The organism is Paenibacillus septentrionalis (genome assembly GCF_042659865.1).
Classification (GTDB): Bacteria; Bacillota; Bacilli; order Paenibacillales; family Paenibacillaceae; genus Pristimantibacillus; species Pristimantibacillus septentrionalis.
Map to the genome: position 1 here is coordinate 600,713 of NZ_JBHSTE010000003.1, position 112,384 is coordinate 713,096.

The 112,384-nt window shown below is 43.1% G+C and carries 99 protein-coding genes, 7 tRNA genes and 1 other RNA gene (1 of these 107 only partly in view); 28 read left to right on the forward strand and 79 right to left on the reverse strand.

Features of this window, described 5'->3' with window-relative positions:
* A protein-coding gene (locus ACFP56_RS11320) for an acyltransferase domain-containing protein (protein ID WP_379234439.1) crosses the window boundary here: on the reverse strand, nucleotides 1-199 show its beginning. Its footprint begins 953 nt before the window's first position; 199 of the gene's 1,152 nt are visible here — the first part of the coding sequence; it begins with the start codon at nucleotides 197-199; the stop codon falls past the left edge of the window.
* Between the two features lie 284 nt (nucleotides 200-483).
* Here ACFP56_RS11320 and ACFP56_RS11325 point away from each other — a divergent pair, with 284 nt between their 5' ends.
* The 3 genes from ACFP56_RS11325 (at nucleotide 484) to ACFP56_RS11335 (ending at nucleotide 5,130) form a co-directional block, all read left to right on the forward strand.
* Entirely contained in the window at nucleotides 484-615 is a 132-nt protein-coding gene (locus tag ACFP56_RS11325) for a DUF4023 family protein (RefSeq protein WP_379234441.1), read from the forward strand.
* A gap of 154 nt (nucleotides 616-769) precedes the next feature.
* Nucleotides 770-1,858 carry a DNA alkylation repair protein gene (locus ACFP56_RS11330; protein WP_379234443.1) on the forward strand — a complete coding sequence of 363 codons (1,089 nt, stop codon included), beginning with the start codon at nucleotides 770-772 and terminating at the stop codon, nucleotides 1,856-1,858.
* Nucleotides 1,859-2,034: 176 nt separating this feature from the next.
* On the forward strand, nucleotides 2,035-5,130 hold the full coding sequence (locus tag ACFP56_RS11335) for a hybrid sensor histidine kinase/response regulator (RefSeq protein ID WP_379234445.1): 3,096 nt from the start codon (nucleotides 2,035-2,037) through the stop codon (nucleotides 5,128-5,130).
* A gap of 65 nt (nucleotides 5,131-5,195) precedes the next feature.
* Here the strand turns inward: ACFP56_RS11335 and ACFP56_RS11340 are convergent, their stop codons facing one another.
* The 3 genes from ACFP56_RS11340 to ACFP56_RS11350 all read right to left on the reverse strand — a co-directional run bounded on the left by ACFP56_RS11340 (nucleotide 5,196) and on the right by ACFP56_RS11350 (nucleotide 7,580).
* On the reverse strand, nucleotides 5,196-6,911 hold the full coding sequence (locus tag ACFP56_RS11340; RefSeq protein ID WP_379234447.1) for an ATP-binding protein: 1,716 nt from the start codon (nucleotides 6,909-6,911) through the stop codon (nucleotides 5,196-5,198).
* Nucleotides 6,912-7,058: 147 nt separating this feature from the next.
* Nucleotides 7,059-7,274: a cold-shock protein gene (locus ACFP56_RS11345; protein ID WP_379234449.1), complete on the reverse strand. Its 216-nt coding sequence runs from the start codon at nucleotides 7,272-7,274 to the stop codon at nucleotides 7,059-7,061.
* A 105-nt stretch (nucleotides 7,275-7,379) separates the two neighbouring features.
* Nucleotides 7,380-7,580 carry a cold-shock protein gene (locus tag ACFP56_RS11350; RefSeq protein ID WP_379234451.1) on the reverse strand — a complete coding sequence of 67 codons (201 nt, stop codon included), beginning with the start codon at nucleotides 7,578-7,580 and terminating at the stop codon, nucleotides 7,380-7,382.
* A 343-nt stretch (nucleotides 7,581-7,923) separates the two neighbouring features.
* Here ACFP56_RS11350 and ACFP56_RS11355 point away from each other — a divergent pair, with 343 nt between their 5' ends.
* From ACFP56_RS11355 to ACFP56_RS11370, 4 genes are all read left to right on the forward strand, one after another.
* Nucleotides 7,924-8,904, forward strand: coding sequence for an aldo/keto reductase (locus ACFP56_RS11355; RefSeq protein ID WP_379234453.1), 981 nt, complete (start codon nucleotides 7,924-7,926; stop codon nucleotides 8,902-8,904).
* Between the two features lie 170 nt (nucleotides 8,905-9,074).
* The gene (locus ACFP56_RS11360; protein WP_379234455.1) at nucleotides 9,075-9,452 is read left to right on the forward strand and encodes a hypothetical protein; all 378 of its coding nucleotides are present in this window, start codon (nucleotides 9,075-9,077) and stop codon (nucleotides 9,450-9,452) included.
* A gap of 338 nt (nucleotides 9,453-9,790) precedes the next feature.
* The gene (locus ACFP56_RS11365; RefSeq protein ID WP_379234457.1) at nucleotides 9,791-11,815 is read left to right on the forward strand and encodes a copper amine oxidase N-terminal domain-containing protein; all 2,025 of its coding nucleotides are present in this window, start codon (nucleotides 9,791-9,793) and stop codon (nucleotides 11,813-11,815) included.
* 36 nt (nucleotides 11,816-11,851) lie between these two features.
* Nucleotides 11,852-12,070: a hypothetical protein gene (locus ACFP56_RS11370; protein WP_379234459.1), complete on the forward strand. Its 219-nt coding sequence runs from the start codon at nucleotides 11,852-11,854 to the stop codon at nucleotides 12,068-12,070.
* Nucleotides 12,071-12,090: 20 nt separating this feature from the next.
* On the opposite strand, the gene ACFP56_RS11375 is transcribed toward ACFP56_RS11370, so the two are convergent.
* The 10 genes from ACFP56_RS11375 to ACFP56_RS11420 form a co-directional block, all read right to left on the reverse strand.
* Nucleotides 12,091-13,002: a dihydrodipicolinate synthase family protein gene (locus ACFP56_RS11375; RefSeq protein ID WP_379234461.1), complete on the reverse strand. Its 912-nt coding sequence runs from the start codon at nucleotides 13,000-13,002 to the stop codon at nucleotides 12,091-12,093.
* A gap of 24 nt (nucleotides 13,003-13,026) precedes the next feature.
* The gene (locus ACFP56_RS11380; protein WP_379234463.1) at nucleotides 13,027-14,241 is read right to left on the reverse strand and encodes a pyridoxal phosphate-dependent aminotransferase; all 1,215 of its coding nucleotides are present in this window, start codon (nucleotides 14,239-14,241) and stop codon (nucleotides 13,027-13,029) included.
* A gap of 44 nt (nucleotides 14,242-14,285) precedes the next feature.
* Nucleotides 14,286-15,473, reverse strand: a complete 1,188-nt coding sequence (locus ACFP56_RS11385; RefSeq protein WP_379234465.1) for a M20 family metallopeptidase — start codon at nucleotides 15,471-15,473, stop codon at nucleotides 14,286-14,288.
* Nucleotides 15,470-16,255, reverse strand: coding sequence for an SDR family oxidoreductase (locus ACFP56_RS11390; protein WP_379234467.1), 786 nt, complete (start codon nucleotides 16,253-16,255; stop codon nucleotides 15,470-15,472). The genes ACFP56_RS11385 and ACFP56_RS11390 overlap by 4 nt, the downstream gene beginning before the upstream one ends.
* A gap of 4 nt (nucleotides 16,256-16,259) precedes the next feature.
* The gene (locus tag ACFP56_RS11395; protein ID WP_379234469.1) at nucleotides 16,260-17,420 is read right to left on the reverse strand and encodes a M24 family metallopeptidase; all 1,161 of its coding nucleotides are present in this window, start codon (nucleotides 17,418-17,420) and stop codon (nucleotides 16,260-16,262) included.
* A gap of 74 nt (nucleotides 17,421-17,494) precedes the next feature.
* Nucleotides 17,495-18,295 (reverse strand): nitrilase-related carbon-nitrogen hydrolase, encoded by an 801-nt coding sequence (locus ACFP56_RS11400; protein WP_379234471.1) that lies wholly within the window; start codon nucleotides 18,293-18,295, stop codon nucleotides 17,495-17,497.
* Nucleotides 18,296-18,349: 54 nt separating this feature from the next.
* Nucleotides 18,350-19,060 (reverse strand): amino acid ABC transporter ATP-binding protein, encoded by a 711-nt coding sequence (locus ACFP56_RS11405; protein ID WP_379234473.1) that lies wholly within the window; start codon nucleotides 19,058-19,060, stop codon nucleotides 18,350-18,352.
* A gap of 28 nt (nucleotides 19,061-19,088) precedes the next feature.
* A complete protein-coding gene (locus ACFP56_RS11410; RefSeq protein WP_379234476.1) occupies nucleotides 19,089-19,826 on the reverse strand; it encodes an amino acid ABC transporter permease in 738 nt (245 codons plus the stop codon).
* 111 nt (nucleotides 19,827-19,937) lie between these two features.
* Complete coding sequence (locus ACFP56_RS11415) at nucleotides 19,938-20,813, reverse strand: ABC transporter substrate-binding protein (protein WP_379234478.1); 876 nt, start codon at nucleotides 20,811-20,813, stop codon at nucleotides 19,938-19,940.
* Nucleotides 20,794-21,480: a GntR family transcriptional regulator gene (locus ACFP56_RS11420; protein WP_379234480.1), complete on the reverse strand. Its 687-nt coding sequence runs from the start codon at nucleotides 21,478-21,480 to the stop codon at nucleotides 20,794-20,796. Before ACFP56_RS11420 ends, ACFP56_RS11415 begins: the two co-directional genes overlap by 20 nt.
* A gap of 264 nt (nucleotides 21,481-21,744) precedes the next feature.
* On the opposite strand from ACFP56_RS11420, the gene ACFP56_RS11425 reads away from it, so the two are divergent.
* Nucleotides 21,745-22,866 carry a mandelate racemase/muconate lactonizing enzyme family protein gene (locus tag ACFP56_RS11425; protein WP_379234482.1) on the forward strand — a complete coding sequence of 374 codons (1,122 nt, stop codon included), beginning with the start codon at nucleotides 21,745-21,747 and terminating at the stop codon, nucleotides 22,864-22,866.
* A gap of 207 nt (nucleotides 22,867-23,073) precedes the next feature.
* Here the strand turns inward: ACFP56_RS11425 and ACFP56_RS11430 are convergent, their stop codons facing one another.
* On the reverse strand, nucleotides 23,074-24,405 hold the full coding sequence (locus ACFP56_RS11430) for an endo-1,4-beta-xylanase (protein WP_379234484.1): 1,332 nt from the start codon (nucleotides 24,403-24,405) through the stop codon (nucleotides 23,074-23,076).
* Nucleotides 24,406-24,749: 344 nt separating this feature from the next.
* On the opposite strand from ACFP56_RS11430, the gene ACFP56_RS11435 reads away from it, so the two are divergent.
* Nucleotides 24,750-25,298 (forward strand): CD3324 family protein, encoded by a 549-nt coding sequence (locus ACFP56_RS11435; RefSeq protein ID WP_379234486.1) that lies wholly within the window; start codon nucleotides 24,750-24,752, stop codon nucleotides 25,296-25,298.
* A 463-nt stretch (nucleotides 25,299-25,761) separates the two neighbouring features.
* Here ACFP56_RS11435 and ACFP56_RS11440 read toward each other — a convergent pair whose 3' ends face one another.
* Nucleotides 25,762-29,253, reverse strand: a complete 3,492-nt coding sequence (locus ACFP56_RS11440; RefSeq protein WP_379234488.1) for an endo-1,4-beta-xylanase — start codon at nucleotides 29,251-29,253, stop codon at nucleotides 25,762-25,764.
* Nucleotides 29,254-29,637: 384 nt separating this feature from the next.
* On the opposite strand from ACFP56_RS11440, the gene ACFP56_RS11445 reads away from it, so the two are divergent.
* Entirely contained in the window at nucleotides 29,638-30,282 is a 645-nt protein-coding gene (locus ACFP56_RS11445; RefSeq protein ID WP_379234490.1) for a DUF2306 domain-containing protein, read from the forward strand.
* A 121-nt stretch (nucleotides 30,283-30,403) separates the two neighbouring features.
* Here the strand turns inward: ACFP56_RS11445 and ACFP56_RS11450 are convergent, their stop codons facing one another.
* The 6 genes from ACFP56_RS11450 to ACFP56_RS11475 form a co-directional block, all read right to left on the reverse strand.
* Complete coding sequence (locus tag ACFP56_RS11450; RefSeq protein WP_379234492.1) at nucleotides 30,404-32,749, reverse strand: ABC transporter permease; 2,346 nt, start codon at nucleotides 32,747-32,749, stop codon at nucleotides 30,404-30,406.
* Nucleotide 32,750: 1 nt separating this feature from the next.
* Nucleotides 32,751-33,512, reverse strand: a complete 762-nt coding sequence (locus ACFP56_RS11455) for an ABC transporter ATP-binding protein (RefSeq protein WP_379234494.1) — start codon at nucleotides 33,510-33,512, stop codon at nucleotides 32,751-32,753.
* A 154-nt stretch (nucleotides 33,513-33,666) separates the two neighbouring features.
* Complete coding sequence (locus tag ACFP56_RS11460; protein WP_379234497.1) at nucleotides 33,667-34,932, reverse strand: HAMP domain-containing sensor histidine kinase; 1,266 nt, start codon at nucleotides 34,930-34,932, stop codon at nucleotides 33,667-33,669.
* Complete coding sequence (locus tag ACFP56_RS11465) at nucleotides 34,929-35,624, reverse strand: response regulator transcription factor (protein WP_379234499.1); 696 nt, start codon at nucleotides 35,622-35,624, stop codon at nucleotides 34,929-34,931. Before ACFP56_RS11465 ends, ACFP56_RS11460 begins: the two co-directional genes overlap by 4 nt.
* A 149-nt stretch (nucleotides 35,625-35,773) precedes the next feature.
* Nucleotides 35,774-35,896: a hypothetical protein gene (locus ACFP56_RS11470; RefSeq protein WP_379234502.1), complete on the reverse strand. Its 123-nt coding sequence runs from the start codon at nucleotides 35,894-35,896 to the stop codon at nucleotides 35,774-35,776.
* A gap of 185 nt (nucleotides 35,897-36,081) precedes the next feature.
* Nucleotides 36,082-41,868, reverse strand: a complete 5,787-nt coding sequence (locus ACFP56_RS11475; protein ID WP_379234504.1) for a bacterial Ig-like domain-containing protein — start codon at nucleotides 41,866-41,868, stop codon at nucleotides 36,082-36,084.
* A 455-nt stretch (nucleotides 41,869-42,323) separates the two neighbouring features.
* Here ACFP56_RS11475 and ACFP56_RS11480 point away from each other — a divergent pair, with 455 nt between their 5' ends.
* The 7 genes from ACFP56_RS11480 (at nucleotide 42,324) to ACFP56_RS11510 (ending at nucleotide 49,915) form a co-directional block, all read left to right on the forward strand.
* On the forward strand, nucleotides 42,324-43,025 hold the full coding sequence (locus ACFP56_RS11480) for a glycosyltransferase (RefSeq protein WP_379234507.1): 702 nt from the start codon (nucleotides 42,324-42,326) through the stop codon (nucleotides 43,023-43,025).
* 236 nt (nucleotides 43,026-43,261) lie between these two features.
* A complete protein-coding gene (locus ACFP56_RS11485) occupies nucleotides 43,262-44,677 on the forward strand; it encodes a family 43 glycosylhydrolase (RefSeq protein ID WP_379234509.1) in 1,416 nt (471 codons plus the stop codon).
* A 277-nt stretch (nucleotides 44,678-44,954) separates the two neighbouring features.
* Complete coding sequence (locus tag ACFP56_RS11490) at nucleotides 44,955-46,244, forward strand: hypothetical protein (RefSeq protein WP_379234511.1); 1,290 nt, start codon at nucleotides 44,955-44,957, stop codon at nucleotides 46,242-46,244.
* A gap of 69 nt (nucleotides 46,245-46,313) precedes the next feature.
* A complete protein-coding gene (locus ACFP56_RS11495; RefSeq protein WP_379234513.1) occupies nucleotides 46,314-47,039 on the forward strand; it encodes an ABC transporter ATP-binding protein in 726 nt (241 codons plus the stop codon).
* Nucleotides 47,026-47,778: an ABC transporter permease gene (locus tag ACFP56_RS11500; protein ID WP_379234515.1), complete on the forward strand. Its 753-nt coding sequence runs from the start codon at nucleotides 47,026-47,028 to the stop codon at nucleotides 47,776-47,778. The genes ACFP56_RS11495 and ACFP56_RS11500 overlap by 14 nt, the downstream gene beginning before the upstream one ends.
* Nucleotides 47,779-49,203 (forward strand): sensor histidine kinase, encoded by a 1,425-nt coding sequence (locus ACFP56_RS11505; RefSeq protein ID WP_379234517.1) that lies wholly within the window; start codon nucleotides 47,779-47,781, stop codon nucleotides 49,201-49,203.
* A 1-nt stretch (nucleotide 49,204) separates the two neighbouring features.
* Nucleotides 49,205-49,915 carry a response regulator transcription factor gene (locus tag ACFP56_RS11510; protein ID WP_379234519.1) on the forward strand — a complete coding sequence of 237 codons (711 nt, stop codon included), beginning with the start codon at nucleotides 49,205-49,207 and terminating at the stop codon, nucleotides 49,913-49,915.
* Between the two features lie 108 nt (nucleotides 49,916-50,023).
* Here ACFP56_RS11510 and ACFP56_RS11515 read toward each other — a convergent pair whose 3' ends face one another.
* Genes ACFP56_RS11515 through ACFP56_RS11540 form a run of 6 tightly spaced genes read right to left on the reverse strand, consistent with a single transcriptional unit; the run spans nucleotide 50,024 to nucleotide 55,444 of the window.
* The gene (locus ACFP56_RS11515; RefSeq protein ID WP_379234521.1) at nucleotides 50,024-50,896 is read right to left on the reverse strand and encodes a fumarylacetoacetate hydrolase family protein; all 873 of its coding nucleotides are present in this window, start codon (nucleotides 50,894-50,896) and stop codon (nucleotides 50,024-50,026) included.
* A complete protein-coding gene (locus tag ACFP56_RS11520; RefSeq protein ID WP_379234523.1) occupies nucleotides 50,877-52,088 on the reverse strand; it encodes an amidase in 1,212 nt (403 codons plus the stop codon). Before ACFP56_RS11520 ends, ACFP56_RS11515 begins: the two co-directional genes overlap by 20 nt.
* Nucleotides 52,078-52,743 (reverse strand): cysteine hydrolase, encoded by a 666-nt coding sequence (locus ACFP56_RS11525; RefSeq protein ID WP_379234525.1) that lies wholly within the window; start codon nucleotides 52,741-52,743, stop codon nucleotides 52,078-52,080. The genes ACFP56_RS11520 and ACFP56_RS11525 overlap by 11 nt, the downstream gene beginning before the upstream one ends.
* A 2-nt stretch (nucleotides 52,744-52,745) precedes the next feature.
* A complete protein-coding gene (locus tag ACFP56_RS11530; protein ID WP_379234527.1) occupies nucleotides 52,746-53,543 on the reverse strand; it encodes an ABC transporter ATP-binding protein in 798 nt (265 codons plus the stop codon).
* Between the two features lies 1 nt (nucleotide 53,544).
* On the reverse strand, nucleotides 53,545-54,312 hold the full coding sequence (locus ACFP56_RS11535) for an ABC transporter permease (protein WP_379234529.1): 768 nt from the start codon (nucleotides 54,310-54,312) through the stop codon (nucleotides 53,545-53,547).
* A gap of 49 nt (nucleotides 54,313-54,361) precedes the next feature.
* Nucleotides 54,362-55,444, reverse strand: coding sequence for an ABC transporter substrate-binding protein (locus tag ACFP56_RS11540; RefSeq protein WP_379234531.1), 1,083 nt, complete (start codon nucleotides 55,442-55,444; stop codon nucleotides 54,362-54,364).
* 283 nt (nucleotides 55,445-55,727) lie between these two features.
* Here ACFP56_RS11540 and ACFP56_RS11545 point away from each other — a divergent pair, with 283 nt between their 5' ends.
* Nucleotides 55,728-57,425 carry a PucR family transcriptional regulator gene (locus ACFP56_RS11545; protein WP_379234533.1) on the forward strand — a complete coding sequence of 566 codons (1,698 nt, stop codon included), beginning with the start codon at nucleotides 55,728-55,730 and terminating at the stop codon, nucleotides 57,423-57,425.
* Here ACFP56_RS11545 and ACFP56_RS11550 read toward each other — a convergent pair.
* From ACFP56_RS11550 to ggt, 3 genes are all read right to left on the reverse strand, one after another.
* Nucleotides 57,422-58,450 carry an amidohydrolase family protein gene (locus tag ACFP56_RS11550; protein WP_379234535.1) on the reverse strand — a complete coding sequence of 343 codons (1,029 nt, stop codon included), beginning with the start codon at nucleotides 58,448-58,450 and terminating at the stop codon, nucleotides 57,422-57,424. The genes ACFP56_RS11545 and ACFP56_RS11550 overlap by 4 nt on opposite strands.
* 21 nt (nucleotides 58,451-58,471) lie before the next feature.
* A complete protein-coding gene (locus ACFP56_RS11555; RefSeq protein WP_379234537.1) occupies nucleotides 58,472-59,509 on the reverse strand; it encodes a ring-opening amidohydrolase in 1,038 nt (345 codons plus the stop codon).
* Between the two features lie 152 nt (nucleotides 59,510-59,661).
* Nucleotides 59,662-61,242: a gamma-glutamyltransferase gene (ggt, locus tag ACFP56_RS11560; protein WP_379234539.1), complete on the reverse strand. Its 1,581-nt coding sequence runs from the start codon at nucleotides 61,240-61,242 to the stop codon at nucleotides 59,662-59,664.
* A gap of 204 nt (nucleotides 61,243-61,446) precedes the next feature.
* Between ggt and ACFP56_RS11565 the strand changes: the two genes are divergently transcribed.
* Genes ACFP56_RS11565 through ACFP56_RS11575 form a run of 3 tightly spaced genes read left to right on the forward strand, consistent with a single transcriptional unit; the run spans nucleotide 61,447 to nucleotide 63,055 of the window.
* On the forward strand, nucleotides 61,447-61,929 hold the full coding sequence (locus ACFP56_RS11565; protein WP_379234669.1) for an Lrp/AsnC family transcriptional regulator: 483 nt from the start codon (nucleotides 61,447-61,449) through the stop codon (nucleotides 61,927-61,929).
* Nucleotides 61,929-62,516, forward strand: coding sequence for a chromate transporter (locus ACFP56_RS11570; protein WP_210178534.1), 588 nt, complete (start codon nucleotides 61,929-61,931; stop codon nucleotides 62,514-62,516). Before ACFP56_RS11565 ends, ACFP56_RS11570 begins: the two co-directional genes overlap by 1 nt.
* Nucleotides 62,516-63,055, forward strand: coding sequence for a chromate transporter (locus ACFP56_RS11575; protein ID WP_379234542.1), 540 nt, complete (start codon nucleotides 62,516-62,518; stop codon nucleotides 63,053-63,055). The genes ACFP56_RS11570 and ACFP56_RS11575 overlap by 1 nt, the downstream gene beginning before the upstream one ends.
* A gap of 40 nt (nucleotides 63,056-63,095) precedes the next feature.
* On the opposite strand, the gene ACFP56_RS11580 is transcribed toward ACFP56_RS11575, so the two are convergent.
* The 4 genes from ACFP56_RS11580 to ACFP56_RS11595 form a co-directional block, all read right to left on the reverse strand.
* Nucleotides 63,096-65,162 (reverse strand): hypothetical protein, encoded by a 2,067-nt coding sequence (locus ACFP56_RS11580; RefSeq protein ID WP_379234544.1) that lies wholly within the window; start codon nucleotides 65,160-65,162, stop codon nucleotides 63,096-63,098.
* An 89-nt stretch (nucleotides 65,163-65,251) separates the two neighbouring features.
* On the reverse strand, nucleotides 65,252-65,674 hold the full coding sequence (locus tag ACFP56_RS11585; RefSeq protein ID WP_379234546.1) for an HNH endonuclease: 423 nt from the start codon (nucleotides 65,672-65,674) through the stop codon (nucleotides 65,252-65,254).
* 180 nt (nucleotides 65,675-65,854) lie between these two features.
* A complete protein-coding gene (locus tag ACFP56_RS11590) occupies nucleotides 65,855-67,861 on the reverse strand; it encodes a bifunctional diguanylate cyclase/phosphodiesterase (RefSeq protein ID WP_379234549.1) in 2,007 nt (668 codons plus the stop codon).
* 58 nt (nucleotides 67,862-67,919) lie between these two features.
* Nucleotides 67,920-68,957, reverse strand: coding sequence for an HD-GYP domain-containing protein (locus ACFP56_RS11595; RefSeq protein ID WP_379234551.1), 1,038 nt, complete (start codon nucleotides 68,955-68,957; stop codon nucleotides 67,920-67,922).
* A gap of 252 nt (nucleotides 68,958-69,209) precedes the next feature.
* On the opposite strand from ACFP56_RS11595, the gene ACFP56_RS11600 reads away from it, so the two are divergent.
* Entirely contained in the window at nucleotides 69,210-69,473 is a 264-nt protein-coding gene (locus ACFP56_RS11600; protein WP_379234553.1) for an AbrB/MazE/SpoVT family DNA-binding domain-containing protein, read from the forward strand.
* Nucleotides 69,470-69,874 (forward strand): type II toxin-antitoxin system death-on-curing family toxin, encoded by a 405-nt coding sequence (locus tag ACFP56_RS11605; RefSeq protein ID WP_379234555.1) that lies wholly within the window; start codon nucleotides 69,470-69,472, stop codon nucleotides 69,872-69,874. The genes ACFP56_RS11600 and ACFP56_RS11605 overlap by 4 nt, the downstream gene beginning before the upstream one ends.
* A 201-nt stretch (nucleotides 69,875-70,075) precedes the next feature.
* Here the strand turns inward: ACFP56_RS11605 and ACFP56_RS11610 are convergent, their stop codons facing one another.
* The 13 genes from ACFP56_RS11610 to ACFP56_RS11670 all read right to left on the reverse strand — a co-directional run bounded on the left by ACFP56_RS11610 (nucleotide 70,076) and on the right by ACFP56_RS11670 (nucleotide 84,275).
* Nucleotides 70,076-70,828 carry a hypothetical protein gene (locus tag ACFP56_RS11610; RefSeq protein WP_379234557.1) on the reverse strand — a complete coding sequence of 251 codons (753 nt, stop codon included), beginning with the start codon at nucleotides 70,826-70,828 and terminating at the stop codon, nucleotides 70,076-70,078.
* Nucleotides 70,829-71,149: 321 nt separating this feature from the next.
* Nucleotides 71,150-71,514: a transfer-messenger RNA gene (ssrA, locus tag ACFP56_RS11615) on the reverse strand.
* 215 nt (nucleotides 71,515-71,729) lie between these two features.
* The gene (gene smpB / locus ACFP56_RS11620) at nucleotides 71,730-72,212 is read right to left on the reverse strand and encodes an SsrA-binding protein SmpB (protein WP_379234559.1); all 483 of its coding nucleotides are present in this window, start codon (nucleotides 72,210-72,212) and stop codon (nucleotides 71,730-71,732) included.
* A gap of 156 nt (nucleotides 72,213-72,368) precedes the next feature.
* Nucleotides 72,369-72,569: a cold-shock protein gene (locus tag ACFP56_RS11625; protein WP_379234561.1), complete on the reverse strand. Its 201-nt coding sequence runs from the start codon at nucleotides 72,567-72,569 to the stop codon at nucleotides 72,369-72,371.
* 246 nt (nucleotides 72,570-72,815) lie between these two features.
* The gene (rnr, locus tag ACFP56_RS11630) at nucleotides 72,816-75,506 is read right to left on the reverse strand and encodes a ribonuclease R (RefSeq protein WP_379234563.1); all 2,691 of its coding nucleotides are present in this window, start codon (nucleotides 75,504-75,506) and stop codon (nucleotides 72,816-72,818) included.
* Nucleotides 75,507-75,649: 143 nt separating this feature from the next.
* Nucleotides 75,650-75,886, reverse strand: a complete 237-nt coding sequence (secG, locus tag ACFP56_RS11635; RefSeq protein ID WP_379234565.1) for a preprotein translocase subunit SecG — start codon at nucleotides 75,884-75,886, stop codon at nucleotides 75,650-75,652.
* 122 nt (nucleotides 75,887-76,008) lie between these two features.
* Complete coding sequence (locus tag ACFP56_RS11640; RefSeq protein WP_379234568.1) at nucleotides 76,009-76,866, reverse strand: sugar phosphate isomerase/epimerase family protein; 858 nt, start codon at nucleotides 76,864-76,866, stop codon at nucleotides 76,009-76,011.
* Between the two features lie 177 nt (nucleotides 76,867-77,043).
* Nucleotides 77,044-78,336 (reverse strand): phosphopyruvate hydratase, encoded by a 1,293-nt coding sequence (gene eno / locus ACFP56_RS11645; protein WP_379234570.1) that lies wholly within the window; start codon nucleotides 78,334-78,336, stop codon nucleotides 77,044-77,046.
* 51 nt (nucleotides 78,337-78,387) lie between these two features.
* Entirely contained in the window at nucleotides 78,388-79,923 is a 1,536-nt protein-coding gene (gpmI, locus tag ACFP56_RS11650) for a 2,3-bisphosphoglycerate-independent phosphoglycerate mutase (protein ID WP_379234572.1), read from the reverse strand.
* A 1-nt stretch (nucleotide 79,924) separates the two neighbouring features.
* Nucleotides 79,925-80,680 carry a triose-phosphate isomerase gene (gene tpiA / locus ACFP56_RS11655; protein ID WP_379234574.1) on the reverse strand — a complete coding sequence of 252 codons (756 nt, stop codon included), beginning with the start codon at nucleotides 80,678-80,680 and terminating at the stop codon, nucleotides 79,925-79,927.
* 132 nt (nucleotides 80,681-80,812) lie between these two features.
* Nucleotides 80,813-81,997, reverse strand: coding sequence for a phosphoglycerate kinase (locus ACFP56_RS11660; protein ID WP_379234576.1), 1,185 nt, complete (start codon nucleotides 81,995-81,997; stop codon nucleotides 80,813-80,815).
* Nucleotides 81,998-82,160: 163 nt separating this feature from the next.
* Nucleotides 82,161-83,165, reverse strand: a complete 1,005-nt coding sequence (gene gap / locus ACFP56_RS11665; RefSeq protein ID WP_379234578.1) for a type I glyceraldehyde-3-phosphate dehydrogenase — start codon at nucleotides 83,163-83,165, stop codon at nucleotides 82,161-82,163.
* A 60-nt stretch (nucleotides 83,166-83,225) separates the two neighbouring features.
* A complete protein-coding gene (locus tag ACFP56_RS11670; RefSeq protein ID WP_379234580.1) occupies nucleotides 83,226-84,275 on the reverse strand; it encodes a sugar-binding transcriptional regulator in 1,050 nt (349 codons plus the stop codon).
* Nucleotides 84,276-84,658: 383 nt separating this feature from the next.
* Between ACFP56_RS11670 and ACFP56_RS11675 the strand changes: the two genes are divergently transcribed.
* The 4 genes from ACFP56_RS11675 to ACFP56_RS11690 all read left to right on the forward strand — a co-directional run bounded on the left by ACFP56_RS11675 (nucleotide 84,659) and on the right by ACFP56_RS11690 (nucleotide 87,667).
* A tRNA-Arg gene (locus ACFP56_RS11675) sits at nucleotides 84,659-84,733 on the forward strand.
* Between the two features lie 411 nt (nucleotides 84,734-85,144).
* Nucleotides 85,145-85,726, forward strand: coding sequence for an ATP-dependent Clp endopeptidase proteolytic subunit ClpP (clpP, locus tag ACFP56_RS11680; RefSeq protein ID WP_379234582.1), 582 nt, complete (start codon nucleotides 85,145-85,147; stop codon nucleotides 85,724-85,726).
* 223 nt (nucleotides 85,727-85,949) lie between these two features.
* The gene (locus ACFP56_RS11685) at nucleotides 85,950-86,738 is read left to right on the forward strand and encodes a formate/nitrite transporter family protein (protein ID WP_379234584.1); all 789 of its coding nucleotides are present in this window, start codon (nucleotides 85,950-85,952) and stop codon (nucleotides 86,736-86,738) included.
* Nucleotides 86,739-86,740: 2 nt separating this feature from the next.
* Nucleotides 86,741-87,667 (forward strand): L-lactate dehydrogenase, encoded by a 927-nt coding sequence (locus tag ACFP56_RS11690; RefSeq protein ID WP_379234586.1) that lies wholly within the window; start codon nucleotides 86,741-86,743, stop codon nucleotides 87,665-87,667.
* A 92-nt stretch (nucleotides 87,668-87,759) separates the two neighbouring features.
* Here the strand turns inward: ACFP56_RS11690 and ACFP56_RS11695 are convergent, their stop codons facing one another.
* From ACFP56_RS11695 to ACFP56_RS11815, 25 genes are all read right to left on the reverse strand, one after another.
* Entirely contained in the window at nucleotides 87,760-88,029 is a 270-nt protein-coding gene (locus ACFP56_RS11695) for an HPr family phosphocarrier protein (RefSeq protein ID WP_213517526.1), read from the reverse strand.
* Nucleotides 88,030-88,118: 89 nt separating this feature from the next.
* Nucleotides 88,119-89,060, reverse strand: coding sequence for a DNA-binding protein WhiA (gene whiA, locus ACFP56_RS11700; RefSeq protein WP_379234589.1), 942 nt, complete (start codon nucleotides 89,058-89,060; stop codon nucleotides 88,119-88,121).
* Nucleotides 89,061-89,065: 5 nt separating this feature from the next.
* Nucleotides 89,066-90,043 carry a gluconeogenesis factor YvcK family protein gene (locus ACFP56_RS11705; protein ID WP_379234591.1) on the reverse strand — a complete coding sequence of 326 codons (978 nt, stop codon included), beginning with the start codon at nucleotides 90,041-90,043 and terminating at the stop codon, nucleotides 89,066-89,068.
* Nucleotides 90,044-90,062: 19 nt separating this feature from the next.
* Nucleotides 90,063-90,950 (reverse strand): RNase adapter RapZ, encoded by an 888-nt coding sequence (gene rapZ, locus ACFP56_RS11710; protein ID WP_379234593.1) that lies wholly within the window; start codon nucleotides 90,948-90,950, stop codon nucleotides 90,063-90,065.
* Between the two features lie 12 nt (nucleotides 90,951-90,962).
* Nucleotides 90,963-91,913: an ROK family glucokinase gene (locus tag ACFP56_RS11715; RefSeq protein WP_379234595.1), complete on the reverse strand. Its 951-nt coding sequence runs from the start codon at nucleotides 91,911-91,913 to the stop codon at nucleotides 90,963-90,965.
* Nucleotides 91,914-92,221: 308 nt separating this feature from the next.
* Nucleotides 92,222-93,970, reverse strand: coding sequence for a tetratricopeptide repeat protein (locus ACFP56_RS11720; protein ID WP_379234597.1), 1,749 nt, complete (start codon nucleotides 93,968-93,970; stop codon nucleotides 92,222-92,224).
* A gap of 129 nt (nucleotides 93,971-94,099) precedes the next feature.
* A complete protein-coding gene (locus tag ACFP56_RS11725; RefSeq protein ID WP_379234599.1) occupies nucleotides 94,100-95,050 on the reverse strand; it encodes a ribose-phosphate diphosphokinase in 951 nt (316 codons plus the stop codon).
* 124 nt (nucleotides 95,051-95,174) lie between these two features.
* Nucleotides 95,175-95,840: a bifunctional phosphoribosyl-AMP cyclohydrolase/phosphoribosyl-ATP diphosphatase HisIE gene (hisIE, locus tag ACFP56_RS11730; protein ID WP_379234601.1), complete on the reverse strand. Its 666-nt coding sequence runs from the start codon at nucleotides 95,838-95,840 to the stop codon at nucleotides 95,175-95,177.
* Nucleotides 95,837-96,595, reverse strand: coding sequence for an imidazole glycerol phosphate synthase subunit HisF (gene hisF, locus ACFP56_RS11735; RefSeq protein ID WP_379234603.1), 759 nt, complete (start codon nucleotides 96,593-96,595; stop codon nucleotides 95,837-95,839). Before hisF ends, hisIE begins: the two co-directional genes overlap by 4 nt.
* Before the next feature lie 58 nt (nucleotides 96,596-96,653).
* Entirely contained in the window at nucleotides 96,654-97,259 is a 606-nt protein-coding gene (gene hisH, locus ACFP56_RS11740; RefSeq protein ID WP_379234606.1) for an imidazole glycerol phosphate synthase subunit HisH, read from the reverse strand.
* A gap of 32 nt (nucleotides 97,260-97,291) precedes the next feature.
* Nucleotides 97,292-97,891, reverse strand: coding sequence for an imidazoleglycerol-phosphate dehydratase HisB (gene hisB / locus ACFP56_RS11745; RefSeq protein ID WP_379234607.1), 600 nt, complete (start codon nucleotides 97,889-97,891; stop codon nucleotides 97,292-97,294).
* Between the two features lie 77 nt (nucleotides 97,892-97,968).
* Complete coding sequence (hisD, locus tag ACFP56_RS11750) at nucleotides 97,969-99,255, reverse strand: histidinol dehydrogenase (protein WP_379234671.1); 1,287 nt, start codon at nucleotides 99,253-99,255, stop codon at nucleotides 97,969-97,971.
* A gap of 124 nt (nucleotides 99,256-99,379) precedes the next feature.
* Nucleotides 99,380-100,024 carry an ATP phosphoribosyltransferase gene (gene hisG / locus ACFP56_RS11755; RefSeq protein WP_379234609.1) on the reverse strand — a complete coding sequence of 215 codons (645 nt, stop codon included), beginning with the start codon at nucleotides 100,022-100,024 and terminating at the stop codon, nucleotides 99,380-99,382.
* A complete protein-coding gene (locus ACFP56_RS11760; protein ID WP_379234611.1) occupies nucleotides 100,024-101,223 on the reverse strand; it encodes an ATP phosphoribosyltransferase regulatory subunit in 1,200 nt (399 codons plus the stop codon). The genes hisG and ACFP56_RS11760 overlap by 1 nt, the downstream gene beginning before the upstream one ends.
* A 137-nt stretch (nucleotides 101,224-101,360) precedes the next feature.
* The gene (locus ACFP56_RS11765; protein WP_379234613.1) at nucleotides 101,361-102,053 is read right to left on the reverse strand and encodes a response regulator; all 693 of its coding nucleotides are present in this window, start codon (nucleotides 102,051-102,053) and stop codon (nucleotides 101,361-101,363) included.
* Nucleotides 102,050-103,168 (reverse strand): sensor histidine kinase, encoded by a 1,119-nt coding sequence (locus ACFP56_RS11770; protein WP_379234673.1) that lies wholly within the window; start codon nucleotides 103,166-103,168, stop codon nucleotides 102,050-102,052. The genes ACFP56_RS11765 and ACFP56_RS11770 overlap by 4 nt, the downstream gene beginning before the upstream one ends.
* 87 nt (nucleotides 103,169-103,255) lie before the next feature.
* The gene (locus ACFP56_RS11775; RefSeq protein WP_379234615.1) at nucleotides 103,256-103,459 is read right to left on the reverse strand and encodes a DUF5957 family protein; all 204 of its coding nucleotides are present in this window, start codon (nucleotides 103,457-103,459) and stop codon (nucleotides 103,256-103,258) included.
* Nucleotides 103,460-103,500: 41 nt separating this feature from the next.
* Nucleotides 103,501-103,890 (reverse strand): DUF6220 domain-containing protein, encoded by a 390-nt coding sequence (locus tag ACFP56_RS11780; RefSeq protein ID WP_379234617.1) that lies wholly within the window; start codon nucleotides 103,888-103,890, stop codon nucleotides 103,501-103,503.
* 223 nt (nucleotides 103,891-104,113) lie between these two features.
* Complete coding sequence (locus tag ACFP56_RS11785; RefSeq protein WP_379234619.1) at nucleotides 104,114-104,605, reverse strand: acyltransferase; 492 nt, start codon at nucleotides 104,603-104,605, stop codon at nucleotides 104,114-104,116.
* A 2-nt stretch (nucleotides 104,606-104,607) separates the two neighbouring features.
* Nucleotides 104,608-105,261: a pyrophosphatase PpaX gene (gene ppaX / locus ACFP56_RS11790; protein ID WP_379234621.1), complete on the reverse strand. Its 654-nt coding sequence runs from the start codon at nucleotides 105,259-105,261 to the stop codon at nucleotides 104,608-104,610.
* Between the two features lie 160 nt (nucleotides 105,262-105,421).
* On the reverse strand, nucleotides 105,422-106,597 hold the full coding sequence (gene lgt / locus ACFP56_RS11795; protein ID WP_379234623.1) for a prolipoprotein diacylglyceryl transferase: 1,176 nt from the start codon (nucleotides 106,595-106,597) through the stop codon (nucleotides 105,422-105,424).
* A 185-nt stretch (nucleotides 106,598-106,782) separates the two neighbouring features.
* On the reverse strand, nucleotides 106,783-107,265 hold the full coding sequence (locus ACFP56_RS11800; protein ID WP_379234625.1) for a DinB family protein: 483 nt from the start codon (nucleotides 107,263-107,265) through the stop codon (nucleotides 106,783-106,785).
* A 48-nt stretch (nucleotides 107,266-107,313) separates the two neighbouring features.
* The gene (gene hprK / locus ACFP56_RS11805; RefSeq protein WP_379234627.1) at nucleotides 107,314-108,252 is read right to left on the reverse strand and encodes an HPr(Ser) kinase/phosphatase; all 939 of its coding nucleotides are present in this window, start codon (nucleotides 108,250-108,252) and stop codon (nucleotides 107,314-107,316) included.
* Between the two features lie 142 nt (nucleotides 108,253-108,394).
* The gene (locus tag ACFP56_RS11810) at nucleotides 108,395-109,516 is read right to left on the reverse strand and encodes an ABC transporter ATP-binding protein (protein WP_379234630.1); all 1,122 of its coding nucleotides are present in this window, start codon (nucleotides 109,514-109,516) and stop codon (nucleotides 108,395-108,397) included.
* Nucleotides 109,517-109,604: 88 nt separating this feature from the next.
* Nucleotides 109,605-110,723, reverse strand: coding sequence for a PucR family transcriptional regulator (locus tag ACFP56_RS11815; protein WP_379234632.1), 1,119 nt, complete (start codon nucleotides 110,721-110,723; stop codon nucleotides 109,605-109,607).
* A gap of 185 nt (nucleotides 110,724-110,908) precedes the next feature.
* On the opposite strand from ACFP56_RS11815, the gene ssuE reads away from it, so the two are divergent.
* Nucleotides 110,909-111,457, forward strand: coding sequence for an NADPH-dependent FMN reductase (ssuE, locus tag ACFP56_RS11820; protein WP_379234634.1), 549 nt, complete (start codon nucleotides 110,909-110,911; stop codon nucleotides 111,455-111,457).
* A 122-nt stretch (nucleotides 111,458-111,579) separates the two neighbouring features.
* On the opposite strand, the gene ACFP56_RS11825 is transcribed toward ssuE, so the two are convergent.
* From ACFP56_RS11825 to ACFP56_RS11850, 6 genes are all read right to left on the reverse strand, one after another.
* Nucleotides 111,580-111,655 (reverse strand) — tRNA-Lys (locus ACFP56_RS11825).
* 11 nt (nucleotides 111,656-111,666) lie between these two features.
* Nucleotides 111,667-111,751, reverse strand: a tRNA-Tyr gene (locus ACFP56_RS11830).
* Between the two features lie 12 nt (nucleotides 111,752-111,763).
* Nucleotides 111,764-111,839 (reverse strand) — tRNA-Phe (locus tag ACFP56_RS11835).
* Between the two features lie 28 nt (nucleotides 111,840-111,867).
* Nucleotides 111,868-111,944: transfer RNA gene (locus tag ACFP56_RS11840), tRNA-Asp, on the reverse strand.
* 7 nt (nucleotides 111,945-111,951) lie between these two features.
* Nucleotides 111,952-112,027 (reverse strand) — tRNA-Val (locus ACFP56_RS11845).
* A gap of 3 nt (nucleotides 112,028-112,030) precedes the next feature.
* Nucleotides 112,031-112,107: transfer RNA gene (locus tag ACFP56_RS11850), tRNA-Met, on the reverse strand.
* Nucleotides 112,108-112,384: the final 277 nt, after the last annotated feature.

Sequence of the window (112,384 nt, forward strand, 5' to 3'; positions counted from 1 at the left end):
TCTTCAGCGGCTCCCAAACTGTTGTCCAATAACCGCTTTCAATATTGTCGGCATAAAACGTTTTATAAATCTCAAGCAGCTTTTGATCGTCATGCAGGCGATCGACAATTTCAAGTAAAATATCAGTCGCGCCTTGCGGCATTAAAATTTTGTTGCAATAATGCTGTGTTCGTTCTTTTGATAACAAGATAAAGTCCATCAGATCACCTCTAAAGTTGATAAATTCAAGTTACTTATAAGAATCGGACTTTCATTTTCATTTGACATTGTATACATATATCTGTTCGTTCGAACAGCACAGCATGGAATAACATGCATGCCTACTACTAATATAGCAAATTTCCTTCATGAATGGAAAAGAGCAATGCTGCACAGGTTGCAACAATGCTCTTTGTTTTCCAGTTTAGGACGTGTAAAATCAAACATATTTCATGATGAACGTGGTTAAACTAATCTTCGTATCTAAACAGAGGAGGGTAACACATGGACAGCACTGAAAAATTTGTAGAAGATCTACATGAAAAGCAACGTAAACATGAAAAAAGCGAAAAACATCATAATAAATCACATGCAGGTCATAAACTTCCTAACAAGCAGCACAGCACTAATAAATAATTGGCATCTTCATGTATTGTCCGAGAGTATACGCTCTCGGATTCATCCTTCTACTTACGATTATCCTCATTTGATTAACTCTTCTCTCAACAAAAGTCCATAAGCAATGCTATAATGTATCTAGTTAATTTCGAACTAAAGAAAGGAATTGAAAATGACGGATACATTAGCAGGGAGATTTTCCAGCGCATTTATCACTCATTTTGCAGCTATTGTTAAACAACGGTACTCTAGCTTCAATACCGAACATTTTGTGGAGCTTGTTTTTGATGGCGAGTGGAATAACAAACCGCTGAAGCAGCGTATTCGGCATATTAGTCTTTCTCTTGGTCAAACTCTCCCATCCGATTATCGTGAAGCTATCGCAATATTGTCAGATATTAGTCCAGCTTGCACAGGCTTCGAATACTTATTCTTTCCCGACTTTGTAGAAGTATATGGACTTGATGATTGGGAAACCTCTATGCAGGCACTTGCCAGATTCACCTCGTCCTCAAGCGCGGAGTTCGCTGTTCGCCCATTCATCGAACGTGATCCTAAGCGCATGATGCAGCAGATGCTGGAATGGTCAACAGATGCCAACCATCATATTAGACGATTGGCTAGTGAAGGCTGCCGTCCCAAGCTTCCATGGGCTGCTCCTCTCCGTATGTTTATAGATGATCCTGTACCGATCCTCCCAATTTTGGAGCGTCTCAAGGCAGATGAATCCGAATACGTTAGAAAAAGTGTTGCGAACAATCTCAATGACATTGCCAAACATCATCCTGAGAAGGTGCTGCAGCTAGCGAAGGCTTGGCGTGGACAAGACCCTCGCACCGACTGGATCATAAAACACGGCTGTCGTACACTGCTGCGCAAGGCAGATCCAGAAGTATTGGCCTTGTTCGGGCTGAACACCGCGCCGAAGGTGGTAATTAAGCAGCTCCAGCTGTCTAGTCAGCAAATCAGGATTGGTGAAGCACTTAACTTTTCATTTTCAGTGTGCTCTAGCGATTCAGCTCCTCAGCTGCTGCGCATCGAATACGCAATCGACTTTGTTAAGGCCAATGGCAAAACGTCGCGCAAGCTGTTCAAAATTACGGAAAACACCTTCGATCAGACAGATAAGGTATACAATCGCACACACTCGTTCAAGGATCTGACAACACGCAAGCATTATCCAGGGATACACCAGGTTACAATCGTCGTCAACGGTGTGGATCAGATATCAGAGTCATTTAAGGTAATGGCAGCAACTTGAATGAAATATCCAGCGCACCCTGACGTAATCGTAAAGGGTGCTTTTTTATTGAATCGAAGGCTACATAATAAAGTCAAAATTGGATTGCGTAGACAGCAACAATTAACTACGATAAAATCAATCTAACATTTGCTATCTATTTCTAAGCAAATAGTAGAATTGAAAGGTGAAAGCTATTGTTTGCACATACATATAAGAATAAGAGAAAAATAGGACTAGCTATCGGCATATTCATATTATGCCTCTTAGCTTTGCGCGTAGGCTGGCTTCTGTATTTCAACGCTCCACAATATGAAACTGCCATAAAAGGGAGCGTTGATCTTCGCCAGAAAACATTAACTGAGCATGAAACGATATCTCTCAATGGCGAGTGGGCTTTTTACCCTGATACGTTTATGATGGAGGACGCTGCTAATGATCACCAGCAGCAATATCTACATGTGCCGGGAAATTGGAAGGAAACCCTAAAACCAATCAGAGGATCAGCGATTGGTATTGGAACATACCGATTACATATTCTACTTCCTGAACAAGATGATTCAATATATGGACTCCTATTAAAGAATTTTGAATCGTATGCGAGCGTTTATGTAAACGGAGAATTGATTAACAAGCATAATCTAGCGGACAAGCATCCAGTCCAAAAAGTGAAAACACAGGGTCCGATGACTGTTGTCTTCACTACCGATGCCAAAGAGATTGACCTTGTCATTCAAATTTCGAATTTTGATAGTGCTGATGCCGGTGGTTTGCAAGGCTCAGTTTACTTTGGGCTGCAGGCAGCTATTGCAAAGGAAACAGCTTTTTCTCAATCCCTGCAATTGCTCGTCAGCATGATTTTTTTCCTGCATAGCATCTATGCACTAGCCATCTTTTTCTTCAGCAGAGGAACGTATTCAAAAGAATTGCTTTATTTTAGCTTATTGCTTGCACTTAACGGATTAATTCTATTAATTGATGATCATGTTTTACTGCAGCTGCCTGTAGAAAATAAGTACTATATTAAATTTCTGTTTGTCGTGCTTATTGGGCTGGTTCTTGCAACGTTAAAGTTCATCAATGAATTGTATCGGATTAGATCCCGATTCTCGACAGTGCTGTTTATGTTATACATTCCAATCGCAATTATTCTAATGACGACTTCAGCATTGCACTTAATCCCGGTACAAATGCTTTTGGGGACCTATGCATTGATTATCGCGATGCAGTTTCTTGTTCCAACAATATCTGCTGTTAGAAAGGGGAACACGGACGGAATATTTATTCTGTTCTATATCCTTTGCTTTATATCCAATGGTGTTTGGGGTATCGCTATAAAAGCTAATGTTGTTAATATTCCTTACTATCCAATCGATTATATCGTCTCGATTATGGTGATTGCCCTTCTCCTTTTCCGGCGTCATATGAGCGTTGTTCGTCTGAACAATGAGCAGCGTATTAAATTGGAAAAGGCAGATAAGCAAAAGGATATTTTTCTTGCCAACACCTCTCACGAATTGCGTAACCCGCTGCACGGCATTTTGAATATTGCACAAGCGATGCTTGAGGATGAGGCTTCGCAATTATCGAATAAAAGTAGATCGAATCTGGAGCTGCTGCTGCAAATTGGTCATCGTATGACCTTTACTTTGAATGATTTGTTGGACTTGAATCAATTGGATGAGGGGCGCATTCAGTTAAACGTAAAGCCGATCGATGTCAAAAGTGTTACCTCTGGCGTCATTGACATGATGCATTTCATGAAAAACACGAGCAAGCTAAGTATTACCTCTCATATACCGGCCGCTTTTCCTTATGTAAACGCGGATGAGAGCAGGGTTATTCAGATTCTATTTAATGTCATGCATAATGCGGTGAAGTTTACAGATGAGGGAAGCATTACCGTTAGTGCCAGTCATGACGATCATGAAGCCACAATCTCTATCACCGATACCGGTATAGGAATGAGTCAGGATGAGCTGGATCGCATCTTCCATCGCTACGTGCATTCCGACAAGGATGGTCAAGGCGGGATCGGACTTGGGTTAAACATTGCTCAGCAATTAATCGAGCTGCATGGTGGAACGGTTAAGGTACAGTCCGAGGTTGGCAAAGGAACAACCGTTTCCTTCACGTTGCCATTAGCACACAGCGCGACAGAGTATCCTGTGGATTTAGCTACTGCAGCAGCATCAACTAGCCAGCATGATGACAAGGAAACATTAACGCTTCACTCGGATAAACAACTAAATGGCAACATTCTCATCGTAGATGATGACCCGATTAATTTAAAAGTTATACATAGCATCCTTGAAGACCAGTATCATATCTCGACCATAAATAATGCAGAAGATGCTTTAAGAATGCTACATACTGGACAATGGGACCTTGTCATTTCGGATGTTATGATGCCTCATATGTCAGGTTATGAGCTGTGCAAGGAAATTCGCAAGCAATATACGGTTGCTGAGCTTCCAATCTTGCTGCTGACAGCGCGTAATCAAACAGCAGATATCTATACAGGCTTTCTTGTTGGTGCGAACGATTATGTTGCCAAGCCCGCAAACACATTAGAGCTAAAAGCTCGCGTTCATGCACTCATTACTCAAAATCAAGCGAATCAGGAGCGCTTTCGTTTGGAAGCAGCTTATTTACAAGCGCAAATAAAGCCCCATTTTCTATACAATACACTGAATGCGATCGCCTCTTTAGGCGAAATTGATTCGAATCGAATGATTGAGCTGCTAAATGAATTCGGTAATTATTTGCATAGAAGCTTCAATACAAATAATACGAAAAACTTGATTCCTATCTCTGATGAATTTGAACTTATCCGTTCGTATTTATATATTGAAGGGGTACGATTTGAAGAACGTTTGAATGTGACATGGCATATTGAGAATCTTAACGACATACTCATCCCGCCACTTTCTATCCAAACCCTTGTTGAAAATGCATTAAGTCACGGCATTCTGCAAAAAGATGAGGGCGGAACCGTTCATATATCCGTGACGAATCATGCTGACCATCACTTGATTGTTATTAAGGATGATGGAGTCGGAATGACTGTGGAGCAAATCGAGGAAATCATTTCTGATGAAAACCGTCATAAGCAAGGAATCGGAATTGCCAATACAAACCGACGCCTAAAACAACTCTTCGGCGAAGAGCTCCGAATTGAAAGTGAGCTGAATAAAGGGACAACCGTTTCCTTCCGTATTCCAAGAGCATCGGTCTTGCCCGCCTCCGATTCAAATCTAGAGAAGGAGCAAATCGATTCCGGAAACCGCTAATGGCTCGCAATTTAAAGCCTGATTCTACCTTATGAATGGAAGGATCAGGCTTTAATTGCGACTTTTTATTTTGCAATAGGAAGCAAAACCTCTATCGTCGTTCCTTTGTTAACTTCACTCGACACACGAAGTTGACCATAATGATTCTCAACAATCTTTTTACTAACCATAAAGCCAAGACCTGTGCCTTTTTCTTTTGTCGTATAGAACGGCTGTCCAAGCAGCTTCAAAATTTGTTCGGGGATTCCGAAGCCCTCGTCTGCAATCCCAATCAACACTTGATTTTTACCGTAAAGCTTTAACTCAATCGTTAAATTTCCTCCATTCGGCATAGATTCAATGGCATTTTTTATAAAATTAATGCACATTTGCTTGATCTGGTTCTCATCGCAGTTTAAGTATGCCTCCTCTAATTCGAAAATGGTTATAATCTGAATATTATTTAAATGAGCTTGTCCTTCTAATAGCGTCATAACATCCTCAATAATCGTTCGAATATCTTTCAATTCAAATTTAGTCACTTGAGGCTTCGCCAGCACGAGCAGCTCCCGAATAATCAATTCAATGCGGTCAAATTCAGAGAACATAATTTCAAAATACTTATCATGATTCGTTGATTTGGATCGCTGTAACAATTGCAAAAATCCTTTTATCGAGGTGATTGGATTTCTAATTTCATGAGCAATACCAGCTGCTAACTGTGCAGCAATAGATTGCTTCTCGGAGCTTATCAACAGCTGTTCAGCAAGCTTCTTTTCTGTTATGTCTCTTATAATAACGGCAAATCCGTTAACTCGATTCTGTGCGTCACGAATTGGTGAGCAAGATAGTAGTACATGCAGCTTGGTTCCATCCTTTTTGATGCTGAATGTCTCATATGCCTCTACTCCAACACCTGAGATTACAATATTCCTATTTCTAAGCACTTCTGCTTCCTGCTCTGGTGAAGCAATTGGGATTTGCGTCACACTAATACCCAACACTTCTTCTACTGACCACCCATATGTACGCTCAAACGCATAATTCACTTTGATCAATTGATCATGCTGATTAAAGATTAGGATCGGATCAAGATTATCCATAATAAATGACTCCAGCTGAGCCCGGGTCGCTCTTAATTGTCCTTCTGCTTTTTCTCGTTCTAAAGAATGACGTTCAATTTTATTTTGCATTTCAGTATGGATAGATAATGAAGGAAAAACAACCTGATCGCATCCCTTTTCATACAAGGGAGAAGGCACCAGCTCATTATCGGTCATAAAATAAGCATGACTGCGAAGCAAATCGTTTTGAAAAGATCCTCGAATCTCATTAGCGTTGTATGCACAAACGGAGATTAAACCCAGCTTTTTAACATTTTTGTCGGCTTCGATCTCATATTGCTTCAGTATAGCTAGTATATTATCTTGCTCTTTCCATTCTACATGTGCCCAAGTTCTTACGGTCATGCATTTTTCTTGAAATGGTTTAAGCAACTCGTTGAAGTGATCTAGAATTAATGTACAATCAAAATCCCCATAAATGCGATAAAATTTATAATTGTCAATATGATGGACATATAGCAGTTCCTCTTCTGTTAGCAGCGTACTTAATCGATCATGAATATTCTTGTATCGGCTCCGATTTTCAATAATGAGGAGATGGTGACCGTACTTTATGCCGGACAAAATAAAAGAAACGGCGTTCTCGATGTAACGGTCTTCATTCTCATATACATACAGAATATGTCCACCATTTGAGATTTCCATGTCGTACGCTAATTTTATGTTTCCATCAAGCAAGCAAACACCTCCCTAAAAGCATATATCGGTTAATGTTCGGTCTAATTAGAGGTAATAAAAGTGCACCCTTATGAAACATTGGTTTGCCTTTCGGTTTCCCAATGTTTATTCATAAGGGTGCACTTGATGGATGCTGAGCTGCTTTTGTTAGTTTCGTTTAGAAGAAATCGGACTCGTGTTCTCCACGACATCCAGAATCTTTTCATCTTTGATCATAGAGGAATGACATTTAGGGCATACCGGAGATGCTGAAAAAGAGAAGTTATCTCTCATCCACCCCTTGCAGTTCTCGTTCGTACATGACCATATTACAGTTAGCTCAGTTGGAATGTCTTCTAATGGTTTTTTTCGAGAATTATACATGTGCTCCCCACTTTCTATTCCTTATTTATCAACGATATTCGATTGCTGTTTCACTTGATTATGATTAAAAAAATTGCCCCAAGTGTGGGGCAATTGATTCATATCCTAAAGTTTTACAACGTTTTCTGCTTGAGGACCACGGTTACCTTGAACAATGTTGAATTCAACGCGTTGACCTTCTTCAAGTGTTTTGTAGCCTTCGCTTACGATTGCGCTGAAATGAACAAATACGTCATTTCCGCCTTCAACCTCGATAAATCCGAATCCTTTTTCGCCATTAAACCATTTCACTGTACCTGTTTCCATTAAATAAACCCACCTTTTCATTGTTCCCAATATTGTTACTGAAATAAAAAAATTTGCACGTTGCTTACGGTTATTGAATAACTCATAACCTCTACATCATGCAAATTACATAGATCGTTATTTCAATACCTTATTATAACACATCTAGAAATAAAACACCATGTACGTTTTCTGATATCACCATTATTGAAATATTATGTAAGAGTAGTATATGTATGCTGCTTATCCTTTATGCCAATTTTTCTAACCAGCGACTACTGTAAAAAATAGTGTAGAATAGTATTTTCACTATATTTCTCGTATAATACGAGTGAAACCTACTTTCCATAAAGGAGTGTGACTCATGCAATATACATACTTAGGTCGTTCTGGTTTAAAGGTAAGCAAGCTTTGCCTAGGCACGATGAATTTCGGTGTAAGTACGGACGAAAAGGAAGCTTTCCGCATCATGGACGCTGCTGTCGAGGCTGGCATTAACTTTTTTGACACTGCCAATATTTACGGCTGGGGTGAAAATGCCGGCAGAACAGAGGAAATTATCGGACGCTGGTTCGCACAAGGTGGCGGGCGTCGTGAAAAAGTGGTACTTGCAACGAAGTTTTACGGTAAAATGCATGATGAACATGATGGCCCTAATGATGAAGGCGGTCTATCTGCCTACAAGCTGCGTCGTCATCTGGAAGGATCGCTAAAACGTCTGCAAACAGACCATATTGAGCTTTATCAGATGCACCATGTTGATCGCAATGTATCTTGGGATGAGCTATGGGAAGGCTTTCGTGTGGCGATGAATCAAGGCAAAATTGGATACGTTGGCTCCAGTAATTTTGCCGGTTTCGACCTTGTCAAAGCACAATATGAAGCAAAAGCGCATAACATGCTAGGCTTGGTTAGTGAGCAGCATAAATACAGCTTGCTATGTCGCCTGCCTGAGCTTGAGCTATTGCCAGCAGCACAAGAGCAAGGAATAGGCGTTATTGCTTGGAGTCCGCTTGATGGTGGTCTATTAAGTGGTCACGCACTAAAACCGATCGAAGGATCAACACGTGCCAACAATCCAGAGCGCGTAGAGAAGCATCGCCAGCAGCTTGAAGCGTTTGAACGGTTGTGCAAGGAGCTTGGCGAATCTGAAGCAAATGTCGCGCTAGCATGGACACTCGCACATCCTGCACTCACCGCTCCAATTATTGGTCCGCGTACATTAGAACAGCTTGAAGGCGCACTGCGTGTTGTTGATATTAAGCTTGATGAAGCAACGTTGCAACGTCTGGACGAAATTTTCCCAGGACCAGGTGGTGCAGCTCCAAAAGCTTATGCTTGGTAGATGTTATTCAAGTTAACCGATTTATTTACTTACCGAAAATGAATTATACCTATCAACCCCCGACGGTGAAGTGTACCTCTAATTGTGTCAGCAATTGGACAGCACCTCTGGCAAAGGTCGGGGGTTTTCATTATGGCATTTATACGATCTTAGTTGAAGGAGAACGCTTAATGAAGCAAACAGCATCGTTACTATCAGAAAAATGGAAATGGAATATTATTGCCACGATTGGTGGCGTTTTACTAGGAGCAGGACTTGCTGATTGTTTATTCGCATTAAATGAGCTCGACTTGAATCAAATCGCTCGAGGCTTAACAATCTTTAGTGCAGGTCTGACCATTCTCGTCGTGATGGACAATACAAAAACGCAAAAAATATCTGAAGGTATTCAGCAGGAGAATCAACAAAGGTTGCAAAGCATGGAGATACAGCTTCAGGACATTCAGCGATCACAGCAACAGACCGAGAAGCAACTGCTGGAACTGAAAGAACTGCTGAGTAAGTCTGCCGAGAAAGAAAAACAACCTGAACAGGACAAGCAGTCTTGATTTCAGCTTAAAGTCCCAGTCAGCTTATCGACTGGGACTTTTATTTACCCAATTATGAGGGAATGCCACAGGTGATTATGTTGTAAACTCTGTTACATGCTGAATAAGTCTTTGCTCTCTTGCGTCATCAATATGAAAAATTTGTGAGGATGTGTAAGTGAAATTGCACCACATCTTTTCAGTAAAAGGCAAGAAAATAACCGTTTCCCTGAAAAAAATATGAAATGGTTGCTGCGTCACGTTTATTCAGGACCTTTTAACTAAAAAATGATAAACAAATATTAGATTTTTATGGTATATTATTCCTGAATTAATTAAAAGGGAGTAGATAATATACGATGAAAAAAGCTCTTCTTACTGTCATTATGTTTTGCTTGGTAGCAGTCGGCTTGCCTGTATCCTTAGCAGAAGCCGCGCCCAAGACGGCATCCGTCAAATTAGTCGATCAAGATGCCATTTTGTTAGAGGATGGAACTCTTTGGCTCAAAAGATTGTGGGAACCAACAGGCTATAAAAAGTATGAAACAGATTTCACTACTATTTTTATTGGAAGCAATATGAAGAGTTATGCTTTGAACAGCAAAGGAGAGCTTGTATACTGGGAAAATTCCAAGGATCCAGTCGTTGATAAAAAACAAAATAACATCAAACAGCTTGATGGTTACGACTACTTAAAAAATGACGGAACGGTTTGGGATGTTTATGGACAGAAAAACGAAAAAATAAAAGACGCTGTCTTAATTGGAACCGCCGATAATGAAATTCTTTATGTCAATAACCAAGGAGAAATTCGAATTACGAGCAGTATATACCTGCTTGATAAAGTTGACGACCCCTCATCTGTAGTAGCGATGGAAGGATATAGCAATAGATACGCGGCATATCTTGATAAAAACGGCAAGGTTGTAGCCGCAGATCTAACAGCATTATTTTTCAACACTAACGACTACCCCTATTCCCCGGTAACAGTGACAGAGGACGCTGTTGATATCTCTTTCCATTCAAGCGGTGCATTAATTGTAACTAAAAAGGATGGCACAGTTTGGTTGACCGACCCATCAGCGTCAAGCAAAGATAGGTTTAAGCTGACTAGTCAAGTTACTGAAATAAAAAATGCCGTTCAAACCAGCTTGTATTATGGTACGCTAGTCGACGACCCTAATGCGGGACGAAATGCTAACCAAGACATTATCGTCAATACAGGAAGAAATGTACCGCAATGGCTCGTTAAGCACAAAGATGGAAGCTGGAAAGTCTATAGAGACGGCCAAGTTTTCAACATTGAGTCACCGGTCGTGTCCGGCCTTACGATTACGGCCTCCAGCACAAAGCCATCTGTTGGCGATAAGCTAAGCTTCAAAATTGTGCAAACCTATAGTAACGGCTACAAGGAAAACTTACCGGGCAAAGAAGCAAAATTGACATTTGATAAGCCTTATCTCGTTAAAGCTCTAAGTGATGGCACCTACAAAACTCTAGGTGTTGGAGAAACGAAAGTATCGGTTTCGGCAAACGATAATAGCAAATCAACGACTGTTTCAATTAGCTTAAGCGCAAATTTAACTGGTGCAATAAGCAAAGATAATACAACATACTTGCCGCTCGTTTCGGTATTCAAAGCGCTGGGCGCAACAATCAGCAATAAGGATAGTAAAACCTTTGATATTAGTCTTGGCGATCAAAAGCTTCAGCTTAAGACCGGACAAAAGAAAGCTAAGCTTAACGGAAAAGACATTACACTTAATCAACCGGTACAGGTTCTGAATGGTTCGACCGTTTTCCCGGCATCGTTATTAACTAAAGCTTCAATTGCAAAGATAGAATGGGATAAAAAATATAAGAAAATGAAAATCTCGATTGGCAAAGCTTCAATGGTAGTTGAATCCTCAGAGACAGCTGCAATTGAGAAAAAAGAAAAACAAGGAAGCTTATCGCAATTTATTAATAAATCCTATTGGGTTAACCGCTATAGCAATTGGGAAAGGTTTATGAAGCTTACCGTTACAGACATCGTGCCAGCAGGCGGTGATAATTTCGATGTTGTCTTTAAGAGTGCTGGCGGAAAAACCTATACGATGGGCAGCACATCCAGAGATTTTGTTTCAAGTATTTTGAATGACCAGTATACATTTTTACCCTTCGATCCATATAAAAAATACAACTGGTCAGCTTCGACCTGGAAGTTAATTAAGGCCGAGAAAGTTGCAGTTGGCATGAGCAAAACTCAGGTTGAGCTATCCTGGGGACGCCCTTCATCCACTTCAAAATTAACCTCTAACGGATTTACTGTTGAGGTTTGGAGATACGGCACACAATATGTTAGCTTTACAAACGGAATTGTTCAATCTATCTATACACTCTAGCTAAAGTAAAATGAACAAGGAGCATACCCTGTCGATTTGAAATTGAGACAGCAGTATGCTTCTTTCTTTATTTATCATGCAGCTGCTCTTATCCATTGGCCGCATTTGCCCACCTCATCCCTTTTGCTTTCTGTAGCTAAATTAGATGGATATTCAGTATTCATTGATTGGCTGCCAAGCATAAAAGGGCTGCTGGACGAATCGTTACAATCTGTCCAGCAGCCTTATATGCGCAACATTACCAAGGGGGAGTAATGACTGCAAATACTATTAAACTATGAAATAATTCCAACCTCTTTTAGTGTTTGACGAATTTCCGCCTTAGCAGTCTCATCCAAGGAACGAAAAGGAGCACGAACGGGGCCTGAAGGCAAGCCGACAACTTCTAGCGCAGCCTTAACCATAGCGGGCTGTCCATACTTTTTGGCAAGCTCGCGGATCGGCTGCCAGCTGTAATAGCGCCTGATTGCTTCCTCATTTCTCCCTGCCTTAACTTCCTCGTAAAGCGAAACAAACTCGCTCGTCATAAAGTTTGCATTGGTAGAGGTACAGCCTGCCAGTCCAGAGGCAATTGCGCCTAAAGCAAGTCCATCTGAGCCGCACATAACAGCGATTTTTTCACCAGAATAAGCTTGAGTTCGAACTAGCGCATGCAAATCTGTCGCTCCCTGCTTCACACCTGCAACATTAGACAAATCTGCCAGTCCTTTAATTTCCTCAGGAGATAAATGAACCCCGATGCTTGCGCTGTTATAGATAAAGATCGGAAAATCTACAGCATCATTCAGCAGTTGAAAATGATAGGCGATATCAGCTGGACGAACCTCTGATACATAGGGCGGTGTAACCATTACACCGCTTGCACCGTATTCTTTGGCTGCCTTAGTCAGCATAATCGCTTCCTCTGTTCCACTTGCTGCCGTACAGCACAGCAGCGGCACTCTGCCAGCTACTGCCTTTACAGCATATCTGAACAAGGTTTTTCGCTCCTCAACCGTCATGCTCGGATATTCAGCATACGTGCCGCCTACAACAACTCCATGCGCTCCAGCTTCGATATAATGATTGATATTGCGGGCCAGTGCTGCCTCATCAATAGCTGATCCATCTTCAGTAAATGGCGTAATGGCAAGAACATAAATTCCTTTTAGCTGTTCCTTCAATTGTACAACATTCATTCTGTTCATCCTCTCATCTCATCGTTATATCAGCTATTGCTTGTAGCCAAGGAGCTTGCCCATCTGTATTAGACCCTCTTCGATTTCCGCCATGGAAATCGCGTAGGACAAGCGAACGTGCTTACCGCTGCCAAAGCCTGTGCCTGGCATAATCGCAATATTCCCCTCGGTCAGCAGCACCTCAGCCAGCTTGTCCATGGAGTCGATGGTCTGACCGCATAATGTTTTTCCTAGCCACTCCGACGCATCAACCCATACGTAAAAAGCTCCATCTGGCATCAGGCACTTCAAGCCGCGCAGCTGACGAACCCCTGCAACAAGCACCTCTCTCCTTGCCAAATAGGTCTCGCGCATTTCCTGAATGCCATTCTGAGGCCCTTGTAACGCTGCAAGCGCTGCAACCTGTGCGATTGAAGCAGGGTTACTCGTCGTATGTGATTGCAGCTTAAGCATTGCTGCCGCAACAGGCGCAGGTGAAGCAGAATAGCCAATTCTCCAGCCTGTCATGCTGTAGCTTTTCGATACCGCATTTATAATAATCGTTCTTTCCTTCATCCCAGGCAGGCTGGCGATGCTCGTGAAGCCTTCCTCCTGAAATACGAAGCAGGAATAGACCTCATCGCTAATAACCCATAAATTGTGACGGATACAGAATTGAGCAATTCCATCCAGCTCCTCACGTGTATATACTGCGCCTGAAGGATTGTTTGGTTGATTCAAAATCAGCAGCTTGCTTGCCGGACTTATAGCTTGCTCCAGCATTTCAGGTGTTACCTTATAGCCTGTACTAGCATCCGTTTCAACAAAACGCGGAATGCCTCCTGCAAATTTAATCTGCTCCGGGAAGGATACCCAGTACGGCGTTGGCAGCAGCACCTCGTCATCCTGCTGCAGCAGTGTATTAATCGCATTAAATAGCGAATGCTTGCCACCAATCGACACAACGATTTCATCAGGCTCGTATTGCACACCGCACTGCTCCTGCAAGGAGCTCACCACAGCTTGACGCAAGGACAAGATGCCAGCAGTGTCGGTATAGCCTGTGAAATTATTATGAATGGCATCGATAGCCGCTTGCTTGGCATGCGCTGGAGTAGGAAAATCTGGCTGCCCCAGACCAAAGCGATACACCTTACTTCCTTCTTGCTGCATGCGTGCAACCTTTGCTTCCAGCTCTGCCGTTGGCGAAGGCAGCAGCTTTTTTGTCCATGGAGCCAGTAGGTTGTTATTCGTTTGTTCTGCAATCATCGCTGCTCACCTCGTTCGAATTGATATTAAGCGCTTCTCAATCATTACTCGACTTGAGACGCTGCTTCTAGTGCAAAATAGGCATATACGCAGACTGCTTTCTCCAGCTCATCAATCGTTACCCATTCGTCAATCTTGTGGGCAATGCTAAAATCGCCAGGACCATATATAACCGCCGGAATTCCTTTTGCAACAAAATGCGTCATGTCGCAATTAGCGGTTAAGCCTGTAATGGCCGTTTCCTTCTCGTACACATCTGCCAGCACCCGCTTGCCGAGCTGTACAAGCTCATGCTGCTCATCCGTTTCAGAAGCCGTACCTGTTGTCGGAATCATTCGTTCAATATAGACTTGGCCTGCCAGCTGAGGATCGCGCTCCAGCACGTTCATCATTTCTTCAATGGCTTCCTGCTCCGACTCGCCAGGAATTAAGCGTCGATCAATAAGTGCTTCGCAATAATCTGGTATCATCGACTCCTTAATCCCGCCCTTCATAATCGTTACCGCCAGAGAGGATTGACCAGTCAACGGATGCGTGCGATGAACAAGCTCCTCTTCGGCAAATCGATCGAGTGCTACTACAGCTTTAGCCATCAGCGAAACCGCATTTTTACCTAGCTGTGGTGTAGAGGAATGCGCGGATACGCCTTTGACCGCAAGAATCGGTCGAATACTGCCGCGATGGGCAATCGCCAGCGTTCGATTCGTCGCTTCGCCAATTACGGCAAACGAGGCAGTTAGCTCGCTTGGCAAGCTCTTGGCCCCAAGACTTGCAGCCTCCTCGTCGACAACTGCAGCCAAAATAATATCTCCAGGAAGCTTAATCCCAGCTCTTGCAATCGCTTCAATCGCCACCATCATTGCGGCAAGCGGACCTTTCGCATCCATCACGCCTCGCCCTACGACACGGTCACCATCAACTCGCATCTTAAACGGATCGCTGCTCCAGCCATCCCCAGCTGGCACGACATCAATATGCGTATTCAAGATGATCGACTTGCCTTGTCCGGTCCCCTTCAACACAGCAATCACATTGGGCCGACCAGGCTCCACCTCCTGCAACGACACCTCACAGCCCGCCGTGCGCATAAAATCAGCGATAAAGTGCGCCGCATCCTGCTCCTTGCCCCCGGGATTTACGCTTTGAAATGCAATTAGCCGTTCCAGAACCTCCAGCACCCGCTCGACTCTCATGTCGCTCGCCAGCTTCTGCTTTAATTCATCCACTCTCATATCGACTTCACCATGCCTCCGTCGACGAGCAGCGTTTGCCCGGTCACATAGCTTGCATCATCTGAGCACAGGAATGCGACTACCTTCGCCAGCTCCTCGGGCTTGCCGTAGCGACCAAGCGGAATAACTGCTTCTGTTTTAGCCTTGTACGCTTCTGGAGTAATTCCCGCTTTTTGCGCTCGCAGCTGATCGAGTCCACGTACACGGTCGGTATCAATTCGTCCTGGCGCCACGGTATTGACACGAATACCGTAGCCTGCAAGCTCCTCCGACAGTGTTTTGCTTAAGCCAGCTACACCTGTACGCATCACATTAGACAGCGTTAAGCCAGCAATCGGCTGCTTGACAGATGACGAGGCAAGATTAACAATTGCCCCCGCTCCTTCCTTCATATGCGGCAACGCATAGCGAACCGTACGCACAATACTCATCAGATTAAGCTCAAACGCATAGAACCAATCCTCTTCCTTCAACTGCTCAAACACGCCTGCTGGCGGTCCGCCGCTGTTGGTCACCACAATATCTATCCCGCCAAATACGCTGACCGTTTGCTCAATGCAGGCGCGAATATCTTCTTCCTTGCAAACATCAACCTGCAAGCCAATGACCGAGGAGCCTGTGGCGTTGGCGATTTCCGCAGCTGTCTGCTCTGCCACCGCCAATTCTCTACTAAACAGCACGACGTTCGCCCCTCTTGCCGCCAGCTCAGTCGCAACCGCTTTTCCCAGCCCCTTGCTTGCTGCCGCAACGATTGCTGTTTTTCCATTCATTGAAGTTGTCATAGGCTTAACCTCCGATAATTGTCAATTCTCTTGGCAGTGACGTTAAAATTTCGCAGCCTGTCTCCGTTACAACCAAGGTTTCGCTAAAGCCAACACCGTATTGGTTCGGCACGCGCAGAGCTGGCGGAATATGAAACACCATGCCCGGCTGCAGCACACGCTCATCATCACGCTGCAAGCTCATAATATGGCCTTCGCCCCAGTCAGGCGCGAAAGCAACACCTATTGAATAGCCTGTACGCTTACGGAACAAATCGTACATGCCTGCTTTTTCAATTGTGCCGCGGCAAGCCTGGTCCACCTCTCCAGCTGTAACGCCAGGTTTGATCGTCTCAATCGCGGCATTCAAGGATGCGATGCATACCTCGCTCACACGTTTGATTTCATCTGAAGGCTGGCCTGTATAAGCAGCGCGCATTAGCGCTCCATGATAGCGATTGACCGCGCCTGCTACCTCAAGCAGCAGCGTCTCGCCCTGGCCAATTACTTTATGCCCCCAAGCTGCGTGCATATTGCCGGAGCGATTGCCGGAGGAAATGAACGGCTCCATCCCCAAATATTCTCCGCCTGCCAAAATCATAGCTGAAAACATCGCTGCCGCCGCTTCATCCTCATTGGCTCCAACTTGAATCGCGTCCAAGCCTGCTTGCATCGAGGCATCCGTCACCTTACAAGCCTGACGAATATAAGCTAGCTCATTTACCGACTTAATGACGCGAAAGGCCTCGACCGTTCCTTGCCCGTCCACAAGCGAATACTTGTCCAAGCAAGCCGCAAGCTTCTTATAATTGCGAACCTGCAAAAACCATGATCCTGTCTCTACTCCGATTGAGCCTTCAGGAATCCCCATATCTTTAACCGTGTCCGCGGTCATTTCGACCGGATCATTCGTGTCTTCATAAGTTACAACCTGATCCAATGACAGACAGCTATACGTTTCTACATTTGCTAATTCACCGCGGCGCAACACTAATTTCGGCTCGCCATGTGCAGGTACGATCAGGCATTGGTACATGTAATAGCCAGGACTTTGATAGCCCGTCAAATAAAAAATATTTTCCGGCGTATGAACAAGCATTGCAGGCCAATCCTTGCTTTGCAGCTCCCGCTGCACCTTACTTACACGATTTTGAAATTCTTCGATTGGAAATATTAATTGTGCCATCGTTGTCCCTCTTTCATTTTCTGAATGTTCAGCAAATTATAAATTTACTAATTCGCACCATTTTAATTTTGGCATTACTTACTGTATATATCTGCTCGTCGATCCCTCAAATACGGAATAGACGACTCATATTCCTTGTTAAGCGTCAAATCGATTGTCAACAGCTGCATCGCTTCCCGATCCAGCTCCGCATCGAGCACAAGCTCACCGTTTGGCGCTGACACCTTGTTGTTGCCAAAAAGCCAACTTTCCTCAGAAAGCCCTCCAACCCCGTTGACTGCAGCAACAAATCTCGTATTTTCTAGCGCTCTCGTAGCAAAGTAAATATTCCAGCGCTGCGCTAAATCTTTTGTAAATGCCGAAGGGGCAACCAGCATCTCGGCACCCTTTAACGTTAGGCTCCTAGCCGCTTCAGGAAAACCTGCATCATAGCAAATCATCATCCCAACCTTAGCAAAATCAAAGGCAGCAACGATCAATTCATCACCCGCGGTAAAATAACGCTGCTCTTCTGCCCACAGATGAACCTTGGCATATTGCGCAACAATTTCACCGAGACGGTTGACTGCCAATGCGCCATTGCCAATGCCTGATGCCGTTCGCAGCGGCATTGGCAAAATTGCGTTAATCTCAGCCGCTTTCGCCGCCTCGCAAAGCTGTCGAACAGCTTCGCTTTGCTCATGCTGAGCCAGCTCCTGATAACGACTGCCAAGCACGTCCAAATCATAGCCTGTCAGAAACAGCTCAGGAAATACGATAAGATCTGCCTGTTGACTGCCTGCTTGCTGCATAAAGGAAATCGCCTTGCGCGTGTTGCTGACGACATCTCCTATAACACTATCAAATTGCACAAGCGCCAAAGTAGCTGCTCGCATACAATCCTCTCCCATCGTCATCAGCTTCAGCCACTTTTGTGCCTCCGCTAACCTCTAACTGATTTGTGCTAAAAACTGTTCAAGCCTGGGATTCCTCTTCATCTCGCCAATCTTGCTTGTTGGAACATCCTCAACCACTACGCCGTTATCCATAAAAATAATGCGATCTCCAACACGTCTGGCAAATTCCATCTCATGCGTTACGATGACGACCGTCATTCCATCTCGAACGACATCGACAATAACATCGAGCACCTCGCCCGTCATTTCTGGATCGAGCGCCGAGGTCGGCTCATCGAACAACATCAGCTTCGGATTCATTGCCAGTGCTCTTGCGATTGCGATCCTTTGCTGTTGCCCGCCTGACAGCTGCTCGGGATAGTGATTCATGCGTTCAGTTAGCTGAACCCGATCAAGAAGCTTCAGCGCACGTTCTCTAACAACCTTTTCTTCCTCCTTACGCACAATTTTGGGAGCGAGCATAATATTTTCAAGCGCAGACAGATGGGTAAACAGATCAAAGGATTGGAATACCATGCCGATCTCCGAACGGTTTTGCCTAGATGCAAAAATATCTTTACCCTCAAACAATATTTTCCCGCTATCTATTGGTTCAAGTCCCGCCATACAGCGCAGCATCGTTGACTTGCCTGAGCCGGACGGCCCAATAATAACAACCTTTTCGCCTTCTTTAATATTCAAATTCACTTGCTTCAATATTTGCTGGCCATTATATGATTTCGTTAAAGCCTCAATGTTGATCATTGTCATCCCCCTCTCGTGATCAATAGCGTTAGGCTGCGGTCTGACTCTCACCGGAAAGCTGAGTGTTGGCTACAATTTTACGATTTTTCCGCTCAGAAGCTTTCACGACATCCATACGTCGTTCAACATAGTTTTGCAATAGGGTAAATAGTGCGGTAAAGACGAGATAGTATATGACCGCCGCAATTAATGTGTCGATATAATTGAACGTTGCACTTGCCGCTTGCTGTGCTGTCAGCAGCAGATCCATATAGCCAACAACCGAGGCCATCGCAGAAGTTTTCAGCATCCCGATAAATTGATTGCCCGTAGGTGGAACGATGACACGAAACGCTTGCGGCAGAACAATGTACCGCATGGATTGCCAGCGGCTCATGCCAAGCACATGGGCTGCACGATGCTGTCCTTTTCCTACTGAATTTAAGCCTGAACGAATGATTTCCGCCATATAAGCCGCTTCATTCAAGGCAAGTGCCAGCAGCGCACATTCAAATCCCGACAGCTTGATGCCGAATTGCGGAAGTGCATTGAACACAAAGATAAGCTGAACAAGTACGGGTATGCCTCTAAAAAACCAAATATATCCATTTGCCGCGCCATTCAAAACCTTCCACTTAGACATCTTCATTAATGCAATAACAAATCCGAATAAAACGCCAAACAGTTGTGACAACAACGTTAGATTTAACGTATTAATCGCAGCAGTAACAAACGACTGTGAGGTCATATAATCAACGACGCTGTTTACATGCTCCAAGAAGCTCATTCCAATCACTCTCCCTTGATTTCTGCCAGCAGCGTAAAGCACTGCTGGCAGCACCTGTTCATCTTAATCCGGTTATTCTTCAACTTCCCATCAACTTATTGATTCATTGTTTTAGAAAATGCTCATTTCAAACGGAAGATTGTATTTTTCCATTAGCTTGTAATATGTTGTTTGATCTACCAGCTTATCAATCGCTTTGGATATTGCGTCTGCAAGCTCACTTTCTCCTTTATTGACGGCAATACCAATTTGTGTACCGGAATTCATCGTATGAGCAATTTCAAATACGCCTGCACGTTCCTCCATCAAATAAGCAGCTCCTGGTGAAGAGTGAAGAAATGCGTCTGCACGTCCATTTTCAGTAGCCAGTACTGCATCATTGGCAGTAGGCAGTGCCAAAATTGTAATTTCCTCAATGCCTTGATCCTTCAGCTCTTGATTAAACTCCGTTACATAAACCTCTTCAATCGCGCCTCTTGTTACGGCAACGGTTTTACCGGATAACGATTCCATCGAGTTAATGCCCAGCTCATTGCCCTTTGGTACTACGATCGATCGCCCAATGCCCATGTACTTAATGAAATCAACCTGCTCAGCGCGAGCATCTGTAATAAACATAGCCGAATTAATCAGATCGATTCGTTTGCCTTGTAATGCAGGAATTAGTCCATCAAAGTTCATTGCTATAATTTCAACCTCAAGTCCGAGTTCATTGGCGATAAGCTCCATAAATTCAATATCAAATCCGACATACTTCTCGTTATCCATATATTCGAAAGGAGGGTAAGTCGCAGCAACGCCATACGTTATTTTGCCTGGTGTAACAAGCTCGAACGAATGAGTGCTGTCAGTTGAAGCCTCATTTGTCGAGGCATTACTGTTGTTGCCGGCTGTCGTATTGCTGCTTGATTGATTCGTGTTGCTTGAGCATGCTGCTAGAAACACTAATAAACCTACGAGTAAAAGGCTAAACTTTTTCAACTTCATATAAATTCCTCCATTGTGTTTGTTTAATATAATCTAGTACAAATCTTTCTGTTTTGCGGTTATGCTCGACTAGAAATTGTCCCGCTTCCTCCGCTCGGCCCTGCTTCATTAAGTCGACTAAATGACGATGCTCTTGAATCGAGCCTTCAACCATATGCTGATCTCCCAGCAAAATGCGGCGATAGCGCTCGCTTTGCTCCCAGAGCCGTTTAATGATGCCTAACATGACAGGCTGTTGGGCTAGTTCATAAATGTACATATGAAACTGTCTGTTAGTAGAAAGAATCATCTCCATCTCGCTTCCAGCTAGCCTTTCCTGCTCAGAAATCATGCCGTACAGCTTGTCCACATCCTCCTTTGTCATATGCTGAACGCCAAGCTTAACTGCGGCTTCCTCAAGCAAGCATCGAACAGCGTAAATTTCCTCCAAATGCTTGACAGACAACTCACTTATGGTCGCACCACGATGTGAATGGAGCTTAACGAAATCTTGTGCTGCCAGCTTCTCAAGCGCACTGCGCACCGGCATTTTACTGACCTGCAGTCGATCCGCAATCGCATCCTGGTCTACCTTCTCTCCTGGTGCAAGCTCCCCTGTCAAAATCCACTGTTTAATTTGAAAGAATACATGCTCCGCTACCGTTCGCATATTTGGCGGTTTGTCCAATACGCATCGCCTCCAGATCTGATCACATATCAAATATCAAATGTAAGATGATCACATCATAATGTAATCTATAAATGTATGTCAACATACCTTACACATTTAAATCGAATAATGTAATATAAAGTCGATAAATACAAAAAACATATTTATTTTTAGTATTTATTTTGCTTTTTCGTTATGTTATGTTACATATATCCTTAGTTTTTCTATTCAAATCACTAGATTGCGTAATGAAACATGACATATAATTGTGAGGTGCAGCTTATGAACATTACTAGTGTAGATATTTACAGATATGATCTTCCTTTATCACCCCCCTTTACACATGCCTCATCTGGTACTGTGACGCATTTGAAAGAAGTATATGTGAAGCTTTCCACTAATACAGGAATTGTTGGTTGGAGTGAGGTACGAGGGAACTGCGAATATGTGACTGGAGATACGCCTGAGCGCGTTGTAGCGGTACTGCAGCATATCGTTGCTCCTTATCTACTGGGTAAGGACCCATTGCAGCGTAATGCGATCAATCGGGATTTAGACCGCTTGATCTTAGGCAATAGTGCCGCCAAAGCTGCGATAGACATCGCCTTGCTTGATTTAGCTGGTAGACACTATGAAACCCCAGCTGCACAGCTGCTAGGCGGGATTGTTCAGTCGAGCTTTGCAAGCGATGCGACGATTGCATTTGGCACAGTTGAGCAAGCGAAGCAGGAAGCAAGTAACTATCTGCAAGCAGGCTTTCGGGTGCTGAAGGTTCGAGTAGGCCCTGACCGTGCGCTCGATCTCAAGCGCGTAACAGCAGCCAAAGAAGTCATCGAGCAATTCGGGTTATCGCAGGACGTGTTGTTTTGCGTCGATGCCAATCAAGGCTGGAGCGTGAAAGAAGCCGCCCTCCGAATTGCACAGTACAAGCCGCTTGGCGTGGAGTGGATTGAGCAGCCTGTGCCAGCAGACCATATCGCTGGCTTAAAAACCTTGAAGCATATGAGTTCCATTCCGATTGTGGCCGATGAAAGCTGCAAGTCTGTAGCCGATGTTGCACGTATCGCTGCGGAGGACGCCGCTGACATCGTACATCTAAAAATCGTGAAAGCAGGCTCAATTGCCAAGCTGCAGCAAATGATGGGCATTGCCGATGCGTTTCATCTTCCAGTTATGTTGGGACAAATGGACGAGGGGAGATTAGCGACCGCAGCGCTGCTGCATGCGGCTGCTGCCTCTAGTGCCAAACATTTCGAGGTGTGGGGCTTTCAACGCGTCAAGGCTGAAGATGATCCTGTATCCGCATTAGTTGTAGAAAATGGACGCGTTCATCTACCCGCTGGTCCTGGCCTAGGTGTAGAGGTGGATGAACATCGATTGTGCAACGTTGCAAGTCTTTCCTAATACTTGCTAAACATTGAAGCATTCCATTAGAGGCAGTATGCCGGTTATGAAAAGCAAAGCTGTCGCAGCATTGCCAATACCTCTTGTCCAAAGACGCCTCGCTCGTATAATCCAACGCTATAAAAAAAATACACCTCCAATTGTTAGTGTCTAACAATTGGGGTGTATTTCAACACAAGCGCACTTCTCACATTTTTGCTCAGATGGCTATTCAACAACAGACATAATGCTGTAGAACGCAGGCTTGGGCTGCAGCTGTCCGTCAAACAATCGTGCGTAATTTTTATCGTTGGCATAAAACATATACTCGTCCATTAACCCAAACACGGTTACACTTGTTATATTGGCTGGTCCTCCGCTATTCGTATCTAGCTCCGTGAGCAGTTCAAAAAGCTCCTTATAGCGATTGGATTGAGCATTCATAGACGCTTCATCTTTATCATTACTGCTTATGGTAAGCTCAGTAATATGAATTTCAAGCTCCAGCTCAGAAAACTTTTTAATCGCGTCTGCAATGTTATCATGACCTGATCCAATTCTAGGATAATCCAAGCCCATATACCCCTGCATCCCAATTCCGTCTATGATGCCTTTCTCCTTTAGACCAGCTGCCAATTGATAGATGCTGGATGTTTTAAGCGGTTGAAATGTATTGTAGTCATTATAAAAAAGCTTAGTCTCTTCATCCGCGTATTTTCTTGCGTATTCAAATGCTTTTTCAACATAGTCAATCCCAACTATTTTATACCATAAATTATCAAGATCATCTCCATGCATTGTTCTTATATGAAGGCCAGTCTCCGTTTCAAAGTGACCGGTTCTAATTTCCACCGCTTCATTAACAACATCCCAGCTGTATATGACGCCAGGATACTCGGTTTGCGTATAGTCAAGCACCTGTTTAATATAGCTTTCCATTCGCTCTAACATCGTGTCCTTGTCTACAAACTCCCCATTGGAGCGATATCCTTCGCGAAAAAACCAATCCGGTGTTTGTGCATGCCATACGAGCGTATGACCGCGCATCTGGATATTGTTTTCCTTAGCGAATTCCAATCCTGCTATCGCACTTTCAAAGTTAACAGCCGGCTCCGATATCCCGTTTTCAACATTGCTCATGCTTTGTGCATGATCCAGCAAATAGCTTGGCTTCATCAAATTAGAGTATGTAACGCTATTAAAGTGATGCTTAATAATCTCCCTCATTGCTTCGGATTGAACGGTATCGTTACTTGGAGAAGTACCATTAAGGCCTACGCCAAAAAGAAAGTAGTCCTGATAAGCCTCCTTTAAGGAAGTTACGGTTAGGGCAGGTGCAATATTAAACCCTTCAATAATACGAGAATCATCACCTGGTTTGGAATCTTCCTCTTCCTCTTCCAACATCTCAGTAGAATCGTCGGTTGTCGTATTATCTTCATCGTGCTCTACTTCATTAGATAGATCTACATCTTGTGGAAGTGGATCACTTTTTCCGGCACAGGCAGACATGATAACAGCAGCAAGCAGCAGCATAATAAACAATATTGTTCGATTCAACCCATTTACCTCCGTCTTATAATTTTCTCCCTATCGAAATAGGGGATTGATTCCATCAAACCTCCTTCCATCATATTTTTATTATAGAGCTGACCACCCATCTTACCCATAGAGCAATTCAACATTGTTTATCATTTTTGAATATGAGTTTACTAGATTAGAAGAAAGCACCCTCTGACGAGGGTGCTTCGCTAAACTAACGGGCAGATTGGTTGAGAACCATAATCTGTTTGAAAATTTTACAGAAAAATTTACAGTATTGTTATCGTTATGATGATGTGACACGATAGAAATATAAAGATAAGATAAGGGAGGTTACTCAATACCAAGAGAGGGGCTAATAATTGAAGAAATATGTTAACGCAAAACAAGTCCTACCTGATTTACTAATTGAAGAAATCCAAAAGTACATTCAGGGATCGTATATTTATATTCCTAAGACTGAGCGGGTGGCTTGGGGAGCTAGTACAGGGATTCGAGATGAACTTAACCAAAGAAATGAACAAATAAGAAAACTATATAAAAACGGGTTTGAGGTATTGAAATTGGCGGAATTATATGGATTAAGTGAGGAAAGAATACGAGCTATTATCTATGGATATATATATCCAATTAAAAAGAACACTGATGAGGTGATTAAAGCGCAAAATGAGCAGCAAGTAAATAAAATAGAGGCAATGAGATTGTTTCAAGAAAAATCACAAAAATACGAACTTCCCTTAGTGGTTGTTGATGTAAAAACTGACATTCTTGACGATAAAAGCATCCTTTTTTTCTATTGCAAATCAAATACGGATATTGAAATTGATTGGAATGGCTTGAATTGGCGTGAGCTTGGAAAGGAGCTATCTGAGATATTTGAACATACTATCGGAATCCGTGAAACTGTATAAAGTGTAAAGAGGTAAATTCAAGGCAGACGGAAGCGAATAATGATAAGGTTCTTCGACTTGTGGGTTTATTAACATTAACGATGGGGCTGTTGTATTTTCCGCCAGTCTTAGAGTTTTTATGGGGGTAGCACTGTTAGGTTTTTTATACTGCTTTATACAAATATTTATCGGTATTGCCTTATGTTCAAAAGAGTGGAGAAAAATACGTAATCACGTTTTGATTACTAATTTGATTTATCAATTGTTATGGTTTTTCCTGATTGTTGACCACCTCTTAAATGTTCGGGAGAGATTCTTGGAAACAATGCCTTATTTTTTGCACTTCGTATTGGTCCTAAGCATTGGGTTGTACTTCTAACTCGAACAACGAAAAAAACGATAGCCCGAAATGCAAAAGGATGAAAACCGTGGGTTCTCATCCTTTTGCATGGTTAGAGACTAGTTTTGTCCCAGCCTGTTTTCCTTATTTCCTAGTCGTCCGCGCCGATACTGTCACCCCAGGATCAGATTCTCCATCCGCGTAAACAGCCGTAACATAGTAATAATACGTCGTATTCGATTGCAGCTTATTGTTCACATAAGTCGCCGCCTTAGAAGGCTTATTTGTCAGCTGTACGAAGGGGCCGTTCGCTGATGTAGATTGATACACGTGATAACCGATTGCGTTATCAACCTTAGACCATTTTAACTGAACCGCCTGATGGTTTAGCGCTCTTGCCTCGATGTCCGTTGGCTGTGGATATTCCGGAGCTTCCGGCAGCTTAATAAGCTTCAGCACGCCGAACCTTGACGTGTTCTGATACGAGAGACCTGTCGGATCATTCCAGATTGCTATGCTATCTCTACGACCATCCCCATTCGCATCATTGTTGACTTGAACATCGAAGCCAATTAATGTGCCATTTTGAGGAGTAATTGCATCTAATTTGATAGCTGCTTCTACGATGTATCCCCCTTCAATCAGTTTCACAGCAGACTGAATCTTCTCTTGACTAGCATAGCCACCGTACGATTGCAGGTTCTTAAAGTTAATACGGTATTGGCCATCATCTGACTGATACGCAACCGTTTTTCCATTATTCTGATCAACAAATATCTCTATGGAATCCTGCTCCCATACGTTCTCGCTTTGATCGCTAAGCAAAGAGTCTGTAACGACCGCGTAAACATAAAGATGCTCTTCATCCCACAGGGTTCTAAACTTGGCCGTTGATCCGTTGCTTCCTTCGACCCAAACATTCGTGTCATGCTCCACCGCCTTGTCCCACACAGCATCCAGTTCCCCGTCAATCTGAGGAGTGCCGTATAAGGCTGTGGCAACTTTTGAGCCTTCGATCAGGGTCAGCACACCATAACCATTGCTATAAGCGTGCTGCATGTTGCTCGGATCACTCCATGAAACCATCGCTCCGTTGCCGCCATGTTCAGAGGAATCATCAATTAGCGTATCCGTAACTCGAATATCAAACCTGATTTTTTCTCCTAACTGCATCGTGCTTGAAAGCGGAATCACAGCTTCAGCTATATACCCGCCACTCACTTCGATAACGGAGTCGTCCGTTCTTGGAATAATGACTTGCTTAATTTCATTTTGATCCAAAACGAAGAGCTCCACTTGGTCACCTGGACGATTTGTAACGTCGTTAACTTTCACCTGAACATATAAATGATTCGGATCCCACAAGGTTTTAAATTGTGCGTGCAAGCTCCCGCTACGCTCTGTAGATAAAGTCGGCACCGTATCCCATGCAATCGGATCGCTTACTGGCGTACCTTGCGCAGTATTCCCTTCCTTCACAACAATTGGAAGCACTGGCGGGATTAAGTTTTTAACTGCTTCCACCATTCCCCAATACGCGTATTTCGCCTGATATTGCTTATCGAACGGAAGCGGAGCATCCTGTCGAGTTCCTCCTCGATTATGAAGCCATGTTCCGTCATCGGCAATTCCCCATAGCGTTACATTGCTAATCCAGCCTTCAGGATTATAAGCTGGTGTAGATGGATCTGCATGTTTGCCCATTTCGTCAAGACGCACCAGCTCTTTAAACAACTCCTTGAAACGATAGCCTTGCTGAAGAAGAATTTCTTCTGGAATCGGATCGTAGCTAGTTCCGCTTGTTGTGTAGATCGAAACATCCAGCTCGGTAATTTGATTGTCGAACCCCGCTTCGGCAAACTTCTGGATCGATTCAGAAATTTGCTGGATTGATGGACCACTAATGTTAATGTGGGTTTGATGACCTACCCCATGGATCGGAACACCTTCATCACGCAAGGAGGTTGCCAGATCAAACAAGAAATCGCGTTTGCGAGGGCTGTGCGTGTTGTAATCGTTAATGTAAAGCTTGGCATCCGGATCAGCCGCATGTGCTGCCTCGAAAGCCCATTTGATAAAGTCAGTCCCGGTAATACGGTACCAATAGCTGTCGCGCATACCGTCCGGACGGCCCTCATCAATGACCTCGTTCACTACATCGTAGTACGTTGCGATTCCTTTATATTGCGTCACAACTCTGGTGATATAATTTTTCAAACGTGTTTCTACCAGTGCTTTATTTTCAGGCGTGGCATCAAGCCAATTCCCGTTAGCATCCTGCAGCATCCAATCTGACCCTTGGGAATGCCATAGCAGCGTATGGAATCGAAGTGTCATGTCCTGATCAACCGCATGCTGTGCGATAATATTTGCATTTGTTATGTTATAAGCATCTTCTCTCGGGCTAATGGAGCCTGGCTTCATTGAATTTTCCGCTACAATGGAGTTGAAATGCTTATTCAATAATTCACTCACTCTACCTGTAAGTCTATTCGGTTCAACCGCAGCACCAATTTCGAAGTAATCCGCATACAAGTCCTTTAGGCTTTCCAGCTCATATTGAATAGGTGGCGGCGCCTCAATTGCACCAGCATGAGTCAAAGAGAAATCATCAATGTAGAATGAGCGTGGCCCTCCATCATTATCCGAGGTTTCTACATAAACGTTCAAAATGTCGGGTGTAATCGTTAAGGAGAATGGGCCTGACAGCCGTACCCATTGGCTATCGGTCACCCTTACATTATTCGTGATAAGCGAATACGTGCTCTCGCCAGATTGAACCGTCATCCGCAAATTAGTAGGGTCCTGACCAGGGGCCATTTTCACCCAAACTGAAAGGTCATATTTGTGATTTTTGTGCATCTTGCCCATTACGTTTAGCAGCGGACCGTCATACTGTCCTGATGCAGTCGTAAGCAAGCTATGAGAGCCGCCAGGCGTATGATTGTCTGCATTCGTAACCTCGATTCCGCCAGAGCCGAATCTTCTTACCCAGCTTCCCTGGCCCCCTTCAAAGTTCTCCGTAATGCCTGATTGATCAAGCTCTTCTGGCTCCTCTGGAGCACCATTAGGCGTTACATCAACAATTTTGAATTCATCAAGATATACATCAGCTGTTGAAGTCGAGCTTGTTGCCGACTCAAGATAAACGAAAAAACCAGTCGTGCCGCTTGGCACTTCATATCCGTTTAATTCGTAGGTGGTCCATGCTGTACTCGTAACGTTTTTGTCACCAATAATCCAATGAAAGCTGTCACCGCTACTTGATGTAAGCCTTGATGTTAGATGGAGCGTATCTGTACCTTCACCCAGTCTAACATTAAAGGAAATATCGTAAATTCTGCCTGCCTGCATAATGTCGGTCAAATCCTTGCTAAGACTGCTGCTTCTGGACTCGCGGTTTGTTAACTTCAACGATTTGCTTCCTTCCGAGGCCATCTCAGAAGTAACCGCTACCTGTCCAGATCCTCCCCATGCAAGAGGGCCCCAGCCACCTGTCTGATCGTTTTCAAAGGACTGATACAATACGACGTTGCTTGCTGCTTCCACCTGTCCTGCCATACCCAAGCCTTGTGGGATGAACAATACAGCTGCGAGTAATATCGCAAAAAGCGATTTACCTTTTTTCCACATCATGCAATTCCTCCATTCAGAATAGAATTCGACATTTTTCGTAAGCGCTTACATATTTAGCTTCAACGTAACTTTCCTCCTTTCGTCGATCATTATAGCGTTTACTTAGCTATGGATATACCTGTCAGTTTTCAGTGTTTTTTTGGTGTGAAATATAAAATTTGTAAGTGAATCCAAAGTCATAGCTTAGTCCAATGGTGATGCATATCGACTAGTCCATATCGACTGACTTAGATCAACTCGTACCACGAGTGCATCCTAATCAAAACAAATATCATCCTTGCGACTGATCCAAAACCCAACTGCAGACGAATTCATTCAAAAGACTTCAGACGTATAATAATGATCAAATAATTCCATTTTTTATAATTTTTTAGGAGGTATCTCATGGCTAAACTGCTGTCAAAAAAGACCTTAATTCCGGTGTCCTCACTGCTAGCAATAGGAGTAAGTGCTTATTTGTCTATTGTGTATTTTGGATATGGCCTATCCGCCTCTGGCCTCATTCAAAACAAGCTTAATCAGCATATGCAATTAACTAACATCTACTATTTTTTCCTCTACCTTCATATCGCTACTGGCATCATCTCATTGGTGATTGGTTGGCTCCAGTTTATTAAGCCCCTTCGTGAACGAAATATCCGCCTACACCGCTTTATCGGAAAAATTTATAGCGGCAGTGTCCTTTTTTCTGCATGTTCTGGCATCTTCATATCATTCAAGGCTACTGGCGGCTGGATTTCTACTGTAGCTTTCCTAGCACTCTCCCTATTATGGCTCTATACGTTAATGAAAGGATATCGCGCAATCGTAACTGAACGCAATCCGCAACATCATCATAGATGGATGTTTCGAAACTATGCCTTGACCTTCGCAGCTGTTACACTACGAATCTATTTGCCTATCTTCATGCTAATATTCGGGTTTGAGCATTTTGATGCTTATTATCGCATTGTCGCTTGGCTCAGCTGGGTTCCCAATCTTCTACTGGCTGAGTGGATCATAAGACGCTCTCGATTATTCAAGACATGAAAGTAACAAGCATTAAATAACATAACAGCCGGTTCTCATTACACATCGAGAAACGGCTGTTATCGATTAGCTCAGTTTAGTTGACAGATAACATGACAGATGCTGCTTCGCGTCTTGTATGCTACTGCTCAATCATTAAACGTCTTGTCGTTATTTGTTTAATTCCAGAGGACACGCAAAGGCAAATGATATATGAGAACAAAACAAGCGTGATACAAATGAGCACAATTAACGGAATGTTGATAATAAATTGCACGTTGCGAATTCCCGCGCCTGACAGTAAAACGGCTAATAATGGATTTGTATACAAGACGCCTAGTACACCGCCTACCCATACAGATACGATAACAACGGGCAAAAAGCTTAATGAGATTTGCGACATTAGCTGGCCAGAGGTATACCCCATTGCCCTCAGCACGCCAAATTCTTTCTTGCGCTGCAAGATCATTTTCTTAATAACGAGATAGAGAATTAAGACGACAACGAGAACGGTAATGGCAAGTACGGTGACCATGACCGTAAACACAGCAGTGGTGTAAATTTGGCTCTGACTTTGAATCGTATCCGTAACGTTCGTCACATTGGCAATTTCACTACCGTATTGCGCTTTAAGCTGTGCAATCAAGCTTGTGTTATCCACGTCTTCTGTATACAAATTCAACAGCGTACCCTCATAGTCTGGCAGCAATTGTTTCGCACCTTCTACCGTCATGTAGGTCATCTGTCCAAGATTGGTAATGGACTGACTTAAACCTGTAATTAAGAAGCTCGATGCTTCATGACCCGCATCTATCTCAACTGTATCTCCGATGTCTTTTCCTAGCAAATCAGCTACAATCCAGGAAACGGCAACCTCGTTATCGTATACGGGATAGCGACCCTCATACACTAATTGATTGTTCATCTTGCTATAATCGTCTGAAATGTTCATATAGAAGCGTTGACCGTCAATTTTCATACTTGTCATATCTAACACGGCAACCTTCGTTACGGGCTCCATCTGTTCAAGCTCTAATCTTATCCGCTCGGCTTTTCCACTATCGGTGATTTGCAGCATAATATTCGAGGTTTCTGCTCCTACCAGATGAATAAATGCTTTTTTCTCTTTCGCAATATTATAATACAGCACGACCGCAAATATAGATGCAAATGTAATAGCTGCAACTATAATAGAGATGATGACATTCTGCTTAACATTCATGAACGAGGTTTTTCCAGCCAGTAACAGCTGCAAAGGACCCTTTGAATCAAGCGGAACTCTATTTTTCTTAAAACTATGCGTGACGATTCCGCCTCTTAGTGCAACCACGGGAGCCATTCTAAAAATACGCAAGGCTGAGAAACCGACTACTGCAGCAATTAATAACAGAATCACCGCAATGCTAATGAGATTCACCAGTGGCAAAAAGCTCGAATTCCATATCAAACCTGATAACGTCGTAACGACACTTCCAAACACAGGGAGAATGAGGTACGATGCTGCCGTTCCCAGCATACCTGCACAACTGGCAATTACAACAAATTGCAGCAGCATTGATAGAATGACTTGATAGCTTGTATAGCCTAGTGCCTTCAACACGCCAATGTTATTCAGACCTTCTGTAATGGTGTTGCTCACTCTAAATTGAATCACGATTAACGCTACTGTAATAATGACAATGGCAAATGCAATGAGAATGAGCGTTATAATATTAATCGTCATCGCGCCAACACTTTTTACAATTTCACTATCCAGCCCGGCAAATAAAGGTGTTGCCGAGCTCATCCCTGGAGGGTCTGGAAACTCCTGATAAAACTCATTTGTAAAGGTATTAATCTGTCCACTATCTTGCAGCTTCACAGAATAAAGAAGTCCAGCCACAGCTTCATGCTTCTCCAGCTCCCGGAAATCTTGCTCAGGCATAAAAAACTTCATTATTCCTGTATTCGGTACCCCCATCATTGCGCTTTCAAAGAAACCAATGATCGTATAGTCATATTGGCGATCATCAATATGCAACGCAAAGGAGTCTCCCAACTGGTAACCAGCATTTAACTTGAAGCTATAAGGAGCATAAATCCCATTTGTATACGTTGGACCAGGCAGCTGCTCAACTAGATGAATAGGTGAAAACTGTCTATCAAGCTCTGCCTGCTGGACAACAACACCGGAGCTCATATCCGTATCCCCATATGCAAAGGTTGCATTAGGTGACCAGATAACCGCTTCTCTTTCAGCTTCTGAAACTCGTGAATCCTGCTCAATATAGTTATAATAGTCGGGCTGTTCATTCGAACGGTTAAGCAGGATAATAATATAGGGCTCATCAAGCTGCTCGAATTTCTCATCAAAAAAAGTATTCATTTTAAAGACTAGCGTAAGGCTGACATTGAGCAGAATGCTTGCGATCAAAATCATGAAAAACAGAGAAATAACTGAGCTTTTCGAGCCCTTCATATAAGATAGGGCAAGATTCCACAGCTTCATCCTACCACCCCATCTCATTTAGAAAGGCTTGGAGCTGTTGCTGTCGCTGCTCGCGATTATTGTTGTAATACGGATCTAACCGCAAATCCCCATAGATCATGCCATCACGCAGGAAAAGCACCCGATTACCGCGCAGGGCTGTTTTCAAATCATGTGTAACCATGACAATGCTCTGTCCATTTTCATTCACACTACTCAATACATCGAGCACTGCATCACTTGATGAGGAATTCAATGCACCAGTTGGCTCATCTGCAAATACAATTTGCGGACGATTGATAAGTGCACGCACAATTCCGACGCGCTGAGCCTCACCCCCAGAAAGCTGTGAAGGGAATTTGCTCCAATCGCGCTCCTGCAGCCCTACATGACTTAACAATTCTTTGGCCTGCTTAATGACTTCCTTCTTGTTTTTACTTACAAGCAGCCCGCTTGCCAAAATGTTGTCGAGCACGCTCATATGATCCAGCAGGTTTATATTTTGAAATACAAAGCCGCAATGCTTTCTACGGAACAAGGCTAGCTGATCCTGATTGAGCTTACTGATGTTTTTGTTATTGAATAGGATGCTGCCAAGTGTAGGCTGATCCATTCCGCTTAGCGCATACAGCAAGGTTGACTTTCCTGAGCCCGAGGCACCCATAATAACCGTAAAATCACCTTTATGCAGCGTCAGGTCCAGATTTTTCAGTACATGCTGCTGGTTGCCTCCCGTTGAGTAGGTTTTACACAGCTTTTCCGTTACAATCAATGATTCAGACATGCCCACACCATCCTTTTGTATATGTCTCTTTAATGGATTCGTTAGCTTTATCATACAAAAGAAACGATTATTGAATCTTTATCCAATTCTTAATTGATTCTTAAATATGGAATAAACGATTCGCATGTCTTTCTAAAGCTTGTACGAGCACTCCTTAAACCATTTTAATTTGCAGCACAACGGTAAACCCGTTTTCGTGATTAAAGCCGTATATATGTCCCTTCATCTTGTTCATCAAATACTTTGAAATGTAGAGTCCTAATCCGGAACCGCTATGTCCCTCTGCATTGCTTCCACGATAAAATTTATTGAACATAAGCGGAATTTCATCCTCCTTGATGCCTGACCCGTAATCGCTTATGTGCAGCTCCAGAAACTCGTTATACATCTGAGCTTCAATCGCAACCGATGTACCTGCATACTTATAAGCATTGCTTACCACATTGTCAATAACCTGCTGCAATCGATTAAGATCGGTGAGCAGCATGCATTCTGGAATGTCGCCGCAACGAATACGGTTATCGTAATTGACCGACTCGATCATCGGCACTAGCGCTGTACTTGGCTCCTCGGTTACAATCACCTTCAGCTCATTTAGTTCCTCAAGCGTTGCATGGAACATGTCGGTAACAAGCAAATGAATTTGCTCTGACTTGGAAAGAATCGTGTTTAATTGCTTGATGCTTTTTTCGTCCTCTGCTCGCAGCAGCATCAGCTCACTGACTGCCTTGATCGTGGAAACAGGCGTTTTAATATCATGACTCAAGCTTGCAACAAGCTCCTTTTTACTACGATTGGCTTCATACTCGCTTTGCCTTGCAGCTGCCAGCTCCTCTCGCATCATATCAAAGCTTTCCGTGAATGCGCCAAATGGATTGTTCTTCATCATGTGAAGCGGTATATCCAAATTCCCTCTAGCAACATGCTGGGCAAATTGCTCAAGCTGCTTAAAAGGCTTAAATATAACGCTATGAATATATATAATGTACATAACTAAAAATAGCGCGATCATCGTGAAAATAAGTAGAAGTGCGATGATGAGCTGTTGCTTGACCTCTTGGACAATAGACTCATAGCTATCATAAATCAACACTTTCCCGACCGCCTCTCCCTCGACGATCACATCAAGAATTATGCTGCGATTTTTTAAAGCCTCGTTAAGGGACGAATCGGCCTCCTGATGGCTCTGATAAATTAGTCCGCCCTTCGCATCTATAACAGAAAAAACAGCCTCGTCGCTATTCTGATAATGACCCGCTTCAACGCTTGGCCAATGACGTTCCACAAGCTTTACTATTTCATTCGCAGCTACAATATCGACCTGGTTATTCAAATCATTTCTTTGCAGTAGCCATAAGGTACATACTACGCTGCTAACCAGCATAGCCACACTTAAATAAATAAGCCCTCTTATTCTCATAACGTATCCTCTAGCATATAACCCGTTCCCCAAATCGTTTTTATGTATGCAGGCTCATTCGGATGCTCTTCAATCTTTTCGCGCAAATGGCGGATATGAACGTTCAGCGTACCATCCCCTGTAATGACATCTCCCCATACATTGCGAAACAGCTCATCCTTCGTCACGATCCGATTTTTATGCTCTGCCAAGTAGCATAACAGCTTAAACTCCATCGTTTTGAGTGCAATCTCTTGACCTCTAACTTTAACCCGGTTCTTGTCTCGATCAATAGACACATCGCCAAATGCTAATGTCTCAGCATGCTGCTGACTGGCTGCTTGCGTTTGGCCATAACGCTTCAGAACAGCTTTAACTTTAGCAAGCAAAACGCTGAGCGTATACGGCTTATGAATATAGTCATCCCCGCCAATGTTCAAGGCGATTAGAACATCATCGTCACTCGATCTAGCGCTAATAAATAATATTGGAATTTGTGTCGTTGCTCTTAGCTTTTTACATAGCGCGAAGCCAGAATCCTGCCCCAAATTAATATCTAGCAAAATGAGCTCCACGCTGTGCGTTTGGAAAAAATTTAGGCAATCATCCGCATTCGTAACGTATGCGGTTTTCACATCAAACATATTGAAATATTCGCTTGTTGTTTCGGCAAGCTCCAATTCATCATCTACTATTAAGCATTGAATATTCATTAGCAGTCTCCTATTCCCCATTCCTCACTTACCACTAACATATCATATTTTTACTGCATACTGCGTTACATTTCATGAGTACAACGGACAAATAAAAAAGCAGATGAGCATAAGTCATCTGCAAATGTCGTACCATGATTCAATTGATCTTACGTATTCAAAAGATAAAACGTTCCTGCCACAATCCCAAGTGCAACGCCTGCAATAAGCGACCATTTTACAGTCGATTTCCACTCTGCTGTTCCAATCACAAAGTATTCTTTGAAATTCACAGGATCACTCCTTCGTCCATTTATTCAAAATTATACCAATTATATCTTGTATCATCAATACTGATCCTATAGCGTGAGGTTTAACTCAGCTTAAATTTGTTAGTGGCTAATGTTGCGTAATTTCAATCTAAAGATTAGTATGATCAAAAAGTGGTGGGCAATCGCCTCACCACTTTTCTTGTTCCTTAATATCTTTGAAAAACCATGCGCTCGATAAATACTGCTGCCTCGGCACGTGTTGTTGCTGATCTGGCATCAAGCTTCTCGTTATAGCCTTGGATGATATCATGCTCAACTAACGTAGCCAAAATAGCTTTAGCATAATTGGCAACCTTGGATGCATCCGAATATGAAGCTAAAGCCGTATTATCCTTAACGAGGTTAAGCTTCAGCTCCGCCACCTTCTCTACAGCCTTATACGCCATAACAAACATTTCCTGACGCTCAACCTCTTGCTCAGGCTTAAATTCACCAGAAGAATAGCCATTAATGATCCCTAACTGCTGTGCAGCTGTAACAGCTTCATAGTAATATGCAGCTGTTGAAACGTCAGTAAATGTTCCAGCTGCAAGCTCAGATGAAGACTCTATGTCAGCCGTTAAACCTAGGGCACGCATGAGCATAACGATAAAATCAGCTCGTGTCACGGCTTCATCGGGAGCAAAATGCTGTTCATTAATGCCATTAATGACGCCTTTGGCAGCAAGCATACTGACCGCCTCATGAGCCCAATGCGTATCCGGCATATCAGTGAAGGCTTTGCTGCCTAACAGCATAGCATATGTGCCTAGCTGATTGGTTTTCCAGCTCATTCCGTGGAACTTCTCATTATAATAGGCGTTTGGAATTGGTATGCTTGCTCCATCGTGACTAATGGACCGAATAGTGAGCTTGCCAAGCTTGGTTGCCTCCTCGGCGCTAGGCGTGTACGGTATAAACAGCTGAATTGAAGGAACCGAGAGCTTTCTGCTCAGCAATTGACCGTTATAATACACGTCAAAGCTAACAATTGGGTGTCCCCGTACCTCAACCGATTGCTTCGAAGCTTCCGCTTCTGCAGACACATCACGAATTAGGAAGATCCACTCCTTGTCTAATGCCTGATTTGGCTCGCTTGCCATTAACGCATCGTCAAGGGGTTTATTCACGTCCTTAATGAATGGTTGACCCAGCTCATTATAAAGGGCTTGGGCGGGAATAACGATGCTTCCAACAGGTGTAATCATTTCAATATCGTATGCTTCTTCACTTGCTGAAAATAATTGTGATGGCAATTTCAACTGGTAGAGCTTCTCTTTTTGTGTTGCTCCAGTGCCTAAAGCAATCGTAATTCTTTTTTCCGCCTGCTTGTTCATTGCGGCAATCGCTGCGATAGCTTGATCTGGAGTAATTTCACCCGTTACTGTTCCATCGACAATTGTTCCATTCAGGTTAACATATGTTGTCTGCTCAGGACTTGGCACGCTAGTTGGGGATTCTGGATGGCCAGGCTGGCCTGGAGCAACATTATTGTTCGGGGCAATGAAGGTTAAGAAATCTCCAAGCTCAATATTTCCCTCATCATCACGACCAATTTCTAATGGAACTTCAAGGCTCTTAAAGTTGCTCGCATCAATTACTGTACCTGCCGAATTGGCAAATCGCGTTCCATCATAAAAGTAATTAGTTTTAGCTTTAGCAGAATCGGGCACTTGATCCTTTGCTATCTGTTCTGTGGCAAAGGAAACGAATCCGTCTATCGTAAAATTAGGCGCAATATGATTATAGGTTGTAAATACAATATTGCCCTTTGGATTGTTGAAGCCGATATTGTTGTAGGCGATGACTCCCGGGTTACTGTTGCTGGTAAAACCAGCGGTTCCATTGTGAAAAGCAATGCTGTTACGAATGATGTGCGGAACGTGAATGCCTTCGCCACCTAGCTTAAATCCATTGCCGTCTCCCTTCAGTTCTGTACTGCCCATCGGATAACCGTTGTTAAAAGCTATACTGTTCTCAATCGTAACCGCGCCTATTGCTCCTGAGCCTGCCTTCGTATACAAGTCCCAGCCATCATCTACATTATTGTAAGCAATCGCTCCGCGAAAAACATTGCCCACGCCAGAGGTCAATTTTGCTGCAAAGCCGTCTGCATTGTTATCAGAAGGGTCGCGGTTGGCGAATGACGTGCTATTGAGAATCAAATTATAGGATGGCCAATCGGCAATATTATTGGAATCATCTGTTCTGCTAATTTGCAAGCCAGTATCCCCATGCTCATAAAAACGACAAAGCTCGATAATATTGTGGCTGCCGCCTACGGTAAAACCCTTCGTGTTACCCGCAGAACGCGCAAAATCTATTCCGATTATATGCCAGTAGTTGCCGCTAAGTATGACTCCTTCAGATTTTTTGTCAAAATCAATAACAGGTCGCGCACTTGCTGCCGCCTTCAATGTTTTGACAGCTTCAGCAGTTCCATCATTATATTTCTCAATGCTCAGCTTGCTATTGCGCACGTAATGCCCATCTTGCACAATGATCGTTTGGCCTGGTGCAATGTATTTGATTGCCGTGTCCAAATCAAGCGGACTCTCTATCGTTCCATCGCCTTCTGGAGTCCCATTCGGTGCAACATAGATGTCTCCTATATATTGCTTAACCGTAATCGTATAGTTGTGCACAATCGTATCATAGCTTGTTAAATATTCCGTGTCGTTAGGTGTAAAGCTGATTGTAAACCGATTGTTGCCCGGCACTAAATTGGTTGCCTGCGTAACGAGCTGATTGGCTTCAATCCGCATGTCACTGGCAATAGTCTCCCTTCCTTGCTTAATAGTTACCCATCCTGAAGTATTGGCTTTTACTTTCAGCTCGTACTTCTCAGTAGTTGAAGTTTCCAGCAAAGAAACGAGCTTTACAGCAGGCTCCAGCGGAGCAATCGGCGGCTCTACTTTAGGAGCATCGGATGCCGCAGAGGACACCTTAAGCGCTATATTATGAACTTCAATTGTTGCAAGACGCGCAGCATAAAAACCTACATACATCTTATTGTCCTGCACATTTAAAATATCGGGTGTGTACAATATGACAGGCTCGTTGTCATTGAGCTTCCCTGTGAAGCCGCTATTGGTTTTGGCTAACGTCAGTCTGTATGACTGGGCAGGATAAGTATTGTGCTGTGACGGACGCTCCTCTTGAATCATTAGAGCTCGAATTCCCTCGCTGCCGCTGCCATCAGGTGATTCAATCCCTGTTCGTACAAACAGCTGCGTGCCATTCGGATTGCGCGTTCCTCCGCTATAGCCACCGATAGCTGCAATATTGGAAGCAAACACTGAGGAATCATTAGCTGTTCCAATCGCATCTCGTGCCATAATGCCGAACGATTCTTGACCATCATGATCCGGTGATTTGGCATATTCTACAACCTTTATATCTGCCGACAGCTCAAAGTTATCTTCCAGCGCATCGAGTTCGACGTAGTAAAAGCTAATTCCGTCATGGTCTCCAGTTACCTTTCCAGCCGAGCCGCCAATCGCTTTAAGCGTAACAACACCATGTTCAGCTACTTCAATCGTATTATTGCTTGATGAGGTTGATTGACCAAAGCGAATGCTCTTCCATTCAATTGGCGCATCATCGCGAACATGCACCAACAGTTCTAGCTCTGGCAGCTCGGTGCGATTAGAAGCAATAATGAGCTTATATTCACCTGCTGCATTAGCTTGATAAGCCGAAGCATCGATGCTATAGCCATCTTCTGTGATCGCTTCCAAATCTCCGTTGTCATAAGCTATAGCCAGCTTTAACTGCGATAGATCGAGCTCCTCACCCAGCTTATACGTTGTTTTAGGGTAATTCGTTATGGCTAGTGCTACCGCTTCTTTTTCCTTGATTAGCAGTGAAAGTGTCGTTGACTGACCTCGATACGTAATAACAAGCTCCTGCAATCCGGTGACAGCTGTATTAAAATCAGATACGGTCAATTCCTCTCTTGCAATACGTTTTCTGAAGCCATCACTATACTGTCCGTATACCATTAATCCATCTAACTGAAGGGAATCACCAATATAATACGTTGTTTTACTAGGCTGCTGAGTAATTTCCAGTCCCGTTAAGCTTGCATCCGCAACCTGTACTGTAAATTCTGCCCATACATCCTCATTCTCATTTGATAACACACTCACAATATAGCTGCCTGCTGTAGTGAAGCGATGCTTTTCACCACGCTCATTGTATCCGTAGCCATCATACTTCTGGTCTTGAACGACGACTGCATATTGCTCTGGTGTGAGCTCACGATACATATATCCCGACTCATAATTAGCTTCAACCGTTAAGCCTTGCAGTTGGAGCTCATCGCCCATATAATAGCTTGTTATCGCAGGCTCATATACAATGTCCAGAGAAGTCACCTGTAAAGCCACCACCTCATAAGGCAATTTTGCAGTCTTCCCTTTATAATGAATCGTCAGCTCCTTGCTCCCCAGCTCCGAGCTGTCAAAGCCTGTTACAACATACTCCGCTTCTGAAAGCTCAATCTCACTTCCGTCTGTCCTTACAGCTGTAACAAGCAATCCTGTCAGATCAAGCTCCTCCTGAAGGCGATACGTTGTTTTCATGGCTGAAGCATCCAGCTGTATCGCCTGCACAGCAGCTGTTTCCATATTCAGCTTAATATTCGAGAATGTTACCTTAGCATCGCGCGCGACATATACACCAGCATATAACTGCTCCGAGAATAAACGCTCTTCATTAACAAGCTGGCTTTCCCCGTTTACCGATAGCGTATAGCTGTCTTGACTTTTTTCAATTTTAAGCTGATAGACTTCAGTGGCTGTCGGAGGATTAGCAGCAGTGTACGGATTGAGTTTGGTTTGCGTGCCACCGCTGCCTTCCATTACGCCAGACTTATAAAAGCCTTTTATCACCGTATCCAACGCCCCAACCGCTACATAATTGGAGGTCGTCGTTGCCGCTGAACGATGCTCGCCCACAGTATCACGCAGCATAAGGCCAAATGATTTTTGATTAGGTGTTGAAATCGCCGTATTACCATTAAAGGAATCCACCGTAGCCGTTGCCTCTAATGTAAAGCTGGTACTCGCAGGCAACTCATAGGCTAAAAATGAAATTCCTTCATCTCCCGAGGCAACCTTTCCGCCTGATGCCTCTAGCGTGTACGCTCCTGCCTCCTTGATGACAGGCTCAGGATTTTTTTCCTCGGACGTATTGCCTCCAAAGGAATAAAATTGCAGCTCGCCCAGCTCCGGCAGCGCCTCAGTAACCAATGTCAGTTCAACATTTTCGTATGTAATAGCTGCGTTGCGAGCAGTAAAAAGCCCAACATAACTCACGTCTGAAGCGTAACTGTCCACCACATAGCTTTCATCATTTACTGTGATGACAAACACATCTGACATTTTCTTAACGGTTAGCTGATAGCTGCTTCCGGCAACTGGAATAGGCAATTGCTCAGCCAGCTCCTGCTTTAATTGCACGGTGTTCGTCCGATTAAACAGCTTAATCTTCTTATCTAATGCACCAACTGCCAAATAGTCATCCTTCGCATAATCAGCTCCATGAACATAATCGTAAACGGTGTTTCGGAGCATAATGCCGAAGGACGCCTGATTATGATCGGCAATACTATTGATTGTTGCAGTAGCTGAAAATTCAAAATCTCGATCCAATGGTACGGACTGATACAAATAAGCGATTCCGTCAGTTGTCGATGATATCTTTCCACGATCATTCAAGCTTTGCATCTGAATCGTACCCTGCTCCTCCTCAACAATGCTAAAATTGGTAGAGGTTATTTTATCTTGTCCACCAACATCACCAAACACAGTAGCTTGCCAACGCGAATCAGGCTGTAGTAATGCAATTGCTGGCTCCAACTCATTAATGTTCTCCGCAGCAATAACACCGGTATTTACAGGTAACAGTAGCAATGTTGCCAATAATGAAGTGAGTATCTTACCTATCATACGATCATCTCAACTCCTTGCTCGTTTTTTTGTATCCGCTTTCACACTTTCCCATGTCCCTGCTTTTGAACTTATATCAGATCTTGCTGCTTTATTGCACATGTCATAACCTTGATGCTTAGACTCTTTTTTGCTTCATCACCCGCTTTCTGTGCTTTATTCAAGCTACTGCCAGTAGGTCTCAAAAGCCACCAAGCTCTATTCAGCATTTCAGGCTGTAAACATATATTATGCTGCTAGCATTTTGTGCTTCAATAATCATGTGAACACAATTTGTGAATCATGTAACCGTCATGCCATAAAACTACCATTGGGCATGTTCCATTTCTTAAAATAGTAACAAAATGCTTATTGCATTCTAAAATGATTACTCCGAAGACAAAACACATATAACCCAAGCAAACATTCAACGTCGTGAGTATGATGCAATAAGAAATTTGTGGAGGGGAATGCTTTTGCCTGAGCCTGGTGTATCTATTATTACATGCGCGAATCATCCTGATTTTTTTATGAATATTATGACTAATTACTTGATTCAGCGTTATAAACGCAAGGAGTTAATTATCATTATCAATAAAGACAGCATTAACTTGGAAGAGTGGAAGGAAAAAACAGCGTACATTCCTAACGTCACGATCTATAAGGTACCCGAGCGGATCTCATTAGGACAATGCCTGAATTGCGGCATTAGCAAGGCCAAATACCCTATTGTAACTAAATTTGACCATGATGATTATTATTCGCCAAACTATCTCAAGGAGCAAGTCAAGGCGCTCCTGCGTACTGGAAGCTCAGTAGTCGGCAAACATGCATGCTTAGTCTATCTGGAAGCTAGCAAAAAGCTTATTATTCGATCTCCTTACGAAAAAAATAAATATGTTGGATTCGTTCAAGGCGGAACTCTCATGTTTCGCAAGAGCATCCTTAAACATGTGCGCTTCTCAGACATTACGCTCGGCGAAGACGTCAAATTTTTACGAGACTGCTCTGATAAAGGCTTTACGATTTATGCAACTACTCCTTCCAACTATGTCTACGTTCGTCGCAAAAGTAAAAGCAACCATACGTGGCGAGTAAGCGATCAACGATTCCTGCAAGGGAGCCATCCTGTTGCCGTGACCAAAAGATTTCGCGACTACGCCATTCGTAAGTTTTAGTGTATTGATTGGTTTTTCATTCGTGGATTGCATACTTGGCCCCCCATGCTAAGTATGCAATCTCTATAGATTCATATCATATAACGTGTTTCAGCTTAAGTTTATTCACAATAACCTATACATCGACACCTTTTTCTTCTAATCATTAAGCTCTATAATGTATAAATGTAAGCGTTTTTTAATGTAGTTTTTTATACCATCACTGAACTGAGAAAAGGAAAGGGTTGAATTCAAACATGACAAAGCAAGGCTTTAATCCTTATCTTCCGTCCTGGGAGTACATACCAGATGCTGAGCCATATGTGTTTAATGATAGAGTTTATGTTTACGGCTCACATGATCGATTCAATGGACATGCGTTTTGTCTAAACGACTACGTTTGCTGGTCTGCCCCGGTAGATAATTTAGCAGATTGGACTTATGAAGGAGTTATATATCAGAAATCAGACGACCCGCTAAATGTTAAAGAAAATATGTGTCTATACGCACCAGATATTACAGTTGGTCCTGATGGCAAATATTATCTTTATTATGTACTAGATAAAGTTCCCGTAGTGTCTGTAGCTGTTTGCGATACTCCTGCGGGGAAATTCCAGTTTTATGGATATGTTCACTATCAAGATGGTACTAGATTAGGCGAACGTGAGGGGGATCAGCCTCAGTTTGATCCAGGCGTATTAACTGAAGGGGATAGAACTTACCTGTACACTGGCTTTTGTGCGAAAGGCGATAAGTCGAGAAAAGGAGCAATGGCTACTGTCTTAGGTTCTGATATGCTGACCATTATTGAAGAGCCTGTATTTGTCATGCCTAGTGAACCTTATAGCGCAGGGAGCGGCTTTGAAGGGCATGAATTTTTTGAAGCACCTTCCATCAGAAAAAAGGGCGATACGTATTATCTCATCTATTCATCGATTGTGATGCATGAATTATGCTATGCGACAAGTAAATACCCTACTCACGGATTTACCTATCAAGGCGTCATTGTGAGCAACAACGATATGCATATCGATCATTATAAACCAGCAGATATGCCGATGTTCTATGGTGGAAACAATCACGGAAGCATCGTACAAATCGGTGATGATTGGTATATCTTCTATCATAGACAAACCAACGGAACACATTACAGCAGACAAGGCTGTCTTGAAAAAATTACATTCAACGAAGATGGAACAATTGACCAGGTTGAAATGACCTCTTGTGGTCCGAATGGCAAGCCTTTAGCTGGTCGCGGGGCATATCCAGCTTATATTGCATGTAATCTATTTTGTAATGAAACGGAAATGTATACCGGCACATACGGTGCATGGATGGATGGGCGTTTCCCTAAAATTACACAGGATGGTAAAGACGGCGATGAAGAAGCAGGCTACATCGCCAATATGAGAGATGGTGCAACGGCTGGGTTCAAATACTTCGACTGCCATGATATTCAACGAATCGGGATTAAAGTTCGCGGCTACTGCAATGGACATTTTGAAGTGAAGACTGCGTGGGACGGCGAAGTGTTGGCGACAATTCCAGTTGCTTTTACAAATGTATGGACAGACTATTCTGCTTCAATATCCATTCCTAACGGCGTACAGGCTCTTTACTTCACCTATAAGGGCGGCGGAAACGCCAGCTTAGCTTCGTTTACGTTAGAATAGAAGGAATATCTCCAGTAGAAAGATTATCAACGACGAAAACCCGAACTATAATACGAGATGCTTTTGGGGTCAGTCCCCTTACAGAATTTCGTTATAGTTCGGGTTTATTTTTGCTGTATCTTTCTCCCTATCGTTAATAGTTTGTTAATATTCTCGTTATAAATATTCAAGAATCATTATCTATACTAAGATTATGCAAGAACAACATAAACAAGCTCATGCTTCCGTTATCTGTCACGATGAAGTAATGAGGGTAAGAAAAAAAGGAGTGGAGAATATGAGATTAAAATTGACATCAAAAGCGATGATTGCTTGTGGAATTGGTGCCTGTTTATTCGTAACAACAGCATTCGCAGACATGCTGCTAGGTTCTGGCTATGACAAATTAAAGAAATCAGCTAAGCATACCACCGAACAGCTTGCTGCACACTTAGACAGCTATACGATGGAAGGGTCATTAAGCGTTAAAATTGATGGTGAAAATCTAGTATACGATTATATCAATGACAAATACGATTTAAAAAATGAAAGGCAAGAAAGCATATCCGTAAACGCTACTTTCCAAAATCAATATGAAACTTACAGATATCGTGATCGCGAACAATTGGTACGGAAACATTCTGACGACGCGAATTTGTATGTAAGTCAGTATTCAGAGGATTATTATGAACGCTTCCCCTATGACACCGTCGGTTTCCCAGATCCGTTCCATCAAGACGGTGCTGCTGAGGTTGAAAAAATTATTGATGCCGTAGTAGGTAACTTGCAAAATCTCGTTCTAGTCGAGAATGCTGATCATGGTGGATACATCTATAAGGGTAACCTTAATGCTTCCCAGGTTCCTGCACTTGTCAATGCAGTCTCTTCTTACTTTATCAAGAATAACTATAACAATGAACGTAAGTACAATAAGGCTACATATTTACCAGAACTATCTTCCGATCTATATATTCAATCGGTTTCCGGTGAAGTTCAAGAAAATGCTGACGGATTAATTACAAAGGTTAACGGAGAGCTTCTGCTAAGCGGAAAAGATGTGGATGGTGTATCCCATACGATTGAAGCTACGCTTGATCTTGAAATTAAAGACATTAATGCGACCGTTGTAGAAACGCCAGATTTAAGCAATGCTATTGTAGAGACGATATCACCTGGCTATCAAAATCAAATGATTAATGAAAATACAGCGGGCACATACATCAATAATATCGTAATGGAGCATGAGGGGAAAATTATTAAAATCGGTGAACGCACGCTGGACATTGATTCAATTTCTAAGGATGGCATCGTTGGCAAGTTAAGTGAAGTCGTCTACGAAGGCTATGAAGATCAATATCGTGCCAATCAGTATACCTTCACAGGAATAGAAGTATTAAGTGGAATTGTCGTTATTCACTATACAGACGACAAAGGCAATGAGAGCACCGCGGTTTCATACAAGCAGACTCTTGATTCTATTACATTCGAGCCAGACGTTAAGGTGGATATTCATGATCATGGCAGTTATAGCTACTCTTCAACATCCTTAGAAAACTTCAATTCTACATTCTTAAAAGTATTCGAATAAACCTAACCACAGGTAGACTAGTCATATGGCTAGTCTACCTGTAATCGCGATTGGAGGTAATTTGACCTAATGAGTCATGCGATTGAATTTAATCATCTAACCAAGCTTTATACGAATGGTCGAGGCATTGACGATCTGAATTTGATCGTGAAGCAGGGCGAGGTATTTGGATTTTTAGGCCCTAATGGTGCAGGTAAAACAACGGCAATGAAAATAATGACGGGATTAATAAAGCCAACATTCGGTGATGTCAAGATTTTCGGTGCGAGCATTCAAGAGCAATTTGTACAGGCCATGTCTCATGTCGGATGTTTAATCGAAACAGCAGAATCGTTCCAATATTTGACCGCCTATGAAAATTTACAGCTTTCCGCTCGCTATTATCCTCATGTAAATGGAAAGCGTATATCTGAATGCTTAGAGTTAACAGGGCTAACTAAATTTGCTCATGAAAAAACTAAAAAGTTTTCACTAGGAATGAAGCAAAGACTTGGAATCGCGAATGCGTTATTGTCCAATCCAAAGCTGCTTATTCTAGATGAGCCGCTTAATGGCTTAGATGTCGAAGGAATGCTCGATATGCGTCATCTAATTAAAAAGCTATCTCAAGAGCAAGGGACTACGTTTTTCATCTCAAGTCACTTAATACATGACGTTGAGCTTACTTGTAATCGAATTGGGATTGTTTTGAACTCAAGATTAGTAAGTGTTGACCACACGGAAGATATACTTAGAAATTTTTCGTCATTAGAACATTACTTTGTAAATGAGGTTGAACGAAATGGACGGGCTTAAAGCGACCTACCAAAATGAACTATTTAAAATTCGCAAAAAAAAGAAGCTGGTTGTAGGAAGTATTCTCTCTATCCTGGCCGTACTTATAGGACAAGTTTCTATAACGCTTGTGAATCAAAGCTTAGGATTGCTAATCGTCAATAGTACCGATCTTTCCTTAATCGTATTAAATGTCATGATGTATAGCATTTTTCCGTTGTTTGTTACGTTTTTAACGATTGATATGTTTAATGGTGAATACAATACCAATACGATGAAGCTCATTCTAACGAAGCCTACATCCCGCTTTAGTATTTTTACAGCGAAATTCCTAGCACTGCTCACGATTATTGGATTGAACATAGTATTTGTTATGCTGCTATCCCTTATAACGAGTATAGCCTTCAACATTAGTTCTGTAACCTTTATTGGAATCGTACGAATTATCGTTGCTTATACCGTAAGTATCGTACCACTAATCGTATTTTCATTGTTCGTCATCATGATAGCTAACTTGGTTAAAAGCGGAAATTCTGTTTTCTTTTTAACGATTCTCTCTTTTGCCCTGTTTTATGTTATAGGAGTTTTCTTTCATCAAGCTTCAAGCTTTTTATTCACCTCAATGTTCGATTGGTACCGTCTATGGATTAGTGATTCTATCCAGTTCTTTAAGCTTTTACGGATGAGCTTAATTATGATAGGATGTAGCATAATGCTATACAGCATCGGCTTTTCATTATTTGAACGTAAGGTGATCTAATTGAAGCTAACGAAGCGAATCTTTCAATTCCAGCTTTTTTCTATTTTATGTGCAATGATTGTAGCGGCAATCATATATAGTGTGAGCTTGTCCATTCTTACGCATTTATCTATTAAGACAATCTCTTCTAGCACAATTGAACAATCGATTGAGCGTCAACGCTTCATCAATGAGCTTACATTAAAAGTAGAAGATAAGCCGCTGGAGAGCTTCAATAATCCATTATTCATCGGCTCGTTAACTTCGAGTTTGGACTTGCTTAAGGGCGAATTCCTCCTGCTGCAAAACCGAAATCTTATTGCATCCTCGACAGATTTCAGTCGTGCAGAAATCACAGATATATGGAATAAGATTGATCAGCCTGACGCTGCGATAAGAGCGGGAAAACAAACGTACAAGCTTGCTTCGCTTCGATTAGCCGATTCGTTTCTAGTCATACTATGGCCAAATGATACGGTTAAACTAGTAGCATGGTTGCCAGCCACGCTTGCTTTACTAACCTTTCTCATTGTATATATCCTCATTAGCGGCTGGATTTCAGCAAAAATCACGAGAGAAATCGTTAAGCCTATTGAACAGTTAAAGCAATCCGCTTTGCAGATTAGTAACGGGGAACTGGATTCGATCATACCAGAGGACGCGAACGGAGAACTGCTTGAGTTATGCCGAGCGTTAGAACAGATGCGGGTAAAGCTGAAAGAATCGATTTACTTGCAACAAAAGTACGATGAAAACCGCAGCTTTCTTATTTCCAGCATCTCACATGACCTGCGTACGCCCGTTACATCAATTAAAGGGTATATTGAAGGGATATTAGATGGCGTTGCCAACACACCCGAAAAGCAGAAGCAGTATTTATTGACTGCTCAGCGCAAGGCAGCGCTAATGAACACAATGATTGAAGATTTACTGCTATATTCCAAGCTCGATCTGAACCAGATGCCGTTTAATGTTAAACCAGTTGATTTTGCAGCCTATGTTGAGCATTGTGTTGAAGAAAACCAGGCGTTATTGGAACAGCAAAATGTGATTGTTTCCTTACAGGCTGATCCGATTAGCAATCGCATGGTCTTGCTTGATGCTGAGCGCTTTATGAGAGTTTTTCAAAATATCATCGATAATGCGATATTTTATAATGATAGCAATCAACCTACCATTACCTTCATGCTGCGCGAAACCTATACATCGATTATTTTAGAAATTAAGGATAATGGTATCGGAATAAAAGCCGATGAAGCCGACCATATTTTCGACCGTTTCTACCGTTCGGATCGCGCACGAAAAGTGGAGTCTGGAAGCGGACTTGGACTCGCGATTGCGAAGCAAATTATTGAAGCCCATAATGGACAAATTTGGGCAAGCAGTCAGCTTAATATGGGAACGAGCATATTTATCTCATTGCCGAAGCGTCGGGAGGTGAACTAAAATGAGCAAGCATATCTTAATCGTAGAGGATGATCTGGCTATTGCCGAACTTCAAAAGGATTATTTACAGCTGAATGATTTTCAAGTCACGATTGTTGGCGATGGCCAGACCTGTTTACAATTAATTGAGAAGGAAGCATTTGAATTAATCCTGCTCGATATTATGCTTCCTGGAATGGATGGCTTTGAAATATTGGAGCATATCCGTTCAACGAAAGATATTCCAGTATTGCTTATTAGTGCACGCTCTGAAGATATATATAAAGTAAAAGGGTTAGGATTAGGAGCGGACGATTACATAACCAAGCCGTTTAGTGCGGCTGAATTAGTAGCAAGAGTGAAGGCTCATATTACGAAATATGAGCGCTTGGCAGATAGATTCTCACAGCAAGCAAAGGAAAGCTCTAATCGCAATATTATTCAGGTAAGAGGTCTAACCATCGATACGGATGCACGTTTAGTTTACGTCAATGGCAATGAGGTGAACCTGGCTAACAAAGAGTATGATTTATTGCTATTTTTGGTTCAGCACGGGAATCGCGTATTCAGTAAGGAAGAGCTGTTCGATCGGATATGGGGAATAGATGCCTTTGGCGATATAACAACAGTTACCGTACATATCGCCAGAATTCGCGAGAAAATAGAGACGACGCCCGGTAAGCCCGAGTATATCAGTACGGTATGGGGAGCCGGATATCGCTTTGTTGTGTAGTTGCAATTTGGAAAGTGTGAAAATTGGTCTTTCGCGAGTAAAAACACCATCTGCTGCATAGATGATGTTTTTACTCGTGGAGCTAAGCTTACATTGCTCAAAACCAACTTAATACGAAGTTTGATTCCTAACAGGATTAATTAATTCCTCTACTCCACTAATATAGCAAGCAGCAATATTGCCTGCTTGAATACGTACCGAGCCAGGAGTCCCTGTCATAATAATATCGCCAGGCTGTAGCGTCATCATCTCGGAAAAATAGGATACGATAAAAGGGATATTATAAATCATATGTGACACTGTGTTGTGATGGATCGCCTCACCATTTAATTTTGTTACAATGCTTAGCTCCGCTAAACTCGGGAACTCGTTTAGCGTTAAAAGCTGCGGGCCGAAGCTAAAAAACGTATCCATAACCTTCGAGCGTCCTAGGAACCTCGGGTTTCTAGCGTGTATATCCTGTGCTGTCATGTCCAATGTCGGCACAACCCCTGCTACCACACACATAGCATCCTGCTCATTAACGTTTTTACATGCTTTACCTATAATAATACCCAGCTCTGCCTCGGCAGTAACCTGCTCTAGACCTTGTGGAATAATAATGGTCTCCTGGTGTCCAATTAAGCTGGTATCTGGCTTGAAAAATACGATAGGCTCTTGAGCTGGAGGCACAGCCCCTAAATCCTCCGCCTTCTTCCAATAATTCATACCGATGCCACATATCTTTCTAGGGTGACGGTATAAAGGAGCATATTCAACACGGTTAAATGGTATAGCATCAAGACTAGCCAACTGCTCATCCGATAGATGGGATATCCACTCATCTAACAATTCACACTGCTCGTTAATAAGCAAGTCATAAACGCTAGTTTTCCAGCTTGTTTTGTAGACAGCATTTAGCTGATCTATAGCAATCATGCCTTTTTGTACAACAATAGCTGCTTGTTCCTTCCCTTCTAACTTAATCGTTGCTAGCCTCATCGGATTTCCCCTCTCCCGACAATAAAGCAGCATACCGCTTAACAAAGCGCAACAAACGAAGATCTTGACCATGTCCTGCTATAATTGAAAAGCCAAATGGTGAAGCTGGGCTCGACTTGTATGGAATATGTACCTGTGGCAAACCCGCTAAACCTGCTATACAGCTTAGTTGAAGCGTAAAGTTGCGTCGCTGCTCTAATAGTGACCCGGATTGATTGAGTAAAGGAGGCGCACCTGGGGTAGTTGGTAGAAACAACAGGCCGTTTTTCCCGATTAATTGAGTTAATCTATCACGAATTAAGGATCTCAGTTCTAGACTGGAAATGCACTCAGACTCCTTAATAGTACTTGCCCATTTAAAGCGGTCAGAGATGCCCGGACCAAAACGAGGGTTGTATTGCTCAATCCATTGCCTATGCTCCCGCCAAATTTCAAAGCCTTGCAAATAACGGAACGTATCCATCCATACCGCTAAGCCTTCTGGCGCAAGCTCAATATCCGAAATTGAACCTAAGCTATTCTCAATACGCTTAAAATGTGAGGTCAATGTTTTTGCACAATCCTCATCCACCAAAGACCAGCTTTCCTTGCTTGTATACATTGTATTAAATTCTTCATGATCTATATCAGATTGCTCAATTAACACTTCTCCAACCTTTAACAAGATATCACTATCGTTTGCCATCCATCCTAATGTGTCAAAGCTTTCTGCAAGCGGAATTACACCGTCCATAGAAACTATGCCATGGGTTGGTCTGAAGCCATAAATCCCGCAATAGGATGAAGGCACACGGACAGAGCCACCAGTATCCGTACCTAAAGCAAAGTCAACAAGCTGTGCTGCAACAGCCACTGCAGAGCCGCTAGATGAACCACCTGGAATGCAGTGTGGGGCCTTTGGATTTATTGGTGTACCATAATGATAATTCTCTCCATTTAAGCTATACATGAGCTCATCTGTATGTGTCATTCCTAATAGCTCAGCGCCTTCAGCCAATAAACGCTCAATGTTGGATGCGGTTTTTGTGGAAGGCAGATGTGTTTCAAGCCAATCCGGGTTACCTGCTCCAGAGGTATGATTAGCTATTGCAATGACATCTTTTGCTGCAAAGGTTAAGCCGTTTAGTTGTCCAGATCCTGTCGGTGCTAAGGTCACGTTATGTTCTATATATGCACCCCATTTATCTCTCATTGCTCACACCTCCGTTAACCGTAGCTTTTGAATCCCAGACCTTCATAAGCGCGTTAGACGTACATACCACTCCAAAATGTCGTTCAATATTGTTTAGACTCGGTTCATAAGCGTCTAAAAAAACACATGTTGTTGCTTCCTTAGGCAACACAACATGGTAGCCCAACATGTGCGCATCACGTAGAGTGGATTCCACACAGGTATTCGTATTAATACCAACAGCAACAATGGTTTCAATCCCTTTTTCCGTTAGCAGTTGATGCATATTTGTTTCTACAAAGGCACTGTATCGATGCTTCCATACGATTGTGTCCTCCGCCATGGGCTCAAATTGCTCAATGATATCTGCTCCCCATGTACCTGTACTGCAGCTTTGAGGATGCCCTTTGCCTTGACGTCTTTGGATCCATGCATCGTCTTTATTGTTCGCCTCATTATGCGACATCGCTACCCACATAATAGGTATGCCAGCTCGGCGAGCATTCTCAAGCAGCTTGTGAATCACAGGGATAATCGCTTGATATTGCCCAACCTCAAACCCAGATTGAGAAAACACGCCTCGATGATGTACAAAATCGTTTTGCATATCAATAATAAGCAGCGCAGTAGATTTGCTCGTTACCATCTCCAAGCTATAATCACCAGTTTCAACCACCTTTACACCTCCGATAGAACACCTTGGGATTGAAACACACTACGGATTTCATCAACATATTGAATAAAACGTTGGTCCTTTCGTGAGTTTATTCCTCTAGGACGATCTAAATCAATTTTTATATCCTTTAGTACAGAGCCGGGTCTAGGTGACATAACAATAACTCGATCTGATAAAAACACAGCTTCTTCAATACTATGAGTAATAAACACTACAGTAAATTTGAATGTGGAATAGATTTTTAATAGATCATACATCATTTGTTCACGCGTTAATGCATCTAACGCTCCAAACGGTTCATCCATCATAAGCAGAGTAGGACTTTGAATTAAGCCGCGACAAATCGCAACACGCTGACGCATTCCACCGGACATTTCGAATGGATATTTGTTCTCAAACCCTTCCAGACCTACCATCTGAAGCAATTCCATCGCCATATCTCGATTTGTTTTTTTGTCCTTCCGATCAAACCATGTTATATTTTTCAGCTCGAGCGGGAGTATTACGTTCTGTATAACGGTACGCCATTCTAACAGCACATCCTTTTGAAATACAACAGCGTTCCCCGTCTCTGTTCCCTTAACCACTTCGCCATCCATCAAAATTGTCCCACCAGTTGGCGCCTCTAAGCCTGCAAGCAAATTCATAAGTGTACTTTTCCCACAACCACTCGGGCCAACAATGGATACAAAGCTCGATGCCTCTATATCTAAATTCACTTTAGTCAATGCCTGTATATCGCCGCTTCTTGTCTTAAATACTTTCTCCATATCTTGAATGACAATGTGTTTTCCCGCCATACTATTCCCCTCCTCTTGAAGCTTTGTACCATGGAATAGAAATTCTCTCGATTAGCGATACGAGATTATATAGGCCAAGCCCAATGACTGCTAGCGCCACGATGACACAAAATTGCAAAGTAACGTCTAACTGAGAGCTCGCGATTAGCTGCAGGTAACCAAGTCCTCGCTCAGATGAAACAAACTCAGCAACTACAGCCCCTACTACCGCTAATGTTATCCCAACCTTAAAGCCCGCAAATATACTCGGCAGTGCCTTAGGCAGTCTAAAATAAAGGAAAACCTGCATAGCATTCGCTCGTAATGATTGAGAAAGCATAAACATATCTTTTTCCATCGATTTCAAGCCCGCGATCGTGTTGACCAATATAGGAAAGAAGGAGATCAGGAAGGCTATTAACACCTTAGACAGCATTCCAAATCCAAACCATACAATGAGTAATGGAGCCAGTGAAACCATCGGTATACATTGTAGTCCAATTAATATTGGGAAAAATGCTTGCGAGAAATATTTAGAGTACACAACCACGATAGCAAAGGGAATGCCAATGATGACTGATAATCCAAATCCAGCAAAAATCTCTACTAATGTCACACCGCTATGTCGTACGAGCATTGCCCAATCTACAACTATACGCTGCAAAATATCTGTTGGTGTAGGAAGCAAATACTTCGGTATATCTAGTACAAAGCATAATAATTGCCATAGTGCGATTAAACCAATAAGTGTTACTATCACTGATAATGAACGCGTCATCCTATTAGACATAGCTGCAACCCCCTTGATATCCTTCTAAATCAATTCATTAATGAAGGATTTATGGCATAAATTCATTCGTCAAATAGCTTTCCATCGGTAGTTTATTGTTTATTAAATCACTCTCTAACAAACGATCCGCCATTGTACTAATCGATTCCTCATCCAGCCAACCGTAAGGCTTACCTTCTTGAAAAGCGAGTTCTCCTGTTCGATTAATTTGATCAACTACAACTTCCTCATCCACAGTATCCGGGAATAGCGACTTTGCTATTGCTGCTGCTTCCTCAGGATTTTCCAATGTATAAGCAAAGCCTTCGTTAACCGCGGCTAAAAACCGCTTTATTGTATTTGGATTTTGCTCTATAAACTTATCATTTGAAATCAAGGATAAGCCGGCAATATCAAATTCAAAATCTGCTAAGTACATAGGCACTAATTCAACACCTAGATTTTTTTCAAATAGCGGGTATTCGTTTGTGGAGAAAACAGCAACTGCGTCTGCTTCCTTATTAAAGAACAGAGTATTTCTTGCACCCGTCTCGACCATAATGTGCTCTACTTTGTGTGGATCTGCTTCGTTGAAAAGTAAGAACTTCTCATAAATGCTTGTAAAGGTTGAGCCTGAAGAGGAGACAATTGATTTACCCTCAAGATCCTTAGGCGAATAAACCGGGTTATCAGGATACGATAAAATAATGATTGGCGAACGTGGCATATAGTTGGCGATCATTTTTATTGGCATCCCCTGTTCAACACCTTGCAGCGGCTCAACAGCAGATGTTACTCCAATGTCCTCATTATTTTGTGCGATGACCTGTAATACCTGTACTGACCCTGAACCTTCTAATATATCAACCTCTATCCCATACTTCTCAAAAATCCCCAATTCACGCGTCACATAAAAAGGAGCAAACTCACCTTTAAATTTCCAGTTTAAGCGTAGCGTAATTTTCTTTTTTTCGGCTGGTGGTAAATCAATTGCTGTTTCATCATCTTGATTTTGTGGAGTTTCTGCTGCGTTGGCTCCTCCAGCAGCTGGTGTTGCATTAGAAGCAGCACCATTGTTTCCGTTTGATGAACAACCTGCAATTACTACCATACACAGCATGAGTAAAATTAACGGTTTTAGTATAGTTTTCATTGTAACTCTCCTCCAATTCAACCTATTATTAATGTAATATAATCTAACATATACTAACAAACTCAGTTGATTAAGTTAATTTAATGGTATATTATATTACATATGAATCATATGTGCACCGTGCACAATATAAAGATTAAAATGAGTGGCTTGACATACAAACATAGAGTTTATTGGTATTTCCGTGACTCATTGAACCAATTCGATAAGCTATTAGTTACCACTTTGCTATGTAATAGCATCAATAATTATGTCATATATATTTACACAAGAGGTGATTGCCATGAGTTTATCATTATTGAATGCTTTAAAACTTCCTGTTTTTTCAAATGCAAAGGTGATTGGTGGCCATAATGGTTTACAAAAAGGCATCGATTCGTTCAATGTGATGGTTAAGCTGCCGAAACAACACGATCAGGTAAGTCGTGATACACCGAACATTTCGAGCTGGTTAAATAAAAATCAACTTGTATTAACAACCGAGGTTGTTGTAAACGAAAACCTACACGCTCTTATGGAATTTCTCAAGCAAATGAATACTGCTCAAGCAACTGGTCTAATTATTAAAGCTCATACCGATACCGAGCTTCCTACGCTACCCGAGCCACTACTTGATCAAACTAATCGCTTAAATCTTCCTTTAATCGTCCTTCCGAATGATAATTCTATTGGAGAAATTATGAGTCAGGTTTTAAGTATTATCCTTAACGCAAAGCAGGTAGAGCTTGAAAGAACGATTACGATTCACAATAAGTTTTCCCGCTTATTTTTAAGAGGAGCAAGTATGTCTGATGTAGCACAAACGTTAACTGGTTTTATTCACTATCCTGTTATTATTGTGAACACAAAATTTGATGTGCTTGGCTGTGCTGCAACTGCTAAGCCTTGGATTGACTCATTAACTACTGAAAGAGACTGGGTGCACTTTATCGTGAACCAGCCTCCCACAAAAAATCAACTCACCTATTACAAAAATGAGCAGCACAAAAAACTAGGCATTTATCCGATTCATTCTTCGGGAAATTTGAAAGGATATTTTATCATTCTAAATATTGATTCTACAGTCGAGCCTTCCCTTATGCCGCTTGAACAGGCGTCACAGATCGTAGCCTATGAAAGCATAAAGCAGGCTGCATTATTAGAGGGCTCTAACAGGCTGCGCGATGAGTTTTTTAGTGATTTCTTCGAGAATAAATTTTCATCAAGTGAAGAAATTCTAAAAAAAGGAGAAAAGTATGGATTGGTTAATGGGGGATATTACTGGGTTATTGCGTGCAAATTACTATCCCATTCTATGCATGGGCAGCATTCCCAACATATAAACTCAAGTCACTATGAAGCTTTAAAGGTAGATGTTGACACTTATTTAGAAGCTGTAAAAGCACCATTTATTACTACAATCAAAGATGAAAACCTTATTATCATTCTTAATAGCCCAATATCGGATCAGCCGATCGAAAAGGAAACAGAATGGATTGAGAAGCTAACTCACCTTCAGGATCAATTGGCTGCATGTCATAGCAGCTGGGCTGCCAGCTTCGGCATCAGTAATGCTACCGAGCAGCTTGAAGGTATACCTCGTGCTTATCAGGAGGCACATACAGCCTTAAAGCAAAGCTTAAACGTTGGCAATAAGCCCTTTGTTGTTTCTTACCGTGTACAACAGGTACCTGACCTTATTCGTTTACTTCCCTATCACAAATTAAGCGAGTTTTATGTTACCGTTCTAAAAAAGCTTGCTTATCCGAAAACGCCTGAAGATCATGATATCCTTCTCACTTTAGATACCTATCTAAAATTGAATTGTAATGTAAAAGAGACGGCGAATGCGCTATTCTTACACCGCAACACCGTCTTCTATAAACTGAATAAATGTGAAGCTATTCTTAATATTTCACTTAAAGATCCTGTAGACCTCATTAAGCTTCGTATTGCCCTCATTATTCATCAGCTCCTTATTACAGGAGAGAAGCAGGATTAACGTTCTGGTTGAGGTAATATCGCCAATGGCTTCGGTGCATGAGCTAATAGCTCATGTATCCGATCAGTCTCATAGACGACCTGTACAGAGAGCTGCTCTAGTGCTACGCTTGCTTGATCATCAAGTGGCTTCTGCGTAATCATTTCAAGTATGAACTGCATTTCATTGGGCTCGTAAAAGCGCTGAATATAGGTTAGCATTTGTGCGTAATTTAGCATATTCCCGCTACCAAGAGGATTAAATAGATCGCCCATATTGTCACTGCCTAGTGTAATTCTTACACCCGATTTCAGCAGCTCCTTTGTTCTTGTAATCGCTCTAGTCGCAATAGCAGTCGGACATACAATCACGTGCAAGCCAGCTTCAACGACTTGCTCAATCGCTGCTTTTGCCTGCTCATCCGATACATTAGCAAGCGAATTACAATGAATCGCATAAACCTTTCCACGTAAGCCTCTTTGCTTCGTTTCCTCTGCAATATTAGGCAACAAAAAATGTTCTGGCTTGCCGCTTTCATCGGTGTGAAATTCAATCCACGGCGCATCAAATTTTTCAGCCAAGTCAAAAACACGTTGAATATGCTTAACGCCATCAGGATCTGTTAACGTATGTCCTCCTATACCCACTCGTCCCATTTTTAATGCCTCAGCTAATAAATGCTCTGTTTCAGGAAATCGTTCAAAACCCTCTTGGTTAAAAGCCGTAATATCAATGATAATATCCTTTGCATAATTCTGCTTTAGCTCTAAAATAGCTTCTATCCCTTTTAGACCAACAAGTGGATCAACATCAACATGAGTACGTACATAGGTCGTGCCATAGCTCAACATGTTTAACAATGCCTGTTCAGCTCGAGCATAAATATCTTCTTTAGTGAATTGTGCCTTGAGTCCTCTTGTCCATTCCCCTCTTACAGGAGCTGGTGCATCCTCATAGCTGACTCCAGGTACTAGTACGCCTTTATCTAAATGGGCATGCTCATTTGAAAACCCACTCATCGCCCACGCTTTATTGCTCACCTTCATATTAACAGCCCCTTTCCTTCCTTACGCCTTCGCAATAAGGGCTAACAAGTTAGCACCTCTAGGTCCTTGATGCTCCGAGCCAGCCGAGCATAGAATAGAAGCATCATTGACTACACTTCCCACTACTGCGTTAGCAACTGCTTTTGCTAAAATTCCAGCATGCATGCTTAGCGCATCGGAATGCATTGTATGTCTTTGATTACGAATATGCGTCAGAGCATCCGCACCTGCATTAACAAACACTTGAACGATTCGCTCTTGATCCTCCTTTGACAGCAAAGGATTAACCTTCATCCCCATTCCTTCTAGCAGGTCATATAATCCTTGCAAATCAAAGCTGTCCTTCATCATACCTGAACCTACCACCAAGGAACTATTTGCCCCTACTTTATTCCCCATCACGATTACACGAACTGCCTTTTGTTCACCACCAGCCGAAACCGAGGTGCGCACAGAATATAAGGAATGGTCGCCATTAATAACGGCTTCTGTTACACGATCACGCTCGATCTCCCCTAATGCTACGGCCGATCCTAAAGCTGAGGCTGCTTTAGACATCGTTCCGCCAATACCCCACGGACATTTGATTTCTACACAATGAACATCATCTAGTGAAGTAATGCCTGCATCCTTAATCGCCTCACGCACAGCCTCTGCTGCAACATCAACCTGTGCGATTGTCCCAATCTCTTCTGGATTCAAAACTCTACTCGATGCTACACCAAACACAAAGCGTTTTTCAGTACTTCTAGCTTGCTGCTCCTCGTTAGTGTCATCTCTTAAAAAGATTGTGTAATGCGGACTCATTAACCCGCCCGTTTTACCAATCATCATCATCGGTATGCGATCAAATACCTCTTCATGTGTCCAGCCTAAGTATTGCGAAAGCAATAACTGAAAAGCTAAAGTGGCGTATCCTCTCGCATAGCCATCACCCTCTGTTTGTGCAATAATCCCTTTTATATGTGTCGCATTAACCTTCTCAGCTTGTAGCAATGCTGCTAATTCACTTACATCACCAGGATGTTCCATCTTTAGCTTTAATACATCGTATTTCATAACTTTCATTCCTCTCTACTAAAAATAAAAAAGCCATCACGATTAACTAAATTAATAGTAATCGTAATAGCTTAGTGAATATATGTGCACGCTGCACAAACATTAGCTTGAATTCATATCCGTGATGAACAGAGTAATAAATAGTACTACTGTTACCACCCCATTGCTGCTCCATCACTTCGTACGTCAACGCCTCCATGCTTGAAGCCAGCTTCATCAATAAGTATGGCGTTGGCATGGCCCATTAAGGAGTCATAGGCATCAACCTTTTTCACACAGTGACCAACCTCACTTAGGCTGGCTACTATATCATCAGGAATCCGCTCCTCTACCTTTAATTCCTGTGTCTCCTCTCCCCACGTTCTTCCCCATACAAAACGAGCTGCATTAATAGCCGCTTGTGGGTCCATAGCGTAATCGAGTATACGAGTAGCCAGCATCGTTTGCGTCTGTGGCTGCCCTTCACCTCCCTGTGTACCGTACAAAAGATAGGGTGCTCCGTCCTTACAGATCATCGCTGGCATTAAAGTATGGAAGGTTCGCTTATTAGGCTCAAGCTTATTAACGTGTGTAGGATCTAGCGAAAAGAATGAGCCTCTGTTTTGCAGCAGAATCCCCGTATTTCCAGCAACTACACCAGAACCAAATTCAAAATATAAACTTTGAATAAACGACACCGCATTGCCTGCCTCATCAACTACAGCTGCATAGGCGGTGTCATGCCCAACCGGTTGTGTGTCCATAGAAACGGTATGACTCATTGACATTTCCTTTGTAAGCTCTAATGCATATTGCTTACTTAATAGCCTCTCAAGTGGAATCGAGCTAAATTCTGGATCAGTAAGATATCGGTTGCGATCACGAAAGCTAAGCTTTAACGCTTCTACTAGAAGATGATAATACTCAAAAGACCCCTCTTTCATGTTGTTCATATCAAAGTTCTCTAATATATTTAATGCCATAATCCCGACAAAGCCCTGTGAGTTAGGAGGAACCTGATAAGTCTCATATCCTCGATACATCCCCTTTAGCGGTGTAACCCATTCCCCTTTATGCTTCATAAAGTCTTGTAGATTTAAAAGACCACCCTGCTCCTGTATAAACGACACTATTTCTTCTGCAAGTTCACCCTTATAGAAAGAGTCTCTACCCTGCTCTGCTAACTTTTTAAGGCTTGCTGCTAGCTGCTTTTGTATAAAACGACTGCCTTGCTGTGGTACTTGTCCATTTGGGGTATAAATCTCAGAGGTAATAGGAGTATTGTTGATAAGCTCAAACTGATTGACCGTATTTATATATTGATTATGTGATAGCGGAAAACCCTCACTTGCATAACGAATAGCAGGCTCAAGCACCTGCGCTAAGCTCATCGTCCCATATTGATTTAAAATCGCACCCCAACTATCCACCATTCCAGGCACCGTCACGATGCTCTTTATTCCTCGAGTAGGAATTTTATCTTCCCCTAAAAAACGATCGATCGTTACTGTGCTTCCAGAACGTCCACTACCATTGTAGCCCTTCACTTCATGATCTTGCTTATTGTACATAAGCCAAAACGAGTCGCCACCTACGCCAGTCATATGCGGATAAACCACCGCTAAGCAAGCACTTACTGCAATCGCAGCATCATAAGCGTTCCCACCTTGAAGTAAAATATGTTGCCCTGCAGCTGATGCTAAATAGTGCGGACTAACAACCATAGCCTTCGTTCCAATTATCGACTTATTCACAATTACCCCTCCTATCACATGCTTTTTATTTTTTCCAACATATCACCTTAGAAGAAATTGATCAACAAAAATATTGCAATCATTTTTTTATTTTTATGTTGATAATGTTTGTTTATAGTTATATATTCTTACATAAGGTAATATATTTCCTGAATAAAGTTTCGTATTGTTTGATCAGAGTTCAAGAAAATTTGAAAGGTGTTGATTCATTTGCAGCATACACACGGCTCAGCTTTACCCATTCTTGATGATATAGATCGCCAGCTGTTATCTATATTAAGAGAAAATGGAAGAGCATCGTATACGGATTTAGCAAAGGAGGTTGGACTATCACGCGTTGCAGTACAAACAAGAATTAATACGTTAATAGAAAATGGTACAATTGAACGTTTTTCATGCATTTTGAATCCAGAGAAATTAGGTATTTCAGTATCCGCCTTTTTTAATGTTGAGGTGCAGCCAAAATATTTAGCAATAGTAGCTGATACTTTAGCAGAAGAGCCTGAAGTTACTAGCCTTTACCACATGACTGGTCCTAGCAAGCTTCATATGCATGGATTATTTAAAAGCAATGATGAAATGGAGCAATTCATGAAGGAGAAGCTGTATGTGCTTCCGGGGATTCAAAGCGTTGACTGCCAAGTATTGATAAAACGCTATAAGAGCCGCATGGGGATGAGACTATAATGAACAAACAAGAGTATTGGAATCTTACAGCAGCGATGCTAAGAACAGGCTTGCTAGGGTATGGGGGAGGTCCATCCACTATTCCTCTGTTTAAGCATGAAGCGGTTGATCGGTACCAATGGATGGATGATAGCGAGTTTGCAGAGGTGTTGGCAATAGCTAATACCTTACCGGGTCCTATCGCTACAAAATTAGCTGCTTATCTCGGCTATCAGAGACGCGGAATATTAGGTGCAGTGTTAGCGGTAGCTTCTCATATTCTTCCTACCTGTATTGCCATTATTGCTTTATTTTCATTTATTTCCGTTTTTAGCACATCCTCTATTATTTCAGGCATGATTGCCGCTGTTGTTCCTGTTGTCTGTGTGATGCTGGCTATCATGGCATTTGAATTTGGAAATAAAGCCGTAAAGGGGCTTGGCTATCTATTAGGGTTCGCTTTGTTATGTTTAGCCTTTATTTTGCTGTATGTTATTCAGTTACATCCAGCAATCGTAATCGTTCTATTCCTGATGTATGGTGCGTTTCACTTCAGCCTACTAGGTAAAATGACAGATAAGCAACACAAAAGAGGAGTTGACAGCTAATGAGGGAATGGTTCGAGCTATTATATGGTTTTTTTGTAGCCAATGTACTGGGATATGGTGGCGGCCCTTCGTCCATCCCTCTGTTACATCGTGAAATTGTAACGAACTACGACTGGCTCAATAATTCTGAATTTGCTAATATGCTAGCATTAGGAAACGCATTACCAGGTCCGATTGCAACGAAGATTGCAGCATATGTAGGATATGATGTAGCTGGTTGGTTTGGTGCATGTATTGCAATTTTCGCAACCGTCTTTCCCTCTGCAGCAGCCTTAATTGTTTTACTTAACATTATGAAGCATTATCGTCAGTCCAAGGTCGTTAAAGGAATGACCTTACTCGTTCAACCGGTTATAGCCGTATTAATGATCATTCTTACATGGGATAGTGTTAATGAGTCCGTTCAGAACATCGGAATTATTCAGTTTGGTGGCATCGCCGCCGTGTCATTATCTCTTATGACGATAAAAAAGATTAAAATACATCCTGCCCTTATAATCGCTATCGCATTTATATACGGCGGCATCTTTTTATCTTGAAATTTCAGTTCCTTACAACCGAAATAACATCCATAGCTAATTAATGCCTCAAAATCGTTAAAAGTTGATGCTCAATATCCTGCTTGACTACCTTTAAATAACCGATATTGTTTTCAGTTTCTACAATGGACTTATTTTTAACTGGCTGATAAGACAGCTGATCCTTCCATACATATTGAACTTGATTCATTTCTTTGCGCTTTATCTGCTTAATTCGCCCATCGGCATCACATATGCGGTATACGTCCTCCTTATGACGTGGTTTACTTTTCATCCTAATGATCATTTTCAATAAATGACCCCATATACCAGGAAAGCTCATATTGTTTTGTGGACTTGAGGTAAACTCCTTTATATTAAGCTCCTGACCGTTTTGCATCTGAACCTTCGCATAAACGGAGGAGCTATAATGAACATCACCTGAAAGAATAATACAAGTACTTGGATTCCAGTCAGCTACTTGTTGTAAAAACGCTGTAAAGCCTCTTCCGTTATATTTCCATGCTTCAAAGTCAAAGGTTGTATCTACATCAACATTTATTATTCTTAACGGCTTCGTGTATTTGTGTACAAAGTTTTCGATCAGTTCCATTCCATATACGGGAACTGCTGAAACGATAATTAGTGGTTGATTACTCTTCCAATCACTCTTCATTAATGAACGATTAACAGCTTCCCACTCGCGTTTGCAGATTAATTGAGGAACGGATTCCGTCTCTTCAAAAAACTTACCCACTCTATAAGGCTTTGGACAATGATCAAATTTCCTTTGCGTTCGCGTATCAAGAAATACCGCTTTGGGAGACGTCGGGGCAACAAAATGCCATTGCTTAAATCCCCACATCTGCTCAGTCCATGCTTGGTAAGCCTTCTGCATCTTTCCGTTCATTAAAGCTTCTGCGTACCTTTTAATCATCGTAATAAATGAACGATTAAATGAATCAGGATTGTTCCCCCAGCCTTGAAATGCCCAGTAAGCAGTTAAACCGTTTGACACAACATGCTTGCCCAGCGGAGCCTTCTTCACATTCTCTTTCCATTCATAAGACAAGTTCCAGTCATCAGTAATGTCGTGATCATCAAATATCATGTAGACAGGAATATTCGCTAGTAATCTTCTTACGTGATATAGAGATCTGTAAAATGATGTTAATCTCTCCTGTTGTTTACGATACTGCTTGCTTCGCTGTTTCTTTTCTGCCTTATGCTTCTTTTTGTATTCACTTGAAAAAACAAAGTAGACATCATTTTTTTCCAGAGCCTCATCGAATGAATCGATCAAACGATTCCGTATGATAAGCTCCCAAAGGGCTGGACTCCAGGACAATAAGTACATTATGGCATACTCACCAAGCTCAATGAGGTGATTGCTAGCAGAAGACGAAGTGAACTTGCCATAATACTTCATGATATATCCGCGACCATTGATTTGCTTTAGAGCCGTTTGGAACATAGCATGATCTAGTCCGCTTTCCAATTGACCGAGCTGTTCTTTATGGCCTATGAGATGTTTGGCTAGAGTAGATATTGGTCGTACTAACGGATCTGCGACATCGTCTGCATAAATCTGATCACCTAAAAGAAATAAAGCCCCCGGACGATTTAACGTGTCATCGTAATGATCGTTAACCACTTGATCACCGAGTGAGAGCGTATCCTTTCCTTCTCCGTGAAGCTTTCTACATGATCCATATAAGATAGGGGCTTTCGAATCGGATATATAAAAGCTAGGATACTTCAGCTCACCATAACAAATGGAGTTTTCATCTCCTTTCGTTAGCAGACCTAAACTCGCTAAGTCGAATAAGCAGGCTCCTTTTTTGAACGTTAAATTGTAGCCAATTAACTGATTCGTCTTAAAAAGTCCTTGACCAGGGGTTATCTTAAGGAGCTGAATAAACAGTTTTTTACCCAATTGAATGGTATTCAATTCACACTGAATATTAATCTTCTCGTAAGTAATGTTGTTTCTTTCCGAGCTTACATCGTACAGATTGGCATCGATATGGTAAGCCTCGCTAGTTGCAGCCCATATATAAACTTGTGATGGCTCAACGCGACGTATGATCGGTCCAGCGAGTAAAACTGGTATTTTCAGTTGATTCATCGTACCACCTCACAGTCATATCTACCCATGATATTCACTGTCAGAATGGTACGTTCGTATATAATCAAATTTATAACTTATCGCTTATTTCATTTGACGACGATAGCTCTAACGATACGCCAACAAAGCTTCATAAGTTTCGGGACAGAATGAATATTCTCTTTCAGATAGGAGAATGCAGGACGGTTTCCGCGCTTCGTATTGCATTCACTGCATGAAGCAAGCAGGTTTTGCGGAAGATACGAGCCGCCTTTGCTTGAGGGAATGATATGGTCCACTGTCGTGGCGTGGCGTCCGCACCATAAGCAAGTATAACGATCCCGCTTCAGCGCAGCTTTTCGATAGTCGCGAAATAAGAATGGATTATACAGCAATTGGATCGTCTGCTCATCAATCCAGACGGCACGCGAACGTTCAACTTCTCTCACAGCCCGATGCGGCAAACATGGGGTTAACCGTTGACCATCCGTATTCAGTACCGTTATTAACGTTTCCTCCCCATTATGACTCATCGACTTCACTCCATCCGTACTCTAGCCTATACGATTAGTATAAAACAAAAACACCATCCTCATGCGGATAGTGTTCATCATGGTGGAGGCGAGGGATTTGAACTCTCGAACTCCTTTTCCTCACTCAGCTATAACTTGACAAAAATTATATTTTTAAGCTCTCACGACATAAATACAAGCTTAACTATTGTCGGTATACTTCAAGCTCTGTACCCACTTTTCTACATCTTCTTCATTCATGGGCTTTCCATAATAGTAACCTTGCATAATAATACAACCCAGCTCTTTTAGGCAACCCTTGTGTTCTTCATTCTCCACTCCCTCTGCAATGACATCCAATTGAAGATTTTCAGCCATTAAAACAATTGCATTAATAATTGCCCTCTTACTAGGATTTTCCAAGTCTAACGTAAATAAACGATCTAATTTAAGAGCATCAATAGGAATACGATCGAGCAACCCTATTGATGAATAGCCTGTTCCAAAATCATCCATAGACACTTTTACACCTAATTCACGTATCTGATGAAGCTGTTGAATTACATTATTGATATCGTTCAATACCATGGATTCAGTAATTTCAAGTTCTAACATTGTTGGATCCAGCCCTATCTTATCTAACGTACTCTGAATTAACTCGGACAAATCAATTTGAAATAATCGAGCAGAAAGATTGACTGAAATAGGTTGCTTAATTCCTTTATTTATCCAACGCTTACATTGACTACACGCTTCTTCTAATGCCCATCTTGTCATTGGAATGATAAACCCCGTCTCTTCTGCTATCGGAATAAACTCCATAGGTGATACTGTTCCTAAACGAGGGTGCTGCCATCTAATTAATGCTTCAAAACCGTACAAACTGTTCGACTTGACATTCCATTTTGGCTGATACACAATGAAAAATTGCTTATTCACTAATGCTTGCTGCAAATCTTTTTCTAGCTCCATTTTACGTACTTCTTTAACGCCCATTTCGTCCGTATAGATACAATACTGATTTTTCCCCATTCCTTTTGCCTTGTACATCGCTGTATCAGCAGTTCTAAGTAAGCTGGAACGATCATTTTCCTGCAACGTTCCTATACTAATCCCAATACTTCCTGTAATGTAAAGCTCATTCCCATCAATTCGATAAACCTGTTTAATACTGCGTAATAAACTGTCTGCCATCTGTTTCGCACGATTGAGATCACATTGTTTCACTATGAATAAAAATTCATCACCGCCAATTCGGTATGCTTGTTGATCTATACGCACAAATTGCTTTAATCTTCTCCCAACTTCCTGTACGAGTAAATCTCCAATATGGTGTCCTAATGTATCATTAATCGCCTTAAATTGATCTAAATCTATAAATAATACACCTAGGCTTTCATTCCCATTGTAAGTGTCAAAAAAGCGATTCATTTCATTACGATTCGGGAGTCCAGTAACTGAATCTTGATAGGCTAATCTCTCTAATACATTTCGATCAACATACATCGCTCCCCATGACACGAATAGGATAATAAAAATCATAACGCACACACCAATAAGTAAAAAGAAACTCAGCTCTGAGCCGTCATGACCTGAATCGTTGACGTGAACATGAAAATTTGCTGCTGACATTCCAGTATAATGCATACCACAAATAGCAACACCCATTAGTGCAGCAGATAACCATTTAAGTAGACTATAGGAGGATTGGTTTCTAAATCTTAAAAATAAAAATAAAGCAGCATATGACGCAACGATGGCGATCATGACAGAGATCAACAATAACTGTTTATCATATGTAATGTTTCCATCCATCATCATTGCTTCCATACCAGTGTAGTGCATGGTGATAATTCCACTTCCCATTATCAACCCACCAGTACCAATTTTGATCCAGTTAACATTTTTAGGCATCGTAATATAGAAAGCAATGAACGAAGAGATTACACTTGCGCCCAGGGATAGTAACGTTAATCCAAAGTCATATTTCACGGAGGCATGTAAATCAAACGCAAGCATACCTACAAAATGCATGGACCACACACCGCTGCCCATAACGAATGCTCCTGCAAGCAGCCAGTAGTACTGTGTTTTTCCGTTAGCACGTGAAATCTTAGACGTCATACTAAGAGCAGAATACGAAGCTAAAATTGCTATAACTGCCGATACGGCTACAATATAATAATTGTAACTTCCTTCTAGATTCACTTCATCTACTCCTTAATGTTCTACTAGCATTCATGTAATAAACCGTTAATATAAAATGCTAATGTATTTGTTTGATATGAATCTGTAATTCTTTACTTAGATCAAGATAACGATCGCTAATTTGTATTAGCGGACGGATGGGTTCGTTTGCATTTATCATCAAGATAATCCCTTCACTCCCATCCGTTAATTCAACCGAATGCCCAATTAAGGAATTCATTATTTTTTCTATAAATAGCTTTGTTATCGCAGGATCTAATATACCAAAAGCATCATTTCTTATCTGAAAGAGTACTTCATAGAAGGGTGACGGGTCACGATAGGTTCTTTTTGAAGTCATTGCATGAAACACATCGGCAACTGACACAATACGACTAAAAAGGTCTATTTTTTCTTTTTTTATACCAAACGGATATCCGCTGCCATCCATTCTTTCATGATGCTGAAGCGCTACAAGCGCCTGTCGATGCGTAACTCCTACAGTTTTTTTTAATAATTCATATCCAAGCACCGTATGGCTTTTCATCACTGAAAACTCTTCTGGAGTCAATTTTTCCGGCTTGATCAAAATTTCCGACGGGATCAACATTTTACCCACGTCGTGTAGTAATGCGGCAGTAGTTAATTGAAGCAGTTCATTTCGCTCCAAGCCCATCCAGTTGCCAATAAGATTAGAAATAGCACCAACCGCTACATTATGTCGATATGTATAGTCGTCCTTAGATTGCAACGAAGCAAACAATGTAAATAGTGGGTTCCCTTGAGTAGCAACATCCTGAATAATGGGTATAACATTTTTCCGGAAATTAGATAGTGAAATTTGCCTAGTTTCACGTACTTCTTCAAATAAATGACCTACTTCCAGCACCGCTTCGTTAATAATATTGGTATTATGATCATGTTCCATATTGGCATATGGACCAATTGAAGTTATATCAGAATGTGTTAATTCAATCTCATGCAGCTCTAGTATTCTTATATGCTCTCGACCAATAATCGTTGACGCAGGAACTAACAGGACACCTCTGTTGTTAACGATATCTTTAGTTAGTTTACTTCCAATAGCGTCTTGAAGGGACAACATTGGATAATCCAACAAATAACCTCCACTCAACTAAAATAAATAGCAGTTTTATTATTCCACACCGATCTGAACAATTTCTCTACATGAATATTTGACGTTCGACAGAGGCGCCAAGTGAAGAATTTTTAGAGAATTGGTTGATATTAAAGAGGAGGTTAACTTAAGCCAAGGAGGCGTTAAAATTAGATGCTCTTGGTTTAACTATTGAGGAGATGATTGTATAATTGTTATAACAATTGAATAATATGATAAGGAGGAATTCTAATGAATAGGATGATAGAGATGGAAAGAAAAGTGACCAAATTTGGCAACAGTCTCGGTATAACCATGACTGACGCTCTAAAGCAAATAGGACTCGATCAAGGGGATTTAGTCAGCATTGATGTTAATCCAACAACAGGAGAAATCATAATTAAGAAATCAACAAAAGTATCCTTACCTGAAGGAGTAAGCACTGACTTCATGGATACTTTGACAGATGTCATAGAAGAATACGATCAAACGCTTAAAGGACTTAAGGACAGATGACGCAGACTCGTTATTTATACGTCCAGGAAGTGATAGCTATCAATGTAGCCATGATTCAACGCTATAGTCCAGGTGAAACAATAGGAGTTAAAGAACCCAATTTGCTTGAGTCCGCTGTCCATCGACCACAATCTTCTGTCTTTGGCGAAGATGCTTACCCCACCATTTTCGACAAAGCTGCGGCCTTGTTCCAATCGCTTGGTCAAAACCATCCATTTCATAATGCAAATAAACGAACTGCTTTCACAGCACTAGTTATATTCTTACGTTATAATGGCCTTCACTTTAAGATGGACTCCAAGAAAGCTGAGGACTTTACAGTAGATATGGTTAATCATCATTTTGACTGCAAAGAAGCTGCTGCGATTATTGAGACTCACTGTATCACGAGCCCAAAATAATACAAAACAAAAACACCATCCTCATGCGGATGGTGTTCATCATGGTGGAGGCAAGGGGATTTGAACTCCTGTCCGAAGACTACGCCACCAAGTCACAGTTTTAATGTCGGCAAAGCAAACACCCCGTAACCGGCTTTCGCTAGGCCCAGCCTGATTATCTTCTTCAGCACACCCCAGGCGGAGAGCGATCGGCGTACCCCACTAATATAGGATATAAAATAAGTTCGCCCTACCTTCTCCACCAAAACTGTAATAACGATGAGGATCGTTATAATTAAGAGTATCATCAAGTATTTCCCCCCAATTAAGATGGGTTATTAAGAATGGTATTTTAATTTTATTTTTATTTTCATTTTCTTGAACATAACCATTTTTGTCATAGAAGAAATCATCGGCATTTTTCAGGCTATCATTAAGAGTTATTCCGTACAGGTCAGTCTTTTCATTTCCAAATTTGGTAAACTCCCGGTACGACTCTATTGGAAAATCTCGTATAGCACTGAACAAGTCGACAAGCCTAAAACTAGTTGCTTGATCGATTGAGAGTTGATCTCTAGCCCCAGTAACATTAATAATTACATATTCTTGGCTTTGAGTATGGTATTGAAATTGATAGTCCTGTACTGTATCAATCCCTGGGACAAGAAATTTAAATCTACCTGTAAAGGAATGTAATTCTAAATTCATCTCTTTAGGGCTGTTATATAATACAACCCTAAAGCTATCTTCCATAGATACAATCGGTATAGCATTAGGCTGACCAATTGCTTTCATAATGTCATTTGTCAGCTCTTCGGGATCAATCTCGGTAGCACGCAAGTAAGAAAATTCAAGATTTGAGTGTTTAGACTGCTCTTTCGAGTTCATTATAAATGACCAAATATATAGACTCGTCAAAAAGGTAATGATAAAAAAAATGATTATTACAGTAATCTTCTTCTTTTTATTACTCATATTAAATCTCCTATGGAAAACCGATTTAGTTCCCCGAAGCGTTAACTTGTGTCACACTTAAATCACTTATATCGATGAGATACTATCAGGTGAAAATGTATATAAATACCACTTACTGTACATTATACAACAACCATCTTTTTCATGTGTTTTTTGTTAATAGTTGTTAACCTATAGTTTTCTACAAGCAAAACCACGATCAACCTTTCTTCAATTTCAATTAAAGCTCTAATTTAATCTGAGCAGAAAAGTATTTTGTATATATTATTTATTTTCTCAGACAAAACAAAAACACCATCCTCATGCGGATGGTGTTCATCATGGTGGAGGCGAGGGGATTTGAACCCCTGTCCGAAGACTACGCCACATAGGCCTCTACGGGTGTAGTCACAGTTTTAATGTCGGCAAAGCAAACGCCCCGTAACCGGCTTTCGCTAGGCCCAGCCTGATTGTCTTCTTCAGCACACCCCAGGCGGAGATGTGTCAGCGTATCCCACTAAAGTTGAGCCCTCATCCCGGTACATGGGCGATACAGAGCGAGAGCACGCGTGCAGGTTATTAAGCTGCTACAGCGTAAGAAGTTTGTTGTTTGCCATTTAATAGGCTTTAGCGTTGATGAAGTGGACGCGTCCCCACTACCCGCAACCCATGCTCGTTCAATCCCCGTCGAATCCATAAACGCCCCCTAAATGGCTTGTGCTCAGCTATTGCTGGAGTCAAGCAGATAAGGGCGCTTGCTTCTTCGCGAAGTAAGCACGGATTAAATGTTCAGCATCACGATCTAGCCACCGACTACATCGATCTGCTTTTTAGCTCATCACGTCGATCAGCTATGAACCTAGTATAACATGAATGTCATCACATTACACGTTGCAATCGCTGGAATTAAGCGAAAAAATTGCTAACGAGCAACCTTCTGCTTTTCACGCAATATACGTTGAATATCGCGCTGTGAATCGCGCTTTGCAGCGGTCTCTCGTTTATCATATTGCTTTTTACCTTTTCCTAGACCAATTAAAAGCTTCGCATAGCCATTTCGAATATAAATTTTCAACGGCACAATGGAATAGCCTTCCTGCTTGGCTTGACCATACAGCTTCGCAATTTGCGACTTATGCATCAGCAGCTTGCGTGCACGAGTCGGATCGGATGGATTATGAATATTTCCTTGCTCAAATGGGCTGACATGCATGTTGTGAATAAACATCTCGCCATTACGAATCGTCGCAAACGCATCATTGATGTTGGCGCGGCCGTTACGAATTGACTTGATCTCTGTTCCCGTTAGCACCATACCCGCTTCGAAGGTTTCTTCAATGAAATAGTCATGGGAAGCCTTCTTATTTTGAGCGAGTGGCTTATCGTTTTCCTTTTGTTTTCCCATGCTCTTCACCTCTCAACACAATCTCATGGAATACTATTGTAGCAATTTACGCCATTTAAATCAAACTTCAAATATGTAAATTCCAACGAGAAAGACCGCCCCACCTACAGGTAAAGGACGGTCTTTCGCACAGGCAGTATTCACCAGTTAGGCTAATTAAAGCTTAACAACGTTTTCTGCTTGTGGTCCGCGGTTGCCTTCAACTACGTTGAATTCAACTTGTTGGCCTTCTTCAAGAGTTTTGAAGCCGTCGCCTTGGATAGCGGAGAAGTGTACGAATACATCGTTACCGCCTTCAACTTCGATAAAGCCGTAGCCTTTCTCAGCGTTGAACCATTTTACTGTACCTTGTTGCATGTGAAATAGCCTCCTTAAGAAAAAAATTAAATAATATGCGCCTATTTCGTTGTAAAACAAAAAATTCACACATTGAAAAAGGTTCATTTGGAGCTGATGATACCCTTTTCAATATGTGAATTCAGGTAGTTCATATCAGATAGCTTGAGTTTACTATAGGAATCGGGAAATTGCAAGAGAATTTGCTCTTTCCCGATTCAAAAAAAGGACGACCGTTAATCGTTTACAAATTGCTCACCGTCCACTTTATTTCTTGCGAACAAAGGAAGCCATTGCCTTTTTAGCCTTCGTCTTTTTCTTTTTAGCCTTCTTAGCAGTTAATGAAATTCCACTGCCTTCAGAAGATCCACCGTTAAAAACACCACTGCTGGAAGTTTTTTTCTTGCGCTTTTTATTCAAAGCGGGGCCACTTCCACCGCGTGCTTGCGAGCCTTGCTTGCCCTTCTTGTCAGACTTTTTTTTAATGCCTGCGTCAAATGGATTGGAGTAATAAGGATCGTTCTCCGAGCTACGGATAAACTCGCCACGGTTCTCGCCTGAATCTTCATCCTCAAAATCAAAAATCAACGGCTGCTCCGCACTCCATGGATTCCCTTCTGCATTAGCACTCGTACGCGGACCACGCTTAAAGTCCTTGCTTCTGCCTCGACCACCACGCGTATCTTCCTTAGGCTTTCGACCACCCTGACCAGCCTTGCTTCTAGTTCCGCCAGCACCATCACTCTTTCCGTAGCGTCCTTCGCCTTCTTTGCGCTTAAAACGTGGCGCTCCAGAATGACTGCTGCCACCCTGCTTTACAAATTCAAAGTCAATCGTATGATCCGCCATATTAACACGGCTTACGATGATTTCAACCTCATCGCCAATCCGATAAATTTTCGAGGTGCGCTCACCAACCAGAATCATATGCTCCTGATGAAAATGGTAATAGTCATCGGTCATATCTCCGAGTCGAATCAAGCCTTCAACGGTGTTATCCAGTTCAACAAACAAGCCAAAGCTTGTCACACTGCTAATAATACCGGTATACGTCTCTCCCACTTTATCCAGCATGTATTCGCATTTTTTCAAACGATCCGTATCGCGTTCAGCTTCCACGGCAACACGCTCGCGCTGGGATGAATGCTGGGCAATATCCTGCATACGTGCGCTTAGCGCATCATGACGCTGAGGCGAGAGTGTACCGCCATTTGAGATCACTTCTCGCATTATGCGATGGATAACAAGGTCTGGGTAACGACGGATTGGAGAGGTGAAGTGTGAATAATACTCAGCAGCAAGACCAAAATGGCCCAAGCTTTGTGAATCATACTTCGCCTGCTTCATTGAACGAAGCAGCATCGTTGAGATAACGGTTTCTTCCTTCGTACCGTTAATGCTCTCAAGCAGCGTTTGCAGCGCTCTTGGATGTACCGAATTGCCCTTGCCTTTAATGATGTGACCAAAATTCGCAGCGAAGGTCATAAAGGTTTGCAGTTTTTCTTGATCGGGATCCTCGTGAATTCGATACAAGAACGGCACTTTGAGCCAGTAGAAATGCTCCGCTACCGTTTCATTGGCAGCTAACATGAATTCCTCGATTATTTGCTCAGCGATGGTACGTTCACGCTTCACGATATCGATTGGCTTGCCTTGCTCATCGACAATAATTTTCGATTCTTGAAAATCAAAGTCTATGGCACCGCGCTTCATCCGCTTGCGGCGCAGACCCATCGCCAGCTCTTCCATTAGCTTAAACATATCAAGCAAGGAAGCGTACTTTTCTTTAAGCTCTGTTTCCGGATTCTCTTCGTCAGCAAGCAATATCTTCCTAACATCCGAATAAGTCATTCGTTCAGTCGTGCGAATGACACTTGTAAAAATGTCATGGCGTACCTGCTTCAACGTTCCCGCTTCAAATTCCATCTCGCAGCTGAGCGTTAAACGATCAACCTTCGGATTCAATGAACAGATGCCGTTGGATAAGCGGTGAGGCAGCATCGGAATAACGCGGTCTACTAAGTAGACGCTTGTACCTCTGCGAAAGGCTTCCTGATCAAGCGCAGAGCGCTCCTTCACATAGTAACCAACATCGGCAATATGAACACCAAGCAAGTAATTACCGTTTTCAAGACGCTTCACATGAACCGCATCATCAAGGTCCTTCGCATCTGCGCCATCAATCGTTACGATGACTTCATTACGCAGATCGCGTCTTCCTTGACTTACGATTTCATCCTCTGTAATGACCTCTGGGGCTGCAATCGCTTCAGCCATAACCTCCTCAGGAAAATGCTCAGGAAGCTGATGCTTGCGAATGATCGACAGGATATCGACGCCAGGATCATTTTTATGTCCCAATATTTCAATAACTTCACCCTCAGCTGCAGAGCGACCTTCGGGGTAAACCTGTATTTTTACAACAACCTTTTGGCCACTTACGGCACCCATTGTTTTCGCTTTAGGAATAAATATGTCTCGATTAATGCGCTGATCGTCTGGCATAACGAAGGCGAAGGATTCATGGTCCTCAAGCACGCCCACGACCTGAGTAATCGCCCGCTGAACAACACGAACAACTTCCCCTTCCATACGGCCGCCGCTTTCGCTTTTGCTTGTAATGCGAACAAGAACAACATCACCATTCATGGCACTTTTCAGATCATTAGCATGCAGGTACACATCTGGATGCTCGCTGTCATCTGGAATGAGGAAAGCAAATCCTTTGGCATGTGCCTGCACTGTACCCCGCAATAAATTCATGCGCTCTGGCACACCGAATCGTTCATTGCGTGTACGAATGATTTTGCCTTGCTCCTCAAGTGCGACAAGCATTTTCAAAAAGCTCTTAAACTCCGCTGCATCCGTAATATTAAAATGCTGCTCAAGTTCAGAATAGGTCATTGGCTTATAGGCAATTTCCTTCATAAATTCGAGCAGTTGGCTCTCGTTTATCATTCCGTGTTCTCCTTTATCGCTCATATTTTTAGCTCATTCGACCGTTTAATTTAAGTATACACGATTCATTCGAATCGCATCCCTTTTATGTATAAGAAAACAAAAAAAGCGAGGAAACCCTCGCTTTTTAATGTACGTTACCGTTATTGATTAAGAAAATACGAAACAACTAGCGCTAAAATAAAGAAGCCAGCTGCTAGAGCTACAGTTAGACGCTCTAGAAATAGATCTAAACCACGTGCTTTTTGTTTTCCGAAAAGATGCTCCGCACCGCCCGAAATTGCGCCAGACAAGCCTGCGCTTTTTCCTTTTTGAAGCAATACAGCTGCAATCAAGCCGATAGCGAATACGATAAGCAAGATTCTAAAAGCAACTTCCATTTCTTCCACCTCCAGCATAGCACTCCATACAAAAACAGATAATACGATTATATCACACCACAGTTTACGATACAATAGTCCAAGCCTTACCAAAGCCTTGTATCCGTTCTGTTCATAAGCTACTAATACTGGTTTTGATATTTCTGACCATTATTCATGCCATGAGTACCGCTTTGATACTGGCCAACATCAGCTCTAGCTTGACCTCCACTTGCTTGCAAAATTTGCGTGACGTATTGAAAATTCATTTGAGCATCCTCTAACGCTCGTTGCAAGTGCACCTGCTGTTCAATATACATAACTTTATCCTTTAAATTATTAAGCTGTGGAAGTATTCGTTTGTAATCGATAACACCGTGCTCAAGCAAGCAATCTGATCGTCCTTCCTTAACTGACCGTAGATGAAGAAATTGTGTTCTAGATTCGTACCGATTATACACCTCAACAGGATCATGACCATTCATGTAAATTTTCCCGATATCAAGCTCTAGTCTTATTTGGTGCTCGTCGAGATTTTCTATAATTTGATCGATAACAAACCGATCGCTATCTACTGTCATAAATTCTCTTGAGAAATTGTGAAGTACAAGCTGAATCTTGTGATTGGCAGCTATTTTAGCAAGTGTTTTCAACAGCTGCTGCAAGAATACAACCTCATGCTGCTTTATTTTTTCCCGTATCGGGAGCCATGGAATCACAATATTGCGAGAGCCGACCTCTGCAACAAATTGGGCAGAGCGTTCAAAATCCTTTTCTATTTTCTGTTCATCATAGATTCGAAGCGGTACATGGACTGAAGGAATAACTAAACCTATTTTTTTCGTTATTTGGCGAATGGCACCTGGACTGAACGAATAATACCCAACAAGTTCAATGGCATTGTAGCCAATTTTTTTGATTTTTTTCAATGTCGTTATCAAGTCATCCTCTGCGACATGCTTGACTGCATACATTTGTAAACCAATTTGATATTCCTCCACAGCAAACCTCTCCTTGCTTCTTTCTCTTCGCCTTCATTATTGCCCACTTAAGCAAATTCATTCGGAATCGAAAGAAAGCTGCCTTGTACGGACTGCACAACGAAAAAGCTCCATGCGGCTCTAAATCCGAGCGCATGGAGCTTACTAAGCTAAGCTTTATATCATATAGACAGCAGCTTATTTGAATTTTTTAAGGTTGTAGAACGCCGTTTTGCCAGCGTATTGAGCAGTTGAACCAAGTTGATCTTCGATACGAAGCAATTGGTTGTATTTCGCAACGCGATCTGTACGAGAAGGAGCACCTGTTTTGATTTGCCCAGCGTTAGTCGCAACAGCAATATCAGCAATTGTGCTATCTTCAGATTCACCAGAACGGTGAGAGATAACTGCTGTGTAACCAGCACGTTTAGCCATTTCGATTGCATCGAATGTTTCAGTAAGTGTACCGATTTGGTTCACTTTTACAAGGATAGAGTTACCTACGCCTTTTTCGATACCATCATATAGACGCTCAGTGTTTGTTACGAATAGATCGTCACCAACAAGCTGAACTTTTTTGCCTAGGCGGTCAGTAAGAAGCTTCCAACCTTCCCAGTCGTCTTCAGAACAGCCGTCTTCGATTGTAAGGATTGGATATTTGTCAACCCAAGACTCAAGAAGATCAACGAACTCAGCAGAAGTGAAGGATTTGCCTTCGCCTGCAAGCACGTATTTGCCATCCTTGAAGAACTCAGTAGAAGCAACGTCCATACCAAGGAATACATCTTCGCCTGGCTTGTAACCAGCGCGCTCGATTGCAGTGATAATTGTTGTAATTGCCTCTTCGTTAGATTGAAGGTTAGGAGCGAAACCACCCTCGTCACCTACTGCAGTGTTAAGACCTTTGTCATGAAGAACCGCTTTTAGGCTGTGGAAGATTTCCGCACCGATACGAAGCGCTTCTTTGAAGTTTTCAGCACCAACTGGAAGAACCATGAATTCTTGAACGTCGATGTTGTTGTCCGCATGCTCACCACCGTTGATGATGTTCATCATTGGAACTGGAAGTACTTTTGCGTTGAATCCGCCAAGGTATGTGTAAAGAGGTACATCTAGTGCATCAGCAGCAGCACGAGCAACAGCCATAGAAACAGCTAGAATTGCATTAGCGCCTAGCTTAGCTTTGTTAGGAGTACCGTCTAGTTGAATCATTTTACGGTCGATTGCTACTTGATCAAGAGCGTCAAGACCAATGATTTCTGGAGCGATAATCGTGTTAACGTTCTCTACCGCTTTAAGTACGCCTTTACCAAGGTAACGGGATTTGTCGCCATCACGAAGCTCAACAGCTTCATAAGCACCAGTAGATGCACCGGATGGAACGATTGCACGGCCTTTGCCGCCAGATTCAAGAGATACTTCAACTTCTACAGTTGGATTACCACGCGAGTCAAGAACTTCACGTGCGTATACGTCAACGATGATAGACATTTAGTGTAACACTCCTTTTGTTTTTATACTTGTATTGTACATGTAAAAGCCTTACTTAATCAATGTAGAACCTGTCATTTCTTCAGGTTTCTGAATATTAAGCAGCGATAGCATAGTAGGCGCAATATCGGCTAAAATACCGCCTTCGCGAAGCTCGATGCCTTCTTTTGTAACGATAAATGGAACAGGGTTGGTAGTGTGTGCCGTATGCGGATTGCCATTCTCATCAAATACCATATCAGCATTACCATGGTCTGCTGTAATGATACACACACCGCCAGCAGCATGAACAGCCTCTACCACTTTACCTACGCACTCATCCGTTGCTTCTACCGCTTTAATTGTCGGCTCAAGCATGCCTGAGTGACCAACCATATCCGGGTTAGCAAAGTTAATAATAATAACATCATGCTTATCTGCCTCGATCTCGCGAACCGTTGATTCTGCAAGCTCATAAGCGCTCATTTCTGGCTGCAAGTCATACGTTGCAACCTTTGGCGAGTTAATCAATACACGTGTTTCGCCTGGAAGCTCTTTATCACGGCCACCGCTAAAGAAGAACGTAACATGCGGGTATTTCTCAGTCTCAGCAGTACGAAGCTGCGTCAAGTTGTTTTGTGCTAGCACTTCCCCAAGCGTGTTATCCAGGTTTTTAGGAGAGTAAGCAACCAGCCCGCCTACTGTCTCGCTAAACATCGTTAAGCATACGTAGAAAAGATCCTTCGGATGATTGTCGCCACGGTCAAACCCACGGAAGTCTTCATTCGTGAACACTTGAGATAGCTGAATCGCACGGTCTGGACGGAAGTTGCAGAAAATAACAGAGTCGTTATCTTCTACTTTCGCTACAGGCTCGCCCTTTTCGTCAACAACAACCGTTGGCAGGAAGAATTCGTCGAATACTTCCTTCGCATAAGAATCCTTTACAGCCTGTAATGGATTTGTCGTTTTTTCGCCATCTCCATATACAAGCGCGCGGTATGTTTTTTCAACACGCTCCCAACGCTTGTCACGGTCCATCGCATAGTAACGACCAGAAAGCGTTGCGATTTGGCCTACGCCAACTTCCGCTATTTTTTGTTCCATATACTCAACAAAGCCTGCACCGCTGTTCGGAGATACGTCACGACCATCCAAAAAGCCATGAACATATACATCGTTAAAGTTTTGACGCTTTGCTGTTTCAAGCAATGCAACAATGTGATCGATGTGGCTATGTACACCACCGTTAGAAAGCAAGCCGTAAATATGAAGCTTCTTTCCATTCTCTTTCGCATGGTTGATTGCTTTTACGAACGTTTCATTTTCAAAGAATTCGCCATCACGAATTGATTTCGTAATACGTGTAAGATCCTGATATACAATACGACCTGCACCAATGTTCAAGTGACCAACCTCGGAGTTGCCCATTTGACCTTCTGGAAGACCAACTGCCTCACCACATGCAGTTAGTGTCGTATTGGGATATTGCTGAAGGTATCGATCATAGTTTGGTTTTTTCGCTTGTGCAACAGCGTTGCCGACAACGTCATTACGAAGACCGAAACCATCCATAATAATCAATGCAACCGGTTTACGATTAGCCATATTACTTGGCCCCCTCAACAAGTGCTACATAGGAATCTGGCTCAAGGCTTGCACCGCCAACAAGCGCACCATCGATATCTTGCTGACCAAGATACTCCGCTACATTGTTAGGCTTCACGCTGCCGCCGTATTGGATACGAACTGCATCAGCTGTTGCTTGATCATATAGATCAGCTACGACACTGCGCACATAGCCGATAACGTCTTGTGCATCAGCAGACGTTGAAGATTTGCCTGTACCGATTGCCCATACTGGCTCGTAAGCGATAACGGATTGTGCAGCTTGCTCCGCAGAGATGCCTTGGAATGCTGCAACCGTTTGAGTGCGGCATACCTCTTTTGTTGTACCAGCTTCGCGCTCTTCAAGGTTTTCACCGATACATACGATAGGCACAAGGCTGTGCTTGAATGCTGCATGAACCTTTTTGTTTACAGTTTCATCTGTTTCAGCGAAGTATTGACGACGCTCAGAGTGTCCGATTAATACATATTTCACGCCAAGATCGTTAAGCATAACGCCGCTGATTTCACCAGTAAATGCGCCATTGTCTTCGAAATGAAGATTTTGCGCACCGATTGCGATAGATGTACCTTTAGCTGCTTCAACAAGCGCAGGAAGCGTCGTGTAAGGCGCACAAATCACACTTTCAACACCAGCAACCTCCGCTTTGCCCTTAACTGCTTCAAAGAAAGAAACAGCCTCAGAAACCGTTTTGAACATTTTCCAGTTACCTGCAATAATAGGTGTTCTGCTCATTTCATTCAGTCCTTTCAAAACTTTTTCGATACTTTCTAATAGCTTCCTTGCGAAAAAAGTTGCTTCTTATTAAACAGTCCTCAAGGATGTACAAGCCCTTGTGGGGTCATACATCCTTCAGAGGAGTCAATCTTATTTATCGTTAAGCGCGACAACGCCTGGAAGAGCTTTACCTTCCATGAACTCAAGAGAAGCACCGCCACCTGTAGAGATGAAGTCCATTTGATCAGCTAGTCCGAACTTTTCAGCAGCTGCTGCGGAGTCACCACCACCGATTACTGTATAAGCGGATGTTTCAGCTGTAGCTTGTGCTACGGCACGAGTACCATGAGAGAATGGCTCGATTTCGAATACGCCCATTGGTCCGTTCCATACAACAAGCTTCGAGTTTTTAATAACGTCAGCATAGATTTCACGCGTTTTCGGACCGATATCAATGCCTTCCATGTCAGCAGGAATGCTGTCAACCGCAACAATTTTAGTGTTTGCTTTAGCGCTGAACTCATCTGTTACAACGATATCAACTGGCAAGTACAGGTTTTTGCCTGCTTTTTTCGCTTTTTCAATAAACTCAAGCGTAAGATCAAGCTTGCTGCTGTCCAGAAGCGATTGACCAATTTCATAGCCTTGAGCCTTGAAGAATGTATAGGAAAGACCGCCGCCGATAATAATGTTATCTGCGATTTCGATCATTTTTTCAATAACTGCGATTTTATCTTTAACCTTGGAACCACCTACGATTGCTGTGAAAGGACGCTCTGGATTATTAAGAGCTCTGCCTAGAACTTCAAGCTCATTTTCCATTAGCAAGCCAGAAACAGCTGGCAAGTAATGCGCGATACCTTCAGTAGAAGCATGCGCACGGTGAGCAGCGCCAAATGCATCATTTACAAATAGATCAGCAAGCTCTGCAAATTGCTTTGCAAGCTCAGGATCGTTTTTCTCCTCGCCTGCATAGAAACGAACGTTCTCAAGAAGTAACACATCACCATTTTGCATATCAGCGATTTGTGCTTTCACTGCATCGCCAATCGCTTCGTTAGCTTTAACAACCGGCTTGCCAAGCAGCTCAGATAGACGCGCAGCGCTAGCTGTATGACGAAGCTCTTCAACAACCTCGCCATTTGGGCGGCCAAGGTGGCTAGCTAGAATAACTTTGGCACCTTTTTCAATTAGGTAATTGATCGTTGGCAGTGTTTCACGAATACGTTTGTCATCAGTGATTACACCGTTTTCTAGAGGTACATTGAAATCAACACGTACGAATACTTTTTTACCAGCTAACTCAGCCACGTCACGAATACTCTTTTTATTCATGGATTAGCCCTCCCAATGATTGAAATGATTATGCAATATAAAAGCAGGCGCTCTTCACAAGGAAGAAACGCCTGCTTTTAACTAACCCTGCTTACGCGCATACGTTCAGCAAGGTTATGGACCGACATCTTCATGAAGAGTCATGTCCGTCGGCTTTCTTTCCTTACAGACCTTTTGCAGCGATGTAAGCAGCTAGGTCAACTACGCGGTTAGAATAACCCCACTCGTTGTCGTACCAAGATACAACTTTAACCATGTTGCCTTCAACAACCATAGTAGAAAGAGCATCGATTGTAGAAGAAGCAGGATCGCCATTGTAGTCAGAAGATACAAGTGGCTCTTCACTGTAGTTAAGAATGCCTTTAAGAGCTCCTTCAGAAGCTTCTTTAAGAGCAGCATTAACTTCTTCAACTGTTACGTTAACTTTAAGCTCAGCAACTAGGTCAGTTACAGAAACGTTTGGAGTAGGTACACGCATAGCCATACCGTTCAATTTGCCTTTAAGCTCAGGCAATACAAGAGAAACAGCTTTAGCCGCACCAGTAGAAGATGGGATAATGTTCTCAGCAGCTGCACGAGCACGACGAAGGTCTTTATGAGGTACGTCTAGTACAGATTGGTCGTTAGTGTAAGAGTGAACAGTTGTCATCATACCTTTAACGATACCGAATTTATCGTTCAATACTTTAGCGAATGGCGCCAAGCAGTTAGTTGTACAAGAAGCGTTAGAAATAACTGTATGGTTAGCAGCATCATATTTGTCTTCGTTAACGCCCATAACGATTGTGATATCTTCGTTAGTTGCAGGAGCAGAGATGATAACTTTTTTCGCTCCGCCTTGAAGGTGAAGCTCAGCTTTTTCTTTTGCTGTAAAGATACCAGTAGATTCAACTACGATTTCTGCACCAACAGAACCCCAAGGAAGGTCAGCTGGGTTACGCTCAGCAAATACTTTGATTTCTTTACCGTTAACGATTAGCGCGCCTTCTTTAGCTTCTACAGTACCTTCGAATTTACCATGAGTAGTATCATATTTTAGCAAGTGAGCCAAAGTGTTAACATCTGTAAGATCGTTAACTGCTACTACCTCAACGTTAGGGTTGTTAAATGAAGCACGGAATACGTTACGACCGATACGACCGAAACCATTAATACCAATTTTAACCATTGTTAGTTCCTCCTAGTCATTTTGCAATAATAATTTATTTCAAGACGAGTGTAATTGAGTTTACAGTTCGTCATGATGCCCATTACGTTCATTGATCCGAATCAGCTCTAGTGCTGCACTCTCATCGGTAATCAATGCATGATTGTGCCCAAAACGCATAATCGCATCAATTGCAGCAGCCTTGCTTTCTCCACCAGCTACCGCGATAATGCACTCAATCTGTGCAATATCATCAAGCCGCATGCCTACCGTCTTCATCTTGTGAATCGGTTCACCATGCTTATTGAAGTAAAAGCCAAACGATTCGGCAAGTGCACCGTCATTAACCATCTTGCGCACTTCTTCAGGATCTGTTTTTCTTCGTCTTGCCATTACAGTAGCGTCACCAATACCGTGAATAAAAATTCTTGCATTTCGGATGACTTCAACAATTTCTTTAATAGAAGGCTCCTGCATCATCGATTCATAGGCTTCCTCACTAATATGGTCAGGAACATGAAGCAAGCGATAATGGCCTCCCGTACGTTTAGCCATGGTTGAAGCAATTGTATTGGCTTGATAATCAAGGCTTTCGCCTAAACCGCCACGAGCAGGTACGAATACAACATCTTTAATGGTGTTGGGCAAGCTTAGATACTTGGCAACCTGAGCTGTCGATGTACCGCCGGATACCGCGATCACATCGCCCGACTTCACTACTCGCTTCAGAAGTAAACCAGCAGCTCTTCCAAGCTCGCGCTTTGATACTTCAGATTGCTCCGAATTACCCGGAACTACAATAACTCGCTGCAAGCCGTACATGTTTTGAAGCTTTATCTCCAGCTCCGAGCTTCCGAACACAAGTGGACCAAGCTGTTCTAATTGCTCCAGCACTCTTCTGCCATCATCGCTAAGCGACATGCCAGAAGATGAAATCAATAGCAACCCTTGCTCCTTCAACAACTCCGTCTCTGCCCGCAGTACACGTTCAGTCATCGCCATTACATTTGCTAATGCACGACGCCCGATTGTTCCAGCAAGCATAACTTGTTGCAGAATCTTGTAACGTTTACTCATCACGTCCAAAAGCTCAGGTACAAGCTGCCGCTGCAGATCAATAAGCTGTCGCATGAATACCATCACTCCATCGGCAAGAGTCCACGTAATTTTTATAAGGACAACCACATTGGACATTTAATGTCCCTGCGGTATTTTTTAAGTCCCACATGTATATTGTAACGAATTCTTTTTTGCATAGCAAGCTTACTTTTCTTGTGTAAACGATTTCTTTTGCATTTAAATACTATTTTTTTATACCTTTTTGACGCTTTGGTCCGAATCTTCCCACCTGTTAGTTGTAATTCCACACAATTTCCGATACATTTAGCTAATCTACGATTGAAGTTTTGCCAGTGCAGTTTCAGCTTATACTTGAGCAATTTGTTCAGGTTTATGAAACAAACCTTTCATAAACACTTGCTTCATATGCAATAATCCAATACAATATAATAGTTGCGCCCGTGGTCCAATGGATATGACGTAGGCCTCCGGAGCCTGAGATCTAGGTTCGATTCCTAGCGGGCGCGCCACAGCTTTTCAACTAAGCATCAGACATGCTTCCTATACAAACACGCCAAGGAGAGCAGGAACTGCTATTAGCAGATCCTGCTCTTTTTTATGTAATATAACGTCTTGATAAATCTTGCTAACTTGCATATCTTGCACAACCTACACATCTTGCAGCGTAATCTATATAAGCTCGCAATTACATAGCTACTACACAAGTCACTAGAACAAGTACATTCTGTCGTGAACAAGATGCCGCTTTCTGTATCTCGATTATCCTCTATGCAGCAGGGTTTACAGCTGGATAATAGCGGTTAAACTGATACCATCAGCCCTGTCTCAAAAACATAATAAAAAAGTTTGACTTTCTTTGACTTTTGATTAATTATCTATTATGATAGTTACACATTACGATTTAGGAGGATTGGTTGAAAATGAACTTTGTACCTATGGTTATTGAACAAAGTAATCGTGGAGAGCGTTCTTATGACATTTATTCTCGTTTGTTAAAAGACCGCATCATTATGCTAGGCTCTGGTGTAAACGATGTCGTTGCCAATTCTATTATTGCACAGCTTCTGTTTTTAGCAGCAGAGGATCCTGATAAGGACATTCATCTTTACATCAACTCACCTGGCGGCTCCATTACAGCGGGTATGGCCATCTACGATACTATGCAATACATTAAGCCTGATGTTTCGACTATCTGCGTCGGTATGGCCGCATCAATGGGGGCATTCTTGCTTACAGCAGGTGCCAAAGGCAAGCGCTTCGCACTTCCGAACAGTGAGGTCATGATCCATCAGCCACTAGGCGGTGCAGAAGGTCAAGCTAGTGATATCGCGATTCGTGCGAAACGCATTATCAATATGCGTGAAAAATTAAACAGCATCATGGCTGAACGCTCTGGTCAACCGATTGAGCGCATCAATCAAGACACAGATCGCGACTACTTTATGAGTGCGCAGGAAGCAGTTGAATACGGCTTGATTGACAAAGTTATTGAACGCGTATAAATAAGCTTCTTTGCATATAACACAGACAGCAGCAGCAGGCTTCTACTTAAGCCCGCTGCTGCTGTTTTTCTATAACCACCCACTCACCCCCCTTGTTATTTCTCGCACATTTAACGTTATTCTTGGATTGTGATTTTTGTCACATACTATAATGCGACTTCCCTTTATGATGAGATTGTAACGTAATCGCCAGATTTACTCGTATCTAATGGGGGAAACCATCATGGAAACCGAAGCATTATATAAAATCGAACAATTAGCTGCAAGAAAGCTTCATATCTATATGCAAAGCAAGCTGCACTATATGCTGCGATCCATGATAGCCAGTATGTTTATCGGCTTTGGCGTTATTGTTGCTTTCAAAACAGCCAGCTTCTTTTATGAAATCCACTCCCCCTTCACCTATCCAGCAGCTGCCTTAACGTTCTGCATGGCGATTATTTTAATCTATTACGGGGGCGGAGATTTATTTACAGGAAACACATTCTATCTCAGCTTCAGCTCTTTACGCAAAAAAATGAGCTGGACGAAAACAATTAAGCTGCTTGCTCTAAGCTATACCGGCAATGTCATCGGGGCTATCCTATTTGCAGTCATCATCTGGATGACAGGACTATTTGCAAGTGAGCATATACACGGATTTTTGTTAGAGGTCGCCCTAAAAAAAGTAGATGCAACAACCCTTGAAATCTTTACTCGAGCCATATTGTGTAACTGGTTGGTATGCTTGGCCTTTTTTGCTCCTTATATGATGAAAACCGACGGAGCGAAAATGTTCATTATGATCCTATTAGTATTCAGCTTTTTTATTGCAGGTTTTGAACATAGCATCGCGAATATGTCTGTATTTGCCATCTCTATTGCAGCAGGTGGCTGGGGAACACTTAGCGCAGATCAAATTTTGCATAATTTAATCCCGGCAACTCTAGGAAACATCATCGGTGGCAGCGTATTTATGGCTATGTTTTACTACTATATCAACAAACCCTATTTTGAAGAAAGTGGTGAGTGAGTATGAAAACTAAAAAAGTCGTTATTATTGGAGCAGGTTTTGTCGGCTCAACAACTGCCTATACGCTTATGCTGCGCAACCGTGTCAATGAGCTTGTCCTGATTGATGCTAATCATGCAAAAGCAGCAGGTGATGCGCTGGATATCAACCACGGCATGCCGTATATTGGTGGCGCTAAGCTATGGGCTGGCAGCTACGAGGATTGTGCTGGTGCAGATATTATAATCATAACAGCGGGCGCTGCACAGCGTCCAGGAGAAACGCGTACAGATCTACTGAAACGCAATGCTGATATATTCGACAGCATCATTAAGCAAATTATGCCTTACAATCAAGAAGCTATTCTGCTCATTGCAACGAACCCAGTCGACATTATGGCCTACATTACCTTAAAAAAATCTGGCTGGCCAGTCAATCGTGTGATCGGATCTGGTACATTGCTCGATAGCGGACGCTTCCGCTACTTGCTCGGCAACGAGCTAAAAATTGATCCTCGTAGTGTTCATGCCCACATTATTGGCGAGCATGGCGACTCTGAGCTTGCCGTATGGAGCCTGGCTAACGTAGCTGGCGTTGACATTGAGCTAGACGAGGAGATCAAGCAGCGCATTTTCCTGCAAACTAGAGATGCAGCTTATGAAATTATCGAAGCAAAAGGCGCAACTTATTATGCGATTGCACTAGCGCTGGATCGTATCGTAACAGCGATTCTGAATGATGAGGGTGCCGTATTGAATGTTTCTACCCTGCTGGATAACTACTGTGGAGTATCTGATGTATACCTTGGGGTTCCTTGCATCGTGGACAGAAGTGGTGTCCGTCAAACGCTGGAGCTTACGCTGACAGATGAGGAACAGGCATTATTTGAAAAGTCTGCCGACAAGCTCAAGGAACTAATCGCAAGCCTGGAGCTTGATCTTGAGCCCTAACAAATCAGCTAACCACTACAACTAAAGAGGCTGCCAGTTATTCTATTCCACACATTGCAGAATAGGACAACTGGCAGCCTTTTATGTGACGATTATTGATTCTCAAGCTCTTCCTTGCTTACAAGCGCTATCAATGCATTTACAGCTTGCTCTGCGTCAGAGCCTTCAGCACTAATCGTAATTTCAGTTCCAGAGCTTATTGCAAGACTCATAATACCCATGATCGACTTGGCGTTCACTTTCTTATCGTCTTTTTCCACAAAAACCTCAGAGGAAAATTTGTTCGCTTCTTGTACGAATAAAGCTGCAGGTCTAGCATGTAACCCTGTTTTCAAACGAACAACTACTGGAAGCCTTGCCATGAAAAACATACCCCCTATATTTAAAGTCAAATTAATTATCGGACATTTTGAGCTTTATAAGTTATTATACCATTATGAAGCAAGTTCTACTAGGTTAAAGTTGAGCCATTCCTTATTTTTTCTGCCATTTCATCAATTTTGCGCAACCGGTGATTAACACCAGATTTGCTGACCTTCACCTTTAACAGCTCGCCCACCTCTGTCAAATTCAAGTCAGGGTGAGCCAAGCGCACCTCGGCAACCTCCCTTATTTTATCCGGCAGATTTTCAAGCCCAATTTCCTTTTGCAGCAGCTTTATATTATCGATTTGTCTGACCGCAGCCCCAATCGTTTTATTCAAATTCGCCGTCTCACAATTGACAATTCGATTTACCGAGTTGCGCATATCACGCATAATGCGAACATCCTCAAACTTAAACAACGCTTGATGCGCGCCAATCATGTTTAGCAGCTCGATAATTTTCTCGCCTTCCTTAATATAAAAGATAAACCCTTTTTTACGTTCTATGCAACGGGCATTCAGCCCAAAGCCGTTAGCCAGCTCAACAAGCGCCTGACAATGCTCCTCATACATCGAAGCGATCTCAAGGTGATAGGATGAGCCTTCAGGATTATTTACCGAGCCACCAGCTAGAAACGCGCCGCGAAGATAAGAGCGTTTACAGCAGGTTTTGCGAATAATTTTACTGTCGATGCCTGAATTAAACACAAAGCCTTCTGATACAATACGAAGATCACTCAAAATTTCCTGCACCTTTTCCGGCATGCGAACAATATAAACGTTATTTTTTTTCAAGCGCATCTTTTTACGTACAAGAAGCTCTACATGGACATTGTAATGCTTTTTGACCAGCGTGTAGATCCGCCGTGCTATCGCGGCATTTTCGGTGGATATATCCAAGACGACCTTGCGGCTCGATAAGCTGACAGCGCCATTCATGCGAATTAAAGCAGCTAGCTCCGCACGTTCACAACAGGGCTCTGTTTCGACCATCGTCAATTCCTTTTTCGTTTGCGCCGCAAAAGACATGCTTCTCACCTCTTCCTGAGCATCCAATTTTCAACTAATTTATATATATGATGACTTAAACGCTCAGCATCATGTCTCAAAAACGTTCGAAACAGAACAAGCTGATCAGCAATGACTTGATAGCCACGCTTTGTTACCTCATCAATATCAAGCTGAACCGCTTTTGCCCCGATTTCAGCATATTTGCTTTCCACATGTGGCGGAATCTCGCCATTGTTTACGATGACATAATCAAATAAATGATGTCCAATATGATCATAAATCGCATCCAGGTGATCACTTACCGAATAATTATCAGTTTCCCCAGGCTGCGTCATAACATTGCATACAAATAATTTAACAGCTTCTGATTCAACAATAGCTTGTGCCAGCTTTGGCACAATAAGATTAGGCATAATACTTGTATATAGGCTGCCTGGTCCAATTAATATGGCGTCAGCCTGCTCCAGCGCCTCAACAGCCTCTGGCAATGGCTCGATGTCCTGCGGCTCTAAAAACACACGCTTGATTGAACCGTTCGCCTTAGGAATCATCGACTCACCCGTAACAATCGTTCCATCGCTCATCTCGGCCTTGAGCACGATAGCACGATTCGCTGCCGGCAGCACCTTGCCTCGAACGGCAAGCACCTGCGACAGCTGTTTAATCCCCGTTACAAAATCTCCTGATATGTCCGTCATAGCAGCCAGCATCAAATTACCTAGCGTATGGCCTGCAAGACCTGTTCCATTCTCAAAGCGATATTGCAATACTTCTGCAAGCAGTGGCTCAGCGTCTGCCATTGCTGACAATACGTTGCGAATATCTCCAGGCGGAGGAATGTGCAGCTCATTGCGCAAAATGCCAGAGCTGCCGCCATCATCTGCTACGGTTACGATTGCAGTTATATCAAGAGGCTTTTCCTTCAATCCCCTCAGCATAACAGAAAGACCTGTGCCGCCACCGATGACTACTATTTTGGGACGTCTAACGACCTTCTGCACGATGTGCATGCTCCTCTCATTATGTCCTGTCGCGCTCTGAATCACGATGACTTACACGTATCTGCTCTGAATCTTTCAGCTTTAGATGCTCACCCAAATACTCCGAAATCGCAACCGAGCGATGTTTTCCACCCGTACAGCCAATACCGATAATCACCTGACTTTTACCTTCCTCATGATACTGCGGAATCAAATATTCCAGCATATCAATAAGCTTAGTCAAGAAGGTTTGCGTCTCCGGCCACTTCATCACGTAATTATACACATCAGGATGCTGCCCTGTGTTCGGACGAAGCTCATCTATATAGTGCGGGTTCGGCAAAAAACGCACATCAAACACAAGATCAGCATCCAGCGGAATCCCGTATTTGAAGCCGAACGATGTCACATTGACGGAAAATGATTTATGCTGTGTCTGACCAAAATGATTAGTCAAACGATCCTTGAGCATCGCGGGCTTCAGCTCACTCGTATTAATAATTAGCGATGCTTTCCCCTTCAAGTCCTCCAGCAGTTTTCGCTCAGCTCGAATGCCTTCCAGCGGCATGCTTTGCTGCGACATTGGATGACGACGTCTGCTTTCTTTATACCTGCGTACAAGCGTTTCATCACTTGCATCAAGGAATAGAATCTCGCAGTTAATCGTGTGATGCTCTGACATATATTCCAGCGCTTCAGATAACGCCGTAAAAAACTCACGACCGCGCAAATCGATCACCAGTGCTACTTTCCCGATTTTACCGTTTGATTGCTCAATCAGCTCGGCGAACTTCGGGATTAGGACAGGCGGCAAATTATCCACGCAGAAAAAGCCTAGATCTTCTAAGCTTTGAACTGCAATCGTTTTACCTGCACCCGACATTCCTGTAATAATAACAAGCTGAGACAAATTTGTTGCTGGTTCCATGAGCAACACCTACTATCCTCTTAGAATTAAACCTGCAGCACCAACTACACCAGCATTATTGCCAAGAATAGCTGGAATGATTTTCACATTCTCTTTAGAAGCGTCTTGCGTGTATTTCTCGAATACTTCACGGATTTGATCAAATAAGAAGTCTCCAGCCTTCGCAACTCCACCGCCGACGATAAAGCATTCTGGATTCAAAATAACAGCCATCATTGCCATGGAGCGGCCTAGATAATAGGCAGCACGTGCCACGATGCGAGTGGCAACCTCATCGCCAGCTTTGGCAGCATCAAGCACATCCTTTGCCATAATTTTTTCGACAACAGACAGAGATGTACGATCGCCACGCGCCACAGCTTCCTCCGCCATGCGTATAATCCCTGTTGCAGAAGATACCGTCTCCAGGCAGCCCATCTTGCCGCAGCCGCATTGAATGGCTTCAAGATCAGGAACGATAGCCATATGACCAAGCTCGCCAGCAACGCTTTGAAAGCCCTCTACAATTTTTCCATCAATAATAATACCGCCGCCTACGCCAGTACCAAGCGTATACATCACGCAGTTATCAATACCGCGACCTGCTCCAGCCCATGCTTCACCCAGTGCAGCAACATTGGCATCGTTGTTCACTTTTATTAGTATGTTAAGCTCTTTTTCCAAAGCGCCTTTTATTTCAACATTGTCCAAGAACAAGTTTGGCGAATGCTTCATAATGCCATTCGGGATATCAAGAAATCCAGCAATACCGATTCCGACACCTTCCACCTGTTCCCATGAATAAGGGGACTCTTCTACGATTTGCTTTACGTATTTTGCAATATTGTGAAGGATAACATCTGGTCCTTTGCTGACCTCAGTCGGTCCCTCGAACGTGTGTAATAATGTGCCTTCCGCATCGCAAATACCTAGCTTTACTGTAGTACCGCCTACATCAACACCAACATAAATTTTTTCGGACATGACTCCACCTCATTCATTTAAAGTTCCATTTCAACTATAAGCGTTCCGTCGTTTACGGTCAAGCTTCATCAAATCAAGACAATCCGTGCCGTTTATGCAATGAAAGACTACAATTTCCAACTGGAATGTTGTAGCCTTTCATTCGCTATTACACACTATGCGTTAAAATTTGACAACAAGCTAGCTCTGCACATTCCCGTCTCTATATAAGCAGACTTCCCGCCAGGCTTGTCGTCATACACTACGCCTTAGAAGCAAGCTGGCATATCCTGCCTGCTTGCTCCTGCTGAAATAGCCAACCATACACTTTACTTGCGGCTGCCCATATACCAAGGCGCTTCCTTAAGCTTGCCTTTGATCCCTAACACCGCATCAATTTCCTTCACACGCTTGCTGATCGTCGTAATGCTTGTGCTATACCGAACAGATGCCTCGTGATACGTAATTGGCTTATTATACAGCTTAGCTGTTAGATACTCCAGTGCAGCAGCCCATGCTTCGATTTTTGTAAGCTTGGAAGCGGTCATATAGCCCTTAGACAGGAAGTTTATCCATAGCGTAATCATATCATGCTGCCATATCGCATTATAACGCTTGGCTGTACGGGTTAACGCCAGCTCAGCAACCTGCTCCCATAATGGGTCGCAATCGGTCAAGTGACTGCTTTCGAGTGTCGGCACACGCTGCGCATCTACCTTCAGCAGCTTGCCGCCCAGCACTACCTCAAAAGCATCCTTCATGCCCATCGAACGCAGCGTGTACATTACAATACGCTTCAAATAGTCATCCTCGTCCTGCTGCAGCAAAAACTGCTTCAGCATGCCTTCCACTTCATCGTTATAGCATGGCTCCAAATCATAAATCGCCTTCAGCTTTCCTTCACGGCTGCTATCAGCAAATGCCCAAAACAAATAGGCACGTTTATACAAAGGATCTAGCTCAATGCCACGTTCGCGTGCCTGAAGCTCCCACGCATCCATCTGTTCCTCCACGGAAGAAAAATAGCTGTAGGACATCGACGCAGGGATATGCTGCTCCTTCTGCATATGCTTAAGCAACGTTAAAAAGAAATCAGGCAACGGCGACTGCTCATCCATACTGCGGGTCATAAGCCAGTACTTCTCAGCCAGCTCCAGCCTTCCGATGTTGCAGGCTGCTATAGCCGCAAAATGGCTAATACACGGGTCCTTCTTCGCTTCGCCCTGCTTGGTCAGTCGTTGAAAATGACGGAAGGCAGCGGCATGCTCCCTTAAAATCCCCATCGTAGTGGCCAGCTTGAACAAATGCTCCTGATAAAACGGATCAAGCTTGGTCAGTACAGCAGTAAGCGATTTTAGCTTCTCCTGATTGCCTTCATAATGATAGAAAATCGCCAGGTTGCACAATGCATGTAAATTATCAGGCTCCTGCTCCAGCACCGCTTCAATCGCCCGCTTCGCCTCTGCACTCATGCCGACATAATAATAGGCAAGCGCAAGATTGTTGCGTGCCGCCAAGAAGTCCGGGTTTTCTTCAGTAATCGATTCAAGCATGCGAATCGCCTCCAGAAACTTCCCTTCCTCAAGCAGCTCTCTGGCACGAATATGCTCATACATTCCTGCTCTAGCCTTCACCTTCGTAAGCGGCGTAGGACGTTCAAGCTCATATTGAAGAAACTCAATCATCTCTTCGGCTTCCTCAAGAAAATGTCCCTCTTCATCCTCCTGCAAATAATGCAGCAGCTCGCGCTCGGCTTCCTCGAAAAATTCCATATTGGCAAAATTATTCGCCATGTAAAAGTGACATTCCGTCATATCTGGATCAATTTCATTAATTACCTTTTGCAAAATGTGATTGGACTCTCCGTATTTTCCGATCTCAGACAGTACACCGGCCATATTGCAATAATTAATTGGATTGTTTGGTTCATAATCAACGGCTTTTTGAAAATATTTAAGTGCCTTGTCATAGTGAAAACGATCCAAGGAGCGGATAGCACGCTCGTAGAAAAAGTTAGCATCAAGCTGTAGCAGTGTAATATTGTGCTGTTCTCCCGAAACACGCAGCTTTTTTTTCATAGTCAAGGCACCTCCTCGTTTGTAGTACATCAATTATAGCACAGGAGCCTTCTCAATATATAATGAACAAATAAAAAACCGCGGATGACTAGAGTGTCAATCCGCAGTTTAATCCATACCGTGTGTCTGTTAAACGCCGTTATTTTTGAACAGAACGCTAATAGAACCACCATCAATAATAATTTTAGTAGCCTCAGCAAGCAGCGGCGCTACTGTTAATACTTTGAAACGATCAGGTTTATCTTCAGGAAGCGCAATCGTATCCGTGACAATAACTTCCTTAATGCTTGGATGATCAAGTCGTTGAATCGCATCGCCGGAGAATAATGGATGAGTCGCACATACATATACATCCTCTGCGCCATGCTCCTTCAAGCTTTCTACAACATTAATAATTGTTCCGCCTGTATCAATCATATCTTCGATAATTATCGGCGTTTGTCCAGCAACATCACCGATTACATGCGTAATAGACGATTCATTATGCGCAGAACGCTTTTTAATCATAATCGCGAACGACGTATCCAAATAATTGGCAAGCTTTTCAGCTGTCGACGCGCGTCCAGCATCTGGCGATACGACAACCGGATTTTTAATGTTAAGCGCCTTAAGGTGAGCACTTATCAAATCCAACGCTGTCATATGATCAACTGGAATATTGAAGAAGCCTTGAATAGCCGGTGCATGCAGATCAATCGTTATGACACGAGTTGCACCTACAGTCGTAAGTACATCCGCAACCATTTTAGCAGAGATTGGCTCACGTGGAGCAGCTTTTCTCTCCTGACGCGCGTAACCGTAATACGGCATAATAATATTAATTGTTCGCGCTGAAGCACGTTTCGCCGCATCGATCATAACGAGCAATTCAACGAAGTGCTCATTGATTGGATGGGAGAACGATTGGACTAGGAATACATCGCAATTCCGAATAGTCTCCTCATAGTGTACATATACCTCGCCGCTTTTGAAGCGAGAAATTTTAAGAGCCCCTAATGGCATGCCTAGATGTTCACTAATCTTTTGAGCCAATGCCGGATTGGATGAACCCGAAAAAATACGAACCTTGTCGCTTAACATGATACCCTCCTGAGCGTTTCAACCATATAATTAAATGTACGAAGCATTTCTACTTGTCCTATTATACATTGAATTATGAAGATTTCAAAAAGCAAATGCCACTATTTTTCGACAAAATCGAAATTTATCGCATTTTATTCGTTGTTGGCTTCCCATGTCGCTCTTTTAGCTCGCTTAAAATCGCGTCAAACGGCAATCCTTGCTCACGAAGAAGCACCATAAGATGGAAGATCAAATCGCTTGCTTCAGCTCTAAGCTCATCATTATCCTTGTTCTTCGCCGCGATAATGACTTCGGCCGATTCCTCGCCAATCTTTTTCAAAATTTTATCGACGCCTTTTTCGAACAAATACGTTGTGTAAGTTCCTTCGGGACGTTCAGCGTAACGCTGTGCAATCGTTGTCTCCAGCTGTCCTAGCATCGCAAATCGATCACTGCTTGCATCATGCTGCTGGCTGTCATCTGCTCCCTCAACAGGCAGCGGATGCGTAAAGCAGCTATAGCTGCCCGTATGGCAGGCTGGTCCAATCTGCTGTACCTTCACAAGCAGCGTATCACCATCGCAATCATAGAATAGGCTTTCGATCTTCTGTTTATGGCCACTTGTTGCACCTTTATTCCACAGCTCATTGCGTGAACGGCTCCAAAACCATGTATAGCCTGTTTCCAAAGAGAGCTTCAGCGACTCCTCGTTCATATACGCCATCATCAGCACTTCTTTGCTTTGAACATCCTGAACTACAGCTGGCACTAGACCATGTGCATCCCATTTAATTTGATCTAAACTCATCGCACTTCTACTCCTTTTGCTCGCAAGTCATCCTTCACTTCTGCAATCGTCATTTCCTTATAGTGGAAAATCGTTGCAGCCAATGCCGCATCCGCCTTCGCCTGCTGAAACACATCTGCAAAATGCTCAACCTTGCCTGCACCACCAGATGCGATTACAGGAATGCCTACGCGTTCGCTAATCGCTTTCGTCAAGCTGATATCGAAGCCATCCTTCGTACCATCGGCATCCATACTTGTCAGCAGAAGCTCTCCTGCTCCAAGCTTCTCCGCTTTCTGTGCCCACTCCACCGCTCGAATTCCAGTAGGCTTGCGTCCGCCATGCGTATATACTTCCCAATCCTGCCACTGCGAATTATAGCGCGCATCAATAGCAACTACGATGCACTGTGCGCCAAAGCGGCGAGAGCCTTCCGTAATAAGGCTTGGATTGAGTACTGCCGCTGTATTGATGCCCGTCTTGTCGGCTCCTGCGCGCAGAATACGCGTCATATCATCAACACTGGAAATCCCTCCGCCAACAGTGAACGGAATCGTAATCTCGCCTGCTGTACGCTTCACCACATCAATCATCGTTGCACGGCCTTCTACTGATGCGGATATATCCAGGAACACCAGCTCATCCGCACCTTCCTGGTCATACGTCGCAGCAAGCTCTACAGGATCACCCGCATCTCTCAAATTTACAAAATTAACGCCCTTAACTACACGCCCATCCTTCACATCCAGGCATGGAATAATACGCTTCGCCAGCATGTCTACGCCTCCTTATCATCCTATGAAACCGTTTCTCCTCATTTATGAAAAGCATCGTTTAACGCTTGGACAGCTCTAAAAAGTTGCGCAGCAGCTCCATGCCGAGCGTACCACTTTTTTCAGGGTGGAACTGCATCCCATACACATTATCCTTCGCAACAATTGCAGTTACCGGACCATGGTAATCACCAGTTGCGAGCAAATTATGCTGATCCTCTACCAAGGCGTGATAAGAATGAACGAAATAAACATGTCCTTCCTCAAGACCGTTGAATATCGGAGATTGCTGCAAAAACTTCAGCTTGTTCCAGCCCATATGCGGGATTTTGAACTCGCCCTGAAAACGCACGATCTTCCCCTTCAGCAGTCCAAGCCCTTCATGCTCACCGAATTCCTCGCTCGTTTCGAACAACAGCTGCATTCCTAGACAAATGCCAAGCATCGGCTTTCCGGATGCCGCAACCTGCTTCGCGACCTCGCCTAAGCCGGTTTCATTCAAATGCTGCATGGCATCGCCATAAGCCCCTACTCCTGGCAAAATAACAGCGTCTGCAGCCAAAATTTGCTCAGGCTGATCGGTTGTAATCGCCTCGTAGCCTAAACGCTCAATCGCCTTGCTAACTGAATGCAAATTTCCCATTCCATAATCGATAATTGCGATCACTGTGAAGCCCCCTGTCAGTTGGTAAGTTGGTATTAAAGCACACCCTTAGTCGAAGGGACGCCTTGTACACGAGGATCAATGCTTGTCGCCTCATCAAGCGCACGTCCAAGCGCCTTAAATACAGCCTCAATCATATGATGCGTATTGGAACCGTAGTGGACAATAACATGCAGCGTAATTCTTGCCTCGAGTGCAAATTTCCACAAAAATTCATGTACAAGATCAACCGCAAAGCTGCCAACCTGTGCAGAAGGATATTCTGCGCGATACTCAAAGTGTGGACGATTGCTAATATCGACGATGACTTGAGCTAACGCCTCATCCATTGGAACAAATACGCTGGCACAACGCTTAATGCCTGATTTGTCGCCAAGCGCCTGCAGCAGTGCTTGCCCAAGAACAATGCCAATGTCCTCTACTGTATGATGATCGTCAATCTCGATATCGCCTTTGGCATCAACCGTCAAATTAAAATGTCCATGCTTTGTGAAAGCATTCAGCATATGATTCAAAAATGGTACATCTGTCGTAATATTGGCTTCTCCCGCTCCATCAACCGCTAGCGAAAGCTTAATATCCGTTTCCTTTGTTGTACGGACAATTGATGCTTCTCGAATGTTTTGTGCAGTCATAGTATCCCATCCTCATCTACTAAAGTATTGAAAACTAGCTTGAAGCATGTGTACGCCCCAAGCTAGCAGCTATTTCCTTATTGCCCTTCCTTCGTCAATCGAACCTCGATGGCGCGAGCGTGGCCTTCAAGTCCTTCATGACGAGCCAGCGTCATAATTTTATGTCCATGATCGAGCAGTGCCTGCTTGCTATACAGTATCATGCTCGATTTTTTAATGAAGTCATCGACATTAACCGGCGAAGAAAAACGCGCCGTACCGTTGGTCGGAATAATGTGATTTGGTCCAGCAAAATAATCGCCTACTGGCTCAGAGCTGTACGGACCGAGGAATATCGCGCCTGCATTCTCAATAAAGCTTAGCAGCGACATCGGGTCCTCCGTCATAATCTCAAGATGCTCCGGCGCAAGCTGATTCACCACGTTAATGCCTTCCTCGATGCTGTCTGTTAGCAGCACTGCTCCATACTGCTCAATCGATGCACGAGCAATGTCAACGCGCGGCAAGCTTTCAAGCTGAATATCAACCTCAGCAATGACTGCTTGAGCCAGCTGCTCGGATGCCGTTACGAGAATCGCAGATGCCATCTCATCATGCTCAGCCTGCGACAACAGATCGGCTGCGATATAAGCAGGATCGGCTGTATCATCGGCAAGCACAACAATCTCACTCGGTCCGGCAATGCTGTCGATATCCACTACACCGTACACAGCACGCTTGGCGAGTGCCACATAAATATTGCCCGGCCCGCATATTTTATCGACTGGAGCAATCGTTTCGGTTCCATATGCAAGTGCTGCAATCGCTTGTGCGCCGCCTACACGGTACAGCTCCTTCACGCCCGCTTCAGCAGCTGCAACAAGGATGAACGGATCAATTCCTTCCTTGCCTCCCGTTGCAGGAGGCGTAACCATCACAATTTCCGGAACGCCGGCAACCTGTGCCGGAATAACGTTCATAAGCACTGAAGATGGATAAGCCGCCTTACCCCCCGGTACATACACCCCAACACGCTTTAATGGACGTATAATTTGTCCAAGCATCGTTCCGTCAGGTGACAGATCCATCCATGAGTTTCGAAGCTGCTTTTCATGAAAGCGACGAATATTAACAGCAGCTTCACGAATCGCATCAAGAAAAGGCTGATCGACCTGTGCATAAGCAGCTTGAATCTCTTCCTCCGTCACGCGCAGCTGATCAGCAGTAAGCTTCACGCGATCAAGTTCTTCCGTATAGCGCAGTAGCGCTTCATCTCCTGTAGCCTTAACAGCCGCTACGATCTTCTCAGCATCCTCATTTTGCTTAGGCGTGCCGTATTCAACCTCGCGCTTCAAGCCAAATTGCTCTGGCTTTAACAATTTCATACTCATCCAGTCCACATCCCTTCCCAATCCGTTCTTCAGCTTCACTTCACGATCAAGTCGACACGCGCTTGCATACGCTTTGCCTTGCATATCCTGTCTCAAAGTGAGCTGATCAATGATATGCCTATATGCGTGCAGCTAGCGTCTCCTGCAGCAGATCGCACAAACTTTGAATTCGTTCATTTTTCATGCGATAGCTTACTCGGTTCGCAATAAGGCGACTTGTAATGCCGAATATTTCTGTTTGCTCCACTAATCCGTTTTCACGCAGTGTTTGTCCTGTTTCCACCATATCCACGATGCGATCAGCCAGCCCAATCATTGGGGCAAGCTCAATCGAACCATTCAGCTTAATCACTTCAACCTGTTGACCCAGCTCTCTGAAATAAGCAGAGGCAACATTCGGATATTTCGTCGCAACACGAGGATGAATCGTCGGTTTCCAGTCAGGGAGCGCGATCACACTCATTCTGCATTTGGCGATGCCCAGATCAAGCAGCTCGTAGACATCTTTATCCTCTTCCATCAGCACATCCTTGCCGACAATCCCAATATCAGTGACGCCATATTCAACATAAGTTGGAACATCTACCGGCTTCGCCATAATAAATTCCATCTTCGCATCAGGAAGCTCAATAATAAGCTTGCGCGTATCATCATACTCCGTAGGAATCGGTATGCCTGCTTCTCTAAACAGATTCGATGCCTGCTTATAAATTCGTCCCTTCGGCATCGCCACCTTCAGCACTTGTTCATCATTGCCGCTCATTATGCATTCGCTCCTTTCTGTGGATAGACGATGACCTGCTCATAGCTTTTTCCGTTAAAATGAGTCGACTGAGCAAGCATATCCAGCTGCTCCTCGTCTACCTTGCTAGTTACAACGAGCTTGCCCTCTTGTCGCAGTGCTAACGCATGCTGCAGCGCCTCCGCACGTCCCGCTTCTGTATAGGCAATCAGAAGCTGGCTTGCCTGCTCGGCTTGCTCTTGATCAAGCAGCTCCAATATGCGCGTAGTTTTAAGCGCAAAGCCTGTAGCAGGTGCAGGATGGGCAAAGCCCGCAAGCAGGTTGTCATAACGTCCCCCGCTCACTACCGGGAAGCCAAGATCAGCTGCATATCCTTCAAACGTCATTCCTGTATAGTAAGAGAAATCTCCAATCATCGTTAAGTCCATCAGTACATGTTCACATACTCCGTAAGCCTTCAGCACAGCCCAGATCTGGCAGAGATGCTCAATTGCATGGCGTGCGGTTTCATTGCTGCTTACACGAAGCGCACGCTCGCAAATTTCCTCGCCGCCACGCAGGCGAAGCAAATCAGCTAGCTCCTGAGTAACCTCAGGTGCGAGATTCAGCCTTTTAAGCAAGTCGCGATACCCGACATAGTTGCGACTAAGCAGCATCTCCTTAAGCGCTGCTTGATCCTCAACACGACCATGCAAGGCATCTTCGAGAATACCATTTAGGAAGCCAACGTGTCCGATCGCAATTTTGAAGCGATTCACACCTGCCGCTTTCAATGAAGCAATTGCAAGCGCCACAACCTCAGCATCCGCTTCAGCAGAAGCATCTCCTACAAGCTCTACGCCTGTCTGAAAGAACTCCGCTTCACGCCCTGCTTCCTCCTCGATTGAGCGAAACACATTGGCATGATAAGACAAGCGAAGCGGCACAGGCTCTTCTTTCAATAAGGAAGAGACAACACGCGCAATCGGTGCGGTCATTTCTGAACGCAGCACCATCGTTGTTCCTCTATTGTTTAATAGCTTAAACAGCTTAGCATCCGAGGTCGAGCTCGCTGCTCCAACCGTATCATAAAACTCCATCGTCGGGGTCATAATTTGCTCGTAGCCCCAGCCCTCCATGCAGCGCAAAATACGATGCTCAATTGCACGAAGCTTCTTTACGGCGCCCGGCAAATAATCTCTAAAACCAATTGGCTTTTCAAATACTTTTGGCTTTGACATATCCGTTCTCCTCAACATTTTACTATATTAAAGCGTTAACTTGTTACCATGCTAACAAAATAAAGGTTTTTGATATCGTAGCACGACCACGGCAGGCAAGTCAAGGGACTAACGGGAGGTTCCTTGTATTTGAAACCTTATTCCTTGCGAAAGCGATATCCGACACCCCAGATGGTATCAATCCACTGCGGATTGGACGGATCTGGCTCGATCTTCTCGCGCAGCTTTCGAATATGTACCGTCACGGTTGACACATCTCCCAGCGCATCGTAACCCCAGATCCGCTCGAATAAATGCTCCTTGCTGAAAACCTGATTCGGATGTTGAGCCAAAAACACGAGCAGATCAAACTCCTTAACGGTAAGAAATTTCTCTTCTCCATTAAGCTGCACTCTTCTTGCCCCCACCTCGATCGTAAGCCCACCAATTTGCAAATCATGCTCACTTCGCCGCTGAACTAGACGGTCATAGCGTGACAAATGAGCCTTCACCCTTGCTACCAGCTCATTTGGATTAAACGGCTTTACGATATAATCGTCTGCTCCGCGATCAAACCCTTTCATCTTATCGAGATCCTCCTGACGCGCGGTAACCATGATGATAGGGATATCAAGCGAGAGTGCATCGCGAAACTGCTGGCACAGCTGAAAGCCATCTATGCCCGGCAGCATCACATCGAGCAATATTAGATCGTAATTTGCCTGCTTCACCATGTCCATTGCTTTAAGTCCGCTTTGCACCAGCTCGCAGCGAAAGCCATTCAACTCCAAATAGTCTCGTATCAGCTCTGCGATCACTGTCTCATCCTCAACGATCAAGATCGACTTCATAAGCCTCCTCCTTTCTCCTTATTCAATGTAAAGTAAATGCTTGTCCCCTCATGCAGTTGACTACTTGCCCACACCTTGCCGCCATGCGCCTCCACAATCTTTTTCACAATCGATAATCCTAAGCCGCTTCCTCCTGCGTCTGAATTTCGTGAGGGATCTGCTCGATAAAAGCTGTCAAATATATAAGGAAGCTGCTGCTCATCTATGCCCTGCCCATTATCTCTCATTTCGATAAGCAGCTGTCCGTCCTGATCATGGATATGGATGTCGATCCATTTACTATGCTGATCATTGTATTTGACGCTGTTTTCCACAAGATTTACAACGGCTCGCTTCAACTGATCCCGATCCGCTAATGCAAGATAGCTGCCTTGGTGATGATCATCATTCAGCTTAATCTCTACCAATTCGCCGTACAGCTGATAACGATAGGAAAGCTCCTCCGTACAATCCTGAAAGAAGGAAACCAGCTCTACCGGCTCAATCTGCAGCGGCTGCCGCTGAAGATCAAGCTTCGAATATAAGAACAATTCGTCGATCAGTCGATCCATCCGATTAGCGGTCTGATCAATAATGTGCAAATAACGCTGCAGCTTCTCTTCACTGTTGGCAACACCGTCTTGAATGCCTTTCACATACCCTCTAATAGACGTAAGAGGTGTTTTCAAGTCATGCGAGATGCTCGCAATCAATTCTTGCCTGTTTCGCTCGTATAGTGCCTGCTCCTTCTGTGCCTCCAGTAACGACAGGCGCATATGCTCAAAGCTAGCTGCAAGCTCCGCCAGCTCATCGCGTCGATGGTTGGTCAGCACAATACTCGCTTCCAAATCACCCTCGCTAATTTTAGCGGTAGCTTGAGACAGAGCGCGAATCGGCTTAATGATGCTGCGCGAAACATAATAAGTAAGCAAACCATTGGTCACCACTAAAACGACGAGCATCGCGACTAAGCGCAGTTGTATAAAGGATTCCGTACGATCTGAGCTGAACTCGCCCTTCCAAGCGACAAACATGACATAACCAAGTACGATTTCTACTATAAAAAAAGCAATAATCGGAATGATAATCATGGCAATATTCGATAAGATAAGACGCTGCTTAATCGTCATTGTCATCACGATCCTTTCTCTCTCATTCAGTATAACCTAAAGAAGCGAGCTGCCGAGGTAATCGACTGCTCGCTGCCTGTATTTCTTCTATTCTTATTGCTTACGCTTGCTCTCGGATTTGGCATCGATAATCGGCACCAGCACCGCACAGAGCGCTGCAGTATAATAAGGCAAAAACTTAATGCCAAATGGATTCTGAAATACCGTCACACTAATAATGCCAATCATGCTGGATAGTGCAATACCAAGCACAAAGCCTCCAACCAAGCCAACAATAATCGCTATAAATGTTCTCATCATCATCTACTCCTTCACCTTCTAATTTATATGCTGTCAGTTCACGAGCTACAGCAAGCCTTTATTGCCCGATAACCATTCGAGGCTGCTGCAGCTAGCAGAAGCGTGCCTAATACAGGATGCAGTGCTCCAACCCATGACTGCGAGGCTGACATATTTGCTGAAAAATACATAAGAAACGTTAGCAGCAGAATCAGCAAAACATGCCAATACGCCCACCGTGCATGCCCAGCTCCTATTGCTGCAAGCAGCAGTAGAACAGGCAAATTAAATCCAAAAATATGAATAAACATCACATGCTGTGACCAATATGAGGCTTCCGTGAATACGGCCATGCCTGCCCAATAAAACTGCAACCCAATACATAGTACAAGTAGAACTGCTAGTAACGCATACAGCAATCTTGCCGCTGCTCTCCATTTTGATTTCATCTCATCTCTTCCTTTCTTTCAACTCATGCGATAACTTTACACAACAGTTCTAAACGATTCGTTACCTGTTTCTTAACAATTTATTAAATCTGCATCATTTCAATTTGCTCGATTAAATTTGCATGACCAGCAAAAAAAGGGCATTGCCATTGATTTACTCAATAGCAATGCCCTTATCTAATTTCAATCCATAGCTGTAGTGTATAAATAACAATTAGCTCCGTTACTCCTCATATCGCTCGCGAATGACGCGCATAGGATTGCCTCCTACGAAGCTTCCAGCTGGCACATCCTTATGAATGACCGAGCCGGCAGCAATTACTGCGTGATCTCCAATCGTTACACCAGGCAAAATCGTGCTATTAGCACCAATCATTACATTAGAACCAATATGGACTTCGCCTAGGCGATATTCCTTAATTAAATACTCGTGGGTAAGAATTGTTGTATTATAGCCGATTATGCTGTTGTCACCGACTGTAATTTTCTCAGGAAAAAACACATCCACCATCACCATTAGGGCAAATGAAGTCGTTCTTCCAACCTTCATCCCTAGCACACGCCGGTAAATCCAATTCTTCACTGGCAGGATTGGACAATACCGAGCAAGCTGTATGCATATAAAGTTGCGAACTGCCTTCCACGGACTAACCGTGGAATAAACTTGCCACAGCGCATTTGGCCCTTCTGTTGGATAGCGAGTTATTTTTCGCACCGTTAACGATTCTCCAATCCTACAAGTTCATAGAGGTCAGTCATCGATTGAATAATATAGTGGGCGCCAGCATCACGAAGAACCTGCTCCCCCTTTAACGACCATGCAACGCCCACCGTTGTAACTCCAGCTCGATTGCCTGATTCTATATCCATCGTGCTGTCCCCTACCATAATTGCTCTTCCTGGCTCGGAACCCAACCCTTCCAGCGCTTTCTGCACAGGCTCAGGATGTGGCTTAGCATTCTGTACATCATCGATCGTTATGACAACGTCCATATACTTGGCAATATCAGTAAAGGCCAGACCACGATCAGTTGTCAGTCTCATTTTTGTTGTAACGACTCCTAGCTTGAAGCCTTGACGGTGCAGCTCTGCAAGTACTTCCTCCACATCGCCAAACAGGCGCACATACTCATCATGAAGACGAAGATTCACCTCACGATACGCCGCTACCAAGTGATCCACCTGCTCCAGCCCTGAAAAACGGCGCAACTGATCCTCTAAAGGAGCTCCCATGGAAGGGATAATATGCTCGCGATTGAAGCCTTCTTCCGCTACACCCTTTAATGCATGTATAAATGAAGCAATGATTAGTTCATTTGTATCCAAAATCGTTCCATCCAGGTCAAATAATATTGTGTCGTATGCTTTCATTGCTTCCTCCTCATAACTTTCACATTCAGCTAATTGCTTTTTTGACTTAGTATACAACGAGATAACCGCTAGTTTTGGGTATAAACTGTGCGGTTATTACATTCCCATCGTGTTCCTTATAGAGGCTATAGGCAAGCAAGGGCTCGAGATAGCTTGCTGCTTAATCTCCGCCTCCGCCGCCTCCATCTGAACCGCCGTCTGAACTGCTAGATGAGCTGCTGCTTGGTGAGCCACTGTCTGAACCTTCACTATTATCATGATCCGCAGCTTTCTTATTGCTTGTACTGGTGTCATCAGCATGTTGCTGTTTTTTGTCCTTAGAAGTATCTGCAGTAGCAGAAGCTGTATGTCCATCTGCCACGTGAGCCTGATCTTTCTTTTCTTTCTTAACAGTAGCATTGCCCGCAGCCTCTTTTTCTACAGCTGCGTTGGCTTGTTTTGTGTTTACGATAGGATCCAGATAACGTGCCTCTGCGTAGCCAGTCGTCCGTCTAACTACGATGAAAACAATCACCGCTAACACTAGCAGCAGCGCGAGCAGCTGAGAGCTGCGAACATTGCCATAAGCAGGATCCAGATAGCCCAATTCGAAAATCAGAGTCATTGGCGACCATAGTCCATTCATGAGATCAGCAAGCCATTGTGGACCCGAGAACGCTAGGGAATCGGTACGTAGTGCTTCGATAAAGAAACGGCCGATCGAATACCATCCAATATAAGTGGCAAGCAGCTCTCCTTCACGCAGGAAACGCTGTCTGCGAATAACGAATAATAGAACTAGGCCAACCAGACTCCACAACGATTCATATAGAAAGGTTGGATGAACATATTCACCGTTAATAAACATGTGATTAACAATGAAATTCGGAATATGTAACGTTTCGCGCAAGAAAGATTCCTCAACTGGTCCGCCATAGGCCTCTTGGTTAACGAAATTCCCCCAACGGCCTATCATTTGACCAATAAGCAACGATGGTGCGCATATATCAGCAATACGCCAGAAGTTATAACCTTTGGCTCGACTGAAAAAGTATCCGCAAATCAATGCACCAATAATTGCACCGTATATCGCGATACCACCGTTCCAGACTTTAAAAATATCGCCAAGATTGTTTTTGTAGTAGTCCCATTGAAAAGCTACATAATAAATTCGAGCAAAAATAATGGCAGTTGGAGCGCCAATTAGCAGCAAGTCCATAAAAAAGTCAGACTTAATGCCAAAACGCTTCCCTTCCTGTATGGCGAGCAGCAGCCCTGCTACCGCCCCAAGAGCGAGGATAAGCCCATACCATCTTATGGAAAGAGGCCCCAGCTCAAATATAACGGGATTGATCAAAGATATTCACCCTTCCTTGTAATTCCACATTTCTCACCCATTTGCCTATGGACAACACATGTATTATAACATATTTACCCATATCCATAACAAATTCACCTCCACTCGTCAAAAGCTAATGGTCGATTGATCGCTTGGAGGTGATTGGAGCTTTATTTAATTAAGATTGTTAACGTTTAAGACGATTAACGTTGTTGGGACATTTCTTTTGTAGGACCTAAAACTGGCGGTACATTCAGTCCAGCCTGGCGCAATAACACCGTCATTTGTCCACGATGATGCGTTTGATGCTCGATTAAATTAAACAGCATTTTTCCTTTTGTCGTAGGACCGGTAAAGCCATTGACCTCCGTCAGCAAATCTTCTGGTGTTAGTTTTTCCGCTTCCTTTAGAATCGCATTAGCGATAATTTCATAGCGGTGTGTAATTTCCACCACACTTAATGGGACCGGCTCATCACGCTTCGGACAAGGAACATCCAGACCAATAACATGCTTTGCAATAGAACCTGCTGCACCAGTTAAGTGCCATGCCAGCCAGCCTAGTGAATTATGTCCCTCTGTAATGCTAAAATCCAATTTATCGTTCGTCATCGCCTTGAAAACAGACAACGTACCTCCCGCATTCGCGTGCCAATCCTGCAAAAAATCCTCAACTACACGATACATAGTGGTTCACTCCTTCACTTCATTTTATATGTATCAATTCATATTGAATTAATCGTAATCATCAATATCGTCCGCTATCGTTTCTGTAAGCTTGTTCGTGAATTGCAATGCGGCATTGTACCCCATACGCTTCAAGCGGAAGTTCATAGCTGCAACTTCAATAATGACAGCCAGATTTCGTCCAGGACGAACCGGAATTGTAACTAAAGGCACATGCGTTTCTATAATTTGTGTTGTTTCCTCATCTAGCCCAAGACGATCGTATTGCTTATCCTGCTGCCAGTTCTCCAGACGAATAACAAGTCCGATTCGTTTTTGAGTGCGAACAGCGCCTGCGCCAAACAAGGTCATCACATTAATAATGCCCAGACCTCGAATTTCGAGCAAATGACGAATCAACTCAGGGGCAGTCCCTGTAAGCTTTCCATCCGCTGTTTGGCGAATTTCTACTGCATCATCGGCAATTAAGCGATGCCCACGCTTTACAAGCTCAAGCGCTGTTTCACTTTTACCGATACCGCTACCGCCCGTAATCAACATACCTACGCCATACACATCAACAAGGACGCCATGAATTGTAGCAGTTGGCGCCAGCTGATTTTCCAGAAAATCAGTAATGCGGCTTGATAAAATCGTAGTAGCAATGGAGCTTCTCAGCACTGGAATGTTGCACTCATTAGAGTATTCGATAAGTTCGGACGGTGGCTCAAGCCCACGCGTAATAATAATACATGGCGTTTCATCCAGACATATTTTACGCATCCGTTCGCGACGATCTTCGCTCGAAAGCATATTAATAAAGGATATTTCTGTACGCCCTAAAATCTGAATACGCTCACTTGGATGATAGTGGAAATAGCCAGCCATCTCCAAACCTGGTCGATATAGATCATCTACCGTAATTAATCGTTTTTGCCCATCTTCACCAGATAATATTTCAAGCTGGAAATGCCTAACTAAATCTGCCACTTTTACTTTTTTTGGCATACACGCATCCTCCTTCAAAAACAAGTACAGCGATCTCACTATTTCCATCGTATAGCAAAAAGAATCGAAACGCAATGTTTTGCCCATGCTAAAAAATAAAGCCCCACCGCAGCATCGCTGCAGTGAGGCCTTACTAACTTGATTAGTTTTCGAAGATGTTAAGCTCGGACTCTTTATCGAAGATATGAGCTTTGTTCATGTCAATTGCAAGCTTAACAGTTGCACCATCACGAAGAGTAGAACGTCCGTCTACACGTGCGATTACTGTCTCAGTACCGATACCGTTTAGGTACAAGTACATTTCGTGACCAAGGTTCTCAGCAACCTCGATGTTTGCATTTACAATTGTTTTAGGAGAAGCTTCAAGGAATACTGGCTCTTCATGAATGTCCTCAGGACGAATACCTAGAACTACATCTTTGCCAATGTAACCTTTAGAGCGAAGAACCGCTGCTTTACCTTCAGGAACAACGATGTCAACACCAGTTGCTTTGAAGTGTACTTCGCCACCTTGCTCAGTAAGCGAACCTGTTACGAAGTTCATGGACGGAGATCCGATGAAACCTGCAACGAAGATGTTTACTGGGTGGTTGTATAGCTCTTCAGGAGAAGCCGTTTGTTGAATGAAGCCGTCCTTCATAACAACGATACGGTCACCCATTGTCATTGCCTCGATTTGGTCATGCGTTACGTAGATTGTTGTAGTCTCTAGACGTTTTGTAAGTTTAGAGATTTCCGCGCGCATTTGACCACGAAGTTTAGCATCCAGGTTGGAAAGCGGCTCATCCATAAGGAATACTTGAGGCTCACGAACGATCGCACGACCAAGTGCAACACGCTGACGCTGACCACCAGAAAGAGCCTTAGGCTTACGATCAAGTAGATGCTCAATATCTAGAATTTTAGCTGCTTCACGAACGCGTTTGTCGATGTCAGCTTTTTTGAATTTACGAAGTTTCAAACCGAACGCCATGTTTTGATAAACGTTCATATGTGGGTACAATGCATAGGATTGGAATACCATCGCGATATCGCGATCTTTAGGAGCTACGTCGTTTACCAAACGATCACCGATATATAGCTTACCTTCAGAAATTTCTTCAAGACCAGCGATCATACGAAGGGTTGTGGATTTACCGCAACCAGATGGACCAACTAGTACCAAGAATTCTTTATCTTTGATGTCAAGGTTTACATCCGTTACAGAAGCTCTATCGCTTCCTGGGTATCTTTTATAAATGCCTTCTAAACGTACGCCTGCCATGTGTATTTCCCCCTAAAGTGAAATTTTCTTATAGCCTTATATTATCCTAACTCCCAGCTGATGACTATGCACATACCTTACAAAAAAATTAATGCGTTTTCGTAACTTTGTACAATAGCAATATAATCTTAACCAACACAGCGTCTCTGAACAGTCTGACATCAAGTCCGGTTTCCTGCTTTAGCTTATCCAAACGATACAGCAAGGTGTTCCGGTGAATGTATAGCTTCTTGGCTGTCTCACTAACATTGCAATCCAGACTGAAGAACGTATCCAGCGTAGCGAGCATTTCCGGTTCTACAAACAACTCAGCACGTTTGAGCGAAAGCTCCAAATACTTTTGTCGCTGTGCCTCAGGAATCGCATACAGCAACGACTCTAATCGCAAATTCCACGGTAAATGAAGATTGTTGCTTGGATGAAACTTGCGCCCAATATGAATGGATTCGCGCAGCGTTGTGACCGTTTCAATCATTAGCTTCGCTGGCGCAGCTGGATACGTAATGGCTAATTGGCTTTCTCCAAGCCACTCTGATGCAAGCATATCGTGCAAGGCAAGTGCAATGTTTGTGAGCACATCCTCCAACGTTTCTTCTACTTCATTGTCGAGTTCGCCTTCTTCATCCTTAAGCAAGGTTACTGGTCCCCATATGAGCCACTCATCATGGCCTAATGGGATAAGCAGGACATCCTCTGACAAAAATGATCTGAGCAGCTTATCAAGCTCTGCGTAGCTTCCTTTATATTGCGTAGACCCGTCTGCTACAAGCAAGATCGGCAGCATTTCATTATAAAAGGAATTGGCAAGCACTAAATGATCGGGTATATAACCACTTGTTGTACCTTGATCGATTTGTCCTTGTAGCCACTCTCCGAGCTTCGTTGCCTGCTTTTCCTGCTTGGACATTCCCGCATACTGTTGTTCAGTTGTAACGCTTGGTTTATTGAATATAAGCATGGCTATGAGCTGCATCTCTGTAACGCTTAGCTTGCGTTGAATAAATTCAATCACTTCGCAATAGTCAGCATAAAGCTCCTTTATTAACCAAATATCCTGTGTTCCTTCTATATATTTACCCTTTTCAATCGTTGCATTTTCAAATGAAGGGCCCATAAATTTGTACATATCCTCAAGACTTCGATTGCTCGTTATGACAGAGCAATTGAGTATATACTCAAGCTGCTTCTGCAAATCATTAGAACTCATAGCGGCACTCTCCTGATTCTCTGTTTAGTCCTGTCTATTGTAACATATTATACGCATCAAGCACCTTTTCAACCTGTAAATGAGCTTTCTTGACGCTCTATCGGCTTTCTGATACGCTTGTTGCATGAAATGGCCTTATTGCTTTTAGATAGAGATATTCAGATGGTTGGGAGGAACGTTATTTAATGTCCAGAGTCGTTATATTGTCAGGTAGCCCCAATATCAGTTCACGCCTGAACGGCATGACTGATTATGTACGTCAAGCTCTTGCTGAAGCCGGAATGAAAACTGCACTCATCCAAGTGATTGATCTGCCTCCAGAAGATCTTGTGTACGCCAAGTTCAACAGTCCAAGCATTTTAGCAGCTAATGAGCTAGTTGCTGCAGCAGATGCGGTAGTCATCGCCAGCCCAGTTTATAAAGCTTCCTATACAGGTGTCTTAAAATCCTATATCGATTTATTGCCACAGAAAGGCTTCGAGCATAAGCTAATTGCTCCCGTATTCATTGCTGGTACGATGGCACATATGCTTGCTGTCGATTATGCACTTAAGCCAATGTTAGCCTCTATGGGCGCTAATCACTTTACGAAAACAGTCTATGCAACAGACGATAGTATTACACGTGAACAAGAGCAGGATGGTCAGTATCGTTTTACAATCGAAGAAACGATTCAGACTCGCCTACAAGGAATTGTGAATGAAATTGTTCAATACTTAAGTTTAAAATCATAATTATAAAGAAAGATGCCGGTTATATACGGCATCTTTCTTTATAATCGTTTTATATCGTGCTATATTCTTAAACTTGTTATTTAAAACAAAAAAAGAGAGTTACCTCTCTGCCTGTGTAAAACTGGTGAGCCATGAAGGACTCGAACCTTCGACACCCTGATTAAAAGTCAGGTGCTCTACCAACTGAGCTAATGGCTCTTATTAGGGAATGGTGGAGGCTGATGGATTCGAACCACCGAACTCGTAGAGAGCAGATTTACAGTCTGCCGTGTTTAGCCACTTCACTAAGCCTCCACATGGTCTTAATGGTGGCTCGGGACGGAATCGAACCGCCGACACGAGGATTTTCAGTCCTCTGCTCTACCGACTGAGCTACCGAGCCACATTAAAGAATCCTTATAAGAAAAAAATGGCGGAGCTGACGAGATTCGAACTCGCGATCTCCTGCGTGACAGGCAGGCATGTTAGGCCTCTACACCACAGCTCCGCATTAATGGTGGAGGATGACGGGATCGAACCGCCGACCCTCTGCTTGTAAGGCAGATGCTCTCCCAGCTGAGCTAATCCTCCATATGGTAGCGGCGAAGGGGATCGAACCCCCGACCTCACGGGTATGAACCGTACGCTCTAGCCAGCTGAGCTACACCGCCACATTTTTAGGACTTGTCCATCTTACTGAATTCTCATGGACTTGTCAACCACAATTTCAAGAAAAATTATAGTTGACTTTCAAGGTTTGCACCCTGAAAACTGGATAGGAAAGTTTAGATTCATCGAAGCGATTCGATTAGAAGTTAGGGTATGAACCCGCTATGCTTCCGATGTGCGTTCTGGTCCTTCGCTTTCGCTTGCTACCAAACGCTTTAGGATAAGCCCTCGACCGATTAGTACTGGTCAGCTCCATGCATTGCTGCACGTCCACCCCCA

What these genes read in the sequence shown, in the direction of transcription:
- ACFP56_RS11770 (WP_379234673.1), bottom strand. Translation starts at nt 103,168, where the DNA reads ATGACAATGACGATTAAGCAGCGTCTTATCTTATCGAATATTGCCATG.
- ACFP56_RS11455 (WP_379234494.1), bottom strand. Translation starts at nt 33,512, where the DNA reads ATGTCTGAATCATTGATTGTAACGGAAAAGCTGTGTAAAACCTACTCA.
- ACFP56_RS11355 (WP_379234453.1), top strand. Translation starts at nt 7,924, where the DNA reads ATGCAATATACATACTTAGGTCGTTCTGGTTTAAAGGTAAGCAAGCTT.
- gap (WP_379234578.1), bottom strand. Translation starts at nt 83,165, where the DNA reads ATGGTTAAAATTGGTATTAATGGTTTCGGTCGTATCGGTCGTAACGTA.
- eno (WP_379234570.1), bottom strand. Translation starts at nt 78,336, where the DNA reads ATGTCTATCATCGTTGACGTATACGCACGTGAAGTTCTTGACTCGCGT.
- ACFP56_RS11460 (WP_379234497.1), bottom strand. Translation starts at nt 34,932, where the DNA reads ATGAGAATAAGAGGGCTTATTTATTTAAGTGTGGCTATGCTGGTTAGC.
- ACFP56_RS11410 (WP_379234476.1), bottom strand. Translation starts at nt 19,826, where the DNA reads ATGAGCTTCTTGGAGCATGTAAACAGCGTCGTTGATTATATGACCTCA.
- ACFP56_RS11390 (WP_379234467.1), bottom strand. Translation starts at nt 16,255, where the DNA reads ATGACAACTTCAATGAATGGAAAAACAGCAATCGTTGCGGCAGCAAGC.
- ACFP56_RS11715 (WP_379234595.1), bottom strand. Translation starts at nt 91,913, where the DNA reads ATGTCCGAAAAAATTTATGTTGGTGTTGATGTAGGCGGTACTACAGTA.
- ACFP56_RS11775 (WP_379234615.1), bottom strand. Translation starts at nt 103,459, where the DNA reads ATGAGAACATTTATAGCGATTATTGTTGGCTTGGTTGGAGGCTTTGTG.
- hisF (WP_379234603.1), bottom strand. Translation starts at nt 96,595, where the DNA reads ATGCTGGCGAAGCGTATTATTCCATGCCTGGATGTGAAGGATGGGCGT.
- ACFP56_RS11475 (WP_379234504.1), bottom strand. Translation starts at nt 41,868, where the DNA reads ATGATAGGTAAGATACTCACTTCATTATTGGCAACATTGCTACTGTTA.
- rnr (WP_379234563.1), bottom strand. Translation starts at nt 75,506, where the DNA reads ATGATAAACGAGAGCCAACTGCTCGAATTTATGAAGGAAATTGCCTAT.
- ACFP56_RS11540 (WP_379234531.1), bottom strand. Translation starts at nt 55,444, where the DNA reads ATGAAAACTATACTAAAACCGTTAATTTTACTCATGCTGTGTATGGTA.
- ppaX (WP_379234621.1), bottom strand. Translation starts at nt 105,261, where the DNA reads ATGAAAGCATACGACACAATATTATTTGACCTGGATGGAACGATTTTG.
- gpmI (WP_379234572.1), bottom strand. Translation starts at nt 79,923, where the DNA reads ATGGCTAATCGTAAACCGGTTGCATTGATTATTATGGATGGTTTCGGT.
- whiA (WP_379234589.1), bottom strand. Translation starts at nt 89,060, where the DNA reads ATGTCTTTTGCGGCGCAAACGAAAAAGGAATTGACGATGGTCGAAACA.
- ACFP56_RS11555 (WP_379234537.1), bottom strand. Translation starts at nt 59,509, where the DNA reads ATGAAATACGATGTATTAAAGCTAAAGATGGAACATCCTGGTGATGTA.
- ACFP56_RS11365 (WP_379234457.1), top strand. Translation starts at nt 9,791, where the DNA reads ATGAAAAAAGCTCTTCTTACTGTCATTATGTTTTGCTTGGTAGCAGTC.
- ACFP56_RS11485 (WP_379234509.1), top strand. Translation starts at nt 43,262, where the DNA reads ATGACAAAGCAAGGCTTTAATCCTTATCTTCCGTCCTGGGAGTACATA.
- ACFP56_RS11720 (WP_379234597.1), bottom strand. Translation starts at nt 93,970, where the DNA reads ATGAAAAAAAAGCTGCGTGTTTCGGGAGAACAGCACAATATTACACTG.
- ACFP56_RS11550 (WP_379234535.1), bottom strand. Translation starts at nt 58,450, where the DNA reads ATGAAGGTGAGCAATAAAGCGTGGGCGATGAGTGGGTTTTCAAATGAG.
- ACFP56_RS11765 (WP_379234613.1), bottom strand. Translation starts at nt 102,053, where the DNA reads ATGAAGTCGATCTTGATCGTTGAGGATGAGACAGTGATCGCAGAGCTG.
- ACFP56_RS11815 (WP_379234632.1), bottom strand. Translation starts at nt 110,723, where the DNA reads ATGAGTTCTAATGATTTGCAGAAGCAGCTTGAGTATATACTCAATTGC.
- hisB (WP_379234607.1), bottom strand. Translation starts at nt 97,891, where the DNA reads ATGACTGCACAAAACATTCGAGAAGCATCAATTGTCCGTACAACAAAG.
- ACFP56_RS11545 (WP_379234533.1), top strand. Translation starts at nt 55,728, where the DNA reads ATGAGTTTATCATTATTGAATGCTTTAAAACTTCCTGTTTTTTCAAAT.
- ssuE (WP_379234634.1), top strand. Translation starts at nt 110,909, where the DNA reads ATGTCCAGAGTCGTTATATTGTCAGGTAGCCCCAATATCAGTTCACGC.
- ACFP56_RS11330 (WP_379234443.1), top strand. Translation starts at nt 770, where the DNA reads ATGACGGATACATTAGCAGGGAGATTTTCCAGCGCATTTATCACTCAT.
- ACFP56_RS11575 (WP_379234542.1), top strand. Translation starts at nt 62,516, where the DNA reads ATGAGGGAATGGTTCGAGCTATTATATGGTTTTTTTGTAGCCAATGTA.
- ACFP56_RS11695 (WP_213517526.1), bottom strand. Translation starts at nt 88,029, where the DNA reads ATGGCAAGGCTTCCAGTAGTTGTTCGTTTGAAAACAGGGTTACATGCT.
- ACFP56_RS11520 (WP_379234523.1), bottom strand. Translation starts at nt 52,088, where the DNA reads ATGAGAGATAAATGGGGTGCATATATAGAACATAACGTGACCTTAGCA.
- rapZ (WP_379234593.1), bottom strand. Translation starts at nt 90,950, where the DNA reads ATGGAACCAGCAACAAATTTGTCTCAGCTTGTTATTATTACAGGAATG.
- ACFP56_RS11450 (WP_379234492.1), bottom strand. Translation starts at nt 32,749, where the DNA reads ATGAAGCTGTGGAATCTTGCCCTATCTTATATGAAGGGCTCGAAAAGC.
- ACFP56_RS11530 (WP_379234527.1), bottom strand. Translation starts at nt 53,543, where the DNA reads ATGGCGGGAAAACACATTGTCATTCAAGATATGGAGAAAGTATTTAAG.
- ACFP56_RS11810 (WP_379234630.1), bottom strand. Translation starts at nt 109,516, where the DNA reads ATGGCAGGCGTACGTTTAGAAGGCATTTATAAAAGATACCCAGGAAGC.
- ACFP56_RS11625 (WP_379234561.1), bottom strand. Translation starts at nt 72,569, where the DNA reads ATGCAACAAGGTACAGTAAAATGGTTCAACGCTGAGAAAGGCTACGGC.
- ACFP56_RS11465 (WP_379234499.1), bottom strand. Translation starts at nt 35,624, where the DNA reads ATGAATATTCAATGCTTAATAGTAGATGATGAATTGGAGCTTGCCGAA.
- ACFP56_RS11385 (WP_379234465.1), bottom strand. Translation starts at nt 15,473, where the DNA reads ATGAGAGTGGATGAATTAAAGCAGAAGCTGGCGAGCGACATGAGAGTC.
- tpiA (WP_379234574.1), bottom strand. Translation starts at nt 80,680, where the DNA reads ATGAGCAGAACACCTATTATTGCAGGTAACTGGAAAATGTTCAAAACG.
- ACFP56_RS11725 (WP_379234599.1), bottom strand. Translation starts at nt 95,050, where the DNA reads ATGTTAAGCGACAAGGTTCGTATTTTTTCGGGTTCATCCAATCCGGCA.
- ACFP56_RS11405 (WP_379234473.1), bottom strand. Translation starts at nt 19,060, where the DNA reads ATGATCAACATTGAGGCTTTAACGAAATCATATAATGGCCAGCAAATA.
- smpB (WP_379234559.1), bottom strand. Translation starts at nt 72,212, where the DNA reads ATGGGAAAACAAAAGGAAAACGATAAGCCACTCGCTCAAAATAAGAAG.
- ACFP56_RS11350 (WP_379234451.1), bottom strand. Translation starts at nt 7,580, where the DNA reads ATGGAAACAGGTACAGTGAAATGGTTTAATGGCGAAAAAGGATTCGGA.
- ACFP56_RS11490 (WP_379234511.1), top strand. Translation starts at nt 44,955, where the DNA reads ATGAGATTAAAATTGACATCAAAAGCGATGATTGCTTGTGGAATTGGT.
- ACFP56_RS11690 (WP_379234586.1), top strand. Translation starts at nt 86,741, where the DNA reads ATGAAAACTAAAAAAGTCGTTATTATTGGAGCAGGTTTTGTCGGCTCA.
- secG (WP_379234565.1), bottom strand. Translation starts at nt 75,886, where the DNA reads ATGGAAGTTGCTTTTAGAATCTTGCTTATCGTATTCGCTATCGGCTTG.
- ACFP56_RS11610 (WP_379234557.1), bottom strand. Translation starts at nt 70,828, where the DNA reads ATGAGTAATAAAAAGAAGAAGATTACTGTAATAATCATTTTTTTTATC.
- ACFP56_RS11605 (WP_379234555.1), top strand. Translation starts at nt 69,470, where the DNA reads ATGACGCAGACTCGTTATTTATACGTCCAGGAAGTGATAGCTATCAAT.
- hisIE (WP_379234601.1), bottom strand. Translation starts at nt 95,840, where the DNA reads ATGAGTTTAGATCAAATTAAATGGGATGCACATGGTCTAGTGCCAGCT.
- ACFP56_RS11535 (WP_379234529.1), bottom strand. Translation starts at nt 54,312, where the DNA reads ATGTCTAATAGGATGACGCGTTCATTATCAGTGATAGTAACACTTATT.
- ACFP56_RS11515 (WP_379234521.1), bottom strand. Translation starts at nt 50,896, where the DNA reads ATGAGGCTAGCAACGATTAAGTTAGAAGGGAAGGAACAAGCAGCTATT.
- ACFP56_RS11685 (WP_379234584.1), top strand. Translation starts at nt 85,950, where the DNA reads ATGGAAACCGAAGCATTATATAAAATCGAACAATTAGCTGCAAGAAAG.
- ACFP56_RS11570 (WP_210178534.1), top strand. Translation starts at nt 61,929, where the DNA reads ATGAACAAACAAGAGTATTGGAATCTTACAGCAGCGATGCTAAGAACA.
- ACFP56_RS11445 (WP_379234490.1), top strand. Translation starts at nt 29,638, where the DNA reads ATGGCTAAACTGCTGTCAAAAAAGACCTTAATTCCGGTGTCCTCACTG.
- hisG (WP_379234609.1), bottom strand. Translation starts at nt 100,024, where the DNA reads ATGAGCGGCAATGATGAACAAGTGCTGAAGGTGGCGATGCCGAAGGGA.
- clpP (WP_379234582.1), top strand. Translation starts at nt 85,145, where the DNA reads ATGAACTTTGTACCTATGGTTATTGAACAAAGTAATCGTGGAGAGCGT.
- ACFP56_RS11380 (WP_379234463.1), bottom strand. Translation starts at nt 14,241, where the DNA reads ATGATTGCAGAACAAACGAATAACAACCTACTGGCTCCATGGACAAAA.
- ACFP56_RS11375 (WP_379234461.1), bottom strand. Translation starts at nt 13,002, where the DNA reads ATGAACAGAATGAATGTTGTACAATTGAAGGAACAGCTAAAAGGAATT.
- ACFP56_RS11440 (WP_379234488.1), bottom strand. Translation starts at nt 29,253, where the DNA reads ATGATGTGGAAAAAAGGTAAATCGCTTTTTGCGATATTACTCGCAGCT.
- ACFP56_RS11600 (WP_379234553.1), top strand. Translation starts at nt 69,210, where the DNA reads ATGAATAGGATGATAGAGATGGAAAGAAAAGTGACCAAATTTGGCAAC.
- ACFP56_RS11345 (WP_379234449.1), bottom strand. Translation starts at nt 7,274, where the DNA reads ATGTATAATTCTCGAAAAAAACCATTAGAAGACATTCCAACTGAGCTA.
- ACFP56_RS11400 (WP_379234471.1), bottom strand. Translation starts at nt 18,295, where the DNA reads ATGCGAGCAGCTACTTTGGCGCTTGTGCAATTTGATAGTGTTATAGGA.
- ACFP56_RS11495 (WP_379234513.1), top strand. Translation starts at nt 46,314, where the DNA reads ATGAGTCATGCGATTGAATTTAATCATCTAACCAAGCTTTATACGAAT.
- ACFP56_RS11670 (WP_379234580.1), bottom strand. Translation starts at nt 84,275, where the DNA reads ATGCGACAGCTTATTGATCTGCAGCGGCAGCTTGTACCTGAGCTTTTG.
- ACFP56_RS11360 (WP_379234455.1), top strand. Translation starts at nt 9,075, where the DNA reads ATGAAGCAAACAGCATCGTTACTATCAGAAAAATGGAAATGGAATATT.
- ACFP56_RS11760 (WP_379234611.1), bottom strand. Translation starts at nt 101,223, where the DNA reads ATGTCAAAGCCAAAAGTATTTGAAAAGCCAATTGGTTTTAGAGATTAT.
- ACFP56_RS11325 (WP_379234441.1), top strand. Translation starts at nt 484, where the DNA reads ATGGACAGCACTGAAAAATTTGTAGAAGATCTACATGAAAAGCAACGT.
- ACFP56_RS11660 (WP_379234576.1), bottom strand. Translation starts at nt 81,997, where the DNA reads ATGAATAAAAAGAGTATTCGTGACGTGGCTGAGTTAGCTGGTAAAAAA.
- ACFP56_RS11395 (WP_379234469.1), bottom strand. Translation starts at nt 17,420, where the DNA reads ATGGCACAATTAATATTTCCAATCGAAGAATTTCAAAATCGTGTAAGT.
- ACFP56_RS11780 (WP_379234617.1), bottom strand. Translation starts at nt 103,890, where the DNA reads ATGAAATCAAAATGGAGAGCAGCGGCAAGATTGCTGTATGCGTTACTA.
- ACFP56_RS11425 (WP_379234482.1), top strand. Translation starts at nt 21,745, where the DNA reads ATGAACATTACTAGTGTAGATATTTACAGATATGATCTTCCTTTATCA.
- ACFP56_RS11415 (WP_379234478.1), bottom strand. Translation starts at nt 20,813, where the DNA reads ATGAAGTTGAAAAAGTTTAGCCTTTTACTCGTAGGTTTATTAGTGTTT.
- ACFP56_RS11580 (WP_379234544.1), bottom strand. Translation starts at nt 65,162, where the DNA reads ATGAATCAACTGAAAATACCAGTTTTACTCGCTGGACCGATCATACGT.
- ACFP56_RS11800 (WP_379234625.1), bottom strand. Translation starts at nt 107,265, where the DNA reads ATGTATCGTGTAGTTGAGGATTTTTTGCAGGATTGGCACGCGAATGCG.
- hisD (WP_379234671.1), bottom strand. Translation starts at nt 99,255, where the DNA reads ATGAAATTGTTAAAGCCAGAGCAATTTGGCTTGAAGCGCGAGGTTGAA.
- ACFP56_RS11500 (WP_379234515.1), top strand. Translation starts at nt 47,026, where the DNA reads ATGGACGGGCTTAAAGCGACCTACCAAAATGAACTATTTAAAATTCGC.
- ACFP56_RS11510 (WP_379234519.1), top strand. Translation starts at nt 49,205, where the DNA reads ATGAGCAAGCATATCTTAATCGTAGAGGATGATCTGGCTATTGCCGAA.
- ACFP56_RS11585 (WP_379234546.1), bottom strand. Translation starts at nt 65,674, where the DNA reads ATGAGTCATAATGGGGAGGAAACGTTAATAACGGTACTGAATACGGAT.
- hprK (WP_379234627.1), bottom strand. Translation starts at nt 108,252, where the DNA reads ATGCCAAAAAAAGTAAAAGTGGCAGATTTAGTTAGGCATTTCCAGCTT.